This window comes from Roseiconus lacunae (genome assembly GCF_008312935.1).
Classification (GTDB): Bacteria; Planctomycetota; Planctomycetia; order Pirellulales; family Pirellulaceae; genus Stieleria; species Stieleria lacunae.
Window position 1 is genome coordinate 173,015 of sequence record NZ_VSZO01000010.1, and the last position, 115,343, is coordinate 288,357.

Sequence of the window (115,343 nt, forward strand, 5' to 3'; positions counted from 1 at the left end):
GGCAACCGCTTGGCTTGCTTCCTGAACGTTGATCGCGGTGTTTTCGACCTGATCGTCATCCTGTTTGAAGTATGGAATCGACTCGCCCGGTTCGATCGGCTTGGCAATGCTGTCCGGTCCCAGTGGTGGCAGATCCGATGCCCGTGCGATTCGGATGACCGGGGGACCGATGCCGTACTTTCGGTCGAGCTCGACTTGTGATTGATCGGTGATCAAATCGCTTTGTCGCGAATCGATGGCGAGTGTGATACGGACAAGGTTACTGCCGTCGACATAGTTCAATTCGTCGACTTCACCGACCGTTCGTCCCAGGATCAAGACTTCTGTCCCGGTCCGAAGTTGACTGGCGATGTCTTCGGTGACTTCGATAAAGAATCGATCTTTGCGAATCGCGATACGCGTGATCAATCGCACCGAAACTACGACGCATAGGATTAAGACGGCCATGAGGAAAAGGCCGACGATTTTGTTGGCATAACGCAAGCGAATTGGTTCGTTCATCACGCCGTCTCCTCGTCGCGTAAAATTGTCTTGCCAACAATCGTCCAGCGGCGGACCGAACGGACAAAGCGATAGTCCTCTTGGCGATCCGGTTCAGAGAACACCAGGATGGCGGCGCCGGCGGAGCGAAATTCATCGATGACCGAGACGATTTCCTCGTGCAATCCTTCGATCACATAGTGCAGAGGGCGTTCAAGAATCAGCAGTTTGGGATGATTACTCACCGCACGAATCCATTGACAGACCTGCAAGATCGACGGTTCAACAAATCCCGGGCGATTGCGCATCGCTTGACGGACCGCGCCGGCGCGAGGGCCAGAAAGACGCTCGCTCCACTGACGCACTTGCTGACGGGCAAACGATTCTGGGACACCGTGGTGACGCATCGCGAGGAGAACATTGTCCCAGACGGTTAAGCTTTTGATCCAACCGGTTCCGGCAAAGACGCGTCCGATCTGACTTCGCATCAGAAACTGGCGTTTGTAATCGCTGGTCGACCATGGTTGTCCCAGAAAGCAAATCTCGCCGCTTTCGGGTGGGTAAAGTCCCAGCATCGCTGACACGATGTCGCGTGGATCGTGGTGTTGTCGTAGCGGCACTTGGACGAAGTCACCCGGATAGATTTCTGCGCTAAATCGGTTCATGCCGATCGAGGTTTCACTGGCGCCACGAAAGGTCACGTCGCGGAACTGGAGGGTTGCGACAGAGCTTTGGGTTGATGTTGCTGATGCGACCACTGGGCTACCCGAACTTGAAGACGAGAAGCTTTTCGTAGAACAACACCGATAAGATCGCAGAGATCGCGAAGATCGCCGTCAAGGCTCGGATTCCCGCACGGCTGGCGACGCGTGGAACATCGGTCAGGCGACCGCTTGAGCGAACGCCTTCCAAACAACAGATGACGCCCGCGAACCCGCCGGCGACCAGCGTTTTTGAGGTGAAGAACACGAGGTCACCGCGTTCGAAATTACGTGATACCTCGCCGTAGAATTCATTCCAAGTGACTCGGATCGCGCCGACGGACGAACCGATCAAATAGCCGGTGACCATGATCGTGACCGCGGTGATGATCGCCAAACAAAAGACGCTGATCATCACCGAGACCACACGTGGCATCACCAAATATGTCATCGGGTCAATGCCCTGCGAATCGATGACTTCGATTTCACCGTCGGCATGCATCGTTGCCAGTTCGGCGCTGATCGCGATGCCACTTCGACCGATCACGACCAAGCAAGCCAATAGCGGCGCGATCTCGCGAACCACCGACCGCCATAAGATCGGTGCGACTTCAGAAGGTGACAAGCCCGCCGCGTCAATCCACATGACCGCTTGGACGATTCCCATCACCCCGACGACGGCGGCGAATCGCATCGCGGCTGGGATCGAATCGACCGACGTGAACAACATCTGACGGGAAAAAACGTTGCGGACCGGGGGCGTCCAACTGCTGGGGCGACAAGCCAGAAAGACGGTGCCGGACAGCACTGCGGCGACATCGGCAATTTGGGTTGCGACGTTGATCCCAAACGTTCCCAGTTGCTCGCACGCATTCCAGAAACCGTGCATTATCGCGTCGATCGGACGGCGACGTGGGCCGGATCGCTGACTTGCCGATGGAAGGTTGACTTGGCTCACGATCGAAAACACGACAGGGGATCGGACGAACGGCTACAACTGGTATCACTGGAGTATTCGGCCGTCAGGGCCGTGCGACTTCCCGATGACCCGTCCAACCCCATCGATCGGACGTCCGTGGCATCGTGCGACCGGTTTAACCGTCACGATCAGACGTTTGTGAGGGGTGTGAAACACATTGACACGTCGTGAAACATGGTCGGCAAATAGTAAAAACGCCACGTCACCCCCATGAGGGCGAGATGGTGCCCGGTGGGCGACGGCCGGATTTCTGATCGCGTCAGGTTATCGGGACCATAAGATGATGGCACAATTGGCAAATCGTTGGTCCCGATGTTTCCGGGCCAGGTTGCTCGCTTCCTCGATTGATCCGACGTTCCGACATGTCTTTTGCCACACGTCTCGTTCAAGCCGTCCAGAAAACAAAATCCGTGACCTGCGTCGGTCTCGATCCCCGCAAAGCGTCCTTGCCGGCCCCCATCCGAGAGGCCGTTGTAAACGATCGCCCAGACGAATGGGCGGCGGCTTACACGCAATTCTGTATGGAGATCATTGATGCTGTCGCGGGGATCGTTCCTTGTGTCAAACCGCAAGCGGCGTTCTTCGAACAGCTCGGACCGGCCGGCATGATTTCGCTTGGCCAAGTCGTCGCCTATGCTCGCGAAAAAGATTTGCTGGTCATCCTGGATGGCAAACGCAATGACATCGGCAGTACCGCAACGGCCTATGCAGACGCCTATCTTGGGGCCGACAGTCCTTGGCAGAGTGATTCGCTGACGGTAAGTCCCTACTTGGGGCGGGACAGCATCGAACCGTTTGTCGAAGTCTGCGAAAAGCGAGCTGCGGGGATTTTTGTTTTAGTCAAGACCTCCAACCCTGGCGGTGGCTTGCTACAAAACCGCGAAACCGATGGCCAGACCGTGTACGCTCGGGTGGCTGAACTGGTGACGGGAATCAACGCCGATCGACTCGACAGCCACGGCTTTGGCCCGATCGGAGCCGTTGTCGGGGCGACGTACCCGGAAGAACTCGCCGAGTTACGGCAAGCGATGCCGCACAGTTGGATACTGATCCCCGGATTCGGGGCCCAGGGTGGAGCCGCCGACGACGTGAAAGCGGGATTCTTAGACGGAGGCTTGGGCGCGGTGGTCAATAGCTCGCGACATCTAATTTTTGCTCACAAGCGTCCCGAGTTTGCGGACAAATTTGGCGACGCCAAATGGCAAGACGCGGTCCGTGCCGCGACCGAAGAAATGAACTCGGCGCTGAATGTGGTCGGTGGCAAGTAAGCTGTTTTGCTTGCCGTTGATCAACTCAACCGGCCGCCGAGAGTTTCAATTCGCTCGGTAGATTCGCTCGCTTGAAATGCCGAACGCTGCGGTTGGGATTTCAAGTTTGTCTAGCCGAGACGTTAGGCGGCGCTCGTGCGAATTTGCTCCAGGCCTTGCTCGGCCCGAGTCAGGCCTCGGCGGCGGACAAGCTTGCGGATGTTGTGATTCCGCTGCCAGTCTTCCTTGGTCACATAACCACGTTCATGTTCAAGGTGATAGCAAATCGCGCGATGGCGAATTTGCATGCCCAGCACTCCGGCGTTTTCCAGCCGCTCGCCCAATTCACGGTCCAAGCCGCCGTACCGCATCTCGAGATTGAATCCGTTGGCGTAAACGATGTCGTCTTTCCAGGCGGACGAGTTGTGCCCGTTAAACGTGGGACGCGTCGTGGTCGCGACATCTAGAAAACGCGCGATCGCAGGATGTCGGACGACCCAAAGCCACTTGGATGACACACGGTGGCCGTGATTTTTGAGCCATCGCATGTTGGTAAACTGATCGAGTTCGAGCTTCTGGTCAAGGATTTGATCGGTGACGTCACGATCGAGTCGAAAGCAACCACCGGAGAGGAATCGTCCGTGAGTTGCCGACTGAAGATGCGTTTCGACAAAGGTGGCGTGGGGAACGCAGTCGCCATCGGTGAAGATCAAGTAATCACCGTGGGCAGAATCAATCGCACGATTGAGGATACGAGTTTTTCCGAATCCCTCGTGTTCCTGAGTGACGTACTGGATCGACAGGTTGGATTTGTTGCGAAAGACATCGATGACTTCGCGAGTTTCGTCGGTCTGCCCATCTTCGCCGACCACGATCTCGAAGTCGCGATAGGTCTGGTTGGCAAATCCCCACAAGACCTGGAACAGATACTTGGGCGATCGAAACGTCGTCATAATGACCGACGTTTCAGGGTGGTTCGGTTTCGTAAGCGATTCCATTCGACTCACTCGCGCACGCAATTTGGGTGATTTTTCGATCGCAGTAAAGCAAAAGGCACCGACGAGCGTAAAGAGCGATTTGATGCGCTCGCGTATCAATCTCGCGATGAAATTGATCTGGCGACCAAAGTCAGGGGGAAGATGCCCCGACAAACTGACGCACGTGATGCGAGGAGGTTGCGAACGAGTCATCTGCAGAGGCGAGTCGTTGGTCTGCAGATCGATTAAGATAGCGGACCAGTTGGGGTGACGACACGTCCACGACCCCGGACCGATCGCCAGCGTCTGGTGGTCAAGAACGCCTTTTCGCTTTATTCACGCGATCCCTCGCCGACGCATTTTGAAATTCCATTGTTGGAGGTGAGATCGATATTTCTTCCGCGTACGGGAAGATGAAGCAGGAAAGACAGCTTCAATTCCAACGCGTCGCATCGGTTTAGTGTGTCGCCCGCCGGACGGTTGTTGTCGCCCCAAAATCGGTCTCTGCCTACCTTTGCCCACCTGAAGCCTTTCGATGAAGTTACCTATTACTATCTTGCTTGCTGGTTTTGCACTCGGTTGCATGTTCCCCGGATCGGCTGATGCTCAATCGTCTGCCGTTCGTGCTTTCATCGATGACGAAGCCCCCGGGTGGGAATCGTTGACCGAAAATGACTTCGCTCCTGTTAATAGCGACGAAAACACGTGGTCATGGAAAGACGGCGTATTGCACTGCACCGGGCTGCCGATCAGCGTGATCGCCACGAAGGAGCAATTTGTGAACTTCGAAGCGGTCATCGAATGGATGCACGAGAAGCCCGCCGGCAACTCGGGAATGTTTGCCTGGGTTTCACCCGAAGCACTCGCCGAGTTACGTGCCGAAGGCAAGCCTGGACTACCCGATGGTGTCGAGGTGCAGATGCTCGATCATGGCTACACAGACAAGATGAAGGCGTTAGGAAAAAGCACTGACTGGTTTGGTACCAACGGCGATCTCTTCGGAGTCCGTAAGCCGTTCAAGCCGTTCCCGCCAACCTCGCCGAACGGTTCACGTAGCTTTCCACGTAAGCATCTGTGCAATGGACACGGCGAATGGAACCATTACTACATACGGGCAATCAACGGTGAAGTTCGCTTATGGGTCAACGGCGAAGAAGTTTCCGGAGGCAACGGCGTAACGCCGGCGAACGGTCATCTTTGTTTGGAAAGCGAAGGGTCGCCGATTCAATTTCGGAAACTGCGAGTTCGGCGGTTGCCTTAAAGGCTGCGTTCAATCGATCGCCAACCGAGCCTTTATGAGGCCCAGCGCAGAGAACACGTGACGACGCGTGTGATCAGCCAGGCCTGGAGGCGCTGTCCAACCGGTTCGCCTCGCTGCGTTCTTCCCCCCTCCCCATTCCTTCCTTCGATTCCGGACTGTTAGTGATGATGAATCGGCCGATGATGCGTTTGCCTCACCTTACTTTGATCGTAGCAGTGTTCGGAGTTTTCGTCGGTGCGCGATCGCTCCCGCATGCCAATGCGACTGACGTTTCCTCATTGGAATCGGCGTGGGCGTTTCAGTTGCCCGATGGAAATCCGGCTTGGTTAAAGGTCGCGACCGAGAAAGATCAGGCAAAGTCGCCGGCGGTGGAGTTGTTGTGGAGTGTTGGCAGCGCGCGGCCCGCTTCGGAGGTCCAAGTCCAGGGCAACCAGATCCGCTTCAAGCGACGTATCCGCTGGAAGCCCGGTGGTGAAGCGACGACAAAGCTGATCGACGATCCGATGGTCGCAACTTTGATCGATAAGAACACTTTGGAACTAGAATGGACACAGTCAACGGTGCGGGAGGGGCAAACATCGCAACGAACACCGAGCGACAATGAACAAGAAACGATTCGAATGCGAGGCGTCCGGATTCCCGACCCACCCTCGCCTCCCGATCTGGCCGACGTGGAGTTCGGTGATCCCATCGAATTGTTCAACGGTCGCAATCTCGATGGCTGGAAGCTATCACGCGACAACAAGATCAACGGCTGGAGTGTGGTCGATGGCGAATTGGTGAACTCGACTCCGAAAACTGATTTTGGCGCCTATGGGGCGTACGGGAACCTAGTGACCACGCGGGAGTTCGAGGACTTTGAATTGTCGCTCGAATACAACGTTTCTGCCGGAGGCAATAGCGGCGTTTACTTGCGCGGCATGTACGAAGCCCAGGTGGTCGATCGAGACAGCAAGATGCAAGGAATCGCCGGGCCGGGGGCGATCTTCGGGCGCTTAGCACCTCGAGAAAATGCGGCACATCCGGGCGATCAATGGAACCACTATCGTTTGACCTTGGTGGACCGACACATCACCGTTGAACTTAACGGAAAGAAGGTCATCGACAATGAATTATTGGTCGGGTGTACCGGTGGTGGGATCGAATCTAACGACACGAAACCGGGGCCGATTTTTTTGCAGGGCGATCACACTGCGGTTCGCTATCGAAACATCGTTCTACGACCGGTGGTGAAGTCGACATCGAGACAGGCCACGCCAACAGTGGCAGTGCGATCGGCGACGAAGACGGCCGAGCAAAACGCCCGCCCGAATGTATTGATTATCTACGGTGATGACCAAGGTTCGGTCGATATGGGATGTTTTGGCGTCGAAGATTTGCAAACGCCCCACATGGATCGGCTTGCCAGAGAAGGCGTGCGGCTAACACAGATGTATGCCGCCGCACCGGTTTGTTCGGCCAGTCGAGTTGGATTGTTGACGGGACGTTACCCGGCGCGAGCCGGCCAGCCGGGCAATGGCGATCTGCGGACGGAAGAAACGACGATCGCCGAAACGTTTCGCGATGCCGGTTATGCGACCGGACATGTCGGAAAGTGGCACCTCGGACGCGAAGCGAAGTCGAATCCTGCGGGGCAAGGATTTCAGCGTTGGTTCGGTCATTTGGAAGGCTGCATCGACAACTACTCACACTTTTTCTACTGGTCGGGACCAAACCGTCATGACCTTTGGGACAACGGTCGTGAGATTCACCGCGCTGGAGAGTACTTTCCACGATTAATGGTGGACCGATGCAAAACATTTATCGATGAACAGTCCGATCAACCTTGGTTGCTGTATTGGGCTTTCAACGCGCCGCACTATCCTTACCAGGGGTCGGCCAAGTGGCTCGAAATCTATAAGGACCTGCCTTCGCCCCGCCGAGAGTATTGCGCGTTCACATCGACCATGGATGAATACATTGGCGAAGTTTTGGACCACTTGGATCGATCGGGTCTGGCCGAGAACACGATCGTGATCTATCAGCCCGATCATGGTCATAGTACCGAAACGCGAGCCTTTGGCGGTGGCGGCAACGCGGGGCCTTACCGCGGTGCAAAGTTTTCGTTGTTTGAGGGCGGCATTCGGGTCCCGTCTGTCGTTCGTTATCCCGGGCACATTCCGGCCGGTCAAACACGCGATCAGTTTGTGACGGCGTGCGATTGGTTTCCGACACTGTGTGAGTTGTGCGAGGTCACGCCTCCGAGTGTTCGACTGGATGGACGTTCGATCGGTGATGTACTTCGCTCGAATGCCGATGCGCCACGGCAGACATTTTATTGGCAGATGGGCCGTGGGTCGGGAGCACGTCGATCAGGAGCGCAGTGGGCGATGCGTGACGGAGATTGGAAGCTGATTGGAAATCCTCGCGACACGACACTCCCACAGACCCAGCAAGTTGCGGGAGGCAAATTGAAGGAATCGCTGTTCCTGGTAAATTTGCAGTCCGATCCTGGAGAACAAACCAACGTCGTCGATCGATATCCCGACATCGTCAAACGCTTGCAGGCGATGAAGGATGATGTTCTAGCCGACTTTGACTGATGTCCCCCGTGGTGGGCTTGCAGCAGGCTCGCACGTTTCGAACATTTCCGGAAATCGATTGATGCTAACTTGTGAGTCGACAGCGCTCGCGGCGGGCCCCGGCATCGGTGCCCCAGCCACTGACGTACGCGCGTTCGGCTGACGGGTCCAGGTTCGGTTCTTACCTTTCTATCCCTCACTAATTATCCCAAAGTTGATTCGATGCCGTTGTGCCGCATCCCTAAAAGCGACGGAACCACCCAGTACGCGTTTTACCGTGACGGAAACATTTGCCCGGTCGACTCGATCGTCGACGGTCCGGTTACCGATGAGAACGTGTTTGAACTAGCGACCGAAATCATCGGGGCGGGAAACGCCGCTGCGGATGATTCCTTCCAACCGGCACCAGCGGTGTTGTTGCCGCCGACGCCGACACCAGAAAAGATCTTTTGTATTGGGCTGAATTATCGCGACCATGCGATCGAGACGGGGGCCGAAATCCCGACCGAACCAGTTGTCTTTAGCAAATTCAACACGGCATTGATTGGCCACGGTCAAACGATCGAACTTCCCGCGATTTCAACGAAGGTTGACTACGAAGCCGAACTGGTGGTTGTGATCGGGAAAGAAGCGAAGGACGTTGCAGCCGAACAGGTGATGGAATGTGTCTTTGGATACGCCTGTGGGCATGACGTGTCGGCACGTGATTGGCAAAAGGGCCGCCCCGGCGGACAGTGGCTGTTGGGGAAGACATTCGATACCTTCGCCCCCGTTGGCCCCTGCGTCACCTTGCGTCAAGAACTGCCCGACCCGTCGAATTTACGCGTCCAAATGGAACTCAACGGTGAAATCGTTCAGGACAGTACGACGGCACAATTGATTTTTGACATTCCCACTGTGGTTGCCCACTTGTCAAAGTTCGTAACGTTGAAGCCCGGGGATTTGATCTTCACCGGGACGCCGCCGGGGGTTGGCGATGCCAAGGATCCACCGGTGTACTTAAAGCCGGGCGATCGCTGCAGCGTGATTGTCGAAGGCATCGGTACGCTGACCAATCAAACGACGTCGGCTTGAACTGGAGCGAATTTGCGATTGTCTCGAACGCCGGATCACCGTGTTGAGCATCCTGGGGCGGCGTGGTTCGTGCTAGCGGGCTGTCGGAAATCCGATCGATTCAAAGTTGTCGTTTTGCTGCGCGGGTCTGATGCCAGCGCGTTCGGCTTAGGGTTGTTCGATGGGAGCTGAATCGCTTGGGGATCGGTCATTTTGTTGATCTTGTTCGACACGTGCTGGCACGGCGATTCGTTCGACCTGGAATTCGCGAAAGAGCAAAATCAGGTTGAGCGCCATGATTCCCAAACCGCAGAATAGGATTAAGAATGTGACGTCGACTGGCTGTATGCCTCGCCTTCGAAACGACTCTCCCCATGTCCAAAACCAGTTTGACGCGTGCATCACGCTATAGTTGCTGGAGACCCTTCCAGTGAAGATCACGTCGAAGATGCAGGGAACCAGGATGCCGAGAAAAAGCAGTACGAGGGCGACGATCATCGGGGTGATGAACGAGGGACCGAAACGTTTCAACAGTGGCATCGAGAGCAAGCGGACGCAGCCCAAGTAGCCGAACAGATACCCCGCATTTAACGCGACTAAAAACAAAGGCGGTGACCCGTTATGACGGACAATGTCGGTCCCGGCCATCCAGCCAAACATTCCCATACCCGCCATCACGATCATTCCTGCCAGAGCAGTCGAGATGCAGAACATCAATCCCGTCCCTGGTCCCGGCATCCACCAACTGAGCAGCATTTTGGTCGCGTAGGTCGATGGCCACTCTCGCAGGACACGGGGGCTCAGTTCGCGTGATTCGCCGCAGATCAACGTTCCGGTGAAGAACCAGTAGACGGTGATCATGATCATGCCAAGGTTGATGAACTCGATTTCCTTGGTCGCCCAAGTCGCATAAACGATGGTGACGATCCATAGGATTTGCTGCCCCAGCATGATCGCTCGTAGCCTCGTTGAGCGATTTTCGGTTACCGGAGCAATCCTGGCGGCGGCCGCGGCAAGAAACAGTCCCACGAACGAAAGCGCCATTGTGATCGGTAAGGCGTAGCCCAAAAATGTTCCGCTCCAGCGTTCACCGAGCACTTCGGAGAGCACAAATGCACTGAGAGTGAACTCGGCAAAAACGACTAACGCGACCAAACCGACCAGCAGAAACGTCTGCAGTGTGCGTCCTTTTGCGACGGTCGAAAGTACCAACGCAAACGACGTCAGGACGAGCGACGTGACCAGCACCAAGACGACCGTCAATAGGATCGTGAGTAATCCGACCCCGCGGAGCAGGTAGCAGAACGCAAGGCAGGGTACGATCGCGGAAAAATAGATCAGCATCTGCAGGCAAGCGCTGTTCATTTTTCCGCTGACGATTCGCCATGCCGACAAGCGGGTGATCGCCAACATCTCGTACGTCCCTTCGTCCAGTTCCGCCGCCAGCGAGCGAAACGCGACCAGCGGGACGAAGGCCAGCATCGATACCGAAAGGATGATGAAGTAGCCACTCATCAAGTCTTGACCGCTTGGCAAGAAGTAGATGTCGGGCGCGTAACTGACCACCCCAATCACCGTCCAGGCACATGATGCGACTAACAGACAAAAGAACGTGATCAGAAACTGCCGACTCTTTAATGACTGGCGTGCTTCCTTGATCAGGATCGGATTGAGCTTAGAAACACACCGATCGCACCAACGTTCGATGTTCCCAAAGACGCCCTCCCCCTCGGGATCGAGTGCCAAGCTTGGATAGGGGATCGCATCGCTTGCACCGCCAAGCGACGGCGCGTCTGATGATTGTCGAGTCGCATCGCTCATTGAACCTTCCCCGTCGTGACTTTCAAAAATAGATCTTCGAGCGACTCATCGATCGGGCGATATTCCAACACACGAATTTTGGCGTCACACAATTGATGCAAGATTTGTATTCGGTTGTCGTTGCCAGCGACGGTTTGAAAATGGATGGCTTGTCCACGATGCTCGACATCGGTCACGGGTGGCAAGGCGTTTAGAACCTCGATCGCAGAATCCACTTCGCCATCGACGACGACGATCAAATCTTGGTGTGGTTTCGATTTGCCTTTCAGACCATCGACGGTGTCGTTGGCCAGAAGTGTGCCCTGTTCGATTATCCCAACACGATCACACATCTCGGCGAGTTCGCTGAGGATGTGACTGCTGATGAGGATCGTTTTCCCGTCGGCCGCCAGCGTTCGAATAATTTGACGCAATTCGATCCGAGCCCGAGGGTCTAAGCCGGCGGCCGGTTCATCGAGGATCAGTGTCGATGGGTCGTGGATTAACGCTCGACCTAGGCAAAGACGCTGTCGCATCCCCTTGCTCAAACCATTCATTGGTTTTTCGGACATAGATCGCATCCCGGTGAAGTCCATCACCCAGCGAATACGCCGGGTGCGTTCACGACCAACCAATCCATTCGAACGAGCAAAGAAGTCGAGGTATTCGGCGCAGCTGGTGTCACTATAAGATCCAAATGCGTCAGGCATGAAACCCAGTCGATGACGCACGCGATCGGGATCGTTAACCGACGAGAGCCCTTCGATAAATGCATCGCCACTGGTTGGTAGTTCGAGCGTCGAAAGGATTCGCATGCTCGTGGTCTTGCCGGCGCCGTTGGGACCGATATAGCCGAACACGCTTCCGCGAGGGACCATGAACGAAACATTGTCGACGGCTCGTGTTGGACCGAAGACCTTGGTGACCTCCTGCAATTCAATCATTGGCCCTTGCCAGGGCGTCATCGGAATTTGAGTCATGGCAACAACCCCGCAATCACACGTACGCAACCTTCCTGAACACAATCATCCAAGGCAAACCGCTCAGGATCGATTGCCGTAATCGCGACGAAAGCCTTCGTAGTGCTCCGTCGGTTCAATTCCGCGACCTTCTGTTCCAATCCGGTTCGAGACGAATCGGAAAAGAAGTTGCGAAATGCCGCAGGAACCCGGTTGGCGTCAGGCTCCAAACGATCACGTAGCACTGTACCGAGGATGTTCGGTTCAGCTCGTTCGAACGTTGTCGTCTGGCCGGCAGATAATTTATAGGCAACCCAGTAGCCACCTCTGTCGTCACGATACGCGATCGCCTCAAGTGGTTCGTCAAGCTGGTTCGTCACTGTGGGTACGTTACCACTCGAATCGATTTTGATTGGCAGCGATTGAAACGAAGGTTGCGTTTCCAAGAACTCGGTTTGCGATCGCGTTGACAGAAACGAACCATAGAAGCGGCGACTCTCCGGCAACTGCTCGATCAAATAATCACCCGACGATTCTTGGTCCGAAGTGCGATAGGTATAGCCGGTGATTATTTCGTAGTTACTGACCGGTAGCACCATCGAATCGATGGGAAAATGTAAGCCTTTCTTAGAATCGGCGATGGTGTAGTAAGTGTGTCGCAGCTGATCGACAGCCGGGTAATGGTCTGCTTGGGAGGCGATGCCCGCGGCGAAATCAGGATCAGCCGACACCGATGGGCTACGCGCATCGATCCAAGTCAACTGACGAACCTTGGCACGGTTGGAAAGACCATCGGAGAGAAATGCGTAGAGGAATAAACATCCTGTGACAAGAAATGCCAACGTGGGGGCGAGAAAGTATAGCCAGTGAAGTTTGCCACGACGACGAAGGACAAAGTACAGCACCGGCCCCATCACGATCACGAACACGCCGTTGAGCAGAACAAAGATTGAAACCGGCGGTTGCCCAACCGTGCTGATCAACCATCGCCAATAGCTCTCACTGCCGCTGGAGATGTTGACGCCTTGCCGTTGATGCCAACTACGGCCTGATTGTTTCAGTGCCAGCCAAAGGTGAAACGATCCGGGGAAAGGGTCGGCTTGGTCGATCAATGCGACTCGGCCAAAACCGTACGGGAACGCTCGTACCAATTGCTTAAGTTCATCACGATCGAGTTTCTTCGCCATCGGGCTGTTGGCGTCTTCAAGGTCTTTGTAAAAGTCACCGCGATTTCGATTGGCGCTGACGATCGTTTCGTTGTAATAAAACGATCCCGAGTACTCTTGATACACGTAATTGTGTTCAATGTTTTTGGAATTGAGTTCCATCGCATTCGTGAAGTCGCCAACGTAATTCGTGGCATCGACGTCGTTTGGTGTTGCCAACCAATGTCCCGCCTCAAATCCGTCAGCTGGCAGATCATAAGTCCAGATCTGGCCTCCGGCGGCAACCCACTTTTGAATCGCCCGCAGAATCTTCGGGCGTTCGCGTTCCAGCCGCAACAGTACCGAGCAGGGGAGAATCAATGTGTCGAGTTGGCTGTAGGCCAGCCAATCATCGCGAAGCGATGCCTCTTGTTGAATACGAAACCTTAAGCGTCCAGAGTCAAGCTGTGACGCAAAATTGAAAGCGTCTTGGTCGGTAAGTCGATCGGCCTTTTTATTACGAGGAATCGAGTCGTTCCCGATCACCGAGCTAAGCGCACGAAGATCGGGAAATCTTTCCCAGACACCATTTTGTAAGCGGGCGTCCAAAGGGATGACGACGCCGATCGACTGTTGTTGCCCCCAGTACTGAACCGGTTGTGGAATGCTGGTACGCGAAGCGCGGCGGTGGGTTCGGCGACCGTCTTCTTCGATCACAATCGCAATCCACTCCCATCGATAGTACGAGGGGACATTGACGTCGACTTGGTGCGCCGTCACGCCTTCGGGAACAACGACGTCGACAGCATACTGATAGTCCAGTCGTGTTTGATAAGTCGTGCGAGGCCGAAGTAGAATGCGAAGGTTCCGTTGCCTCGTAAAACTGGCCCCTAAGGGAACGAACCGTAGCTTGAGGGGGTGGAAACCGTCACCGCCAACTTGCTCACTGAGGACAGTCAACTGAAAGCCGACGTCCTGTGGTTTGGTGGGGGCAACGCCGACGACAATTTCGGCTCGAAGGGATTGGCTAGGCGTCGCGCCAATGACCAGGCTAATCACCATCAAGAGCCATCCCGTGACGGCGGTACGCTTGGATCGAAAACCTCCGCTCATCAGTGATCCGCCTCTGTTTTCGTGTTGGCGATCGCCCCGGTCACGTCACTCGATTCGGTCTCCGAACCGTGAAGAGGTCCGCCGTCGCTAGACAGAGTTAATCCGTGCTGTATTAATCCAAGCTGTGCTGATCCGGTTGGAACTTGGCCGGGCATCCATTGTGTGGGGGTATGAACGCGTTGTTGTTGAGCATCCCCGGCGGCGACGGCGCCGACTGTCGAAAAAAGGCTCGCCAACGAGAAACTGCCCACGTACAGCAAGAAGGGCGTCACCAATGCCAGGATCGCAGCCATCGCCATCACTGCCCAGGTCGTGTGATGGGCGATGGCTTGCTGAAAGATTGCCATCGCAACCCCCGATAGGGTCACGACCCCAATCAGCAATCGAAGTGAGATTTTGGGAAGCATCGGGGTGGAGGAGGCTTTACTCATTGGCATCACTGTTGACTGGCATCACTGGGGGTAAGATGAACGCCCAATTTAGCAGGGTTCGCTTGCATACGGCACAACGCCGAACGAATTTGGGCGGTCGCAAACTTCAAAAACATCTCTTTCCAGAAAATCCGAAGTTTTGCTAAAGATGAGATGTCGCGGTGTTGCTATCCCGACGAAACGAGCGAAACCGAAAGAGAAACGGCGAATGAGAATTCTTTACGAAGGAGCGATTTTCCAAATCCTTCGCTGTGGCGGCGTCGCCCGCTACTTCTCTGAGCTGATCGATCATTTGCCTGAAATGTTCGAGCCCATCGTTTTGGGGCCGAATGCCGAAGCCACTCGACTAAACAATCGCTCGTTGCAATACATCAGCGTGCAAACGGAGCCGCCAGTGTCTTGGCTCCGCAAGTGGACACGCGACCGTTTGCAACGGCAAATTGCCCAGCGTTTCGACTCGGTCGAGGCTGAAATCGAGCACTGGACGTATTACGGCGGGCTGTGTCGTCGACCGATTCGTCATGGCAATCGTCCCCTCGTGGTAACGGTATTAGATTTTATCCACGAAGCGTATCCGTCACTCGATCCGAGCGGGAAGCACGTGGCGATGAAAACCGAAGCGATCAAGTTGGCCGATCACTTGGCGTGTATCTCTCAGTCGACATACGACGAACTGTGTGAACGATTTCCCGAAGCGCGTAGCAAGGCATCGATCGTTCCGCTAGGGACCTCTCTGGGAGACACGACGGCGGCCCCGATCCCGACGGCACTTCAAAATTCGCCCTATATCCTTTTCGTCGGCCGGCGCAATAACTACAAGAACTTTCAAGTCGTTTGGGAGGCATGGAATCGGATCGCCGACCGGCGGCCCAAGCATGCCAAGCTAGCGATCGTCGGACCGCCGATGAAACGACGTGAGGCGACGGCGCTAGGTTTCCAGAACGACTCTGCTGCCGTTCTGGTTCCCAACGCAAGTGACGAAGTTTTGCGTGGTTTGTACGAACATGCCAATGCGTTTGTGTTTCCGTCCAAAGCAGAAGGTTTTGGACTGCCATCGCTGGAGGCAATGTGTGCCGGGACGCCGGTCTTGGTCAGTGACCTACCTGTGATGCATGAAGTCGTTGGGGACGCGGGCTATTTCTTTGACCCTGAAAATGTCGAAAGTGTGGCGGAGATGATGTTGGCATCACTGGAAGGCCAACTACCCGATCGAGATGCCACGGTGGCGGCCGCGAAAGATCGCGCGTCGACATTCAGTTGGCGAGCGACGGCCGAACGCATGGCCGAGGTTTATCTGGAAGTTTCACTTGAAGCCCCCAGGAAACCGACACCGCGAGTTTCCACGCGATGCTATGTCTCTTCATCTACTCCGTCTGACGCGGAACGGTCACGTGAGCGATTGCCTTCTCTGTAACGCCTGGAGCGATCACTTCGCAACGGCCACGATTCTATCGAAGTACGACGTTGACTATTTCCGATGTCGGGATTGCGGTTTTATTCAAACCGAGGCGCCGTACTGGTTGGATGAAGCCTACGATCAAGCGATCGTATCAACCGATGTTGGCTTAATTTCACGAAACGAACGCTTTGCCAAAACCACTGACCGTTTGCTGCGTATTGTTTTACCGGGCGCCAAGCGATGCCTTGATTACGGCGGTGGCTACGGCATGTTCACACGGATGATGCGTGACCGTGGACATCGGTTTGAGCATCACGACCCGTACTGCCAGAACTTGTTTGCCGCCGGGTTTAATGCGAACGTCGATAGCGATGTTCGCTTCGATTTCCTGACTGCGTTCGAGGTCATGGAACATCTCGAAAATCCACATCAAGAATTGCAAACATTCGATTGTTTGGCGGATAACTGGTTGGTATCAACGGAGTTACTTCCGGATCATCCGCCGTTGCCAAATGACTGGTGGTACTACGTACTCGACGGCGGGCAACATATTAGCTTGTGGTCCAAGCGGGCACTGCGGATCGTGGCGGAAATGTACGATCGCCATCTGATCTCGTATCGCGGCTTGCATCTCTTGACTCGTGAAAAAATGCGTCCGACCGTCGTACGCTATCTCATGCGAAACAAGTTCGCCGGCATTTGCGATCTGATCCGCCGCCGAAAGCCATTGCTGGGCGAGGACTTTCGCCAAGCGGTTGCCGAGACGAAGGCGGCCGCGCAAACGGTGAGTGTGTAAACGCTACGGTTTGATCTCGGGGCCGCAGAGCTCAACGAGTGACGTTGCTGCGGCGCCAATACTGTGTCGCTCATAAACACCTTGCCTTCCTTGATCGGCCATCTGCTCGCGGCGATCGGGTTGGTCGATCAGTGTGATGATCGCTTCGGCCAAGGCGTCGATTTCGTGCGGCGGAACAAGTGTGCCTCCGCCGGTCGAGCGGATCAATTCACCAAACGCCCCATGTTCCGGCATCACAACAGGGGTTCCCGCGGCCAGGGCTTCTAAAACAAACAGACCTTTAGGATCTTCGTATTCCGTCGGCACGCACAGTAAATCCATCTCTTGCAGGAACTGCACCTTCGCATCCAGGTCGGGGCTGCCGTGATACGTGAAACGATCGGTCAGTCCGGCTTTGGCAAGTCGGTCGCGAATCGTTTGCAGGTACGGACGATTGGCTTCTCCCAGCCAACCGGCGGCATGCAAAGTCACATGGGGGCGTTTGGCGGCGATCGCTTCAAAGGCTTCGACCAGTCGATGCAGGCCTTTCTCCGGGGCAATTCGAGCCAGATAACCGAGCTTGAACGCTTCGGTTGAATCGGTGGTCGGCGTCCGCTTTTCAGTGGGCAGGCGATCGTACGGTCCGAGGTCGATTGAGAGCGGTGCGATCCGTAACTTTGCTTCGGGGATCTCGAGCAGGGCCGCCATCTTGTCGCCATAGAACCGACTGTTGACGCAAAAGTAATCGACGTGGTCGACAAGCTTACTGCAGAGACGAATCGCCTCGGTACGATGCTTTTCCGGAAGGTGGTCTAGAAAGATATCGTCCCCTTGGAGCATCACGATCAACCTGCAGTTTGGCATGCGTTTTCGCAGCATCGGAAGTCCACCGCCGATCAGTAAGTTCGTCAGCACGACCGCATCGGGCTTTTCCTCGTTGGCGATCCAGTCGGCTAATCGTTCAAACTCTTGAGCCTGAAAACCGTCGCTCCCTTTTAGGATCGAGACGGCAAGTTCACCCAGCGATGCGGGGTCGGTCGAACTCGCCTTGCGGGTCGCCCAACGAATCAGACCTGGCGAATCGAGCAGGCTGCGCATCGGGCGGGGAAGCCAGCGAAGCCACGGCATTTTTTGCAACAAGTAGACATGAATTCCACTTAAGAAGACCCGTGATCCGGCGATGCTGACCTCATCGGTTCGAATCGGGGTGTAGACCGGTTGCAGTAAACAATCGACGCCTTGTTGATGCAGCGCTCGGGCGAGCGCGTTGTCGTGCATGCAGCTTCCACAATACATCCCGGCGGCACCGGCGGTTAAATACACGACCTTCATCTTTAGACTGAATTAACCGTTAGGGGGGAATGAAATGCCAATGGATTCTCCGAAGGTGAACAGCTCAATGATGCGAGAAAAAAGCTCGTTGTGAGGGCAACTTGACGGTTCTATACTCCGCGACCGTGTAACCCCAGGCTGTCTTCAATTTCCCCGAAAAACTGCCCCATGAGTGTTTCCAAAGCATCAAATCCAAACAAGTTCGCCGAAATCATTCCGGTGGCACAAGCGAACGGACCGTTTTACTGGGGAATTGACGTCGGTGGGACTGGGATCAAGTTAGGACTTGTCGATTCGGCAGGATACACGGTCGCTTTTGAGTCGATTCCGACGTTGGAAAGCGAAGGGCCTGAAGCGGCAATCAAACGTGTCGCGGAGGTGGTTTCGAGGACCGAGTCGTCGCTGGGCATCGTCGGTCAAGTTCCGCACATCGGCCTGGGGGCCCCTGGTCCGATGGATTTGCCCAAAGGCCTGCTGGTCGCCCCGCCGCAATTGCCATCGTGGTGGGGATTCAACATCGTCCGGGCGATCGAAACGGCGACCGGTCGACCGGTTTCGTTTCTCAATGACGCCAACGCGGCGGCGTATGGGGAATTTTGGATTGGGACCGGTCGTGACAGTGATTCGATGATCTTACTCACGCTGGGCACCGGGGTCGGTGGGGGCATTATTGTCGACGGGGAACTGGTTAACGGCATCAACAGCTTCGGAAGCGAGTGCGGTCACATCATTATTGACCCGTCGCCGACGGCCAGACTTTGCGTTTGGGGCGGCGGAAGAGGACAATTGGAAGCGTATGCGAGCGCGAGCGCCGTCGTCGATCGGACTCGGGAACGCCTACAAGAGGGAGCGACGAGTTCGCTTTGCGGGACGCTGGGCGGGGCGAACAACGAATTAACCGCGAAGAAGGTTTATCAGGCTGCCCAAAACGACGGCGACGATTTAGCATTAGAGATCGTTGACGAAACCGCAAAATGGTTAGGAATTGGCATCGCCACTCTCGTTCACGCCCTCGATCCGGGGGTCGTCACCTTGGGTGGGGCCATGAATTTCGGCGGTTCGGAATGCCCCATCGGCAGACGCTTCCTTTCTGGGATAATAAGCGAATTCCAACAGCGCACCTTTCCGAATGTATTTGAAGGCACATCGATCGCGTTCGCGACGCTCGGTGCGGCCGCGGGTTACCTGGGATTGGCTGGGTATGCCCGAAAACAACACGCGAAACCGACATGACCAAAAAACATATTCGAAACTTTTGCATTATTGCCCACATCGATCACGGAAAGAGCACGCTCGCCGATCGATTGTTGGAAGAAACCGGAACGGTCAGCTCGCGAGAGATGAAGGAGCAATTGCTCGACGATCTGGAACTTGAGCGGCAGCGTGGCATTACCATCAAAGCCCGTGCGGTGGTGATGAAGTTCAAACGCGGCAAAGAAGAATACGAATTGAACTTGATCGACACCCCCGGGCACGTCGACTTTCAATACGAAGTTTCACGCTCGCTGGCCTGCTGCGAGGGGGCGTTGCTGTTGGTCGACGCGTTTCAAGGCGTCGAAGCTCAGACGGTCGCGAACGCCTATGCGGCGATGGAACACGACCTGAAAATCATTCCGGTGATCAACAAGATCGACCTGACGCACGCTCGTCCGGACGAAGTCGCCGAAGAAATGATGAACTCGCTCGGCACCGATCCTGACGAATGCGTCCGCGTCAGCGCGAAAACAGGGCAAGGCGTCAATGGCTTGGTCGATGCGATCATCGAACACGTCCCTCCGCCCACCGGCGATCCCGAAGCGACGCTACAAGCGATGGTGTTCGATTCCAACTACGACGACTATCGCGGCGCGATCACCTACGTTCGGGTCATGCAAGGCACCGTCCGCAAAGGACAAAAGATCCGCTTCTTGCGTGCCGGAACGGTCCACGACGTCGTTGAACTCGGCCAATTCATGCCACAACGCCACTCCTGTGAACAACTTTCTGCGGGTCAAGTCGGCTACTTGATTTGCAATATTAAAAGCTTGGGCGATGTTCACATCGGCGATACGATCAGCATTCCCGGTGATTCCGCCGCTCCACCGCTGCCCGGCTATGCGCGTCCAAAGCGGATGGTTTACTGCGGCTTGTTCCCCAGCGACGGTCAGAACTTTTCCGACTTGCGCGACGCCCTTGAACGTCTTGCCGTCAACGACCCCAGCTTTGAATTCGAACCGGAAACCAGCGACGCCCTGGGCTTCGGTTTCCGCTGTGGGTTCCTGGGGCTGTTGCACATGGAAATCATTCAGCAACGACTGGAAAACGAGTCCGATGTGGACCTGGTCCAAACGGCGCCCAACGTGACGTATGAAATCGTCAATAAACGCGGCGAGACGATGACGATCCACAAGCCGCAGGATGTGCCCGACCCCGGTGACATCGAAGAATTTCGCCAGCCGATCGTCCGCTGCAATATCATTGTCCCCGTCGAATTTATCGGGGCGGTCATGAAACTGGTGCACGAACGCCGTGGAATCCAAAAGTCGCAGGAACACCTCGGCGCCCAACGTTCAATGTTGACCTACGACATTCCGCTCGCCGAAGTCGTCTATGACTTGCATGATAAGATCAAAAGTTGCACCAAAGGCTACGGCACACTCGATTACGAGATGGTGGGCTATGAGCCGGCCGACCTGGCGCGTTTAGATTTCTTGGTCAACGGAAAGCGTGTCGACGCACTCAGCATCGTCTGCAACCGCGCCGATGCCGATCGGCGTGGACGCGCGGTCGCAAAGCGATTGAAATCCGAGATCGATCGGCACATGTTCGAAGTCGCCGTGCAAGCCGCAATCGGCAGCCGTGTGATCGCCCGAGAAACCGTTCCCGCGATGCGCAAGAACGTGACCGCCAAGTGCTACGGCGGTGACATCACGCGGAAACGCAAGCTGCTGCAGAAGCAGAAAGAAGGCAAGAAACGCATGAAGGCGGTCGGCAACGTCGAGATCAGCCAGAAAGCGTTCATGGCCGTTCTTAACGAAGCCGAAGGCGGAAGCTAACGTTCCCGTCGCAGGAAGCATGACCTCGCAGGCTACTCCGCCGTGCGACACGTTTGCATCGACGCAGCTGCCAATGCTCCGTCTAGACCACGGTTTAAGCTCGGCTTGTCAGCCGACGAATGTCGCTCCAGACGACGGCACGGAAACCGTGGCTAACGCCAATCGGCTAATCCTGGCTCTGATCGCGGACGCCGCTAATGTGGCCAAGGTCGCTCACACAGAAAGCGAACGGATAGGGTCATGCTCTTGACGGCTGGCCCAGATGTTCAGACCGGCGAATTCCACAGACAGCTCTTCGGCGAGTTTTTCCATTGCGAATCGTTCGCTGTAGTAATGGCCCAGCAGCGCCAGCGTGACGCCCAGTGACTCGGCTTCGAGGCATTGGTGGAAGGTCGCTTCGCCGGTGATCAGCAATTCACAACCACGGCGATGAGCCTGAGAGACAAACGATCCGCCACTCCCGCATGCGAATCCGACACGCGATACAACGTGATCGGCAGGACCAACGACACGTGGTGCCGAGGCGCTGACATGAACGGCACAGGTGCGGATGACTTCATCGGCCGCGATCGGCTGGGCGAGGTCCCCCACCCGGCCGGCGCCCAGACTGTTCCCCGGTTCGGGATCAACGATCGGTCCGACGCCGGAAAGATTCAGCAGATCAGCCCAAGCTTGGTTGATCCCCGTTGCCGCCGAGTCATAGGCGGTGTGGGCGCTGTAGACAGCGGTCCCGGATCGGATGAGTCGCCACAGCAGTCGGCCGGTAATCGAGTCGGCGGTCACCTTTGCGAGAGGCCGGAAAGGCAGCGGATGATGCGTGATCACGAGATCAGCATCGGCATCGACGGCTTCGTCGACGACGCTGGGCGTGATGGTCAAGCATGTCATCACGCGTTCAACGTCGGCGTTTCGGTCACCGACAAGCAGACCGACGTTGTCCCAGGACTCGGCCAGGGACAAAGGGGCGATCTGTGCGAGTGACCGGCACAGCGAGTTGAGCGAAATCGACATGCTCGACTTACTTCGGAGCGATCATGCAGATCATGCGTTTGCCGTGTTGCTGCGGTGCGGTTTCTACTTTACCGACCTCTTCGAGCAACTCGATCACTTGTTCCATGACCTTTCGGCCTTCTTCGATGTGGGCCATTTCGCGGCCTCGGAACAAGACACTGACCTGCACTTTGTCTTTGTGCATCAAGAACTTTTCGGCGCGACGGATCTTTGTCCGGATATCTTCATCGCCAGTTTTGGGACGCAACCGAATTTCTTTCGTCTTGGTATGACTTTGATTGCGGTTCGTCTTTTTGTTCTTGTCGTACTTGTACTTGCCGTAATCCATGATCCGGCAAACGGGGGGCCGTTCGTTCGGTGCGACTTCAACGAGGTCGAGTCCAACGTCGCGGGCTCGACTGAGCGCCTCGTCGGTTGAAATCACTCCAAGTTGTTCCCCTGTTTCACTTACAACTCGAACGGGACTGATTCTAATGTTTGAATTGATGCGTACCGTATCGCGGTTGTCTGGCTGGTTGTTTCTTCGTGCCAACGCCACTTAAAACGTTCTTCTCCTGCCGGCTGGCAATCCGGACATTTTTGAAATCAAATCTCCCAACGAACTCGCCGCTTGGATCGCTGGGTAACGTCCAGCAGCCAATTTGACAGCGATTTGATGGGGGTGAGAGTGCCGGATGGTCCGGCCATAGACCTCTCGAAGGGAGCAGTATCCGATGACGGATCGGCGAGCGTCAACAGTGAAATCACCTGTTTCCCGCAGAATTCGCCTAACTATCAAAAAACGTAGCGTCCAATTCCAAGGTTTCCCCCATCGCTTGGACGGTATCGCCGATAAAAATCTGCTTTCGGCGTCGGGTTTCAACGATTCCATTGACGGTCACCTGGCCGTCCTGGATCCAAAGTTTGGCCTGACCGCCGGTCCCAACCCACCCCGCTCGCTTGAGGACGTCATCGAGACGCATCATTAACGTCGGCTCAGATTCAGAGGGGGCATGATCGGACATATCGATTTATCGCAATTTCTTCAATGCGTTGGAAATTAAAACACGACGTTCCCTGTCGTCGTCATCGCCAGATGCCAACCGTTTCGGCGCTCCGACGGAGATTACTTCCCAGAGTTCTGATCGACTTTGCCGGGCAAATACTACCTGCGACTTGAGTGACATGAAACTCTGATTTCTCATGCTCCGTTCTGCTCAATCGCTGCTCGTTCGATGGCCGACGGGACGCTGAATGATCTGGACGATTATCCGCCAACCGCCGATGGGGACAATCAGAACAAGTCAGAATTTCACGATTCGCGCCTACTTTCGGTGTCAATCGTGCATGGTAAGTAGCCACCAATCAATCACAACCAGGAGTGGTCCTATGACAGTCACCGACGAACTCAATCGTCTGCAACAGCTGCGTGATCAAGGCAGTTTGACGGAGGCGGAATTTGATGAAGCAAAACGCAGGGTTTTGAACGAGAACTCGGGTGCTGCCGGGAATACGCAGCACAGTCCCACAGGATACGGAGCAGCAATGAATCAATCTCAAGACGGCATGGTGCATGGCATCGACGAAAAGACGTACTGCACATTGATGCATCTTTCGCAGCTTTTGATCTTTTCGATGCTAGGCGTCATCGTCCCAATTGCGATGTGGCTGATCGGCAAGGAGCAATCGGACTTGGTCCGTCGTCATGGCAACCGGATGATGAACTGGCTAATTTCCGAATTGATTTATGGCATGGTGATCGGCGTGTTGTGCTTTTTCTTCATCGGGATTCTGTTGATCCCTGTGCTCGCCGTGGTCGGAATTTTGTTCCCGATTTTGGCGGCGATCAAAGCGAACAACAACATCTTGTGGTCCTATCCCGGTGCGATCCGCTTTTTCGATGAAGACTGATCATTCGGGCCGCAAACTGTTTGCTTGACGGCATGGCCCCCCGCCATACTGGGGCCAGTCTTTCGCCCCCTTCTCTGCCTCAGGACAATCGGTATGCACGTGCGAAGAACGTCATTTCTTCCAGCAGCGTCACGCCTGGCCATCACGCCGTTCATCATTTTCGCCCTCGGAGTCAGTCAGTTGACGATTTCGGAGCCGGTGTCGGCCCAAACGTCATCGGAGACGCCGTCGGCTGAAGCCCAGGAAGCGAAGAAGCAAGCCGAATTGGCCGATCGTTTTATGACCGTGCTGCTCCGCCGACCACGGAGCGGGACGGCACTCGATCGCGTCTACGGATTTCATGTGCAGGGTGGATCGCTGGAGTCGCTGCTGGAGTCACTCGATGTTTCCGCCGACGATCCCGAAGCGGGCAGCAAGCAGATGATTTTGGGGCTGTTGCAACTGCAGCGTGGGAAGCCTGGCTTGGCAGTGGCAGCCTTTGAAAACGCCGAGCACTTGCGTCCCGACGATGCGATGGCCAGTTTTTTGCTCGGCAAGAGCCAGCTCGCGGTTGGCCAAAACGAAAAGGCCGCCGAAGCGATGGAGCGTGCGATCACACGTGAACCGGCTCGCGCCGAAGCGTTGCCAATCTTCACGGAACTAGGACGTCTTTATGGGCGAGCCGGCCAGACTGAAAAAGCACTCGCTGTCTGGGAAAAACTTGAGCGGCGGTTTCCGGGGGACGACAAGGTCGGTGGTCAAATCGCTCAAACGTTGGCCGACGAAGGGGACTACCAATCGGCCCTCGACCGGTACGCCTCGCTGGCGAATTCGGCTCGCCAAGCCGAACAAAAAGTCGCTTTCGCGGTCCGGGCGGCCGAGATGAAACGCCGCCTCGGCAATCACGACGAAAGCGTCACCGACCTGGAAAACATCCTGACGCGACTTCGACCGGGAAGCTGGCTCTACAACAGCGTTCGGCAACGGATCGAAGAGGGCTTCTTGAAATCGGGCGACTACGACGCCCTGGCGAAATACTACGAGGACAAGCTCGAATCCTCGCCCGATGACTTAGAAGTCATGACTCGATTGGGACGGATCTATATCACATCGCGTCGCCTCGAGGATGCCGAAAGAACGCTTCGCACGGCACTCGAAAAGGCCCCCACGGAGACCGAAATTCGACTGACGCTGATCGATGTGTTGCGTCATCAAGGGGAACTTACCGCCGCGGCGGACCAGTACGAAAAACTCGTCGATGCCGATCCGACCAATCCGGATTACTTGCTTCGCTGGGGCAGAGTGGTGCTGGAAGACGGCGATCGTGCGCTCGACCAGCGGCGTGACGAAGCGGCTCAGATCTGGACTCGCCTTGCCGAAGCCCGTTCCGACGATGCGGTGATTCTTTCTCAAGTTGCCGATGCGATGCGTTCGATTGATCAGATCGATCAAGCAATCGACTTGTATCGCCAAGCGATCGATGTTGCCCCCCAATCGCCTCAATACCGCGAGTACTTGGGTGAGTACCTGTATAAGCTCGATCGAAAAGAAGCGGCCGTCGAAACTTGGGAATCGATGGCCGCCGATGACCGCCGCGACCGTGAATCACTGGTTCGATTGGCCGAAGTTTTTCAGACATTCGAGTTCGATGAACGCGCGCTTGAAACTTGGCGTGTCGCAGCGGAACATGACCTGCAATTCGACCAAGAATTGCGGTTTGCCAGACTCCTTCGCGAGTCAAGCTTGTTCGATGAAGCATTCGAGCGGCTCGACCGGGCGGCAACCCTGGCGGAGACCCCCGATGAACGTGAGCAGTTACTGCGTGATCGTATCAATACTTATTCCGATGCGGGTACGCTTCTTGATCAAATCGCCCAACGGGAAGCCGCGGAAAAAACGCCCGACAATCTTCGTGTCCTGGCATTGCTTCACGCCGCCGCCGGGGAATTGGCTGATGCCCGTTCGGCGATCGAAGCGGCGCTCGAAATGTCTCCTGATTCGGTGGACATCTTGCTGATCGCAGCGGAGGTCTCCGAACGTCAAAACCGTTTCGCCGACGCCGCCGAAAAGTTTAGGCGGTTAGCTGAACTCGACATTCGCTTTAAAACCAATCACCTCCGTCGCGTCGCCGATTTGCAGATGCGATTGGGAAAGGTCGACGAGGCAATGAAGACGTGTGCGGAGGTGATCGCTGCGAATCCTGCGAGCGCCGAGTCGTACCAGTTTTTGGCCCGTTTGGCATTTCGCGCCGGGCGTGATGACGAAGCAATCGCGGCGCTTCGCACGGCGATGAACGTCGCACCTCGCGACAATACCAGCCGCCGGACGTTGGCCTCGGCCTTTGCCGATCGCTTCCGCACCGACGAGGCGATCGAAGTTTATTGGCAGGCGATGCGGTACGAAAGCAAGTTGGACGACCAGGTGCTGTTGGTCGAAAGCTTGGCGCCGCTGTATGACCGAAAAAATGAAGTGGAGGATCTGGTACGTCGGATCGAAGAACTCCAAGAGGATGACGTCGACAGCCGCAGCATCACCGTGATGACCGCCGCCGCTTACGAAGCGGTCGAGAATTATGGCGCGGCAAAATCGGTGCTGGAAACGGCGATCGCAGACGCACCTCGTGACGTTTCACTGCTCGATCGTATGGTCCGAGTGTGTGATTTGGCGAATGAAGTCACCGACGCGGCAGAATACCAGGAGCGCATCGCCGCCATCGAAGACACCCCTGAAAACCGTTTCAAGCTGATCCAGTTTCAGCTCGAAGCGGAGATGATCGATATCGAAACGGCGCTGAGCAAACGGATTTCGCTAAACGCGGATCCGCAGCGACTCGGCAGAATGATCCGAGGTTCCGTGGCCCGATCGGATATGGAAACCGCGATCGCGATTTGCCAAGCCGCGCTGAATCGAGATGATCGGCTTTGGGATGTCAAACTGTACCTTGCTCAGTTGCTGTTGCACCAGCCCGTCGACGGCAACGACGACGAGAGTCAGTCGCAGCCATATCAGCGAGCGATCGAGTTAGCCAACGAGGTGCGTCAGCTGGACATCGAAGTTGATGAGCTCGCCCCGACAGCCTCTCGCGGAGGCAGTCGGCCGGGGAACAATACGTCGACCCGCCCGGTTAAGCCAACCGATTGGTCGAGTCACTACTACGAAGTTGCCCGCCAATACAAACTCGGTCAATATTCCAGTTCGTCGTATTCATCTCGCGGGACACAGCTCGTTCAACCGCGGAATTTTGGTCATGCCCGTGTCTTAGCGGCGACGCTGGAATTCGTCGCGATTAGTAAAACCAATCAAGACAGCGTCGCTTCGAAGAAGATCTACGAGTTGCTGTCGACGAAGTACGCGATGCCAGAGATTGATGAAATCGACGACGCGAATGTGATCTGGGACTATCGAGGGATTGAATCGAGTTGCCGCTACCTGACCCGCAAAGCGGTCAACAGTCACTTCGACAAAGAAGACAAAGAACGCACCAAACGATGCAATTGGCGGCTCGCCGAACTCGATCCAAAGTTCGGGGAACAATCACTTCGTGTCATGCTGTTTTCACAGTATCGCCAACAAGAGGATTCGGTTTGGACGGACGAGCAATGGGAACTAGTGAAACAATTGCACGACCAAGCCGAAGCAAGGGCACACTCCGACCGTAGTGTTCGCGGCGTGTATTATTGGCAGCACCTCACGCAATTTCGCAAAGTGTTGGCTTGGAAGCATCAAACGCGTGGCGAGGAAGAACTCGCCCAACAATATGAAATTGAACCCCCTCAGGACGACGCGACGTTGGCCGAACTGGTCAACATCATGCGGTTCTACACAACCATTGATGACATGGAATCCGCCGAAGCGTTGATCCCGCGACTGATGCCGGCGGCGAGGGATAGCGACCGAACCAATCGGACCAGCGGTTCAAGCACGACGGGATTTTTTGGTTCTATTCGTGGAGGCAACGACACGGCGAAGGCCTTGTATGACGAGCATCGATTCGAGTTTCTTGATGCTGCCTTGGCAGAAGTTTGTGGCGTCCCGCGAACCAGTCGGCGTTCTGGATTAACCAATGGGACCACCAATGCATACGTTCGCAGCAGTGGAGGTGGTTACTACGGGGTGACGATCAAAAGTCCGCTGTCGGCAGACCTGTTGCCACAGAACGTGATCACTGAATTTGGTAGTTTCCTTCCCGAGAAGCCGAACTCAAGCGGTCGCGCTCAATTCCAAGTGCCCGAAGAGTTCCTTGAATTTCTCGATCGTCCCGTTGAGGACGCCAACGAAATCGAAAAGAAAACGCGTGACGTGTTGACGGCTTATGCCCATTGGTGGGCCAACGATGCGACGGAATGTTATCAGCGCATCAATCGCCTTTGCACGCAGTTTCCCGATGACGTTGACCTACGCATCGAGCAGGCTCGCCTGGCAAGTGAAGTCGCCCAGCCAAGGATCGCGTTACAAAAACTAGACTCCTTCGAACCTCTCGACAGTCGGATGTTGGTTCGCAAGGAAATGGCCGCGATGAACTTAGCATCTCGGATTGGTGATACCGAACGCGCTAGGGCAGCCGCCGAACGATTGTTTGGGTTGCGAATCGATACCACGACACAGCTCGCATTGACCGAACAGTTGCGTCAGTTGGGTATGAACGATCAAGCCAAAGCGATGATGCAACGTCTGCGTGGTGGACGTCAAAAAGACGAACGAACTCAAATCCAAATCGCCAACGCGTTCCTGAGCAGCGGTGACCCCGAAGCGGCCGCCGAAGTCGCCTATTCGGTTTTGCGTAAACTTAACGGCGGTCGGTCGACCACGAACAACGCGGACTACTACCGACGCCAGGTCGTCACGATCCTTCGAAACGCAAAGAAACTCGATCCGTTGATCGAGCGGGCGAAACGGCGACTGGAACTTGCGCCAAATTCACGGCGTGCGATGAATAGTTTGGCCGAGCTTTACAGCGCGGCCGGGAAAACCGCTTTAGCGAACGAAATACTCGGCAAACTGAGCGAGAGTTCCGGTAAAGATTCGGCCACGCAATTGCTCGCTCGTGCCGAGTCCCTAAAAAGCGCCGGCAAGAATAAGGAAGCGGTCGAAGCGTATCTGCAGGCCTACATCAAAAAGCCAGACGCGTTTCGATCTGATTTCTATCAAATGTATTCTCCGGCGAGGAACCTGACAGAAACGGAATTCGCTTTCAAGTTGCTCAATCAAATCGACCCCAACGCGATTCCCGCCTATCGCATCGACGAATTGCTGCGGATGGGACGCAACGGCAACAGTTCTTACAGCGAGGCAAAACGCGACTTCCTCCGTCGGATGCTACGTCGCTCGGATCTGCAAAATTACCTTTTCAGCATCGTGCGTAATATCCCACCGAATGAACGAGTGAAGATCCCCGAGGTCGATCGAACGATCATCGACGCCGCGTGCGAGGAAACAGCTTTCAATGCGCGAGGCTCTTACTGGAACATTTACAGCTATACCGGCGCGGGAAAAGCCAGTGGCGGACTGGAAGAATTGCTTGCCATCGTCAAGAGAAACCAAAAGTACCGAAATCAATTCCGAGAAGCGGCGACCGCAGCAAAGGAAGCCGATCAAGAGGAACATGGGCTGACAGCAACACTGCTCTTATCCCTCGTTGAAATTGTCTGTGACGACGATGATGCGGAGGATACCAGCAAAGCGAAAGAAGAAACCCGTGCGTCTTACGACGCCATCCATCAGTTGTTCGTTCAAGAAAATCGTGAACGAACGATAAAGAAGGTCGCCCCAGCACTGATTTGGCAGGCGGGGCTAGCGTTAGAAGAAGACGACTTTGCGCTGGAGAACAAAACGGAACTCTTAGTCGATCTGTATCAAACCGCTTGTATCGATCAAACGAAGTTCAACAACGCGATTAGCTTCACTCCTGCGGCACGCTTGATTCACTGGTACGTCGAACTCGGACAACGGGGGAAAGCTCGCGAGTTGATTATGCGGTATTACGAGGCAATCAATCACTCCGACGAGAACGTCAACAATCCGGGCTACGGTGACTATCAAGACATCAATGAGATCGCCGGGATAGCCAGCATGTTCTCAACGTACGATTTTCCAATTGAATCCTATCAGGTGTATCAGCAACTCCTTGCCGATCAAGCAAAATTTGAGCGTGCACAGCGTTGGGGTGGAAGTTCCAATCGCGAGCGATACGAAAGTGACAGTCAAAAAGCGTTCGAGAACATCACGTCAGAGGCGGGTCGCACCTACCTCCTGTCATTTGGTCAACAGCTCGGCGAGAATGCCCCCGATCAATTGCCGCGTTTGCTGGAAGGATCCCCCGAGCAGATCCGACGCTCCGAAGGCACCCCAAGCATACTCGTCGCGATTGAGAAAGCGAGGGAATCTGACGAAGGCGTGGAAGTCATCGATCAACTTAAGCAGACGGTGGAAGAGAAGATCGAAGTGACGCCGGATCATTTGTGCGCACACATTGTTCGCGTCGTCGTTTTGCTAAACCAAGACTCGGGAAATGAATTGACCGAGGCTCTCGATCAATTGATGAAGGTGGTTCCCTCTGAAGACGAACTCGCCAAGCTCAGCGAACAAGGCGAAGTTAGAACGTTGGAACGATTGAATGATCTGTTTGTGCCTTTGATTGCGGCAAAGTCGTCCGACCATCCTGATGCTGACAGCGTTCCAAAGCAATTGGCGGACTACTTGGCAACGATGGCAGACGTCGCTGGTAATAAAACCGCAGAGTTAGCTTTATTGGCCATCGGCGGTTACGGAGAAGATCGCGTACAAGAGATCCTGCAGGAGTTCGAAGAAAAAGCGACCCAACAATCAAAGCTCACTCGCGATGAGGTTGCATTCTGTTTGGACATCGCCGACTCATTTGTCGATCAAGGGCAACTCCGTGACTCGGCGCGAGCCCTGCGAATTGCCTTGCAGGCGGGGCCGCCGATCGCGCCGATTTCAGGTGGAAACGATCCCTTTTCGTTAACCCCAATTCGTCAAAACAATAACAACGTCAACGAACGAGAACAGGAACTGACGGAACTACGGGTGCGGTTGTTAAAGACCGTTGCGTCTTGGTCAAAGCCGCTGGGAGTAAGCGACCTGACGATGCCGCTGCTGAGCGAGAAGCCCGCGCCTCAAGTCGACGCCGAGTTGGCATCGCAATTAGCGGACGCATTGACCGCTATCGTCATTCCTAATGGTTCGACCGGAATGGTTTACCCGTGGGGAAAACGAATTGCGTCGCGAAATGGCTACGATCGATACCACAATCAGAATTCCTGGGATGTACAGTCGCTGTCGATCGCGTTGGGGAACCTGGCGCGTCTTGCTGGGAATACCGACGCCGTTCTGGAAACGATTCGCGAACGCCAGGAAACGGCGACCGATCCACGCATCGTCAAAGCGGTCTTGGTCGATGTGGCTTGTGCCGGTTCCAACCCGCAGGTCCAAAGCAAAGCTATCGGTGAATTCACTCAATTGCTCAATTTGCAGCTTCCCGCTACCGACGCGCCGGTAGTGACGCAGACCGGATCGATCAGCATTACGTCGCAAATGCAAGCGGAATCAATGGAGAAGAGCGACGTCGTTGACCTTTGCATGCGAACGTTGTGGCCGATTGTCAGCCACCCCGATTCCTTCTCGAAGGAAGACGTCCACGAGGCGTCCCAGACATTGACGCGAGTCAATCGATTGATCGGATCCGACCACTACACCTTGGGGCGTCACCGCGAGATTTCGCGTCGTTTGGAAAACCAATTGTTCACGACGGCCGCCGAGACAAAGGACGAAAAGACGTTTTCGCAGCAGCTCGAGTCGCGGGTGCAAAGCTTTTTCCGCGGCTTGGGGTTTTGACGCCTCGACTGAATCGAATCACAAGGTAGCGGAACTCGCCTACGGCTCGTTGATTTACTCAGCCGCAAACACGATAGCGTGCGGTTCTTCCGCACAAACTCGAGTTTGGGCCAAAGCCCGTCGGCTGATCGTGGAGTCGCTCGATTTGACTAAATCGACGAGCCGACGTGCGTTCGCCCCGGTTATTGCACCGAAACCGTGGCTAACGTCATGCGGCTAATACTGAAATCAACGGTCAATGAAGCACTATCGCATTCGGCTTGCGTTTTCTCTACGGCCGCTACCTCCACTATTCTTGCCTAGATTGAATTGACACCGCTCAGGAATTTTTCTATCGACGCGGTAGATGGTCTTGATTTTCCGCCCGAAACCTGAACTACCGGTGTCTCGATTGCCTCGTGCTTCCTCTCAATTCGATCTCGAGGGCTCGGTGCCGGCCGACGGTTTCGGTTGGTCCCATCGGATCGCCGCATGGGTGCTGACGGTGCCGTTGACGTTGGTGTGCCTAGCGATCATGCCCCCTCGATCTGTATCGGCGCAGTCGCTGGCCGACGAGATTGATGGCGATGCGATCGTCGAATTGAACCTTTCGGGGACGGTCAAGGTGACGACGCTATTGGATTTGATGAGTCAGGAACTCGGTGTTCGATTTTTACATGGAACCGACATCGCGCGTCGCGACGTGACGGTCTACACGCCGGCAAAGCTACCGAAGAAGGTCTTGCCGACATTGTTGGGCAGCCTGCTGCGGGAGGCGAAATTAGCCATCGTCGATAGCGAGGTCCCCGGCTGGAAACGTGTCGTTGATATTGCGGACATCGTCAGTGAAGCGCCCGCCGGGAATGCCGCCGAGGTGTCTCGTCGCAACGGACCGGCTGCCGCGGTCACTCAAGTTTTGCCGGTCAAATTCATCGACTTGACCATGGCATCATCCTCGCTGAAGGCGTTTCTTTCCCGGACCGGATCGAACATAGTCCCTCTGCCAGAACAACGGTTGATGATCGTCACCGGTTATGCCGCCGACGTACGGATGATCGCCGAGTTGTTAGAAACGATTGATCGGCCAGATGAAAAGGGCGTGATCGAATTCTACGAAGTGCGCCGCCGTCCACCCGCAATGCTGATCGAGCAATTCGAAGGCTTGCGGTCGGTCGATGACAACCGCAAGACCGCGAACGCATCCGAACCGAAACTGTTGGTCGACAAATCCGGCAGGCGAATCGTGGTCGCCGGTCGGAAGGAATTGGTCGATGCGGCTCTGTCCCTGCTACAGCGTCTCGATTCGGGAACCGATTTTCAAACCAAGGTTTATCGTCTGGAAAATATCAGTGCCCAACGTTTGGACCGTTTGATTCAAGGGTTCGTAGATCGTGAGACCACCACCGATCGAAACGGTACTCGATCACTCGAAACAACGATTGACGAAGAAGGCAACTTGTTGGTGGTCCGGGCCGGCGCGACGATTCATCAACAGATTGAAACATTGATCAAAGAGCTTGACCGCCCGATCGATGCCGAGGAAAGCCCCATTCGGTTTTACAAGCTAAAGAATGCCACCGCGATTGAAGTGTTGTATTCGTTGTTGGCACTCCAGCAAGCCGCCGGAAGCGGCGTACAAACCGCGGGTGGTTTTGGTGCCGGGGCATTTGGAACGCTCGGTGGCAACGCAATGATGGGGGGCGGCGTCGTTCCTGCTGGCATGGTGGGAGGGGCGAACGGTTCGATTCCAGGCACGTTTCCAAACAATGCCGCCGGTGGAATGCCAGGCGCGATGGCTACCGTGCAACCAAACGGTGGTATGGGCGGAGGACAGTTTGGCGTGGTGGGACAGAATTTATCTGGAAATCTGTCATCGACGCGCACGGCCAATCAAAACGCAGCCTTGGCCATGATGGGGGGCGGAATCGGATTGGCCGGAGGAATGGGATCGTCAATGGGCGGCGGCATGGGAACCGGATCGGTGGCGACATTGCCCGGCGGGGCGCGTGTATCGGCGGATGTCGCGACGAACAGTTTGATCGTGTTCGCCCCATCCAACGTGCAAACCCTCTATGAAAAACTGATTCGATCGCTGGATCAACGCCGGCCGCAGGTATTGATCGAAGCGGACATCATCGCGATCGACACATCAGACAACTTTTCGTTAGGCGTTGAAATCAGCGCCGGAGATCGCACGGGGTCAAAACGCTTGTTCGAGTTTACATCGTTCGGACTGAGCGAAGTCGATCCGCTAACAGGACAATTGACGGTCAATCCTTCGCTCGGATTCAACGGTGTCCTGGTCGATCCCGACGTTGCCGACGTGATCGTTCAGGCGGTTAGTCGGCACACACGAGGACGCGTCCTTTCGTCTCCGAGAGTGCTGGTTAACGATAACCAAACCGGTGTTATCAACAGTATTTCGAGTATCCCGTTCCAGGCCTTCAGCCAAGGCGAGACAACGACGTTGACAGGGCTCGGTGGAAATCAGGAAGCCGGGACAACGATTCAAGTCACCCCGCATATCAACGAAGACAATCATCTGCAGCTTGAGTTCGATGTCGAATTCAGTACCTTTGTCGGTTCGGGTGACAACAATTTGCCACCGCCCCGGCAAATCGATCGGGTGGGAAGTGTCGTTACCATTCCAGATAGCAAAACCGTGATCGTCGGCGGGCTCAAACGCACCAGTGAGTCGGACACACAAACGGGGGTACCGTGGCTAGAGAAAGTGCCGATCATCCGTGAACTCAGCAGCCTGCGAACCGAAGAACAATCGACAACCTCGTTCTTTCTATTCATTCGACCACGAATCCTACGTGACAGTCAGTTTCGTGATCTGAAATTCCTCTCTGATCTTCAATCACACGACGCGCAGTTGTCGGCCGATTATCCGACTAGCGGTCCGATGTTAATTCACTGCCCTCCGGAAAACTTGCCGGCCGGACAGCCAGGGCCGTCGGCGGATCAAACGTGGGGGTCCAGCAATTTCACTGAACCGTCAGTTCCAATGCCGATGGAGTCCACCACGGTCATCGAAGCGCAGTCGGTGTATGATAAAGCGTTGCTGGCGGAGCCGGGATTCGAAACCGATGATGGTTTGGAGTCACGTCCACAGCTGGTTTATCCCGAACCCTGACACGTTGGCCGGTAGGTGCGGTATTACCGATCCAAGATCGGTGCATCGCATACGTTGGCGTCGGGCCCGTATCACGAAAAGGCAGCGCCGCCGGCTGACAGCGCCCGCGTCTGACAGCGTCCTTGTCTGACAGGGCCCGCGTCTGGCGTCATCGGCTTACTGGGCCAGGTGATAATCAAAACACACCCTGCCGATACCTACCTTTGATCTCGGTTTGCGTACTCGATTCATGAATGTGTCGATTGATGACATCGCCGCCAAGTTGCGCATGCCAGTCGCCGAAGATCTTTCGCAGTTTGAAGCGTCGAGCGATTTTCTAAATCGAATTAGCATCGGGCATGCACGCCAACACAACGTGATCGGTTTGCGAGGCAAGGGCGAAGACGAGTTGTGGCTGGCAATCGATTCAGTGTCGGGACTTAATCAAGTCGACGTGATCGGCCGAGCCTTATCACAAAACCCGGGTGGTGGTTTGCGACGGATCGCACTTCGCCCACTTCCGGCGACTTCTGAGGCGATCCGAAAGGCAATCAACCGTGCTTACACCGAACAGTCCAGCCAAACTCAGCGAGTGATCGACTCTCTCGATCGCGACACTTTGTTGGGCGAATTAGCTCGACTCGGTCCACGTGAAGACCTGCTCGATACCGAAGGGCGTGCGCCTGTGATTCGGCTGGTCAATCACTTGCTATTTGATGCCGTGAAATCCGGTGCCTCGGATGTTCACATCCAACCCTATGAAGATCGCTTGATGGTCAGACAGCGGATTGACGGGGTTTTGTTCGACACCTTCGAAATCCCTAAGACAGTTCAAGAAGAGGTGCTTTCACGTGTGAAAGTCCTTGGAAAGATGAACATCGCCGAAAAGCGATTGCCGCAGGACGGGCGGGCGACCGTTCAACTGGGTGAACGCATCGTGGACTTACGGATCGCATCGCTGCCGACAAGTCATAACGAACGGATCGTAATTCGATTGCTCGATAAAGGCGCTCGCTTATATTCGCTGGCCGAACTTGGCATGCCCACCGATAAGCTGGCGATGTTCAAAGAGCTGATCGGACGTGATCATGGATTGATCTTGGTGACCGGACCGACGGGAAGCGGAAAAAGCACAACGCTTTATGGGGCGTTGCAGGAACTTGATTCTGAAGAATTAAATATCCTGACGCTCGAAGATCCGATCGAATATCAGCTTGAAGGGATCAGCCAGACTCAGATCAACGAAAAGAAAGGCATGACCTTTGCGTCGGGAATGCGAAGCGTCTTGCGACAAGATCCTGACATTATCATGGTGGGAGAGATCCGTGATAGCGAAACCGCGATGATGGCGATTCAGGCCTCGCTGACGGGACACTTGGTGTTCAGTACGTTGCACACGAACGATGCGGCGAGCGCCGTGACGCGATTGTTGGACTTGGGGATCGAACCGTATTTGGTCAGTAGTTCTCTGGTCGCGTCATTGGCCCAACGCTTGGTCCGTCAACTCTGCCCGCATTGCAAGACGACGTGTGCAAATCTAAATGATGATCTCCACGCTTCTCAACCGGTCGGCTGCGAAGCGTGTCGGCAAACAGGTTATGCCGGACGCATCGGGCTGTTCGAGTTGCTGGTCATCGACGAAGCTTGTCGAGAATTGATCGGTCGGCGGGCAAGCGCCGCGGAAATTCGTGAAGCCGGATTAAAATCAGGGTTGCAGTTGCTGGCCAACGATGGTCTTGAGAAAGTGCGTCAAGGAATCACCACCTTAGATGAAGTTCGACGGGTCACGACGCTGTAAGATAGGAGACTTTGTCGACGTTAGAGGCAGAGGCTCGATTGTAGCGATGGGGCTTGCAGGACGAGCAAGATGAACGCCGCCGGCAAAAGGATCGCCCCAGCGTTTTTTTAAAATCGAAACAGTAGTTCGATGGCAGTCTTTTCTTACACCGGTACCGACGAATCGCGATCCACCGTCCGTGGAACGATCAACGCCGATTCGCCGCGGCAAGCCCGTGACTCACTGCGTGATCGAGGCATCCGGGTACGCAAGATCGTCGTCAAAGGGGAGCGAGACAGCCCGACATTGTTTCGGTTTCCGCGATGGAAACGGTTCACCGGGGGCAAGCAATGGACTTCGGTGATTTCTGAACTGGCAATGTTACTGCATGCCGGCATTCCAATGCTGGATGCCTTGGACACGATGACCGATCAACACACCGGGGCGATGCGAACGGCTTTGCTGGCCGTACGTGAACGGGTCGCCGCTGGCGAATCGCTTGCGGTAGCCTTGCGTAGTCGTCGTGATTCATTTGATGATGCCACCATTCAGATGGTCGAAGTCGGTGAGAATGCGGGAAATTTGGATGCGGTGCTCACGCAAGTCGCCGAGTTCAAACAACGCCAATCTCGATTCACCGATGCGGTGACGACGGCACTTCTTTATCCGGCATTTTTAGTTTGCTTTGGTGCCGCCGCTGCGGTGTTCTTGATGACCAGTGTGCTTCCGCCGCTGCTTGAGAATTTGGAAGAAACGCTACCGACGCTTCCGTTTCCGACTCGCATCGCAAAACTACTGAGCGAAGGATTACTGAACTATCGATGGTGGTGGCTTGGAGGTTTATTGGTGCTATCGGTTGTCGGTGTTTCGGTCGTGCGTCATCCGGCCGGTCGCCGCGTTGTCGATCGTTGGATGTTACGCGTCCCGGTCCTTGGACCGATGTTCGTCAAGCAGGGGATTTCTAGGATCGCGACGATCATCGCGACGCTTTCCCGCAGCGGCGTTGAATTGACGCGGGCATTCGAGCTAGCCGAAAGGTCGGTGAACAATGTGGTATTTCGTACGGCACTACGAGATTGCGGGACACGCATTTCGGCTGGGGAAGACATCGCCGATGCGCTTTCGCAAAGCGGAGTGTTCCCCCCACTGGCGGTTCGCGTGTTTTCGGTCGGACAGGAAACTGGCAAGCTAGATGAGATGCTTTTTCGCCTTGCCGATGATTATGATGAACAAGTCAAAACCTCATCGGCCCGCATCACGGCGCTCGTCGAACCGGTTTTGATCCTTGTCTTGGCCGCCATGGTAGGATTCCTGTTGCTGGCCACTATTCTTCCGATCTTGGAGGCTGGAAATGTTTTGTGACTCGTCTGTGACGAAGCGATCCCAACGCCGTCGCGCGTTTTCACTCGTCGAGCTGATTGTCGTCATGGTGATTTTGGGGATGCTGGCCGGATTGGTCGCAATCCGTACACGAGGCTACTTGGTTAACTCGCGTCAAAATGCGGTGAAAGCAGAAATCGCGACGATCGTCAAAGCTCTTGATACGTTTCGCCTCGACCAAGGACGTTTTCCAACTGATGACGAAGGATTAGAAGTCCTCACCGAACCGACGCCGACTTGGGAAGAAGGCTTTCTTAGCAAGTTGCCCGTCGATCCATGGAAAAACCCCTATTTGTATTTTGTTACCGACGATGGTTTTGAAGTGCTCAGCCTTGGCGCCGACGGTCGCGAAGGTGGGCAGGGTGAGGATGCCGATTTTTCCAGTGCGATGCTGGACGCGTCATGATGGACACTCCCGGCCAACCGGTACGGCGAGGGTTTTCGTTGATCGAACTGCTCGTCGTCATGGTCTTGCTAGCCGTGATGGCATCGCTTGCGACCTTGACCAGTCGAGCCGCGTTCGCGAAACAATCGCTTGAACTCGCGGCCGCAACGGTTGAGCAATTTGATCGGCAATGTCGCGCCGATGCTCGGTTAAGCCGGCGAGGCGCGAGTGGTCAAATCGATCCGTCACGCGGACAACTGATCATTGAAGCTCCGCATAAACGGACATTTCGATTGTCAGGCCGAGTTGTGATTGATCGTTTCGTCAGTCACGGCGGCAAAGTGATTCGGAATCGCCAGGCGAGGATTCAGATGAATGAGTTTGGGGCATCGCCGAGCTATGCGGTCAGGTTGGTGTGTGGTGATTCGGCACGTTGGATTTTTATCAGTGGTGGCTCTGGGCAAATCGTCGATAATCTAGACGGTACAAAAGTTTCTCGTCTACTCGTGAAACCATGAGAGCCTGCGATAGACAACGGCGATTGGTTGAACCATCGTCTGCTCGGCGAAACGGATTGACGCTGATCGAAGTCGTCATCGCACTTGTGTTGATGGCGTCGGTACTTGTTGGATCAATTCTGGCGTTCACAACTCATCGGCGGCAATTATCACGGGCGGAAAAACGCGTCCAAGCAACTTTCCTTGCCGACCAATGGATCGAGACATTTTTATCATCGAATGAGAGGATACCGGTGCCTGGTCGCGGTGTGCTTTTGGATACGCCGAATTGGTATTGGAAAACATCGGTCGCCGGGCAAACTGTCATCACGAACGTTCCCGTACGAATCGTACGATTGGAAATTGTCGATGCATTGCAGTCAGGGCCCCCCCTGGTCCAAGTTGATTTGGTGCAACCGGAGTCGACTCAATGAGCGGAAGTCGCCGAGCAACCGCAGAAGGGATGACACTAATCGAACTAACGGTCGCTTTGGTGCTGGCTTCGATGTTGATGGTGGTCTTGTTGCGCGTGACTAACCTTGTCGTGTCCGAGACGGTCCAAGTTCGCCGCAACTCGTTCGATCGACTTGCGGCGGAGCGTTTGGCCGATCAATTGCGATTTGACTTTGAAAATGCACGTGGCGTCGGACTTCAAACCAACACAATCATATTGGATGGTTTTGTTGGGCCGAATCATGTTGCCTCGCGGGTGTATTACGAAGTCCAATCGCGCGGGGCGTTTCGGGTTCTCGTCCGATCAGTCGAGGACGAGAGTCGCGTATGTTGGGTCGGTTGTGGTGACCTGCAGTTTGAGCCACTGGGCGAATTTTCGGTGGAAACGGGCGATGCAGCCACCGGCGGACTGATGCCGTTGCCCGATCGCTTTCGTGTGCAGCTTGCGGACTCCTCTGGGCGTCTGATGATTCGGGAGGTGATCCGGCATCATGCGAACTGAGAATGTAATTCGATCGGTCACCGAAAAAAAACAGGACGGTTACATTCTGTTGGCCGTGATCGCAGTGTTGGTACTACTAATTACCGTGCTGGCCAGTTTGTCGAATCTCAGCTTGCGGCGAGCACTTGCGTCGCGAGAAGCATCGGTACGGCTGCAGCAGCGTTGGGGAATCGCGTCGATCGAAGCCACTGTGCTTCCGCGGGCGGCGAAGGTATTCGAACGAATCGAAGAGCAGCGAGTGGAAGTAAAGCAAGCTGGCAAGGAGCGAACGGAGTTTCGAGAGATCGAATTTCCGCGGCAGCTTCGCTCGGCCGTGACCCTAGGCGAAGTGACCTTTGATGTGCTGCTTGCTGATGAAGACGCGAAAGTGAACCTCAACCAGGTTTACCATATGGCCGGAATCCAGCGGACAAGTGAGACATTGTCGGACCTAGCCGGTCCGGTTGCGGCGCAAGCAATCCGTATTTCACCTGCGGTGGATCGTGTACCAATGAGCGAGCAGGACTTACGGCAAACCAAGCAGGACGAGACCGAGCCCCCCCCATTGCCGCGGGCATTCCATAGTTGGGGGACAGTCCTCGATGAACAGAGATTGGTTACGACCATCGGAAACCAAGCTGCTTTGCCGAATTTGACCTCGGAAGTGACCCTCTTTGGCGGCGGAGCAATTAACCTGAAACGTGCCTCGGATCGAGCGATAGCGGCGGTGGCGCGGTGTGTGCTTTCCCGTGCTGGAGCGGATCGATTGGTTGACCGATATAGAGAGACCCCGACCCTCTCGGTAAATTTACTCGTCGACCGAGAAGCCAAATCACAATCGGAGAAGACTCGCTTAAAGCGTCTACTGTCCGATTCGAGTCAACATTTTTCGTTGTGGATCGATGCTTCGGCGACAGCACGCCGTCGACAACGAACGTTTACCGTCACTCGAAAGGACGACGACGGAGTCAGTGTCAACGAACGCTTTGCTTACTGATTGATCTTACGGTGCTGGTTCAGTGAACGTGAAACAACAACAACGATGTTTGGTCGCCGCGACCGTCGCGTGTTTCGCCGGGGCGGTTTGGGCGGCCGTTTGGGCGGTGGCACCGTTGGAAGCACCGCCCACATTAGCGGCAATCACGCGACCGGATGTTCGGCCACCGATTCAGACCGCAGATGATGTTGATGGGGCTACGAGTGTCGGAGCCATCGATTTCTCGTTTTCGATTCAGAAACCGCTTTACGATCCGCCGCCTCCACCACCGAAGCCTCAACAACCGGCGCGTTTTGTCCCCAAGCCGGTTAGCCGGCCGTCGGCGCCAAAACCGAAATTGAATTGGACGCTCGTTGGGACGATCATCGACCCAACACAGCGTCTCGCAATTTTGAGTGACGAGAGTGGCAAAACGGACATTCGCCGGGTTGGTGAAACCATCGAGCTTGCCCCGCCAGGCGTCCAAGTGAAATCGATCGCGTCGGAAAAAGTCATCTTGGACGTCAATGGTGCGACATCCACGTTGCATTTAAAGAAAACGTTGACCGCGTCTTCGGATGACCGTTCCAACGTACGGGGGAACCGGCGACGCAACCGATGAACGAAGCGGCGATCAAAACCATCAATGATACATCGTTAAGCAACGGATGTATTGTTCGCCAGCGGTGGTCGCACTGGGAACTAAGATGCGGTCAGTCGCTTGTCGAAATACCTACCGAGACAAGTCACGCCTCAATCGCCCAAGCTCTGCGAGCCCTGAAAGAAACAGTGAGAGATGTTTCGGCACGCTGTGTTTTGGCATTACATTCGAATGAGTGCTACGGTGTCGATGCGGCAATACCCGAAGGTGTCGATGGGAGAGACCGCACGGCGATTCGTTACGAACTTGAACGCTTGCTGCCAATTGATGCCGAAGAGTTCACTTGTGACTATCACGTGACTGGTGATCGGAAGCAGATTTTTGCGATCGCGATTGAAACTCGGCGATGGAGCGTCCTGGTCGATGCGCTCGGTGCCGAAGGATTTGAAGTCGTCGCGATCATTCCAGAAAGCTTGCTGATCACCCAGTCGATTATCACGCTTCCTGAACTTAAATTTCCGATCCGAATTGGGATCGTACAATCAGACGGTTGCTTTGAAACCATCGATGTGGACGCCGACAAGCTCGTCATCCGCTGGAAGAGCTACAGTTCGGTCGAGCTTTGGAAGCGATGCTCAGATTTTGATTCCGAACGCGATGGGGGCTGGGTGATTGTTGGGCGTCATCAAGCAATGACAACTCTGGCAAACGCCAAGTCCATCTCGCGGCCTCCGTCTCATCTGATCGGGCATGCGGCACAGTTGGCATGCGAGGGAAAGCTCGCGCCGAGCCTAAATCTTCGATGCGGTGACTTGGCATCCGAAGATTCGCTTCATGCGATTCGCACGCCTTTGCGTTGGCTGGGGCTTTCCGCTGTGATTTGCCTGTTGGCCGTTTGGGCCGGTTCATGGTATCGCGGTTCACGCTACGAACGTGAGCTAGCCGCCATTGACCAGCAACAGCGCCAGGCATTTAAAGATGCCTTCCCGCGGCAGCGCGTTCCGGTATTGCTGATGCGCACGGTTCGAAATGAGCATGCCCGGGCAATCGGTTCTCGCGGTATCCAATCGGTCAACTTGCCAATTTCGGCTGCCGCGGTCCTGCGGGACTTGTTTGACAGTCTTGAACGAGCCGGAGAGCGAGATGCGCGTTTTCGCGTGCTAGAAATGCAAATCAACGACGGCGAGTGCTCGCTAACCGTCCGGGCTGCGTCGGCGATCCAGATCGGGATACTGGCAAGTGAAATGGAGAATGTCGGATTTCAGGTAACCCCCCCCGCGTCCGAACAAATTCCGCCAAATCAACAAGAGCCGATCGAAACCTACCAATCAACGCTCAAAGCCGAGTGGATTTCCCCAGCGAATCGTGTAGACAACTTACAGGCGACAACGAACCGATCATCCGACCGCGAGCGATCAGGAGGCGATCGATGAGTGTCGACAGCAAACGCGTCCTTGCGGTGATCGGACTGGTTGTGCTCGGCGTCATGGCTTGGTTTTCGTTGACCGATACATGGCGACGATCGCAGAAACTGTCTGAAAATAGAAGTCAGTTGACTGAATTTCGCCGGATGCTTGACGACATCAAGACGCTCGAGAACCGACCATCGGTCGCGGCGTTACAAGTCCAAGCCGCTGATGAAATTCTAAATCGCATCTATACCGCCGTCGGTGAAGCGGGGTTGCCAGAGCGAATGCTGTCCACGCAAACTCCATCGGCACCGCAGCGTTTGGAACGCTCTGATTACATGTCGCAGGCGGTGACGATCAAACTGAACCGGGCAACGGTGAAGCAGGTTGTCGCTCTGTGTGATGCTCTCAAAGACGATGCGACGGGGTGTCTGGTTCGTGACCTACGATTTAGCAATCCTATGAAACAGGGAGCGCGTGAAACATGGGATTGCCAGCTGACCTTGACCCAAGTGACATTTTCTCCGAAAAGCGATTCCTAGTGCTTCGACCATCTTAACTCTTCGGTTTCGGCTCATCAGCCGACGGGCGTTAGCCCCGGTTATTGCACCGAAACCGTAGCTAACACCACGCGGCCAATTTCGAAAACAAGTTGATGAGAAGCGATCCTGCTAGGTTTAAATCGAGATGAAACTCAAGAACGCGACGTGCATCAATCATCCGTGAGTGTCGATTCTCGGTAGGAGGAGTAGCTTGCGACAGGAAAGTCGATCGACGTTGCAACCCGCAGGCGCGATGGTGCTCGCGCTTTTGTTTGCTGCGCCGATCGGATGCTCGCTTTCACGAAACGCGAATCGTGCATTGGTCCAAGTGACCTCGAAACGCGATCAGGCGAAGGCTAAACGCTTGACGCATGCCGGCATTCGCTCGCTGAATAAGCAGCACATTGACGCGGCGGCGAAGCACTTCCGTGAGGCGATTGAAGCGGATTCGAGCTATGGCCCAGCCCATAACAATCTTGGTTTGATGCACTATGATCAAGGTAATCTTTATCAGGCAGTGATCGCGTTTGAACATGCGCAACAGTTTTTACCGAATGCCCCAACGGTGATTTACAATTTAGCTCTCGCGCTCGAAGCGTCTGGAAGAATTGACGAGGCACTGGAGTTGTACTATCTCGCCGTTGAAATGGATCAAGCCAACCCTCACTATCTTGGAAACCTTGTGCGTCTTCGGGTTCGTCGTGACGAACGTGACGAAGTACTGATTCAACAATTGCAGGACTTGGTACTGATCGAAACCCGTCCCGAATGGCGACGATGGGCCGATACGCAGCTCGGCTTGGCGTTAAATCTCGCTCTCGATCGTGGGCCGGCGACACCGGAGCTCGAATCGGCGATCAGCAACCGCCGAGAGAAACAATCGGGGGCAGCGCTGCAGGACAAGATCATCGACCTGACGCCTGTTTCGACGGCATCGTTTGAATCAACAGACGCCCCAGATGCTCAGAGTGACGCCCACGGCACAATGCAACTGAACCCGCCGCGAAAATCAACGCTCAATCCTGATGCGGCAGATGGCAGCTTGCCCACCCTGTCGATGGATGATCTCTCCGAAGACGCCTATTTTCGTCGCGATTGATTGCGGAATTGCGGCAGTGCTTTCTAGCGCAGATTGTCCGGCTTAACCGCTCCGCTGCCGGGCGATTACTTGGTAGCTGCGAGGTAACCGACGCAAACACAACACGGTGAGTTCTGAACAAATCGAGCCGAATCACCGGTGCTTCGTTCCAGTTGTCTTTTGGGATTAACCGAATGGTGTTATTGGCCACGGTTTGCGAGCAACAATCGGAGCCATTGCCGGCGGCTGATGACTCGCGTCCGAGTTTTCAACTAAGACCGAGCCCAGAGTCGCCCCCGTTTAACTTGGTGACGGTCCCGCATGGCGAACCTTTTCGCTGACACCGTCGGCGTACGATTGGAAGTTGTCATGGAACAGTTTGGCCAACTTCTTTGCCGTCGCGTCATAGGCGTCGCCGTCCGCCCAGGTCTGGCGTGGGATCAAGATCTTATCCGGAACATTAGGGCACTTCGTCACCATGTTCAATCCGAAGCATGGTTCCTGCTGTAACGGCGCGTCTTTGAGTTCTCCCGCATGAATCGCATCCACGATCGCACGGGTGTACGCCAACTTCATCCGGGCCCCGACGCCATACGCACCACCACTCCATCCTGTGTTGATCAGCCAAACGTTCGTGTCGTAGCGCTGGATTCGTTCGGACAATAGCTCGGCGTATTTCCCAGGATGCCAAACTAGAAACGGTCCTCCGAAGCAGGGCGAAAACGTGGCTTCCGGTTCTGTTACACCAACTTCGGTCCCAGCGACCTTGGCGGTATAACCGCTGATAAAGTGGTACTCTGCCTGTTCGGGGGTCAAACGACTGACCGGCGGCAAGACTCCGAAGGCATCGCAGGTTAGGAAGATGACATCGGTCGGTTGCCCCGAGATACAAGGGATCTTGGCGTTGGGGATGTACTCGATCGGGTACGCGCCGCGAGTGTTTTCGGTGATCGAACTGTCGTCGAAATCGACATGGTGATCGGCCTGATCGTAGACCACGTTCTCAAGGACCGCGCCGTAGCGAAGTGCATCGAAGATCTGCGGCTCGGCTTCACGGGTGAGGTAAATCGCTTTGGCATAGCAACCGCCTTCGATATTAAACACACCGTGATCGGTCCAGCAGTGTTCGTCATCGCCGATCAGGCCTCGCTTCGGATCCGCCGAAAGCGTTGTTTTCCCTGTTCCAGAAAGCCCAAAGAGAACCGACGAACTATCCGTTTCTGGGTCACAGGTTGCCGAGCAGTGCATCGGCAAGACGCCGTCTTTCGGCATCAGGTAATTCATCAGCGTGAAGACCGCTTTTTTCATTTCGCCGGCATATTGGGTGCCCAAGATCACGACCTCGCGTCGTTCCAGGCTCAGGTCCACGCTGGTTTTGCTGGTCATCCCCGTGGTGTATCGGTTGGCCGGGAAAGCGCCGGCATTGATGATCACGCAATCCGGTTCACCGAAGGTTTCCAATTCTTCGCGCGTCGGCCGTATCAGCATGTTGTGCATGAAAAGCGCATGATAGGGACGGGCACAGATCACGCGGACTTTGATCCGGTACTTCGGATCCCAGCCCGCGAAGGCGTCGAGCACATACAGGCGCTGGCGGGTATTTAGGTAGTCAATCGCGCGTTCTCGGTTGACGCAGAAGACTTGTTCGTCAAGACCGATGTTGACGGTGCCCCACCAGACATCGTTTTCGGAGTCGGAATGTTTGACGATCCGTTTGTCTTTCGGTGAACGACCGGTTTTATCGCCCGAGTAGGCGATCAGTGCCCCGGTATCGGCGAGCGTGGCATTTTTCTCGTACCGCAGGGCTTCCTCGTAGAGCGCGGCCGGTGAGGCATTGCGAAAGATCTTTTTGACTTCGATCTCGTACTGACTCAAATCAAACATGCTGCTCTCCCGATTCGAATACCGATCCCGTGTTTGGCGCCTGCGCCTGCTGAATCGCAGTCGATAACGTGCGTCTGCAATTCATGCTCGTCAACGGCCGTGATCAATCAGCGGTCCGATTTGACCTCAGGCTTAGCCGTGATTCTTCCGCACCAACCGTGATTTATACTCACCGGTTGATTGATGAACCGTTAATCTGGCTCGATGAGGCACTGATCAGCAACGCGCTGGCCACCAACGGTGGATGGTATTGCAAATCGGAAACCGACAAAAGATGCCGGTAGAAGGTTTTCGAGCTTGCCGGACGATCAGCAGTCGGTTTCGGCCATGTCACGGGCGTGATAGCTACTGCGGACGAACGGCCCGCTGGCAACCTTTTTGAATCCCATGCCTTTGGCAATTTCGGCGAGTTCTTCGAACTCTTCCGGTGGGACATAGCGGACGACGGGCAGGTATTTTTCGCCCGGTTGCAGGTATTGGCCTAGCGTCAAAAAGTCGACGTCGTATTCACGCAGATCGGCAAGGGCATCGAGCAGTTCCCCGCGTTCTTCGCCAAGGCCCAGCATTAGACCGCTTTTCGTTTTGACTTCGGGATCATACTCCTTGACCTTTTTCATCATGCTAAGGGTCCATGCGTATTCGCTTTTGGGGCCTCGCACGCGACGATAAAGCCGTGGGACCGTTTCCATGTTGTGGTTGAATACGGTCGGCTTTGCTTCGATCACCCGATGGAGCGACTCACGGCAATTGACAAAATCCGGCGTGAGGACTTCTGTCGTCGCGCCGGTGCGTTCTCGAACCGCGACGACGCAACGGTAATAGTGATCGGCACCGCCGTCGGGCAAGTCATCGCGGGTGACGCTGGTGATCACTACGTGTTTGAGCCCTAAACGTGCCGCGGCTTCGGCGACGCGTTCTGGTTCGTCCGATTCGGGCAACGCCGGTGGTCGCCCGCGGTGGACGGCGCAAAATCCGCACGGACGTGTGCACACGTTGCCCAGAATCATGAACGTCGCCGTCTGCTGGCTGTAGCACTCCATCCGATTGGGACACTTCGCGTTGTCGCAAACCGTTTCCAGTTTCAACTCATCCAACAAGCCCGCCGTCATGTGGTTGGCGTTGCTTTTGGGAATCGGACGTTTCAGCCATCGTGGCAAACGGCCACTACCGCTTAGATCGGTACCTTCGGGGATGACAGGGTCGGCGACGACAGGGAGACGAAAAGCCATGAACGTAAAAATCAGTGATTTGCGTGAACCGTAGGCGAACTCTTTGCTCTGCCGTATTGTAGTGAATGGTCGGCAGGGGCAATGGGCCAATTAGGACCTCCACACTCCTACCGCCGATAAAGACGACATCCTATGCACTAAAACCGGTGCATTGGTTCGGCAAACAACCGAGATTTTTCGGTCTGCGTTTTGAACCTTACCTGCTCGCGGAAGGATGCCCGGTTCGGGGCGATGTCCGGTTCACATGTTACCGATACAATCCCCCCACCCCCGGGAGATCGTCCATGTTTTAGGTAACCGTCCTGACGTGCGGTCATCGGGAGGGTTACCCTAAGAGGCAAGCACCGACGGTGATCGCGGCGGAAAGGGCCGCGAACAGCCAAACTAACCAGAGGACAGAGCCCCCGGAGGACAGAGTCTTTCGGGGACAGAGCCTTTCGAGGCACGCCAAGAAGCGTCTGCTGGGACGCTCAAGGCTGCTGAGACACCCTGGGCTAACGTTGGTGGCTGATGCCTCGCACTGTCACGATTACCGCCCAACGCGGTCACCCCGAGAACGGAGTCGTTGGCATCCCCAAACTGCCGTTTGAGAGCATTGCCGCTTAGGAACAAACGACGCCCCCACGATTAGCAAACCTGCACGGCTTCCATGGCGAAGAATAAAACCAAAAAGAAAAAGGGCGGAGCGGCAAAGAAGTCATCCCCGCAGATCACCGTCGTTTCGGAGAATCGTAAGGCACGTCACCGCTACGAAATTTTGGACACGATTGAGTGTGGCATGATGCTGATGGGCAGTGAGGTCAAATCGATGCGAGAGGGCAAGCTGTCTCTCGACGAAGCACACATTCGCGAAAAAGATCGCGAGTTGTGGTTATTCGGCGCTGACATTGCCCATTACAACAATGCCGGCATGTGGAATCACGATCCACGACGCCCACGCAAACTGTTACTACATTCGGTCGAGATCAACAAGTTTTCCGGCCGTGCACATGAGCGGGGGCACACATTGATTCCGCTGAAGGTTTACTTCAATGAACGCGGAATCGCAAAATGTCTGATGGGACTGGTCAAAGGAAAGAAGCTTCACGACAAACGTGAATCACTAAAGAAACGCGATTCAGATCGTGGGCTGCAACGCGCAATGAGAGGCCGAGGCTAACCAGATGGAACCGACCGAAGATCCTCAGCAACCGTCCACCGAAAACGCTACCGGCGGCGATCCGGTGCTCGTCATCCGCGACCTGGTCAAGACGTTCGATCAACCGAGTGGTGGTCAGCTTACCGTGCTTGATATCCAATCGTTGGTGATCCGCACGGGCGAACAGTTGGCTTTGATCGGCGAAAGCGGCGGTGGCAAGACGACGTTGCTGCATCTGATTGCCGGATTGCTAACGCCGACATCTGGCAGCATCCGCGTTGCCAACATTGAAACGACGAAATTATCAGAGCAAGGTCGCGATCGATTGCGTGCCGCTTCAATCGGGTATGTCTTTCAAACGTTTAATCTGTTGCCGGCATTTTCGGCGATCGAAAACGTCCAACTTGGCATGGCGTTCGGTAACCGGCCAGTCGACGCCGGTCGAGCCCGCGAGTTACTTGGCAAAGTCGGCCTGGCCGATCGAGCAAATTATCGACCGAAGCAGCTTTCCGTCGGCCAACAACAACGTGTCGCAATAGCGCGGGCATTGGCCGGTCGTCCAAAACTGTTGCTCGCCGACGAACCGACCGCCAACGTCGATCCGGCCAGCGCTGACAACGTCCTTGACTTGATCATCAATTCGTGTCGCGAAGAAGAGATTGCATTGATGATGGTCACGCACTCGATGTCGGTGACCGAACGATTCACCCGCGTAGAAAGACTTGAATCACTAAACCGAGTCTTGCACGACGCTTCGGCCTAGATAGAGCGGTTGATGTAGCGTTGCTTTGCTAAGCTGACTCGGCAAGTGCACCGATTACGCTTGTGTCGCGGATACTTCTCTCGCTGATACCTCACCGCCTTCGTTGCCAACGTCGGCACCTCACACCTTCCTCCAACGCAATTCATCGTTTGCATCATGTGGCTGCTTCGAATCGCCTGGCGAAACTTTTGTTATCGCTCCCTGTCCAGCTTGTTGACGACGATTTCATTGGCACTTGGGGTGGCTTTGGTCGTGATGGTGTTGGCAATTTTTGGGATCGTCACCGAAGCATTTTCGCGTAATGCTCAAGTCGGCTACAACCTGGTCGTTGGCCCCAAAGGCAGCGCCCTGCAATTGACACTCAACAGTGTTTATTACCTGAGCCGCCCGATCGAGAACCTGCCGTTCACCGAGTACATGGAGTATTTCCCGGCAGAAGAACGCGCGGCAATGGTCCGTCGCTTCGGTGGGGATCCGGCGCTTGGCGAACGCGATGGGGTCTACGCCAGTTATGTCGCCGGCGGTGGCTTTGCGATTCCGTTGGCGCTCGGCGATTACCTGAAAGAGTTTCGCGTGGTCGGCACAACGCCTGACTTTTTTGAACGGCTGCGACACGGCCCAACGCTGGAAGAGAAGTTCACCTTCCGCGAAGGGCGTGCGCTGAAAACCCACTCCGAAGAATACGGATACTTCGAAGCGGTGTTGGGTTCACGCGTGGCACGCCAAATGGGCTTGTCGGTCGGCGATACCTTTCAAAACAACCATGGCGATCCGGAGGGCAAAGGACACGGCCAAGGTTTTACCGTGGTGGGGGTGATGGATCCGACCGGGACGCCCAATGACCGAGCGGCCTTCGTGAATTTGGAAGGTTTTTACCTGCTCGATGGACATGCCAAACCGATCGAAGAGGGGGCCGTCATCGAGCCGGCAACCGAGGCGATCGCTGACGCGGGAGGCCACAAGCCGCTGACAATCCCCGAACGCGAAGTCACATCGATTCTTGTCCGTACGGGAATGCCAATGCTGGGCGTTGTTCTGGAAAACCAAGTCAAGGAGAGCGTCCGGGCACAGGCCGCCGCGCCGGTCGGCGAGATCGCACGACTGATGGATGCCATCATCGGACCGATGCTAACGGCGTTGTTGGTAATCACACTAATCACATGTGTCGTCGCCGCCGTTGGGGTGTTGGTCGCAATCTACAACTCGATGAATGACCGTCGCCGTGATATCGCGGTGATGCGGGCTTTGGGGGCCCGCCGCGAGACCGTGACGGGAGTGATTCTGATGGAAAGCCTGTTGATCGCGACGATCGGGGCGATTTCCGGTTGGGTCTTGGCACACGTGGCGATTTGGATATTTAGCGGCGAAATCGAAGATCGCACCGGTGTCCAAGTCGGAATCCTGACGACCAGTTCCTATGAGGGCTGGTTGTTCCCATTGGTCGCCCTGCTAGCTCTGCTTGCCGGTTTTTTGCCCGCCTGGAGTGCTTATCGGACCGACGTGGGGACAAATTTGTCGGCCTAAGAGCCGTCTAGCGCAAGCCAATTTGCGAGCCGGCGACGATCGCCACGGCCCCACTTTCTGCCGGCCTTTGCCGTGCTGGCTGAACGAAAAGGCGTTCGGCGGACAGCTCGCGACAGACCCGAGAGCGGTCGGGGGAAGGACTGGGGTCAGGTAGGGGGACTCCGATTGCGAAGCCAGATCGGCGGCGATTGGGACAAAGTCCGCCTTGGCCCTCCCGTCAGGAGCGATGAGCAAATATATTCACGCTCCCGTCCCCGCCTTCAATCCCTCAATACTTGTCCATGAACCAGCCAGAGTCGAACGAGTCGATTGCTCCCGAAGAGAGCGACTCTGGAGGTTCGCCATACACGCCGCCGGTCGCGATCGAAGCGGCCGAAGAATTCAGCGAGTCGCCGAATGAAAGCAAGCGGCAAGCGGGCATCGTGTTCATCTGGATCACGCTGTTCATCGACATCTTAGGCATCGGAATCGTCATCCCCGTTCTTCCCGGCCTCGTCGAAGAATTATCGGGGCTCTCCGAAAGTGGCGCGGCCTGGTACTACGGTGTGATCGTGGCGTCGTACGCGACGATGCAGTTTCTCTTTGCACCGATTCTTGGTGGGCTATCGGATCGTTTTGGCCGGCGGCCAATTTTGCTCGTCGCGCTCTTTGGCCTTGGCATCGACTTCATCATCCAAGGAATGGCGAACAGCTTGTGGTTGCTCTTCGTCGCCCGGATCATCTCGGGAATTTTTGGGGCAAGTTTCACCACCGGCAACGCATACATCGCGGATATTTCGACAGATGATACTCGGGCTCGGAACTTCGGTTTGGTCGGTGCCGCGTTTGGCTTGGGGTTCATCATTGGGCCCGCGCTCGGTGGATTGCTGAGTGTTCAGTTTTCGCTTCGCGCTCCGTTCTTTGCCGCCGCTGGCCTAGCGTTGCTGAATTGGTTGTACGGTTATTTCATTTTGCCCGAATCGTTACCGCCCCAGAAACGACGCCCGTTTTCACTTCGCAACGCAAACCCGTTTGGGACGATCGGGACGCTCCGCCGCTATCCATTGGTTTTTGGATTGGCGATGGTGTTTTTACTGAAAGCACTTGCCCAGCGTGGATTAGAGAACGTCTTCGTGCTCTTTTCGGGGTTCCGATTTCAGTGGAACGACCAGACGGTCGGGTTCTTCTTATGCTGGGTGGGAGTGACAGCGGTGATCGTCCAAGGCGGCCTGGTCCGCCCGGCCGTGAAGCGGTTTGGGGAAGGCAAAATTCTGTTGTTTGCCACGATGATCTCGGCGATCTCGTTTCTTGGTTACGCGTTTGCTTCCCAAGCATGGATGCTACCGGTGATTGCATTTTTCGGCGCCTTAGGTGGCTTAGCCGGCCCGGCGGTCCAGAGCTTGGTCACCAAGACGGTCGATGAAACCGAGCAAGGGGAAGTACAGGGGGCACTCACTTCGCTTCAAGGGCTGACTAGTATTTTCGCGCCGATCATTTTTACCAGTGGATTATTCAGCTATTTCACCAGTGCCGCGGCGCCTTTCGAGTTTCCCGGTGCCCCGTTTTTGCTCGGCGCGATCCTGATTTTCATCTCGTTCTTCGTCTTGCTGGGTGTCTTGGCCAAACACCCCGACCACTAAGCATTGCGACAGCTAGGCAGCGCCCCAGATAACCACGGCCGAATTGAACCGCAACTCTCTCAGCATTGACGGTGAAATTACCGTGGTGATGCTTCGTCGTCGGGGCAGGTGGGGCTAAAATGACTGCACTTTCCCACTTCGATCTAAGGCAAGGTTCAACCGTGAGTAATCATTCGTTTGCAGTGACGTTTCGTTCCACTGTTACACTGGCATTTCTGTTGATCACAAGTGCCCTACTGGCCCGTCAAACGACCGCGGCCGAACCGTTACCACAAGCACACGCGCACAATGATTATCGGCATGAGAATCCGCTGGCCGATGCACTCTCGTATGGTTTTTGCAGCATCGAAGCCGATGTGTTTCTGATCGATGGCGAATTGCTCGTCGCACACGACCTTCATGAGGTAAAAGCGGAACGGACGTTGCAGGCGTTGTATTTAGATCCGCTACGCGAACGAGTCGAAAAGAATGGTGGACGTGTCTTTGCAGAGGGACCTCTCGTGACATTACTCGTCGATTTCAAGTCCGAGGGTGAAAGCACCTACAAGGTGCTGGAAACGATTTTGAAAGATTACCATGGCATGCTTTGCCATATCGAATCGGGGCGGTATGTCGAAGGCGCTGTTCAAGTCGTTGTCTCGGGAAATCGTCCGATCGAGACGATGCAAGCAGCGACAAGTCGCTACGGGTTTGTAGACGGTCGCAAAGATAACCTTGACAAAAAGACCTATCCCAAAGCACTTATGCCGCTGATCAGTGATCGCTGGACGAGTTTGTTCAAGTGGCGAGGTAAGGGCCCGATCTCCGATGCCGAGCAAGCGAAGTTGGAGCAAATGGTGCAGCAGGCACACGCCAACGGGCAACGCGTTCGCTTTTGGGCGACTCCGGAAAACGAGGACGTTTGGAAAGTCTTGGCAGATGCCGGTGTCGACCATATCAATACCGACCAGCTCGAACGGTTGGCGCGTTTCCTTCGTACACGCTAGGTCCGACAATCTGGTTGCCTTCGAACGATTCCGCGAGATCAATCACCTGTGGACATTTTCGAAAGTGCAAGCGTGTTTGGCACAACCACGAGGGTGGTTGGCGGCGATTGATTTCCGCAGAAACTTTCACTCAGTTTGCTCCAAGGTTGCCTAAAATACGGCGATTTTGACTCATTCGGCGATGAGATCGCAGCGAAAGTCACCCCGATTGGCATTGGATAAGGAAGTAGGAGCTAATCAAGCATGGCCCGGCAGTTTACAATTTTAGCCGAGCCATCTGATTTGGTTCGATGCAACGAATGGTATGTAGGCCCCCGTTGATTTTCACGTCGCTGGCTTTCAGTAGCCGCCTTAGACTGCTCGAAAGCTACTAGAACGCACGCAACTTATGCGACTTGCGGACGACAATTAAAAATCAATCTTCTGTTAGACGCGACATCGAGAAGGCGGTAGCTTGGCGCTTGAGCAAGATCGACACACTGATGAGCCACGGCTGATCGATCGCGCGCTCAAAGGAGATCGGTCGGCGTTTACCGAATTGGTACGACAGAACCAAGAACGATTGTTCGCGTCGATGTTACAAGTGACGGGTTCGCCGGAGGAAGCCGAAGAGGTCACGCAGGACGCATTCATTCGAGCATTCACCAAGCTTGATACTTTTCAACGCAACAGCCAATTCTTTACCTGGCTGTACCGTATCGCATTCAACGGCGCCCTGACACGGCGGCGCAAGAAACGTGCCCGGGTGTCACTCGACCAAATCCGCGAGGACAACGGGCTGGAGATTGCGGACGACAACGATGCCGTCGACGAAGAGATGCTTCGAGCCGAGCGGGTGGGATTGGTGCGGTCAGCCATTGAAACGTTAACCGAAGAGCATCGCCGGATTTTGATTCTGCGTGAAATGGAAGACTTTGCGTATGAAGAGATTGCTGACGTTTTAGAAATCTCTATCGGTACCGTCCGCAGTCGACTCAGCCGTGCCCGCGGCCAACTTAAAAAAGCCATCGAGACCATCGAACGGCAATCGGTTACCGAAGACGAAAGTTAGAGACCACCGACGTTTTGACTTCGCCCGAGATTTGCCGCATCACGTTAGCCATGGATTAACCGTGGTGACCGGGGTGAACGCCGGCCGACTCGTGACTCACCCCCGAACTTGAAGATCGAAACGCGGCGTTAGCGTTGACGCAGTTGTTCCATTTGGCGGCGAAGCTCTTCGAGTGATTCGTCGGGACCATCTCCGGGATCTTCCACCGGTGGCAGTTGTCGCCAGCCTCTTAGTTGTGGGACATCGAAGTTGCGGAACATTTGATCGAACTGTTCAAACCGTCGAAGATCATCTTCTGGGATTGGCGTGATCCGTCCGTTCTCAAGTCGGAAGATCTGCCGCGCGGATTCAGAGAGACCGTCGCTCGGTGGGAGCCATTGCTGTGGATGTTCCTGCAGCGTCACCGGGAAAGACTTTCTTTCGCCATCGCGCGAAACCACCACATCGATTGTTTCACCGGAACGAGCCATTTCGACAGCGGCGATCACATCCGTTGACGTTCGGACGGGCTGGTCCCCCACTTGCTCGACCAAGTCTCCGGCCCTCAATCCCGCGCGTTCAGCGGCTGAATTCGCGCTGACTTCCAGGACCAATGTGCCACTGCTTTCGAATTGAATCCCTACCAAGCCTCGTTTCAGTACTTGAGGCACGGGTGCGTCTGCGGCGTTGAGTAAACGCATTGCGGTAGACGCATCCGAGCATACCAGTCCGCCGCTCTGGCTAGGGACCAAGATCCCAACGACAATGCCTTGGTGATCCAGCACCGGAGTCCCGGGGACATTGGGTGTGGCTAAGAAATGAATCTCAGGAACCGGCCCGACGCCTGATTCACGTGGAATTCTGCTCGTCGCGACTGTGCCTGCCGTGACACGAATTGTCCGCGTGTCGCGGTGGACCGCGACGACGGGCAAGCCCGGTTCGGCCGGGGCGACGCTGATCACCAACGGTACGAGTACAACATCTTCGACTTCGATGGCTGCCAATCCTGTGACGTAGTCAAATGCAACGACGCGACCATCAAGCTCCTCACCCTCATTAGTGACCACTTTCACGTGAGCGACGGGCTGTTCAACATAGGCGAGTACTACGTTTTCGGAGGCCGCAAAGGCGGCACTGTTCAAGTCACGTGCACGCCGGATAGGCACGGCCAAGTTGGGATTGGCGTTTGCATTTGGCGGGAACGGCTCAAGTTCTTTGAGCTGCAACTTCGGTGGCGGGGCGTCCCCCTCGTTGTCTTCGTTGAGCGTCTCGGCGTTTGCGTCAGATTCGGCATGCTGTGGAAGCATTTCCGTACCGGGTTCGACGATGACGCGTACGATCGACGCTTCCGCCTTTCGAACCGTATCGCGAAAGTCGAGCATGTTTTGAGCGTTCAGGTCGTCAACGAAGAGGAAGGCTGCCACCAGTCCGGCGACGAGTGCGACAGTGACACAGATTTTTGAACGCTCGTTCATGAGAACCTCCGTCTGGGAACCCATCCGAAATTGATTCATTCTAGCTCGAGAGCTGACGACACTTGTCGTAGGCGCAACGGTCTGCTGGAGTTGGCAACATTGGTCCGACGCTACCGTGTTCGGCTAATGGTCTTCGGATAGGTTCGAAGTAATGATTCGTGATCAGAAAGGGTTTTCGATTCGCAGGGCTCAAGCACAGATCAAAAAAACAGGCGGATCTTCACACCACAAAGGAGGAAGAACCGCCTGCAACGTTTTGCATGCGCGATAGAACTAGATTCTACAGTTCTTGAATCGAAAGGCTACGAAATTCCACGGCATCACCATGCCCGGCGAAGCCAAAATGGCCTGAGGGGCGGTCTTTTCCGGGATGGGCACTGTCGGCCATGTATTCGGACACTTGCGAAAGATCCGTGTCCAAGATCACGGTCCCGTTCAGTTCCACTTTGATTTTGCTGCCATTGACGGTGACCTCTTGGAAGTTCCATTGACCAACCGGACGCAAAAATCCGCGAGTCGCGGCGGCCATTCCATAAGCAGATCCGTGATACTGACGCTCATCAAGGTTGGCATACTTGGGATGAGTCGAATCGAGGACTTGTAGCTCACACATCGCGTCGTAAGCCGGATTGCCCTTCAGGGGAGAACGGATCGCCAACCCGTTATTGCCACCGGCAGGAAGCTTGAATTCCAATCGCACAACGAAGTTGGCATATTCCTTTTCGGTCAGCAAATTACCGCCCGAACCTTTCTTACAGCGGACCGCGCCGTCGACAACTTCGTAGCCATTGGTCGCACCGATCCAGCCTTCGAGGTCATTGCCGTTGAAGATCGACTGGAACTGGTCAGTGTTTTTGTCGGCCAAGACCTTGTTGGCGTCTTCGGTAGAGAGTTCACGAATCTTCAGGTTTCGCCAACGGATTTCACCGCCATGCGTTTGCAATTCGATCGGACCGCTGACAAACAACGGAGTTTCACGATTCCAGTAGTTTTCCATGATCGCGTGGTCGACGACCAATTGATCGTTCAACCAAACCGAAGTGCGTGCACCGACTTGCAGGATACGGACGTCGTTCCATTCGCCGAGCGGCTTGTCAGCTTTGACGAGTGGATCTTTTCCGGGAGCCCCGGGACTGTTGTTCCAAAGTCCACCGCTACCTTTTTGGTTGCCGTGTTTGAACTGAGCTTCGTTGTTGACGTCCCAGATTTGAACTTGAGGATTACCTTTCAGGTAGATGCCGCTATCGGCAATCGGTACCGTCTTGTATTGCAGGTGGAGCTCGTAGTCGCGGTAGTCTTTATCGGTGACCAGGTAGGCACCATGACCATCGTTGACGAGTTCACCATTTTCGACGGTCCAGTGTTCACTGGCGTCCTTCGTCCATTCAGCTACCTTCGTCGCTCGCTCTTCGTCGGACAGCTCGGCAAACTTGATCGGGCTGAAATGCGGACGACCGTGCCATCCGTCGAGGTTTTCTCCGTTGAACAGATCAACGAACCCTTCTGGCGACTCGGCGGGCAATGGCCCGGCGATGGCAGCCAACAATCCGAGGGACAATAGGAGGCTTTTTTTCATCTTTGGCAGGTAGTAGAGGTAGGAAACTGGCGAGACGCCAACATCATACTCGGTTCACCGCTAGAAATCGCGTCGGTTGAAGTAGACGCATGAAATCGCCAGCATGACGACTGTGAAGATGCCACAACTGAATACCGGACGCAGGATTCTCAACCGTACGACATCGGGGTCGTCGTCGTTGTTGCCCCCCATCGTTAATGACTGCTTTCCACTCACCAGTGCGGCAACCGTCTCGCTAAGTTCACCGGTCTGGGGCGTCAGAGTTCGGAGCGGTGTGATCACCCACCGATCGACGTTGCGCCAACCGGTCAGCGTCGGACGGATCGTACGAACGACTTCGGATGCCGTAGCGCCTTCGAACCCAAGAAAGTCTAGGCGATCGATGTGGTGCGCGATCACCAATTGATTCTCGTCTTCAGAAAATTCGATCGCCGTGACTTCGCTGAAACTCAACGCGGCCGATCGAATCGCGTCACCTTCGCGGCCTACGATCCAGACACGCCCGTCCGTCGTCAACAGCGCAAACTGCTCCGTCTGCCCGATCGGTTCGATGGCCAACAGGCGATCTCCGTCGGGGATGTCGAACTCGACTATCGTTGTTAGATCACGAGCGTCGATCCAGCGGATGCGTTCTTCTTGGCGAGACACCAGGAGGGTCGTACCACTGGCGGCTATCACGGTCGCTGCTGCATCGTTGTCCTCGAGAACTCGATCGGCCGCGATCAAAAACCGTCCGGTATCCGAGTCGGAAGCGTCATCCTGAAGACGCAATAATCGACCTCGTGAATAAACGATGATCGAATCGACACCCGGCGCGAGCGTTAATCGTACCGGGTCGGTGAGCGTTAGCCCTTCCGGCAAAACATCTTCAAAGCCCTCGGTTGCCCCACCTTGCATCCGCAACAAATCGGATATCCAAGCCGTGGCACCGATCGTGGCGACATTAGCCGTAAGCTCCGTATCGGAGGCTTCAGCGGTCTGCCCGTCTTTGCCGTGGGCTTGCTCATCCTGCTCTTCATTGTCCTGGGCGTCATCAGGTTCATCGGCGACGGAGTTGACCAGGGTTTCGATCGGCGCCGCCATGATGCCGGCATTGTTGAGGGCCAGAATGGAATCATGCCAAACGTAAATTCGTCGCGTTCCGTTCGGCAATCGCATGCCCGGTCGTGGCTCGTACTGATCCTGTTGCCTTAGAACCAGCGCGTCCAACGATCCGCTGCCATATAAGTTGAACCGTCCATTGCGAATCTGCGCGCTCACGAACATGGAATCCGTCAAACGAACCGGCGGGACGATCAAATCACGTCGTCGGAAATCAGTCTCGATCAGTTCATCCCATTGGTTGGTATCACGGTTGAAGAATTTCAATCCGCCGCCTCGGCAGGCGACCACCACGTCTTCGCCGTCGATGGCGAGTCGCGCAATTTGATCGGGACGCTGCACCAGCCCATCGAAGTAGCCTCCGACAAACCCGATCACCAACACCAATGCCCCGAACATGCATGTCACACCGATCGACAGTGTCGGAGAGCGCCAACGTAATCCTGCCAGCATCGATACACTGAAAAAGACTGCGAATAAAAATACCGCTACCGGGATGCACCAAAGGATCCGGGTGTTCCAAATATCCAATCGCAGTCCCGCGATCAAATACAGTCCAATCACAAGTTGGCAAACACACAAGAACACAAACGTGCATCCACCGACGAATTTTGCGAGCAGCAACAACGTTCTCGAAACGGGTTTACTGAGCAGCAGATGCAACGAACCGGGTTGAAGCATGTCTGGGATGATCGATGCGGTCACCAAGATGCCGAGGAAAATCAATGCAAATCCCAGCAACCAATCCATGATGACCGGCACGACGAATTGATTTACCAACGCGATGAACTGCGTTTTACCGATCGCGAAAAACGCTGGAAATTCAAACCCCGCGTACGACAACATCACCGATCGCGCCGACTGAACCGAGAAAACCCCCGGAAGCGCAGCCTCGATGCGCAGCCGTGCACGTCGTCGACGCTCCGGTTCAGTCAACATCCCCGTTTCGATCTCATCTAACGCTCGAAGCTCTCTCAATCGAACGGTCGAACGCCATGCCTCGGCGTCGTACCAACTTTCGTCGTCGAGTGCTTCGTTGAGTGCATCGGCGAGCGCTGATTTATCGATTCGAACATCTTCACCTTTGGCAACCTGGCGTAGCTGACGTTCGACTCTCGCTGGAAACACCCGAGCGATCCGCCCGAGTGCGGTGTCAGCCTCTTTCGGATCGATCAATCCTCGAGCAAGCATCGCCTTCATTTGCGTTCCGTTGTCCAAATCGAACCAGCGGAACGTCGTCGTGTAGTCTTCGTGGTATCCGATCGGGGCGAGTGCGAGCAGGAACAACCAGATCGCGACGAACGCGACCCATAGAATCCTCGACGACAGTGCCGCATGAAACGAATCAGTGATGATGGCCCAATATGGTCTCACGAATCGTCCACCTCGGTTGTTCCCACCAGTCGCATGAAGGTCTCTTCGAGCGATTCTTTCTTGACCAACAATCGAGAGATCGATTGCCCGCGATCACGCAAGCGATCGACGATCTGATCGATCTGTTGCTGACTTTCAATTTCAATCGTCAGACGGTGAGCACCACTCGCAACCGTCACGTTCACGACCGTCACATCCGATGCCGGTGAGCGTTCCTCATTAATGATTGTCGACCAATCGAACCGCTCCGGCTGTGTTCCAGTAATCGGTAGGTCGACCACCAATTGTTTTTGGTCGTGCGAAGAAAGTTCGTCCAGGGTCCCGATCGCTTTGATTTCGCCTTGGGACAAAATCGCGACACGAGTGCAAACGAGTTCCACTTCTTGAAGGATGTGGCTGTTGAGGAAAATCGTTTTGCCGCTTTCTCGTAGCCGATCAATCACTTTGCGGACTTCGTTGCGGCCGACGGGATCCAGTCCATCGGTTGGTTCATCCAAGACCAGCAGGTCCGGGTCGTGAAGGAGTGCTTGAGCTAGTCCCAGTCGTTGGTACATTCCCTTACTGAATCGCTTGACGGACTCACGGTCGCGCCCCTGGAGGCCGACAAGCGACAGCAATTCGTCGCTGCGTTTTTGAATCTCGCCGGCGTCCATCCGGCTCATCCTGCCGTAGTAGCGAAGCGCCGAGCGGGCGGTGTGGTGACGATCGACGCGCAAAGATTCGGGAAGGTAGCCGACACGTCGGCGGGCCGCGGCGCTGCCGATTGCTTGACCGAACAGCGTCGCGTTTCCAGCAGAAGGTTGGACGACACCTAGCAACATTTTGATCAGCGTCGTCTTGCCGGCACCGTTGGGACCAAGCAAACCGAACACTTCGCCCGGATACGCTTGCAACGAAACACCACGAACGGCATTGATGTTACGTCGACCTCGGACAGACCAACTGCGATAAGTTTTCCGCAATTGATCAATGTCAACGATCGGCTGCATAGCAGTCGCCGCGAAGTCATCTGGCGACGATGCGGGCCGAGAGACGGATGATGGAGACACGACGGCGAAGGGTACCTGCTGACGGGGGCGTCATGATCGTTGCGGCCGAAGCCTGAGGATGGTTCGTACCGCATGACGTTCGCCACGTCAACGATGTCTGTGCGTTTGGCCCCCCACGTTGTTCGATCAATCAAATTGACATGGTCATTTCAATACCCCAGCACTGCTCGATGCGGCGTGCTTTGAAAGTGACCCATCCAGGCGATGTCCGGGGCAAACAGCGGCGGATCGATTAGCCGCCGGCTAGCCGCAAGAGCTGAGCATTCTGTTTCCAAGCAGCGGAACTCGCCGAGAGCGATGGCTGGGCGGCTGACGCGATGGTGCAGACCTGCCCGCCGGGGCGCTACTGCATCAACGACTTGGCCGTCAAGAAGAGCAGGCAGAGGACCGAGAGTGCGATGACGCCTGTTGCTAGTAAGCGATGGGCTGGGTGGCTCCAATCGGGGCGCTGGGACTCGCGTTCATAAATGCTGCGATAGCGGTCACGCTGATTCTCATTGGTAAACACGCCGTCTTCGACCAACTCGTTGAGTCCGAACTGGGTGGAATACTCGACGACTCCGAAAACAGCGTGTCGGCGGTCAAAATCGTCCACACCGACGCCTTCGAAGTACCACAATTGATTGCCGAACTCTGTTTCGGTCTCGGCGCGGTTATCGACGCAGCGAAGTTGCAGGATTTCACTGCGTTCAGGGCAAAAGCGAGCACGGAGCATCGCCCGGTTGCAATCCAGGCGAACTTGGCGGATGGTCGCTTCGGTAAAACGCAGAACTTGTAAGTGACTACTCATTAAATTGATCTCCCTACCCGCCTAGTGGATAAAAATCTCACGTTAAGTGATTATTGCCGGTAACCTGTTCCCCGTCATCGTCAGAAATGGGATTAAATCGTGCAAAAGGTGAAAATTTCATGAAAGCCGGGGGCAAGCAGGGCAAACGGGGCACCCTTGACGGCGGACATCCGCTAGCAAACTGAACGCATTACCAGCAAAAATAGATCGGCAATCAACGTGAATCTGTACCGCAGTTGAACCATTGATCTAACAGGCGGTTCCGAGTCATCGGTCTGTTTGATTAGGATTTCCATCGGTCCCTTCGGTCGCCTTCAATCAGTCAAATCATGCTCGAACGTCGGTCACTTCGCGCCCCCGTGGTTTTGGGCGTCGTCCTTATTGTCTTGGTAGTCGTTCTCGGAGCGATTTGGACCACGTCGAGTTTCTTCACGGCGTCGCGCGGTGGGTTGTTCCTGATTCTGTTCATCATCGGCACGGTGCTTCTGATCAGCATCCTGGCGGGGGTGATCGTGTATGTCACCTTGACCGTGAAAGCATTTCGGCTGAACCAACGTCAATCGAACTTCATCGATTCGGTGACGCACGAATTAAAAAGCCCCATCGCCTCGCTGAAGCTTTACTTACAAACCATGTCGCGCCACACGGTGGATGAAAACCAGCAGCGTGACTTCCATCGAATCATGCTCGATGACGTCGAGCGACTTGATGCCTTGATCAACCACCTGCTAGATGCGGCGCGGATCGATCGCGGTAACCAATCTGATGCCCCCGAAGTGTTTCGGCTTGATGAATTGCTGGCCCAATGTGCACAGGCCGCTTGCATGCGCTATCGGCTTTCGCCCGACGTTGTCCAATTGGAGTGCGAACCGACCAGCATCCGCAGCCCCTGTGTTCAAGTAGAAATATTGTTCCGCAACCTGATCGATAACGCGATCAAGTACGGCGGATCACCACCGCAGGTGACCGCGTCGATCCGCCCCAGCACAGAAAAATCGAAGTCGGACCAGGTCGTGGTATCGATCGCCGACAATGGTGCGGGAATTCCCTACGACATGCGGCGCAAAATCTTTGGTCGATTCGTTCGTTTGGGAAGCGAGTTGGAGCGTAGCACTCCGGGCACTGGACTAGGTTTGTATTTGGTCCGTACGATCAGTAAATCGCTCGGGGCGACGATTCGTATCCGAGGCCGCAAAGACGTCGATGGCTCACCAGGAACGGTGTTCGAAGTAACGATGAAGCACGTCGTGCCAACGTCGATCGAACCGGTGCGCCAATGATCCGTCCGAAACTGGCCTACGAACGTTGGCCGAGAAAGCGTCGTTTGTTTGTCCACTGAAATCCAGCATCATGCGTCCACACATCCTAGTCGTCGAAGACGAAAAACATCTCGGCGTCGGCATCAAATACAACCTCGAAGCCGAAAACTACCGCGTCACGCTGGTCGAAGACGGGCCGACGGCGCTTCGCCTGATCGACGGTGCGGCCGAGCCGATCGATCTGATCGTGTTGGACCTGATGCTGCCTGGAATGAGTGGCTACGCGGTGTGCGAAACGATCCGTGATTCCGGCGTAACCACTCCGGTCTTGATGCTGTCGGCGCGCACGCTGGCCGAAGACCGCACGCGCGGTTTTGATGTCGGGGCGAACCAATACATGAACAAGCCGTTCGAACTGGACGAATTGCTTAGCCGAGTCAAGAACTTGCTGCAAATGGCCAGTCCGCATGCCGCGCCAGCGGCTTCACGCCGCGTGCGCGATGCCGTCGAGAGATTAGATTTCGGACATGTGTCGGCAAATTTTCTGACACACGAAGTCAGCGTCGACGGGAGCGTCGTTCAGATGACGCCAAAGCAGCTGAAACTGCTCCGTTACTTCGCCGAAAATCCCGACCGCGTGATCAGCCGATCGGAGTTGCTAACCGAGGTCTGGGAAATCAGTGGCAACCTGCAAACCAGGGCGGTCGATCAAACGGTCGCCCAGCTTCGCAAAGTGATCGAGCTTGATAATACCAACCCCATTCACTTGTTGACGATTCGGGATGCCGGGTACCGATTCATTGTTCATCCGTCCTCGGAAGTTGACGAGGACTGAAACCGCAAAGGCTCACCAAGATCAACTTCGCAGCTTCGATGTCGACGGAGTCCCCGAAGCGACTATTCGTCTTTCGCTTCGGCTTCGTCAGCTTCGGCTTCCAAGGCAGACAGATCTGGAGGCTCGGCTCCGGGCGGCGTCGAACTTCCCGAGTCACCGCCGCCAACACTGCCGCTCGAACCGGAATCGCTTCCGGCGCTGCTCGACTGAGGCCCACTGCCGGAATCTCCGCTACTGGCCGCAGGTGTTCCTCCCCCCTCCTCTGAATCATAAATCGCATCTTCACTTGCGGAGTCTTCGGCGGTGATGATGACCGATTCGGTTGGCCCAACCGACTGGGATTCGTCGTAAGCAAACTTGGAGTGCCGCGAGAACATCAATTCATCACCACTCTTGCGATACACGGTGTAAAGTTTGTGCGGTTTGATGATCAAGCCACCGGTGTAGTGATAGACCTCGACCGTTTCGGGTCCATCGTCAAACGTCTCGGTCGGTTCTTTCCCAAGCAGTTCGCGGACTTCGGTGTTCGTCAAAAAGTCATTGGCCACACGATTCGCTTCCATGCTCGCTTCGGCGACTTTGTCATAATCAGCACTCACCGCCGGTCGCGCGACGCGGTAATCGTAGATCAACGCCACGACCATCAACCCCAATAATACGTACAGGATCGCGCTCCTGGCCGGATTGCTTGTCTTGGTCGTTTCACCGCTATTGGCTTGTTCGCTCATTGGGATATCTCTGATGAGAAGGTACAAAAATGGAGAGTCGCCCGATCGAGTCAGGAAAGAATGCAGTCGAGGCGGAAGGGGCGTATTGTTTTAATCCAGGACGAGCGTCGGAGGGTAACGGGAGCAGGATCGAGAGGACGCTTTTTTAGAAATCCAGTCCTCGGAGACTCAAATTCGATCCACTTTCGCACGTTTGCGGCTCCGACAAGGCAGGCGACCGATCAGCTTAGACGGCGAAAGACGAACTCATTGCATCCCCAACCACAACCGACGGTGCGCAGGTTCGACAGGTGGAAGCCTTTTCGTTCCAGTGGCACGATGATGTCTTCGACCCTGGCAACCTCAAAAGGCATGCCACCAATCCAGTCAACCCAGTCGTGCCACGCGGACATGCCTCGGTCTTGCTTCTTGGCTTTCCAGTCAGCAAACGGCAGAGGATTATTGCCATGAATCAGCCGAGCAGTGGCAAACTTGGTCTCGTACACCCCGGCGATCATCGTCACCCATGCCGGGCGTAACACACGTGGCAAGCGATGGTAAGTTTTCTTAATCGCCAGCCATCGACGACTGGCACCACCCTGGTCGTTGTAAATCGCAATCGCGAACACGCCATCCTGGCGAACCGATTCCGATGCCAAGCGAATCGCGGTAGCCATCTCGCCGGTATGATGAAGCACTCCCCAGCTATACACAATGTCAAAAGCGCCCATTGAATTCATGAACGCTTCGTCCAGCACCGACCCCTGTGTCACTATCCAGGAGCCCGCGCCGGATGCCGAGCCAGCGATGTTAGACGCCCCGCATTCGCGTTCCCGTAGCTTTTCGGTACATGCGACCGACGCGGGGTCGAAATCGATCGAGGTGACCGTCGCACCTAAGCGGCAGGCGGCCAATGAAAAGAGTCCACTGCCACTGCCGATATCGAGAAAAGTCTTACCGGAAAGCGGTTGATCGCCGGCAGACGACAACCCTAAAAGATCGACCAACGAAACGCATGCCTGCTCGATGCGTTCTTCGTCGACGAACTGCAAGAACGCTTGCCAGTTGTCACCAAAGGCAAACCGCGTTTCGCTCATTTTGTTTCCAAATCCAGCAAGAACTGTTTCGTCGTCAGTCCCCCCGGGGCACTAAACCCACGCAATTGACCGTGCTGGCTGATCACTCGGTGACAAGGGATAATCAATAAAACCCGGTTACGTGACATCGCCGCGCCAACGGCTCGACTTGCCGCTTCGTTTCCCGAGCGTGTGGCAAGTTCCTTGTAGGTCGACGTTTGGCCAAAACTGATTTGCCGACAGCACTGATAAACTCGGCGGGTAAACTCGGTGCGCCCTTGATGATCAACTTGAAGCGAATCGAAACTCACCGGTTCGCCCGCAAAGTAGCGCTCCAATTGTCGATCAAGCTCTCTGGCGGCCGTGTTTTCTGCGGCGGTGCTCTCGGTGATCGACGAAGCAGCTCCCCCGTTCGTCTCGGAGATCCAGCTCAACGAATAAAGGCCTTGTGGCGTCCAAAGCGAACGCATTTCACCGAGCGGTGAGTCATGGCGATACGCTCGCATGGAAGCGACCGAATCGATTTCTTCAATCTGTGTGTGAGTCATCGTCATCCTTTTCCTCCTCATCGCTATTCTTGGCGATCACAAATTGAATCGCGTCAAAGGCAGCGTGGGCCACGATTGGAATTAGCAAGCTCTCCGTCACAATCAATAGCATCGCAAAGTAAACACCCATCAACGAGGCAATGACGACGTATAGCTTTGTGATTGGGTGAAGCAAGCCGAACGCGACTGAGGAAAATATGATAGCGGCGATCAACAACGATGGGAGCGCAACGGCGAAGCCATCGCCCACGTCGTACGGGTTGATGATCGAAGCACTGGGATCGTCAATCGCTGTAAACCATGGCAGCAAGCAACCACGAAAAGCCAGCTCTTCACCGATTCCGGCACAGATACTCAATACGATTAGCTCTGGATAACTGAACGACAAAATCGCTTTCATCGTCGGGGCGTCGCTGAGTCGTTTAATTGCATCGATCGACCGATGCGGGATCTGCAACAGCGCGTAGACCACGATCAGCATGGGGACTGATGCGACGATCCCAAACCCGATGTCTTTTAGAATGGGAAGTGGTTGAACGTCTTCAATGCGAGGCAGATAGGCTCGGGCATCAAAGCCAACGATGGATGCGACGATCAATCCAACGACGCCGATTGCCAATTCGAATCCACAAGCCCAAACAAACATCAGTTCATCGGGCGAATCATGTTCCGGCGTTAGGTCTTCGTCCACGGATGTCAATCTAGTTCAATGAATTCGAGCGGCTGTTCTTGTCGGACATCCGCGACACGGATCGCCGCCTCGCCTTTGAGGAGTCGACGAAACGTTTTGCCGACGATTTCACCCCTCCAGCCCTGCAGCAGCGCCGGAACTTCGTCGCCTTCCTTGCGATCCAATTCGTATCCCAGGACCTCTTTGACGTCATCGGTGTTGCCCACGATTGACGGGGCGAGCTTATTCTGTCGACTGATGCAGGCCATCGACGTCGTAAGGAATTGGCTGAGCATCGGCGAGATCACCGAGCGGTTGCGTCGGGGGCGACGTGGTAGTTCGTCGTCCGGTGTTTCTAAAGCAATTTCGATCGCGGCCGCGATGTCTTCGTAGTGCGCCGAGTAGCCTCGCCAATCCATCCCACGGATGCTGCGAATACGCTTGATGTCAGCCGAACCACGGCGGGCGAGTTCGACGATCAAGTCGTCTCGCATGACCCTTCGTGCCGGGCGATCCAGCGTCGAAGCTCGTTTGTCACGCCATCGCCAAAGCTGGCGCACAATTTCCAATTGCCGCGGTTTCAATCCCGCGCAGCCGCTGACGCGGTGCCAACTCTCTTGGTCTTCGTAGTCAATGACGGCTTGTTGACGGATTTGCGTTTCCTCGTCCAGCCAATCGGCGCGGCCGAGTTCTCGCAGGGTTTCCTTTTGTTGTTCATAAATCGCTTCTAAATCCGTCACGTCCTGCAACGCGTACTGAATTTGCTCGCGAGAGAGGGGACGCTTGCGCCAGTTCGTTCGCGATTCACCTTTGGCCAGCGTTCGCCCGGTCATCCGGTTGACCAAGTTGCCCAGTGAAATCGGATATTCCATCCCGCAGAACCCTGCGGCCAATTGTGTGTCGAACAGACCGACGATGGGTTTTTCGGCGTATCGATAACAAAACCGAGTTTCCTCGCGGGCCGCGTGAGCCAAGATGGCTCGCCCCGGTTCGACCAGCAAATCCCAAAACGGGGCGGTCGTATGCATTTTCAGCGGATCGATAATCGCCAGTCGCCCCGCCGCAGCCACTTGAATCAAGCACAGTTGAGGGCGGTATCGATCCTCCGAGACAAATTCAGTATCAAAGGCGATGACGGGTGCATCAGACAACTCGTCACAAAATTGACGGAGTTCGTCGATCGCGGTGATCGATTCGTAATCCAAGATTGCGTCCAAATTCCAACATCGACAAAGACTTGACGAGCCCTCTGTAAAGGATCCTGATGTTCTCGCCAAATGACGACCCCGGCGGTCGTGAAACGGAATCCGCTGAAGCCAAACACCTACACTCTAACTCGCCCGACGTGGCGCGACCATCCGACTTGGAGCGTGCATCGGTGTCATTGTGCAAACTAAACCGTTCCCCAAGCACTTCGGCAGTTGCGGAAAACGCCACGTCCCCCCAAACGCCCCGTCTTGGCCCGCCGCCTTCCCCCCCGAAAATCCGCCTCCTGGTCAGCGTCCGCAATTTGGAAGAAGCCAAGGTGGCAATCGCCGGTGGTGTTCGGCTTGTGGACCTAAAGGAGCCGTCGAAAGGTTCGCTCGCCCCGACATCACCCGATATCTGGAGGTCGGTCAGTGAGTTCCTCACCCAGGATGCCGGCGATCACAATTGCGCCGGCATTGACTTGTCGATCGCACTCGGGGAACCCGATACTGCCGTAAAATTTGCCGACCAAGTTCCGCGGACAGTGCGGTTTGCCAAGGCAGGACTCAGCGGACTGGACTCCGCCGAAGCAGTGTTGAAATTCTGGCGACTCCTGCGAGCGCAACTTCCCGCTCCTGTCACGTTGGTCGCCGTTGCCTACGCAGATTACCAGGTCGCCGGAACACTTTCTCCCGAGCAGGTCGCGCAACTCGCGTTACAGTTCGGCTTGCGGCACGTCCTGATCGACACATTTGAAAAGTCCGGCGGGTCGTCGCTTAAGCAACTCGGACGGCAACGACTGGGCGAATTCGCAGTAGCGGCCCAAACGCTTGGCATTTGGTGGGCGCTGGCCGGGTCGATCGACCGGCAAGAAACGCAATCGCTGCTCAAAGATCAGGTTTGGCCTGACTGCATCGCGGTGCGAGGGGCAGTTTGCGAAGGTGACCGCGCCGGCACGATCAGCCCCGGCCGACTGGTCGGATGGACCTCAATGCTCAACAACAGCTAACGCTCGGTCTAGACCCAATCGAGCCCGGTTAGCTTGTGCAAGCGTTCTTCGAAATTCCCGATCAGCCCTCCGACGAGGGTCCACTCCGACTTCGCCCGGAGTTCAATTTCGCCAAACTTATTGATCCGGACGATCGAATCGCCTTTGACACCCGCGTCATGCAACTGCTTGAAGTCGATTTCGCCTTCGTTAACGATATCGAGGAGCGTTTTCCCGGTCAGTTCAATGAATTCCATAACATCATCTCGATCGACAAAGACACATAAGGGCTTGTCGATTTGCTCAGAAGTGCGACAAACAGAGTCGCTTTCTGCTTCGCATTAGCAACCTTTACAGACGCAGCTTTCACCGAGCAAAAGGCGACGATTGCTGAATCGACAAGCCGACGCCGCACTCTCCCTTTTCAAGCGGGCGTCGCATTCGTTTTATATAGGGGCCCCCTATCGAACAAGGATACCTGCCGACGGCAAATTCGCGCCCACGGTTCCCCCAAGATTCACAAAAAGCCCACGAATCACCTTCAAAGTTGCCGGTCGCCTTTTCGAGCGCTATGCTAAAAGGACGCGGCAGATCCCGTGCCGCGCCCGATGTTCAGTTTGGCTGATTGTTCGGAACAATCTGAATAAACCACCTTTGGCCGTCTGGTTGATTGATCCAGCTCGCGATCGATGCTGCCATCCCTTCTTTTTTGTTCAACCAATAGATCATGCAATTCTCACTTCGTATTGCCGCTGCGGTATTCTTCGTTGCCGTCGCCATCCCGGCCGCCTTGCGGGCTCAAACGGCAGCCCCAGCCAAGGAATCTGCGGCAGCAAAGGGGGTGACCGAAGCGGATTCGAAGTCCGACGACGAGAGCAAACGAGCCGGTTCAGAAGGAGAGAAATACCTCCGCATTACCGAGGATGACAAAGGGCGAAAGCTTGCCTTGCAAACCGCCATTGTCCGCTACGAGGGTAAACCTGGAACTCGCCACGACGGGGCAATCGTTGACCTGGTCGGCGTCGTTCATATCGGCGAACGCGAGTACTACAAAGATCTCAACACACGGCTCGGGAAATATGACTCGGTGCTGTACGAATTGGTCGCACCGGATGGAACGCGAATCCGTCCGGAAGATCTGAAACGTCGACGCTCAATCGTCGCTTCAATGCAATCGGGTATGAAAGACATGTTGAAGCTGGAGTACCAGCTTGAGCGGATCGATTACATGGCAGAAAATTTTCGCCATGCGGACATGAGCCCCGAAGAGTTTTCCAAGGATTTGGAGCGGCGCGGTGACAGCGTCGTCAAGATGTTTGCCCGGATGATGGGCGCAGGCTTGGCGACTCAGGCGAAATCGGGTGGCGATGTCGGTGTCTTGATGGCTCTGTTCAGCAACGATCGGCCGACCGCGATGAAAAACGCGATGGCACGTCAGTTGATTGATATGGAAGCCGTCACGACTGGGATCAACGATGCCAACGGTGAAAACACCTTGATCAAGGGCCGCAACGCAAAAGCCTTTGAAGTACTTCGTGAAGAACTGGCCGACGGCAAAGAAACACTTGCCGTCTTCTACGGTGCCGGGCACCTTAGCGACATGGCAGAACGTCTCGAAAAGGACTTCGGAATGGAAGCAAAAGAAACCGTTTGGCTAGATGCCTGGGATCTGCAAAGCTCACCAGCATCGCGTTAGTGCATCGATCACCACCACAGACCTTCGGTTGATCGTCGAATGAAACGCAGTCGGAGAGGCGACTTCGGCACATTTTAGCTGATCCGGTTAAGACGTTTTTTCGGAATGACCGATACTCCTATCGTTCGCGAGGCCAAGATGGTTTCGCGTGGCCCAACTGAGGGAGGGCCGGCTGAGACACATCGCTGATAGGCCGCGAGTTTGTTGGTTTGCACCAGCGCATAACTCTATCAGCAAAAGCAACGGAACGGATTCCAATGAAGAGCCCCCTGGCCCGACCGCCGGCGTTATTTCTGATCATGATTGCGGTCACGAGCTTCGCTTGGACTGTGACCAGCGTGATTTCCTCGCGACAACAGAATGCCCGCACGCCAGTCTCTCCTGATAGAGCGGGCACACAGTCGGCGGACGGCATTCGGCAGGTTCAAGACGAAGTGAACTTGCGGCAGTTTCACCGCACGGCGAATCCCCCGTTGCGACCCGAGCTGACGGAGGCGGACAAGAACGTTCGTCAAGTCAATTGGATGCAAGCGCCGGACGCCCAGCCAATGAGTTCGGCGGGGCCGGCAATCAAAACAGTTCGCCAGACCGTTTTAACGAAGACCATCGAGTTCGATGATCTCTCGCCAGACAAACCGGTGATCTTGGATCGCGAATTCGACGTCGAATTGATCGTTCCGAAAGAAGTGACGACCGCCACGATGGAGGGCAAGGAGCTTGAGGTTGCCGACGCCCCTTCTGGTAAGAAGGTCACGATCAAATCAACGTCCTTGAACAGCGACGGAAAACTTCGCATCCAACTCAATGCGACCGAACGCACGCTGTACTACCGGCTCGTCGATAACAGCCAACAATCGTTGAAGGTCTATGGGACCACTCATTCACGTCATCGTGAATTGGAACCAACAGTCGCTGCGTCGGTGATGCAGGTAGTTTATCTATCGAATGCACGCGCGTTCCTTCGTATCGGTTGTACTTCGGTTCGATCCGCCGACGATGTCGAAATTTATCGCTTGATAGAAAACGGCGGTGTCTACTCACTGGAAAGTCTTGAAATCCAGGCGAAGGACACCAGCAATCCGGTGATCACCAGCTTTGACGTCGCCATTCCCGGAGGTGGGAATGCCCCACAATTCCTGTTGATTCAAGAGGTCAACACGAACGCTGTTTTTCGAGCCAAACGCTTGGTCGAAGTGACCATCAATGATCCGAGTTCAGTCGTACGTATCGAATGGAACGAGGTAGCAGACCAGCGACAACTGCAATCAGTCAGCACTCCGAAGCTGACAGTCGTTGGCGGAACCGGGGATAGCAATGATATCGATATCGTCGTTGTTGAAGAAACGGGCGAGGTCCCTTCGCCGCTTACCGTTATCCATCAAAATTCAGCTCCGGACGTCGATTTGTTGCAGTTGTCTTCTCCAATCAGTGGCGGCGACACCAATGTCCGAACGTTGCGGATCAAGGCGGTTGCGTATCTCGGAGATGCGCAGCTACCCAATGTGTCCGCGGTTCAAACCGTCAATCTACTGCGGCGTGATCTTGTCCCACAAGAGTTCCTCGACAACGGGGTCGGTGTGATCCCCGGTCGCGCGGAGCTTGCCGTTCGGTTCCCCGCCGTGCACCAGTTAGTGCTGGAGAAAGATTCCAGCGATCCGCCCAAAATCGACTGGTCGAAAGTCATCACGCTGACCGGCCCTTCGGGAACCCCCATCGAAATTGATTCGTCGAAAACCAATTTGGACGCTGCTTCCAACAGTATCCAAATCGGTGTACCGGTCAGCGAAATCACTCCCGGCCGCTATCGGTTAACGCTATCGAACATCAAGGATCAGTTCGGCAACGAGTTGGCCATGAACGATCGGGGAACCCGTCAGTATGTCGTCGAGTTTGGCGAAGGCGGCATCATCGAAGGTTCCGATGGCCCCGCCGGACGTGTGATGCCGGGGATCTATGGTTCAACCGGAAAGTACGTGCCCTATTCGGAGTTCACCGAACCGCGGGATGTTCCTGACGGCTTCAATCCCAACGACAAAGTCGAAACCCGCGTCGCACGGTTGTACTTCTTCCGTGATGCCCACCGTGTTGCGCAGATCATCAACCGCAAGGTAAAGTCGCACAATCGGCATGGTGTTTCGGTCAATCGCCAATTGGCCGATCAGGCGCGGACGAAGGCAGACCAATTGACCCAGGCTCGGCAGCAAGCCGAACGCGAAGCGATCCGCCAAGCAGGCGAGTCACGCCGGATCGAAGAGAAACTCTCGGACGTGCGCCGAAACTACGATCGCACCGTCGCCCGTCTGCAACGTGAAGCCGTGGCAGTCAAGGCCGAGACCGATGAAGAGAAAAGAGAGGCAGGGGCGGAAGCTTTGGCATCGATCGAGACGACCGCACGTCAGTACGCCGCGCAAATCGAAACCTTGGAAGGCCAACTTGATTCGGCCCGCCAAGACGAAGTCAATGCTCGCGAAGTCGCCGCCCAACAAGAGTCAAAAGAAGAACTCGCCCGCCAGGAACAGTTTCGGCGTGAAGTGGCCGCGGCCCATGCCGATCCAGACACCTATGCCGAAGGCGTTCCCAACAGTGATGATCCGATCGAACAGGTGTCTATTTCAGTCATCGGGGAAGGACTGATCCACTTGCGTGGTCCGCTCAAGGGCATCAATCAAATCCGAATGATGATCAATCAGATCGATTCCCCGGTCGGGCAAGTTCGCATCAATGTGCATAGCACTCAAATCAACGGTGACGACGCCGAACGCCTGGAAGTGGTGTCTTCACGGATTCAAACCTATGTCGATCAGGCAAGGTTCTTAACCGTGCAGTCAGCAGAGATGCTGCGCAAAAGCGTCGCGATTGTAGCAGCCCATCGCGCCGAAGAAGCGCGGGCGCTTTATCCCGGATCGACACAGCACGAACGCGATCAACGCTACTTGTATTCGTTCTTTGGCAAGGACTTCATCGACGAGTTGCTCGCCATGGATTCCGAATTCCTGCAGTCGGGTAACAAGCTGATTTCGTTGCACTCGATGGACGTGACCAGTCTATCGTCGGCGCTATTGATGTTGGCCTTGGCGGACAACAACACTCGGCAAATGATTCTGGAAGAATTCCAGCGTCAACTTCAAAGCGAACTACCTATCGCCGAGCAACGGTACATCGATGCCGGGATGCACCTCGATGCCGGCGGCTGTGGTGGATGCGGTCGATGCACGGACTGTCAGGACGAATGTCATCGCAAACCGGTGATCGACCGAATTCACCAGATGTGGAAGAAGCATCACGGACCGCCACCGTTGTATTCGCTTTCACAAAACGCGGCCTTCCAATCACTCTCTGGATTCTTTGACGCGACGATCCCACACGGAGAAACGATGACTCCGCTGCAACGAGAATTCATCGCACTGGCACAGATTTTCAAGAGCCGTTTGGTCACCGAACTCGAATACAAGCAGCGAGTGATGGAGCGGGCGTTAATCGAAGATCGGCTCGGCAATCGTACCCAAGAATTGCGAGATGCGAAGAGTCGTGAGGACGCGGCGCGAGTTCAATTGAATGCGTCACGCAAAAAGAAAATCGCAGCTCTGGAACAAGTCGTCGTCGAGCTGACCAAAGCACAAGCGGCGATTCGCGCCGAAGCAAACGAAGCCAAAGCGTCATTGCAGTGGATGGATACCAATTTCCGGGAATTCATCGAGGATATGAATGGGACGGAACTGCGAACCCAGTTTGCCGAGTTTCAAAGCTCGCAACGACCCTATATCGGAGGGAAACTGCTGTTCTATGGAACGATGATCGATCGGGCAGAGTTCACTATTTCCAAATTGCCAGACGGTACCATCATTCTTCGCAACTCCGATCCAAAGAACTCGGATCATATTCGAAAGTCGCTCGACATGGCGTTTCTGAAAACGACCGCCTTGGCGACGGCACTGACGAATTTTCAAACCAAGACGCGTCCCGAACCCGTCGATCGTGTCAATTCAATTCGGGCCGAACTGCAACAGCGGATGTGGGAAAAAGCCATCGTCAAGGATGCCGACGGTTTGCTGACGATCAAATTGGAATCGTTGCAGGAACTCGCCGCCGACTATGCCGAACTGAAAGTGCTCGGCATGGAGTTACTTGAACATCAGCGACAAATGGCCGAGAAGCGTCTCGCTTTGCTTCGCGATATTCGCGACCCGGCGACACCGTTTGAACTGTACTACCAACGATGGAACAGTTATCGCAACTATGTGGAGTCGGTATTCGCCAACCATGACGAAAAAGAGCAGATCTTCGCACACCTAAAGAGTGTTGATCGTCAGTTCGACATCTTGTTGGAAGTCGATGTTCAAACCAATTTTCGCTTGCAAGAAGCAAACGCGGCACGTCGACCGCTGGATCACAAAAAATTCCTCGACATGCTGATTGATGACTTGGAAGAAAAGTACATCGAACTACTCGAAGGCACACGCGCCCACACCGCCAATATCGACAACTATTTGAAGCGATTGACGACGGCCTTGGATGACGATTTCAACACCCAGTTTTACCACCCGACGTTTCGAAGTGTTCGACAAGCGAGTCAGTTTAAAGATGTCGAATTCGGACAAACCGAAACAACGAACGTGCTGGCGAACAACCGTGCATTCTCGAAGGTGTCGCCGAGTGCGACGATGGAGTTCGACCTACCGCAACGCGATATTTTGATCCGCGAAGGCCTCGATTCGGCACTCGCGATCTATAGCGATGTCGGTGCGCTAATTAATGATCCGAATCTACTGGCACTTGCGGCAAGTCAATCCGGAAACTCACCGTCGGCCCCCGGCGCGGGAACCACTGGCGGCTTCGGCGCGGTACGTAGTGTTCTACCGGGCGTCAGCGGGGATACCTCCGAAGCCATCTTGGCACAAAACGCAGGGACCCGACCGCGGTACGAGTCGAATGTCGAAAAGTTAATCCCCGATCCGGCGATCTACAAATTCGAAACCGGGACCGGGTTTGAGATCCGTCCCGTAATTGAGCCGGACGGGCAAGCGGTCGTATTCGATTTTAACTACATGTACACGACCAACGTACGCGAACCGGTGCGTGCCGACGAAAAACATCTCGGCCGTGTCAAACGACACTTCATCGATACCGACGTTCAACTCGCAAACTTCGAATTGCGCGAAGTCAGCCGTTATGTCGTCGCGCTCAAAGCCGAAAGAACCGCCAACGGGGTGCCACTTCTTGAGGACATCCCCGTCGTCGGGGCGTTGTGGCGGCCACTGCCCAATGCCGAAAAATCGCTGCAGCAAAACATCATCATGGCACAGGCAACAATCTTTCCGACGTTGTTCGATCTGATGGGCCTGCGTTGGGCTCCCGCGGTTGCCGATTTAGATCCACTCCGATTGTCGAATCGTGAGTTCATCGTCCGCGGCCGACATCGGTACCTAGAAAACCGAGTCTACGATGTCAGTAGCTCACGCGTCGATGAATTCCTGCGAGTGCCTGAGTCCGAACGCCGTTCCGATTTGTATCGCTCTCAATCGACGATCCCCTCGGTACACCCGAACGGGTATCGAGGCGATGGCCTGGACTACCGCAATAGCGAACTGCGTGAAGGCTACCAGACCGACGAAGCCTATCCGAACTCGCGGTACGTTCCTGACAAATCTTCCGAAGGTTCGTTTCTACGACAGCGTACTCCGGGTATCTATGACACCATGCCGGGGACCGATTACCCATACCGTGAAATCGATCAAGGCGAACCGGAAAGCCCACTCCCCGAACCGCAGTCAGCAGTCCCCACGTTTCGTGAGTCGCTGTCATCGGGATTCGAAGACGGCGGTTTTGGCGACAGCCGATTCGAAGACAGCGGGCGAGTTGAATCGTATCCGTCAGTCGTTCCGATGCAGGACGCGCCGGGGTGGGTGAAATGATCTGTCGCCGAAACAATACCAACCATGCTCACCTACCTTCATCGCACGGACGCATGAGCAGTCAAACCAGCAATACATCAACCACACCACCGGACGCACCTATCGTTCGATCGGTTCAAGTGAAACGTCGCGAAGCGCTGACCGCGATCGCTGGAATTGCGGCGTCGGTCGTGGTGGCTGATACGGGCAACGCGACCGAGTCGCTTGTGCCACGCTCACGACGAGTGCGGAGTCCACAACGCTGTCGCCTACCGATTCATCCTTACCAGCACGAGTCGTTCTCGCCACCGTTGTATGCAATCAGTTTGCCGTCCCAGTCGGTGACGCCGACCGACTCACTCCAGCGGCAGATCGACCGCGCAGCCGACGGCAACGCAGATCAGGTGAATACCGCCGGGAAACGGTTCCGGCCATCGCGGGCGCGTTTGGAAATCGATCATTGCAGTGTGACCGATCTGGTGTTGGACCTCTATCCCGATGGAGCTTGGATGATGTCGCTTAAGGCGAGCCAGAATCGAATGAGCGACTCGCTGCCTCAGTCGACTTATCCAGAACACATCGCACTATTGCGAAATGAGTTCACCGTGGGCGCGTACCTTTTAGCCAGTGCGATCTTGCCACGAACGGAAACGCAAGGCACCACGCTCAATGCCACCTCGGCGTACGATCGACTTGATGAAGGACTGGTCACCGTACCGCCACCTGAGTTAGGAAATCTAGTGGTTGACCATGTGCGCCCCGCGTCGTTCTGGGTGCAGCGCCATCGACCGCGAGTGAAATTTTGGCGGGATCGATTGCCGTCCGCAATGATGAGTCAAGATGCAATGCCACTGTATGGAAAATTGCCGCAGTACACCCAGGTCCAATCAGTCCTATTTGAGTTTTACTACAAACTTGATCCCGTAAGTTCAGCCGGGCAATCAATACGACGACTCGACGGACGCTAGGCAATTGAACACGAATGATTCTGCTTTAAGTCATTTCACTCTCCCACTGGGAGATTCGAGCCATCAAGCCCGGAGAGGGCACCCTCCCCGGCCGTTTGCTCGTCCGCCGCTTCCGCAAGCGGGAGGGTGTTATCCAGATGTTTCCCCCCAAAGACTCGTGTTTACCTGCTTGGTCATCCGCTAGCTATAAAATCAGATTCGGCTGATCGACAGTTCGGATGATGACGAAACACGATTGAGCGATAATTAAACATTAGGACGTTTCATGTATTCGACCATCAAAGTTGATCGATCAATCGTGACGCTGGGAATGCTGTTAATGGGACTGGTCACACCGGTTTTGTCGCAAGCCCAACAAGCGTCTCATGCGCGGGTTTCACCGGTGTTGGAAATTGAAGTGATTGATCCCGGAGTCGACGCACGTGGAAATCCCGCTGTCCTACTTGAAAGTGACGGCGAAGGGCTATTGGTGGATATTCCACCGACGGTGTTAGTGCATCGCTATTACTACACCGGGGATCGTGAATTCCAGGGTCCCCGTTTGCCAGGTGGACCAAGTATCGTCGTTGCCAATCATCCCAAAACAGGAGAACGAGTTTACGTCTCTGTCCAAATGTTACCGGGGGCACCCTTGGTTCGTTACACTCATCGACTAATCGAATACGACTATGGCGATCGCGGCTTGTCGGTGATCTTTACCAAAGATGGTGGGACGTGCACCAAAGTCCGCAACGGCCGCAAGCTGACAGAGAAATTCAGCCAGGCGCTTCACCTTGATGATCTAAAAGGAATTAAAGACGACCTGACGCCGCCGCGTGTCCCCTATACCGAACGACTTGCGATCTCGGCAAAGGCATCGCTGTTGCGGATCGAAGAAGTCGCGGCGCCGATCACGCAACCGGCAAAGCACTTGTTTCGCTTCATTCCAGGGGCCGTCGCCTTGACGGATCCTCAGACTGAAATCGAAAACGCGCGGTTGGTATATCAGCATCAAGCGGAAAAGGAACGTCAGCGGAAAGACTTTCAAACGCGTCTCGACAATATCGATCAACGAACGCTGCGATAATTGACTTCGATAGAAGCCTCAACGTGAGTTCAGTGTGAGTGGTCGACTGAGCCATTGCCTAAGTACAGGACATCCCGGCAATCAATTCGGATGAAAACTAGCGCGCGTGGGTAACATTTTCCACACGCCGAACGATCGTTTTCAACGATATTGGTGCCGGATTACCTGCGTCTGCTTGTCGTTACTCCGACAGCACAGGTTCTAAAAAACGCCGTTCCCGGGCTCTTTTCTTCGCGACCTCTTTGACTCACGTCCCCGGTCCATTTACGCTGGTCATCCGCAGAGGGGATCTCGGATAGCCTTTCAGGTGATCGTCATCGTTTACGGTCGAATTGCTCACCCCGAAAGGATGTGACCGCAAGCCGCCCCGAGTTGTGAACCATGGTTCCGGTCGTCCTTTTCTGCGCTGACGTTTCCAGCTTGATTCACCTTCCGTCGTAGGCGTTCCATGAGTCACCGGCCAGATTACCGCAGTTCAGCTTCCGGATTTTTTGCCTCACCTCCGGCCGTTGATCCAGCAACGATCAATGCGCTGCGTCGGCACGTAATCAATCTAAATTTCGGACAGCTTTCCTCCAGCGGCGGCTTCACCAGCTCCCGTCAAACGGTTGCCGAAATTTTCCAGGAACACCTTCCTCGTTGGATTCATCACCGTCGTGACGAAGGCCCACACCGAGTTGTCTTGTACGCGCACGGTGGATTGACGTCCGAAGGTTGGGGCCTGCACACCGCCGCGCATCAGTACAGATGGTGGCTCGAAAACGGTGTCTATCCGGTCTTCTTCGTTTGGGAAACAGGGCTGCTGGAAACCATCTGGCAATTGATTTCAGGTGGCGAGCGTTACCTGCCGCAAATGCAACGAGCCGCCCGAGCTGGTTGGTTTGACAACTTAAAAGATCAAGCGATCGAAGCGGTCGCGAGACGCCTGGGGGGACGCCGGATTTGGGCCGGTATGAAGCAATCCGCAGAACGGACGTTCGCCGCCGACGACAGTGACGGACGCTACGTATTGCGTTTGATCAGCGACTTAGTCGATGCAAACGATGATTCGAATCAGGTCGAACTTCACGGCGTCGGACATAGTGCGGGGTCGATCTTTCTGACTCACGCGATCGCTGCAGCGTCCGAGATGCGGAACGCCCAACAGTTCGGTCGTTTTCGCTCCGCCCACTTCCTCGCCCCGGCGATGACGTGTGAGCTATTCAATCAAAAACTTGCCGGAAATATCGGTGCGGACAAGATCGTCGAGAAGCTCTGTCTGTTCACGATGCGCGACGAATTAGAACGTGTCGATCCGACGATGGGACCGTACAGCCAGTCGTTGTTGTACCTCGTTCATGAGGCATTGGAGATTGACAAGCACGAACCGTTGTTGGGACTTGAACGTTCACTGCGCGAATCCGCAGATCTGGCCAAACTCTTCAAGCTCGCTAAACCACCGAGCGACAAAATCCGAACTACCGAAGTCGTCTTTTCCGATACGAGCATGGCATCGCCCTATGGGGATCAGCCGGTACCATTGACGCACCGAAGCGAAAGCCGAACACATGGCGGTTTCGACAATGACCCGGCAACCATGCAAAGTGTGATTCGCCGGATCAAAGGGGTTCGTTTCGATCATTCGGTCACACGCTTTCCTGATGATCGCGGTGTTCGTGGTGCCAACGTGCTTCCTCGTTCGGCATCGCTCTTTCAGCAACCCGATTCAAACTGCGATTGCTCTGACCCGCCAGCGCCGACACCGGCACCGGGGCCCGACAAGAATCCTTCCCCACCGTCCTTGCAGGGTACACGCAAAGCACTGTGTATTGGGATCGATGAGTATCAGCAACACCCACTCGGTGGCTGTGTCAACGACATGCGAACCTGGGCGTCGGCGTTGCAGCAGCACGACTTTGACGTTGACTGTCTTGTCAATGCGCACGCCACCCGTGAAGCGATCATCAAACGGATGGAAAATCTGATCACAAGTAGCCGGTCAGGAGATTCAATCGTGGTCCAGTTTGCCGGGCATGGGACACAAGTCCCCGACATCGATGGTGACGAAGCCGGTGGCCAGTTCACCCAAGGCTTTGACGAAGCACTCGTTCCGTACGATTATTTGGAAAGACGCGTGGTTCTTGATGATGAAATCGGAGAATTGTGCCGGCAAACTCCCAACGGAGTGACGTTGACGCTGATTTTCGATTGCTGCCATAGCGGAACTGCGACGCGAATGTTCATGAATCAGTCCGTCGCGTTAAACGCCGGTGAACGGGCTCGCTTTATTGATCCAGCGTATTTCGTTTCTCGCAAGGCTGTCATCGGGACACGAAAGGCTGTCATCAGCACCAGAAAAGCTGTCATCGGTACCAGAGACTACAAGATTGGCACGCGAGACTATTCCAACGAACGCTATCTCGCGCCGGGTACCCGGAGCGCCGAAGATGCTTATCAGGGGGCCTCCGAAGTCTTGTTTACCGCTTGCCGCAGTGACGAAGTCGCTTTGGAAAGTAACGGCCAAGGGGAGTTCACACGTCGCGCGGTCGCGGTGCTTAACCAGGCGGGTTCATTGTCGGTTCAAGAGTTCCATCAACTTATCGAGCAGGCCTTCGGCGAAGCTCCTCGCCAGCATCCAGGTGTTTATTGCGATCCGCAGAAGCTGCAGAGCGAACTTTTTGGGTAGTGTTTTATCGATCTCTGAAGCGAAGATTAGCCGACGGGCGTTAGCCCCGGTTATCACACCGAAACCATGGCTAACGCCCGTCGGCTAATCCAAACTTCAGATGATGACGAAGCCCAAAGCACCCAGCCGGATCATCTTCCTTTTTCAGCGACAAAGAATCGATGGTTGAAAAGTTCCATCTCGGTGATGGCGTCTTTCGTGCGGGAAACGTACGTCCCTACCGTCCGCGTCCGAATGATCCTGTTCATCGACCACTCAATATCTTCTCGACCAATCCCGGCGACTCGTCGCTGGACGGGTCACGTGTCGTTGCACGCGTTCCCTACGAGGAATTGAAACCCGGTCCGGTTGGGCATTACTTCGAAGTCATCGGAGATGATTACTCGACCACCAGCTCCGAGTCACCGCTGAATTTGAACGACCCGCGGTTGATGTGCACCAGCGGGATGCCCCCAAGCATGTCGCGTCCCTTTCACATGCAAATGACCTACGCCGTCGGAATGTTGACGTATGAGGCCTTCCGCATGGCCCTTGGGCGAGACTTGAATTGGGGGTTCGGTGATTCAGGTAAAACGCGACTGAAACTGTATCCCTATCATAGCGAGATGCAAAATGCGTATTATTCACGCGAGGCGGGGGCAGTTCACTTTGGATGGTACCAAACTAAAGATCGGTTGAAGGACTACGACGCAGCGGTCGGCCACTCGCCGAGAAACCTCTGTCGAGGAAAGTTTTACACGTCGCTATCGCATGACATCATCGCCCACGAAGTCTCTCATGCGCTGCTCGATGGATTGCGGCCCAATTTCATGTATCCCTTCCATCATGACACGCTAGCGCTTCACGAGGGGTTTGCTGACCTTGTCGCGATCTTTCAGCATTTCAGCCATCGCGAATTATTGCGAGCGGCGATTCGGCAATCCAAAGGTCAGATCAAAAAATCACACTTGCTGACCGACGTGGCACGTCAGTTTGGCCAGACGATCTCACAGCATTCATCGCTACGAAGTGCGATCGATCGGCAACGCCAGTGTGGTGCCGACGAAGAAACCGATGACCGAGTCGTTTACGACCCTCAGCTCGGAATCCATGGACTGGGATCGGTGCTTGTGTCGAGTGTGTTTGACGCCTTTATCACCGTCTTTGATCGCAAAGCGCGTCGATTCATCAAAATCGCGACCCAGGGAAGCGGCGTGCTGCCCGAAGGCGATCTGGACGAATCGCTAGCCGACGTTCTGGGTGACCTGGGTAGTAAGCTGGCCAACCAATTTCTGTCGATTTGTATTCGTGCGATCGATTATTGTCCTCCTGTCGCTTGTACATTTGGCGATTTCTTGCGGGCCATGATCACGGCGGATCACAACCTCGTACCGGATGATCCCTATCAGTACCGAGAAGCACTGGTCGATGCATTTATCGCCCGCCAAGTCCCGATCGAAGATGTCGAATCGTTGGGTGAGGCTTCACTTCTCTGGCCTGACTTAGATTATCCGATGGATGATGGTCTATTAGCGGTCATTCAAGAGCAATCTTACGAGTTCACACGGGACGACGATAGCGATCAGATGAATCAAGCACGCTATGTCGCGCGGGCAAGACGCATCGGTGCTTATCTGTGCAAACCAGAGCACCTGGAAAAACTAGGGCTCTATGCACCCGGGCGAGACTATGCAGAGTTCGCCAGTGTTGCTCCGCCGACGATCGAATCGGCACGGATCAGCCGCCGCGTTAGTTCGGATCGTCGTTTGCTAACCGAACTGATTGTGGAAATCACGCAGCAGGTCACCATCGAACGCGGCGGTTGCACCCAACCGATCCTTCATGGCTGCACGGTAATCGCCGACTCGGGAGGAAAGATCCGCCACATCATTCGAAAACACGCATCGCAAGTCCAAGATCAATTCTTCAAGCAACTCGACGACTGCTATCTTACCCGTGAAGACCATTGGGATTTGATCGGCGAAGGCTGGCAACCACGCAAAGGAATCATCGCCGCCATCCATCGCCACGAATCACAATCCAGAACATGACGCATTTTTGCAGTAGTTGACTTACGAAAAATCAGAGATGCAAGCGACGCCATCGTTCTTGGTGATCACAGTAGCGTCACCATTAAGTTGCTTCGCATCATCGCATCAATTGTCTGCGAAAACGTGCTAGATCGTGCGCATCGACATCTCCATCACCGTCGAAATCGTAGCTGGGATCGAAGGCCTCGTCCCCAACGTATTGGTTTAGAGTACGACTGAAACGAGCAAGGTCACTTGCATCGACGTCCTGGTCACCGTCTCCATCGCCCAGCAAGCGGAAGAAGTCATCGACGAAGTCGCTCGCCATCACGGAAGCTGAATCGGATTCAATCTTCTCGCGTTGAATCCGAATCGAATACCTACCATCGAGAAGCGCACCACTTGCATCGACCATGTCACCGGCAAATGTTAACGTCGCGATTGTGCGTCCGAGTTCGTTGTGGGTTGTGATGATCGGCGCGATCGTCTCGCCTGATTGAGTTTCAATCTCAATGGCATCTGCCGACAATGTGACGACTGCATCAAACCGGATCGTCAGTGATCGGACGACGGATCGTTGGGCCGTTCCGTCGTCAACGGTAGCCGAAACGACCTCAATTTGGTTTTGCAGAGCGATGTTGATGAGCGCTAAGTCAGTCGCTCCCCGACCGTCGGTCGCTTCAACGTACAGGGAGTAACTGGTGACATGCTCGTAGTCTAAAACGCTTCCGCCAGTCGAGCGAATGACCCCCGATGGATCAATTTCGAATAGTCCGATCCCCGTTCCACCAACGATCGAAAAAGCTTGTGTGTCCTGACCTGGAGCAACTAAGTCCGGATCTGCGTTCAACACCTGTCCGACAACCGTACCGCCGGGAGAGTTTTCGGTGATCTCAAATAGCTGGTCATTCACCCTTGGCGGAGAGTTGCTCGTCCATAGCTCTATCGTCTTGTTGACATCGCTTGATGTCGCATTGCCATCGGAGACCGAGATCGAAATGATTTGATCGATTGCTTCAACTTGGAAGTCGACGTCGACGTAAGCGTGCTCGACAGAGAAAACATTGATGCCAGCGGGCAACTCAACGTGCTCAACTAGCCCATACCCCCAATCAATCGCAAGGGTCAAAGCATCGTTGGTTCCCAAGTCAGTAATTGCTCCTGACAGCACGAAAGTTTCAAACTCTGCGACGGATAACGGGGCGACGACGGAATCAATCGAGGGTGTGAAATTAGCGACAGTGATAGAGAGTTCGGTGTTTGTTACTTGACGACCGATATCGTTTAGAAGGGTCGCCGTTACTTGGAACGATCCAGACGGTTGACTTGAACTGTCATCGACATATCGATGGTCAATCGAAAATGATTGCTCACCCGCTTCGATTGAAATCGACTCAACCGGTGCTCCGTCTTCCCAATCGATAAGCAGGGTATGAATTGCACCTCCGCTAATGTCCCGAAATTGACCTGCGAGAGTCGCGTTTTGTCCTTCGAAGATCGACGGAGTCAGGTCTAAAGTCAGAAATTCGGGGGCAAATCGCACTTCAAATTCCTGAGTGAATTTCCCTCCGGGTTGGCCATCTCCATCACCATCAAAGGAAAGTCCCGACGCATCGTGGATACTGCCGGTGACATCGCTATGAAGTTCAAATCGATAGTTACCCTCGGGAAGGTAGTATTGCAATGAATCGTTAGACTGAGTCGCATCGTCAGTCGATAACGGACCTTCAAGACTCAGTTCCATTGTGGCCGAAGGTGCGCTATGCAAGACGCTTCGATCCAATTGCAAATGGACGAAGGATTCCCCCAAACCGAAGGATGGTGTCAGGACAAACACCGTGTCATCCGCATCCCCAAACATGCCGTTGATGCCTGCCTCTCGAAGTTCATATGCGGAGAACGATCTCGCATCGAAATAGTTGACTTCCTCGCTGAATTGAATTTGGAATGAATCAATCAATGCACTGGTTTGTCCACCCGTCGTAATCGCGTCGGGAGTTGCCGAGACCAGCAATGGAGGCAATACATCGTCGCTGTCGCCTCGAAATTCAATTGCCCCCAGATCGATATAGCCGGACGTTGTAATGAAGCTCAGTTTCTTGTTGTCGAGCCCTGTGGTCATCCCGTCGGAACTCGCAATTCGCGAAACGGTATACGCTCCATCGACGGCATATCCTGCAACCGGTGCAAGGCCGCCGGTTAATCCATAGTGAAAGCCGAAGTCGCCCGAGCGATGTAACGTTACCGCAAACCGAACATCTGCCCCATCGACTCGCGACGTCGCATTCCAATGGAAAGTGACTTGGTCCGCTACCGAATCGTCTACGAATACGCCATCGCCAGCACCACCGGTATGAATGTCCTGCCACATTGCGGTGACGCGGTTCATCGTCTCGGAATGAAGACGTTCGTGCGCATTGGGTGTCCAAGAAAGATTCGTATCGGAGCCAAATTGCAGAAGCCCTTGATTGGATAGATTGACGGACGCTTCGACGCGACCGAAGTAGGGAAAGTCAAAGGGCAGACTGTATTGTACGGTAGCAAATTCTGAGGAACCCAAGTTGAGTGATACACCGATTGCCGCATAACCAACCTCCACGAATGCAGACTCCGCATAGTCGATTGCGCCCATGTTCACTGTTCCTGGATCGTCGCGGCGATCGGACCCTAGGTAGTCGATAGCAGTCGCCTTTAGTAGATCACCCGCATCGATCGCGGGGGAGCCCTTGTAGAGTGCCCAGTTATCGTCTTGACCGTAGTCAACTCCGTTGATGTACCCCAACTGATTATCGATCCCGTTGCGATCGACGAACAACGGATCGGCTTGCTGTGAATGGCTCGCCATACCCGTGGCGTCTTGCCACGCGGTCAAATCAGATGCGAGCACATCTCCAAAGGTACCGTAGTTTGCAGAGGTTCCGCCGCCGAGGGAAATCAAGTTGTAATCGCTCTGCCAACCCGAAAGCGAATCGTTCGCGATGGCAAATGCGGCCCCATTCTCGACCGTGACGATGTTGTTGAAAAACCGAATGTTTTTACTGTCGTATCGATCGTCTCGGTCATACGACGAAGTGATAGTCACGGCATTGCCGACAGCTTGATGGATCGTATTACCGGTCACCAACCCATTGTCACCTTCATAATCCCGTCCGAATCCGTCTAGCAATACGGCTTGATTGGTATTGGCGTAGATCAAATTCGAGACAACAGCGCCATAATTCCCAGTTCCACTGAAGAAGATCCCTTGGCTATTGCTGTAGATCGCATTTCCAATGATCTTCGATTCACGCCATTCACGCCCCCATAGCCCCGTCTGGTTTCCGTAAATCCGGTTGTCTTCGGCGATGGCTCCAGAGGTAATAACGATTCCGGTGTCGTTATCGTAGGTTGTGTTTCCAACAATGGTACCGACCCCATAAATCCCCACGCCTCCGGCGAACGAACTGCCTTGACGATGTCCCCAGACTTGATTGTCGATCGCAATTGCACTGCTGTCGGAAAGATAGATTCCGAAATGAACGTTGTTAAGAACTTCATTCCCACGAACTTCAACCGTATCGCTAGCGAGGACTCCCCAATCGTTTGATAAAACCCGATTACCTTGGATTAGCATCTCCTCAGACTCGGCGAGGATACCGTAGGTACCGTTTTCATGGACTTCGTTTCCGATGATGGTGACGCCAACATTTCCTGACGCCGCTTGGATACCAGAATACTGATTGGAAAAAATCTCGTTATCTTGAAATCTCAGTTGCGAACTGCCCTTGTTATCCGGAAGCCAGATTCCGTAGTAGCCATCAGCAATGCCTAGGTTTGATAACGTGACATTGGAAGCACCCACAATTTCAAAGACCGCTGCATCCTCTGATCCGTTCCCACGTCGAATGACTGCAGACTTATCTGGTTCCGTCGGGCCAGTGATAGTGACTCCCGAATCGTTGTCAGAAATCAAAAGGTTGGCGAGCAACTCATAATCGCCGGTATCCACGTAGATTACGTCACCGGGTTCTAAGTCATAAACTCGTAGCAGCGCTTCCAGTGACGACATCGGACGATCGGGACTGCGTCCGCTGTTGCGATTGTCGCCGGATGCCGTCGTGTATTGGTTGTCACTGAAATTAGTGTCATCGGCGACGTTTATGTAGAACGCGTTTTCACCCGCCGTTCGGGCTGGTACGATCTGGAATGGGGACATTGCCGTCTCAATAGCCGAACCGCTCCGTGCCCGGATCAACGCAGTGATGTCGACGGTTGAATAGCTCTCTGGAATGTGCCATTGATAGATACCAGATCCATCTGTGTTGACAGGAACATCCGTTGCAATTTCCATCCATGAGACACCCATGTCGGTGGAAAGTTCCAGCGTCACCGTATCTGTCAAACCGGCGCTATCAAATTCGATTGGATAAGAATTCCCCGCGAACAACTTCTCGTCACCCGATGGCGAATTGACTCGAATGGTTTGTATGTTACTGGTTGTTGCGGAGTCCGTATTCCCATAAGCACCGATATTTCGTCGGGCACCGTTCGGATTCGGTTCGGAAAAAAATCCGGATAAAGGATTCGCTCGGTCGATACCTGCCGAGGAAGAGCCTAACCGGAAGTCGTCATCAATCGTTTGTGGTGGAATAATCTCATCGATACGAACGGCATCTGCCGTGGGAAAGAATTGATGAGCTCCAATATTCAGACCGGTCATTGAGACGACCAACTGAGACCCAGTTGGAACATAAGTTCCTAGCTGCGTCCATGCGAATCCATCTCGATAGAAATGAAGTATGCCATTATTGAACACATTGTCGTCGCCATAGTGTTCCTGGTCATATGTCACCGAAGCTAAGACACCGCTGTCATCGGAAATCGCATACTGTGCACGAGATTCATGTGGAACGAAAGTCACTGCCAAGCGGTAGGCTTTTCCCGGGGTCAGGCCGTCAAACGTCCAGGTCGCCGATTCACTTTGACTTCGATGTCCAGCCAAATAGTCGTCTCCATATCCATCCCCGGTCACCAGTGTCCAATCGCCTTCTTGCGAGAATCCGGAATCTCCATTGTCGATCACTTCGACGGGAATCACATCCAATCCCAGGACATTGTCCGCCCCATCGACATCAACGAATTGAGGATCCGCAAATAGACTGTGTTGTCCCTTCCCATACAACAGTCGCCAGTCGAGCAAACTCGTCGTGTCGATACCAGACCAAGTGGCGATCGAAGCTCCGTTGCTGAGATCAAAAAGGTTGTAGTCGCTTGAAAACTCGGACAGATCCACGAATGAAGCGATCGAGAACACGCTTCCTTCACTTACTGAAAAGATGTTGTCCTCGAAACGAATACTTGCGATTTCACCGTAGTTCAAATTGATCGCGTCTGAACCGGTGTGCCGAATCGTATTCCCGAAGATGCCTCCTTGCGAGTTGTAATGACCTCTCCACTTTGAAATTTCGATTGCACTATCAAAGCTACCATAGATCAAGTTGGATCTGATTAACGCTTGGTGACTGTAGCCGCCGGGGGCGAGGTAGATTCCGAAGCGATTGCCGAAGATCGTGTTTTGCTCGATGACTGACGGATTCCACTGCGGATAGTCTCGTACGGTACGATTTGTCCAAATCCCATACGTATTGCCATGAATTGCATTGTGCTGGACCATTGCATCTGTGAGCGGCATGACTCCGTTGGCATTTTGAAAAACATCGTTCGCGATTGCCTGCGCTCCGTCCTCGACTCGAATTCCGGTCTGCCGATTTCCATAAACACGATTCTCTATCACCAAAGATCGTGCCCCATCTGTGATGATTCCGTAGTTTTGATTGGCAAAAACCTCATTGTTTTGAACCGTTATCATTGACTCCGCTGGCCCGCCCCCCGGATCCGTTGCATGAATCCCGGTGTCGTTGTGGAAGACTTCGTTTTCACTGACCAGTGCCGGCACAGCAGCGATATACATCCCGTTATCGTTTCCATCCAACTGGTTGGCGACCACCGAAACGTCACTATTCCCACGATCTGCCGTAATCCCGTAGATGTTCCCATGGAGCGAGTTGGAATTGATCGTCGTATCAGTGTTTCCAGAGTTTTCGACTAGATGAATACCGTTGTAAGCACCTGTCATCGTCAAGTGCGAAATAGTCACGTCAGATGTACCAAACAGCTCAAAGACATCCGAACTATCCAGAGTGTTTCCGCGTTCGATGACCGCTTGTTTTGCTGGGTCGCTTGGCCCTGTAATCGTCACGCCGGAGTGTTGCGGACCGAGGAGAATATCACTCTGTAATTGGTAATGCCCGGTATCAACGTAAACAGTGTCACCTGGGTGTAGCTCGTAAACACGAAGCAGTGCGGCAAGGCTGGCCATCGGTGCGTCCGGCCGTTTCCCACTATTGGAGTTGTCGCCCGCAGCAGACGTGTACTGGTTATCGGAAAAGTCGACATCGTCCGCCACATTGACGTAGTATTGGCTTCCCTCAGAAACGATCGCGAAAGGAGTGGACGCTACTTGTATCGATCCACTACGAATTCGCAACATTGCGGTTGGTGTATCAGTCGCGAGTCCATCGGGGATGGTCCAGGAAAAATAATTTACCTGGCCTGTGACCAAAGTGAGGTCGTTGCTGATCTCTGTCCAGGTTTGCCCCAGGTCGACTGAAATGTCGATCGATGCCGTCGCATCATCCGGAAGTCCGACGCCGACAAACTGAACAGGGTTGGTTGATCCCGTTTCCCATTTCTCAAATCCTGTCGGCGAAAGTACCTGAAGCGTTTGGGTCGCACTGCGAGTAGCTTCGTCGGTATTTCCGTAGGCACCAAGGTTGACACGTGCGCCGTTTGGAAGCGGTTCATTGTCAAAGACAAGGGTCGGGTCTCCTCTATCGATACCCGGTGCGTTGCCCGCAAGATGAAAGTCGTCATCGCCGGCATCCGCAATGGCGAGTTCGTCAAGCCGAACCGCATCGATGGGAAGTGATCCGCGACTGAAGTAACTCGATAGACTAAGGCTTTCCGTCTTTGCTTGGAAAGTTCCTATCCAAGTCCAGTGATAACCGTCCGCTTCAAACTCGTCGGAGCCGCCGAATTTGGATCGCTGAATAGTCGCCAAGTTCCCGTCGTCATCGGTAACGTTGTGATGGAGAATATTCCATTGATTACTTGCATTAGAGACGCTGACTGCGAGTTGGTAAGTACGTCCCGGAATGAGACCGCTAAAGGTCCACGGCGACTCGCCGCCGGTAACAAGTTCCGTATTGACAATTGTACCTCCCAAAACATCGTCAGCCCCATTGGGATCGATGAATCCGGGAGCCGTGAAGATGCTATGGGAATCCAGCCCCAACTCGTAGACCCAGTCCGTCTGACTCGTAAACGTCGTGTCGCCCCAGATCGCGAACGTACTCTCGTCCCCTAGATCAAACTGGTTGTAGTCACTAATGAAGTTGGACTGCGAAATCTCATCAACTTGAATCGCGGTGCCCGATCCGACCGAGATAATGTTGTTTCGCAATTCAGATGTGCCTGTCGTGTTACTGATCGAGATGGCATCGCCTTGCGGCTGGAAGATCGTATTCCCGACTGCGTTCAGCCTTGCATTCGTGACGCCGATCGAAACCGTTTGATTGTTATAGAACAGATTCGACGTGACATTCGTCCCATGCATCAACCCTGCGAGGTTTCCAAAGATTTTATTTCGTGTGGCATTTCCGGACCCGATCAATCCTATATCGTTTCCGAAAATCGAATTCTCCTCGACCAGTGAGCCACCTGACATACCGATGTAGTTTTGAAAGACTTCGTTTTCTCTGGCTATTGAGCCGCTAAGTATCACTCCCGTTCCAGCAAACTGAGTGTCACTAGTGCGATAATGACTGTAGACACGGTTGTCTTCCACCACGACTTCACTACCGTGCGTTCGGATCCCCGTAATCGTATTCGAATAGACTTCATTTTGCGTGATTAAGACATCGAGGGTCCAATTTGATTGGTACGAAGTGAAATGGATGCCATCTCGATTCTCATAGACTTGATTCCCGCGAACAACGATCCCGTTGGAACTTCGCGAGTTGTGATATACCCCGGCTTGAGAGTTATTACGAATCACATTGTTTTCAATGATGACATCCCCAATAACTGCCAAACTGCCATGTTGCATTAAGATGCCGTATTCGTTGTCGTAGATCTCCGATGACACGATTCGATTTCGATAGGCACTATTTCCCGGGATAGCTTCGATCGAGACTCCTACTTCTGCGCGGGTGATCGCGAGGTGACTCAACGTGATATCATCGGCTGCTTCAAGCAGAAAAGCAGTGCCGCTACCACCTCGGTCGATGACTGCCGTCTTATCTTCATCGGTGGGGCCGGAGATTGTGACCCCAGAATCGTCGAGATCGATCGCGATTTCGGTGTCAATTTCGTACACGCCGGTATCGACAAAAATCGTATCGCCGTCGCCGAGGTCATAATTATTCAGGATCTGTCTGATCGAAGCAGCCGGCGTCTGTGGGGTCAAGCCATCGGCAGCTTCGCTTCCCGCTGCGGTTGTGTACTGGTTGTCAGTCAGGTCTGCGTCGGCTGCGAGGTTGACATAGTAGCTGTTCGTTTCACCAGCGATTGTTACTGTCCCGACGGAAACGCCGATGGAATCGCCGTCGCCAGCAACCCGTACGTAGTAGTCGCCCAGTGGGATGTCTGTCGCAACATCAAACACTAATATTCCGTTATTGGGACTGCCGTCCGCGATCAGGATGGGATCACCACCGCCGACCGGTATTAGGCTGACATCGACAGTGCCATCGACTTGGCTTGTTCGCCATTCGATGTCAAAGCTCTGCCCAATTGGCCAGACCGCTGACGAACCCGGCTGGGTGACCAAAAGATACTCGGACGCACTTTTAGAAGCGTAAATCGTGCCGCCAAAGGCCCCCAAGTTAACGACTCCGCCGTTGTTGGTTGGTTCGTCGGCAACTGAAACAGCGAGGTCTCCACGGTCTATCCCTGGTGATTGCCGCGTGTCCAGCGTTAGCACGCCAGGGGCAAAAATCGGAAGACCGGTCTCGCTATCGAGAATGGGAGCCAATGCCCCACTGTGGAAGCTTCCGTACAAGCTTTGTAAGTGATAGTCGTCGTCGAAACCGAGTGCGGGTCCGCTTGCTCCGATGACTCCGTCGGCTCCGGCGGGATCAACGAACATGGGGTCGGCAATGATACTGTTTTGATCGAATCCCGTGATTTGGCTCCAGCCGTCCAAGCTGTCGCGTGCCGCTCCTGCCCATGTCCCGATGAAGGCATCTTCGCCAAGCGAAAACAAGTTGAAATCACTATCAAATGTGTAGTCGGTACGCAAAGCTCCCAGGGCGGATCCATTGGTTGCACGAATAATGTTGTTGGAAACATCAGCTGAAATCAGAGTGATCGCAGGCCCCGATGCATTCGTATCGATGGTGTTGTTGCGAATGACCACCCCTGATCCACCACCATTGATCCCCGCGCTCGACACATCGTAGATAAGATTGTTAAGGATTGAACTGGAGCGTGATCCCACGCTTGTGATTCCGGCCGATGATGAGTAGATGACGTTTCCTTGGGCAGCACTCTCTTCAAGGCGGATTCCAGTGCTGCTGTTGAAAATTCGGTTCTCAGCGACCAACACTCGAACATCGGCATCGATTCCCGTGCGGTTGTCGTACAGAACGTTGTTGCGAATCACACTGTCCGTCCATGCTTCGATCCCGGCGGTTCCCCCGTGTCCGTAGACAGTGTTTCCGACGACTCGAACGCCGCCATAAACACTGATTCCTTCTTCGCCGTTTTCAAAGACCAGATTCCCAAGTCCCATCGCGAGATCGGTTGCCCCGATCAGCGTACTGCTATCGCCTTGCCCGACATCGATTCCAACTTTGGCGTTACGATAAACTTGGTTGGCTTGCACGACGCTGTTGGCAGGACTTTGCAAATAAAGCCCTGCTCCGTCGTTATCATGGAAAAGCGAGTGTGAAACTTCCGAAACTGCGCCATCGATCCGTAACCCATCGTCACCGTTTCCACCCGCGACTACCGATGTGATAGAGTCGGCACCTCCCGCGATCCAGATGCCGCGTCCGCCATTGTTAAAAGACTCAATCTCGGAAAGACGCCCTGATTGAGTTCCACCAAGATAAATCCCGTCGGCAGCGTTATTCGAAACCCTCAATCGGCTGATCGCGTTGTTCTCTGATTGCGAATCGGAATGCACTCCATAGGTTCCGCCGAAGAGCACAAAATCACTGATGACAAGGTAGTCAGCGTCGACAAGACTGATCACCGGGGCAAGCGTAGTCGAAAACGCATGAGTAAGACTGGTTTCACCTGCAAGCGAACCGCGAAGGGTGAAACCTTCGTCATCACCAACTCCGGATTGGTTTGAGATGATGATCGGACGGAAAATCGAGTAGTGCCCCGTATCAATCGACAAGGTATCGCCCGCACCGATGGAGTAGGCATCGAGGATGCTATTGACAGAAGGCTTGGGTGATGACGCAAGCCGTCCCGTATTTCGGTGATCGCCGACTGCTGAAGTAAATCCATCATCGATCAACTGGTCATCATTGACGAAGAACTGATTTGTGCCTTCGGGAACACTAAAGACTTCCAGGCTACGATCAAAAACGATGGGATCGTTGACCATCGAGAGCTGCAATCGCAAGCCGTGGGTTCCTTCCGTGATCCCCGATGTCGCGGGCGTCCAAGAGAATTCGCCATCGTTACCAGTCGCCGCAGCGATGTTGGTCAGAAGCGTGGGACCACCGGCAGTGTCTTGATAGACATCGATTCGGATCGCCTCGTTATCCGGGATATCGAACGAATCCCAACGGATAGTCTTCGGGACATCGCTATTCCAATCCACGTATAAGTCGGGGCTGCGCAGGTAGAGTCGCGGTCCGCTCGATTCATTCGAGACATCCGCTGTCGTCGCTGATCGGGCACCGATGTTCATGCCAGCTTGGTCGTCGATCACAACGAGTGATGCGTCGTCAATCCATTCTTGCTGGCCTGCTAAGGCCGCGCCTTCACTCACAATTCGATAGACGATCGACCGCGTTTGCGCGGGGATCCTGAACCGTCCGCCAACGATATGCCATCGGTCACGCGTCACACTGCTGGAAGCAAGCACTGTGTCTATCGTTGACTGATCTGCGGCGCGAAATTCAATCTCCAGTCTCAACGTGGTAGAATCTTCGGTGCCATCCCCCAAACGCAACCGCAGCGACGCGATCGCATCGAGCCTGGATGCATCCAGGTGTCCCACGTCGACACCATTTCCCACAAGATCGATCACTTGAGAAAGCGATCCGGTCGCTGATGAAATCACATTCAGCGATCGATTCCCTCCGAATGCTGATGATGTCTGAATCGATGCGTTTAACGTTGGCGACTGTGTCCATTCGGAAAGGTCGTCTTCGAAGCTAGGGTTAAGTAGAAGTTGCCCCGAGCCCCCTTGCCGAACTGATTCCTCTGGCCAAATAACAAGTGGATGACCGCCATCGATTGCCACCGATGTGCGACGCTGATTCGCACTGGAACTGACCTGGCGTGTATGGACTGAGGCGCTTATGGAGTGAATTGGCTCGACGCCGGTGGGTGAAACACGTGTCACGCCGTAGGAATGCTGATCAAATTGACCAAGATCGATTCGCCAGTCCAGTACATCGTCGAATTGATGACCAAGGTAGTTGATCTCGGATAAAACGTTGTAGTCGGCAAAGTAGCCAGCTTCACTTCCCGAGTTGACTTCGATCTTGCTTCCGAATCCGAACAGGTTTCCAATCAGTTCCGCCTCACGTGTTGCAGAACGCAGGTCAACGGTCCCAATACCTAAAAATGTATTGTTGTGAACACGCGTGCTAACGGTGCCTTTCATTTCGAGATGAAGCGAATTGTCCTGGAATAGGTTATTGCGTATCCATTGGTTGTCATGCGCCTGGACCGCGACCTCGTTTTGTCTCAATTCATTTCCAATGATGGCTCCCGTGACATTCACTCCGATGTTTGATCCAGAGATCAAATTCCCCCGTTCCTGCAGACCGACATCACCAACGCCTTGAACGCCGATGGTGTTACTATCCAGTTGCTGCATCACAACGGAGGTTTGATCAAGTTCGACACCGACGTTGTTATTAATGATCCAATTGGCTCCGGCGGAACCGAAGGGTCTCGTCCCACCAGAAACAACGACGCCGACGGAATTGTTTTCAATTCGGTTGCCAAACAGGTCCGCATCCGCACCGTAGCGAACTCCGACAGATGAATCGGAGATCTGGTTGTCACGAATCGCCCCCGTCCACGCCGCCTGCAAGTCTAGTGTTCCGGCGATGTGATTGTGCCGCATCATTCCATCGACGGGACTTGCGATTAAGACTCCTTGCGAAAACGTGTTGTGCTCAATGGTGACATCGTTCTGGTTTCCTACGAAGCGAAGTGGGCGGGAAATATGGTTGTTAGAAAATGTGAGACCATCTCCTTCGCCCTCCAGCAGAATCAGCGAATTGATTTCATTGCGAAGAAACCTCAATCCGACGCCATCGCGAATTTGAAAGGTCGGTCCTGAAAAGATTGAGTCTCGTATTGTCAGGTTCGACGCCGAGTTAACATTCAAGGTTCCACTGAATCTGAAACCTTGGAAGGTGACGTTTGATGCATCGGAAACAGTGACGGAAGCATGTATCGCAATGTCACCGCCGGCCAATATTTCGACACCCGAGTCAGATTGGGCAACATCGATCGGGTCGTATTGGTCAACCGTGACGAAGATACGATCGCCGGGACCGAGGTTTTCAGCGGCAAGAATGTCGGCAACTGACTGGGCTGCATCTGCGACAAAGGTCCGGATCGGCTCGCTTCCGCTTGTGATCGCTCGAACCACACTTGTCGAACCATTGAACTCGGTCCACGTCATCCAAAGCTGACCAGCATCTCCGGCAGCCGTTGCCAACGATTGCAGTGTGCCCTGATGACTCGACACAATCGAGGTACCAGGTGACGCCATCGGTTGAAACGTACTTCCATCGAATCGAGTGGTTACGACGTGAGCCTCGTCGTCAGCAAAGGATTGCTCCAGCCATGTCAACGAAAGCACGTTGTCGTGAGAAATTAGCTGAGGAGAGGACGCGTTTGCCAGTCCCGGTCGACGTTCGCCAGAGAGTCCGACGCCACTCGCGGCCCCTGGTGCGGCTTCTTCCCATTGGCCATTGACGTAGCGTCGGACAAAGATTTCAGCACCGAAATCCTCTTCCTGCAATGCGTCGGACCAAGCCAAGTACAAGTCGCTGTCGTGGTAGGCGACCGTCGAACTCGTTGCAGCAATCGCGGATCCGCTAACCCCAGTTGACTCTGAAGTCGAAAGGTCATTCCAATTCAAACCGTCAAATTCTTTGACGTGAATTTGGCTACCCTCAGCATGTTCACGGGTAAAGCTGACAGCGATCAAATCGCCATTTTGGGCCAATGAGAAATCGATCACGTCTTGAGTCAGGCAAACTCCAAAACCATTTGTAGACCCATCAACTCCGTGCCATGATTTCGTTACACCGTTGTAACGCATCGCAGTCAAGTCCCGGATTCCAGTCACTTCGTCGATGTAGGCAATCAGCGGGCCGTTTGGGGTACTGATGACCTGTGGTGCACTCGCACGATTTCCTGTGCTGACCAATCCTGAATCCATTGACGACAGCGGCAGCCATGTTTCGGAATTCGAATCCCATGTCATTGCCCGGACCCACGAATCGTCATTACTTCGTTCTGTCCAAGCCACAATGGGGTTGCCCAACGTGTCGATGACAATCGAAGGTTCTGTTGAGCTTGTTTCGGAATTAGAAATCCCGCCAAATCCGGCTGACCCGTCTAGTTCAATCCAGCCTGTGTTTGTGTCATGCTTCGCCACGTAGATTTGAAAGACGCCCGACCGATCATCATTCCAAGCGACATAGCGTGCGGTACCATCAACCGCGATGACACTACCTGATGCGATTCCAACTCTACCGCTGACTCCATCTGCTGAGGCGCTTCCGTCGACACCGTTCCATATTCCGGGTTCGGTGGATCCATCGGGGAGGCTTGCAGACTGGGAAGCATCCGGGATGGCAGGTGCGACCGCGGGAGCGTCCGTTGCCGTTGGCGGAAGATAGGCAGACGGATCGATGGATTCACCGTCACCGAAGTTGATCGTGTCTCCGGAACTGTTGCCGGCATCGATCGCATCGTCTTCCTCCTCGCCGAACAGGATGTCGTTCCCTCCGCCACCGAACAGTTGATCTCGGCCCGGGACACCTCGGTAGACTGGGGCCGAGAGAGAGATCGTCCCGATACCAAAGTCGCCATACAGATAGTCAACGGCAGCGTCATCACCGACCCCATCGGCCGTGTGTCCGTACAACTGATCATGGTGTGACTCACCAAGGATCGTATCGGTCCCGGGGCCGCCTTCGATGAAGTCGTCCCCATCGCCACCCCAAATCTGATCGTCGCCTTCGTCGCCGCGTAGCTGATCGTTGCCTCCATAACCAAAGATCGCATCTTTCCCCGGTCCGCCACTGGCAATGTCCGCGCCGTCCTCGCTGCCATAAAGAACGTCGTTGCCTTCGCCGCCTAAAAGTTGGTCCCCGGCGCCACCGCCACCGTGAAGTTCGTCATTGTCCTCCTCGCCCGCAAGCAAGTCGACTCCGGTACCACCGTTGAGCCAATCGTTTCCGGGGCCGCCCCAGAGTTGATCTGCGCCGCCGTAACCAAAGAGGCGATCATCCCCCATGCCACCGCGCAGTCGATCAGATCCAAACACGGAGCCGTAGATTGTGTCTTCGCCGGCTTCACCGTCAGCTTGATCGCCGGTTCCCGCGCCCACATCGATGGTGTCGTTGCCTATTCCACCGAGAACAAAATCGGCACCTGATCCGGCATTGATTTGATCGTTTCCTTCGCCGCCAAGGATGTAATCGGCGCCACCAAATGAGCGGATCAGATCGTTGCCTGCCCCAGCGTCGATGTAGTCGCCGAAGCGTTGATCATCGGCAAAGTCGGGATCGATTTCGCTCCCGAGATCCGAACCGATCAGAGTGTCGTCGCCGTCACCGCCAAGCAGTGTGTCGCCGACGCTGGGGCCCGCATCAATGGTGTCGTCACCCGCTTCGCCGGCGATCGTGTCAACGCCTGAACCACCATCAATGTAATCATGGCCATCACCTCCACTGAGGAGATCACTGCCCGGGCCTCCAAGGATCCGATCATCCCCGTCCCCACCTTCGATCGTATCGTCGCCAGCCCCACCCTCGGCAATGTCGTCTCCTCGACCGCCGTCGACGAAGTCGTCGCCGTCACCCGCATCGATTCGATCATTGCCCACGTTTCCTAGGAGTTGGTCGTTGCCAGAGCCACCGCCAATCAAATCATCGCCGGTACCGCCATCGACGGTGTCGTTGCCGGTGCCCGCTTGAATTCGGTCGTCGCCAGTTTCGCCAAGAATGTCATCGTCGTCGGCGCCGCCGAAGAGCAAGTCGTCGTGCGGTCCGCCTTTGATTTGATCAGTACCTTCACCGCCAGAGATCGTGTCTGATCCGGATTCTCCCGAGAGTTCGTCGTTGCCTCGTCCGCCACCAATTGTGTCGTCGCCCGATCCGCCGCGAACGATGTCGTTGTCGTCATCACCGGATAAGACGTCATCGCCGCCATCACCAAAGATCGTGTCCTGGCCCGCGTTGCCTTGAAGCGAGTCGTTGCCGGAACCGCCTTCGATCAGATCGTTTCCGTCGCCACCTGTGACTTCGTCGTCGCCGAGACTTCCGCGGATCCAATCATCTCCGCTATCCCCATGGATAATGTCATTCCCGCTTCCGCCGAACAGAATGTCATTGCCGCCGCCGCCATCGAGTTCGTCGTTGCCGCGTGCTCCGTCAATGACATCGTCACCGAGGCCACCCTCAATTGCGTCGTTGTCGTCGCCGCCATCGAGGACATCTTCGCCGGCACCGCCAAAGAGCTGATCGTTACCGTCACCCCCGGAGAGTACATCTGCATCGTCGTCTCCATGTAAGACATCATCGCCATCACCACCGATGCCGGTGTCGACTCCGTCGCCACCGCTGATGTTGTCATTGCCAGAACCGCCGGAAAGTATGTCACTTCCGATTCCGCCAAGTAACACATCATTTCCTTGCTCGCCGTACAGGCTGTCATCACCGGATTGACCTTCCAGTCGGTCATCGCCTTCTTCGCCGAAGAGACGGTCGTCCCCGTCCCCGCCGCGAAGCACATCATCGCCCCCGCCGCCACGGATTGAGTCGTTGCCCGTTCCCCCGTCAATCGTATCGGGGGCAGTGCCCGATCCACCTAAGAGATTGTCATCGTCCGCTCCTCCGTGAATCGTGTCGGCGTCGTCGCCTCCGTCGATCAAATCGTCTCCGGCACCTCCATCGATCGTGTCCAACCCGGAGTCGCCGAAGAGCCGGTCGTCGTCGTCACCACCGTCAATGACATCGTCACCGCCGCCGCCCGAGATTTGATCTCGACCAGAATTGCCCTCGATCGTGTCGTCGCCAGCATCGCCTGCGATTTGGTCGTTGTCGGCCCCTCCGTACAGCTTGTCGTTGCCCAATCCTCCCGCGATCTTGTCGTTACCAGATTCGCCATAGATCGTGTCGTTGCCCGCTCCTCCGAGAATCGTATCGGATCCTGTTCCTCCGCGAATCGTATCGCCACCGTCACTACCTTCCAGGCGGTCATCGCCTCCATCACCGTAAAGAACGACGTTACTGCTACCCCGGTAGATCAGTGAATCAGCCTTTTCGCCACCGGAGAACACACCGCCAATACTGACGCTCTGATCGACTAAAAGAGAGTCTTCACCGAGCCCAAAGTCAGCTCGAATCAAAGAGACATCGCCGAGCGGAAATGACTGAGACACCCCATACGCCTCAACGATCAATTCGGTTGAGGTTTGCTTGATTTGGTAGCTTTCGGAACTGTCGGTCGCATCGTCTGATCGCAACGACGCACGGTCACCGACGTTCAACCACAATGTTCCGTCATCAAGCTCTGCCAGCGTCGGCGAATTCTCCAATCCGCCGACGTTCAAGTCATCCAGATCAAGAATGACTTGATGAAGAAACTCCCATTCGTTCTCGTAGAATGTTTCCTTGACTGTCCGATATTTCGGCCGCGACAAATCTGGAACATCTTTGCAGTAAGTTGCGAAACAAACCTCCTTTGTTTCGTGGCCGGCAAAGATTTGTACTTCAAACCCGGCCCACACAGACGCCACTAATTCACCAACGAGGCGGCCAGAAAGATCAAACAATCCAGTCGGGTCACCATTGGCAAGGCCCAACAAACTTGCCATTTCGTTGAAGCGAACCTTGCCGTCTTCGTCGATATCCCGCAGGTCAAGTTTTAATGTGCCCGGTGTTCCGTCACTGTCGAGAGTCCGCAATCGGCCAGAGGCAGAGGCGTCGACGAGCTCTACGATGTTCGCGAAATCGACGCCGTAACCTCCACGGATTTTATAAGAAAAACCGAGCTCAACTTCGATCTTGTCATTACCGGAGTCATCGAAATCAGTCAGGTAAAGACCGTTGAGTAAGTCGGCCGGTCGCCCGGAATCAATGATTTCACGAAGTCCGCGGGTGTCGTACGCTAGATCGACATCGAACAAGTATTCGTAGTCGCCTTTCAAGTCGACGTCAAAATTGGGGTAGATCGTGAATCTTCCTCCGGGCAGATTCCCTGAACCCTCAAATCGAGGCAAATCATATACGGCAAGGTCGACGTCTTTGTTGAAGAGCAATCCAAATGCCGACGCTGGATTCTCGAGGATGGGATAGTACAACCCTCGTCCTCGATCTTGGACCGTATGAAATGATTCCTTGATCGCATCTAAGGAATTCGCCGCCAATCCCGTTGCCTCGAGCGAGTCCAATGCTGCTGCGACGTCGATAGACTCTAGCGTTTCCAATGCCCGGTCTACTGAAAACGATTGCCTGCGTGGATCAGTCGATTCGGTAAGATCCAAATCGCCGAGATGGTAGTGCAATGAACCTCCGCTGCCGCGAAGGTTGTCTAGAAGTTCTCTTACGCTGATCACCGTATCAGCCAGCAAGAACCATGGACTCACACTAGAGAGGCAGCTGATCGCATCGGCAATTTCGACTGTATCTCCGATGTCATGACATCCCAAAGAAGACGCCAACGCAGAAAAATCCGACAGAATCGGAATCGGTTCTAAAATGACATCAAGCAGCGGATCCAGTGGCCGGAGCATCAATTCCGCTTGCTCCACCAAAGGCTTCACGACGGTCGTGGCAAAACCCCCTAGGTCGATTGTCGCATTCTGAAATTGGATCCTAAGTTCGTTTTCCGTGTCGTCTGACGAAACGATAGGCAACTCCAATACAAAATCCGTTTCAAATCCTGGGAAATAATCGGTATCGAAACGCGACGCTAGATGAAGATTCAGGGACACACCACCGTCGTAGCTGAAATCCCAAGAGGAAGAATTGCGGAGTTCGGAAAGGGTGATCCGGTGGTCCCCGGGCGTCGGGTCAATAAAATCGAGACTTGTCTCGAGCCCTAAATTCGAAGGAGAAGCGTCGTTGTCTTCGACCGAAAGAGAAAGCAATCCGAATTGGGCATTGATCTCCGCATCGGGAATTTCAATTCCAAAGTCCGCGACAAACTCGGGTGTCGTGCTGTCGCTGTGGGTCAAATAAAATCCGTCTTGTTCGCTGACGCCGAATCCAAGATTCCAAGTGAACCCAAGTCCGGCATCCAAAGGGATATCACCCTCGATGTCAAAGCCCAACAGTGGAAGTCCAATGTCCAGTGGGATATTCGCTCCAAATGCGGAGAGCGATCTGACAAGCTGCACATCGAACTGAATGAAGTCGTCTGAGTTATCCGCGACGACGTCGTGGTAGTCGCTGTTCCCATCGGGTGTGCCTTCAGGACCTGATATATCTCCAGGCGTAAGACCAGCTCCGACAAAACCGTTATAAAGGAGCTGTTGAACTTCGGCGATCGCATTGGACTCGATGTTCTGAACCGAACTTGCAAGCGTCGAAGTAAGAGCTGCGGCGAAGCTGTTACCTTGGGCAAGTCCGTTTCCGACCAACGGCAACTCAAAAGAGGACCATTGCGAACCGAGTTTACTGCCAAACAATCCAAGCAACTGATTGATACCGTTCTCCAAGGCGCCCAGTAGCGAGAAGTCTGCGAACAGTGATTCGACCGGAGGATGTTCGACCAGTTCGGCGGTGGACGCGTCGAGGAGGTCCGTTTGCACGAAGACGACATGATTTTCCGGATAATCGTCCAGGTCGTCCCCCGGGTCGCTACCATCGTCTTCGTCAACGCCTCCCATCGGTGTCGAAGGGTCAGGATAGTAGAGCGGAAGGTCTGTTCCAGCTTCGCCAGCATGATCGAATTCAATTGAATTGCCTACGAAGCTTGGTGCGTAAAAGCGATCGCCTGCATCGCCCGAGACGTAGAAACCGAAGGTCGCCGGCTCTTCACTACTTCCAAGACCGTCGGCATCGATCGCAACTCTTCCATCGCTCACGGTGACACCGATCGGGCCCAAGGTCATTGCCCCGGACAAAGCTTCCGCATGCGATTTCAGTTCCAACTCGACCTGGGACTCCGCGTCAACATAACTGCGAGGATTCGATGGATTCGAAAGATCCACGCCGACGACGAGATCGGTCACCAATGTCAGATTGGTGTGTGAATCGCCACCGAGTAAGCTGTAACCGCCGACATCAATTGAGACCGCATCAACTCGATTAATGAGCTCGTCAACGATTTCAATCTCGATTTGAATCGCTTCACAGGAAAGAGACAGATCGACTTCGATCGATTCGCTCGCACTGGGCGCGATGCCAAGCAGGTCGGCGAGCGTTTCTTGGATCTTAGCTTCCGCTTTTCCTATCGATTGTGCAGGAAAGTTCTCCAGTTCAGTAACGGCAGCCTCAAAATCACTCGCAAACTGGTGGACGTCACTGAAATTTCCGTTGACCAGCGGGATGTTGCCTTCGGAAGGCAGATCTGAAACCGCGTCGTTGATAAAGTCCGAAGCAGCACGTAGCGACTGGACGATTTCGGTGTAACCGACGTGTTGATAACAGAGGAACTCTGCCGGAACATCTAAGTCCCTCGTGGAAAGGTCTGCGAAATCAGACCAAGTGAAATAGGCGGTGTCATCACCATCGACGATGAATGCACCGTCTGCAGGTCGAAAGTCTTTCAATTCGAACGACGCCGCACCGCCGGCCTTTGCGGTGACAACTGGCGGAGATTGATTCACGTGGTAGCGAGAGTTGATACCGTCCAACGCAACGGAGAACGTAGAGTTTCCTTCGCCGTGATTCGACAGCACGTCCAAGAAACCATACTGGCCATCCATGGTGATTGAGCCGGCCGCTAGATCGACAACGCCAGCGATGTGGCTATCGTCAATGTAGAAATGCTCTGGTTGCGTCGGGCCACTTGAAGCGGGGACGTTGATTCCAAACTCAAATGCGACTTCGTCTCTCGCAACGAAAGAGCCCTCGGTCACCGTTTGTGGATAAATCAGCGGCAATTGCAGATGATCGGGAAACGGTTGCCCGGCCAGAGGGTCGTGCGGAAGCGTGACCAAATCCAGCTTGTTCTGAAATGTCTCGCCGACAACTTGAAATTCAAAGCCGATCGAGAACTCGCCAGTCGAGGGATCGTATCCGTAGTGAGCAATCTCTGAATCAAGCAGCGCCACCAATTCTTGAAGCGTGCTGAAGGATGGTTGCCCTTCGGAAATCAACTTGGACTCAATTGCTGTGCTTAGTGCACCCGGTGTGTCGAATAGGTTTTCGGTCGTTAATTGCCAGCCAAAGGGAACCGCTTGAGGTTCTTCCAGCAAATCGTTCCATTGTGATTGCCAATCCAAGGTCGACGAAAGCATCTCTTGCACTTCCGTCGCAGTCAGATTGCGAAAGTGGATGATCTCGTCGAAGTCCGAGTAAACGATTGTTGAATCGACATCATCAAAGGCGTCTTCTTCCACAACAGAAATGTGAGGATTCGTACCACTGGTGGAAAAATCACCGAGCGTCGCGCTCATCGGGAACTGTGCTTCGGCCGACGTCTCTGTTGAGAACTGAAACAGTTCTTCGAGTGTTAACCCTTGCTGAATGGTTGCCCCGTCGATCCTGCCGCGTTGGTCTTGAAGTGCATCGTTGAGTTGAACTTCAATGCCGGTTTGCAAATCAATCGTTCCGCCGACAACTTCGGTGCCCAGAACTCCAACGTTGAGGTCGAAATCCAACGCTTGATGCGACGCTTGTACTGAAGTCTGAAGGTCGTCGATGTCAAAGAAAAACTCTTCGCCGGTGCTTAGCCCAACACCGAACGACAGATCCAGCGTCACACGTCCTTCCAGGTCAATCAGGACTGGGGTATGCAGATGCAGGTTGGCCTCTTCCCATGCAGCTCCCAAATCGACAGGAACATCCGGGTGTGTTTGTGTTGCCGTGACTGTCAAGCCAAATCGAAGTTCGTTTCCCTCATCGTGTAGGTATCGACCACCGGTCACCGAGTTCGGCTGTACTTGAAACAGGACACCGTCAACGGCGTTCGCCGAGCTTTTGAACAGATCAATGATCTCGTCTGTACTTGGTGACGTTGTTGAGGCGAAGTAAGATTCTAGCGGTGCATGGATGGCGTGTTGGAGGGTCTCCGCGAGCGGTACAAAGTTGCCGTAGTCTTGCTGCACCAACGGGATATCGGTTTGAAAGAGTGCCGAATTTTCGATGGAATCGAAGACATCGGTCAGTTGACTCAGCCCATCGACAAGCACGACGGCTGAATCCGGCTGGACGTCTGAAGCTTCGACAAACGGAACCAGATTGACTTGGAAAACACCATTGTTCGACAGACCAAAACGAACCGGTCCGTTCAGTCCATCACCGTTCCATTCGCTTCCGTCCGCTGAAATCCACGTTCGAGGATCGTTATAGGTGATGTGGTCGACGTATCTCGGTTCTTGATAATTTACGCCTGATTGCAAAAGCGTTAGGAATTGATTTCGAATTCGCCCTACGTCGTAACCGACGCTCGCATTGTCTTGTAGGTAGTCGCGGATTGCCGATAGGACATCTCGGTTGTTCCATGCACTCAAAGAGTTTTCGGTGTCGCCGGGGATTTCAACTTGGACCGCTTGATCGAGAGGGTAGGTACCAGCGGGGGCTTCGACGTAGGTTCCAGATTCCAGAAAAACCAGTTGATCCGAACTACCGCTGACATAACGAATTCCATCAATGGTTTGATAGGCAAAGAAGGGAGCCGTTGAATCATTTGTTGACGGAGTTTCAAAGTCCAGTTCGAGACCGCCGTGATGATCTCCGTCGAACTCTTCTCCGCCAACCGGTCCGCCATAAGGAAGACTGCCACGACGGAGTTCAAGCCGATCTTGTTGTGCGACATCATTGTCAGCTTGCGCGTCGTCGGCGAGAAAAGGAATGAATGAGGTCTGACTTGATGACGCTTGGACCCAACGGCTTGAAATGAAACGTTCCGTTTGATCACTCCCGTCAAGGTTCGGTAGAACGTGTACCCCGTCAGCGGTCGTATTGATTGCTGCGACATCGAGCTCTATCCAACGCGGTGCATCAATGGAATTAATAAGATCACGTCGAATATCCGAGGAGGGCGTTAGCGGATTTCCCGTCGAAGCAGCGTTAAACAACCCAATGGAATACTTAGTCGCTGTGTCAAAGCTGGCCGAAAGAGGCACTTCATCTCCCGTCGGGCCGACGTAGCCAAGGCTCCGAAGCCGCTGTTGGACTCGTAACGCATCTAGCGACTGATTCCCGAAAGTTACTGCGGCTGGCTGATCAATGCTAAATCCCGACTGGATGTCGATCTCAATCGTCTCCGGCAAATGATCGATCATTAGGTCCACCACAATCGTGCCCGAATCGATGTGAGGAGCGACGAAAAATGTCCTACTTTGTTCCAGTGGTGGTAACCCCAGCTGTGACGGTAAAAACAGGGTCGCGTCATTAGAATCGGCAAGTCCAGGAAGTTGATCACCGATCCCGTCAAAGTGATCGCTTAGGCGAATTTCGATGATGTCGCCCGACAGGCCGGAGAAGTTCGCAAGCACACGGCGATCTTCAAGGGCTTCGATCAAGTGTCGCCGTTTCGGAAGCCCCATTCTTCCTGTGTGGGCACTTAAGTTCTTACGGCGTTTCGTATTGCGTGCTCGTCGCATAATGCGTCTTGCTCATTCAAAGATGGCGAGTTTTGACTAAGTCCCAGATTGCTAGTCAGTCCGTTGTTAGCCGATGGAATGCGTTTTCCGGAGTGCCCGTTGCGAGGCAGAATCGGTGGCATAAACCACTGTCCAGATTAACAGGCGCAAAACGCTCTCCCATTGTCCAACCAGTTTTCCGGGAGCTCGCTTTTTTAGGGGGCATGACCGGCCATAGCGGGCTGCCTGCGAGTTTCGCTAGAGAAGCAAATGGCGAATACTCGCCACACAATCGCCGACCGGTGGGGTGGGCCAAAGAGCAGGTGACTTGAATCACTGGCGGCACGACCGTGAAAACAATCCGGTTAAAGTGCCATTAGAAGGCTGCCAATTGACTGAACGGTCGAAAGCTTACGGAACGGTAGAGCGGACTGGCTGGATTTATGCCGACCAAAGCAGGCCCACTTCGATCAAATACCGAATTTAAAACGTAGCCCCACACGTCCGCGGTGAAGTACGTCCCGAATGGATGCCGGCGAGAAACGTGAGCTGCCGGGTGCACTACAATGCTGATTCGTATCCGTGCAAGGGATCTCGTCGGCACTAACGATGGCGATAGTAAACGAGGCTTTGTAAGTCATTGCCCTCGGCGTCTTGGCGCAAACAAATTCGGTTTGTAGGAATTGGAATGTTGAAAGCTCACTACCGAATCCCGGTCATTTGGTTGCTGCTATTCGTCTTTGAGGTTCCGGCCAATGCCCAGAAATTGGCATCCAAGCAGAAGGCAGTATCGAATCAGGAAGCGGAGACCGGATCTTGGAAAAAGTATTACCTACGCCGGGCATCGGATGACTATGCGTTCTACTGGACAGAGAAGCGGTTGCCGTTGGAGTTGCGCCGCGAGCCAATTGTGAATTGGACGAACCCGCTTGAAGAAGGTCAGATCAATGGCTCGACTTTCGTCTGGGAACACGAGGGGCGACCGATCGTGATCGGACAACTGTTTTCCTATCGGGTCGGGGATGGCAAGCGAAGTCTTTGTCATGTCTTCTCTTCACTGACCGATGAAACGATTTCGGGCGAACGCGACGGGCGAGTTTTCTGGGAACCGGCGGTGCCGAAGGAAAGCGGGTGGCAGACTTTCAGTGCCGCGGGAAATCCAGCCGAACAACGTTCCGGACGGTTGCTGCAAATGCGTCGGCTCGCCCGTGGATTCGAAGCCTTTACCGAAGAAGCGAGCCGCGGGAAACGAGAGTTGCGGTTGCTGCAACAACCGCTTTACCGAACCGACGAAGACTTGAAAGATTACGACGCAGGATTGTTCGCCTATGTCGTCGGAACAGACCCCGAACTGTTGATATTGATCGAGTGCGATGACTCAGCAGACGTTCCAAAATGGCGATACCGGATGGCACAGTCCACACGAAGCACCACGGTGGCAACGTTTCAAAAGCAAACGGTCTACCGTTACGAGTCCAGTGAGCGTGTTCATCAAACGATCCATGCGACGTACTTGTCCCATCATGGTATCGATCAGATTCCGGCGGACTTTTAGTTGGCTGACACGAAACCGGGATCAATGTTGTCTGCGATTGACAGTGCCGCCCATCGATTGAAATTGGCAGTTTTGCAAACCTCGATTGCATCGACGCTACTGCATTGAACTGCACCTCGATCACGAGAGACGATTCTGGTAGCGTAGACATTTCGAAGGACACGATTAGTCGGGTCTCGTCGTGGCATTGATACTGATGCCATGTGGAGAATCGGTGGGGTATCGACGGCGAATATTGGATGATGGGTGATCGTTCTGCTAACAATGAACTTCGCCGAGAGGTTGGCGTTGCCGGCGCTATTCTGCTTGGGCTCGGATCGATCGTTGGCACAGGAGTCTTTGTTAGCTTTGGCGTCGCCGCAGGTGTGACAGGGCCTTCCGTGATCCTGGCCGTTGCGTTAGCCGCCGCCGTGGCTTCGTTTAATGGACTGAGCAGTGCCCAACTTGCCGCAAACCATCCCGTCAGTGGCGGCACCTACGAATACGGCTACCGCTGGTTAAATCCAACGCTTGGTTTTCTCGCAGGTTGGATGTTCCTATGCGCGAAAGCTGCCTCTGCGGCGACGGCAGCGCTGGGGTGTTCTGGTTACCTGCTGGAATTTGTCGGCGGTCAACCGAAAGGAGGGGCGACCCTTCCGGCAGTGTTGATCGTTGTCGTTGTCACATCGTTGCTGTGCTTTGGTATCCGTAGGTCCAATCAAGTCAATGCCGTTGTCGTTGCGGTGACCCTTGGGGCACTTACGGTTTTCGTTATTGCGGGAGTCATCCATTTATCTGAAGAGGGGCTGCATCACTTCACTCCGTTTTGGCGTCACAACGAAGACCGTTCGGCGCCGACCTTGTTCCTGGAAGCGACGGCGTTGATGTTCGTCGCGTTCACGGGATACGGACGAATCGCAACGCTTAGCGAAGAGGTTCACGACCCCAAGCGGACCATTCCTCGTGCGATCGTCGCCACACTTTTTATCTCGGCACTTCTGTACGGAAGTGTTTCGGCAATCGCCGTCGGTGTGTTGGGGCCTGATCGTCTTGTCATTGCGATCGAATCGCATGTCGCGCCGCTACAACTTGCGGCGGGACAATTCAGTTCGGCGACTATCACCGCTGTGATCGCATTCGGTGCTATTACCGCGATGCTTGGAGTCCTGCTCAACTTATTGCTAGGGCTCTCGCGTGTCGTGCTTGCCATGGGGCGGCGCACTGACTTGCCACATGGTTTCTCACGCGTATCCGCAGCGACGCACTCTCCGGTTGCGGCAACCATTGCTGTCGGCCTGGTCGTGGCGGCGATCTGCTTGGTCGGAAACGTGGCCACGACGTGGAGCTTCAGCGCGTTGACCGTGCTGGTTTACTACGCTTTGACGAATGCTGCCGCGTTGAGACTTTCCGATGAAGAACGATTCTACCCCCGATGGGTCTCATGGCTCGGCCTTGGTAGCTGCCTCTCACTCGCGTTCTTTATCTCGTGGATTTTCTGGATCTATGGGGCGATATTGCTGTTCGCCGGGCTTCTGTCGAGGCAATTAAGTCAGCGGTTCTCCGGCAAAAATGATTCATCTGGCACGGCGTGACACGCTCGACGTTTTGCCCGCTGGATGGAGAACTTCTGGTCGGAGCGGCTCAACCGGATCTGGGTCCAGTCTTCCCGCATGCGAGTATCTCGCTATTGGACGCGTTCTGTAAAACCAGCCGAAACTCATGCCGAGCAAACACCCGCGAATGCGCACCCTCGAACGAGCTTGCAAGGGAATAGGAAAACCGCGAACAGACCGCTACAATTGGCGGCTCAACGAGGGCCAGTAGCTCAGTCGGTTAGAGCACGCGACTCATAATCGCTTGGTCGGGGGTTCAAGTCCCTCCTGGCCTATCGTTTTTTTTCGGGAATTTACGGTGCGAAAAGAATCGCCGCCACCTCCGTCGGTGCGGCAATTGAAATCAGGCAAGCGATGATGTACTTGTGGGCGGTCTCCAGAGAACCATCCTGCCAGGCTGTCTTTGAATCACCGACATCTTCTCTGACTTGGGTCAGAGTCACTGGCATTCATTCTCGCCTGCGCTTCTGCCGATATCGTCTAGTTTTCTCGGTGCCGGTGCGTCGAACCCGGCTAGGCCGAGCCGAAATCGAATGAATTGCCAATGACCATGGCGAGGCCCTTACTTTGCGTTATGCTCAGGCGGCACAACGTTTGGTAAGACATGACGTTGGTTTAACCTTGGCACCTGTCATCGGTCTGGCGGTTGTGCCGCGTTGTTCGGCGTTATGCTACGCTGGTGCGGCAACGATTCACTGGCTTGTGACTGAGATTATCTGCTCGACCGGAGCGTACGCGTCGATCACAGCCTCGAGAGAACATTCAGCAGGCGTGCCATTCACAGAATGAGCGTCCACGTGCCTTTTTGTTGACGGTCATTCCAAGTCACTCGGAGCTCCATGTTGGATTCGAATCCTTTTGTCCCACCATCTGACGTCGCCATTGTCACGTCCTCAACGATCAAGCGTCCCCGTGGGATTTCGATTCTCGCGTTTCTTGCGATGACTGGAGGCATTGGGCTTTTTTCCGTGCCAGTCACCTACGCCATCAGTTGGGAAGAGGCCCGCACAGCCTTCCAAGAAACTGGCTTTCATCCTGTTTTTGCTCTGGTTTCTCTCGTGTTTCTAGCGGTGCTGGCTCTTGTCGGTGGCATTGGAATGTGGCGTGGAATGAAGATGGGATGGTGGCTTGGATGCTTTTACTACGTTTATGCCATTTTCCGAAACGGAGCTACGATACTAAACATCGCCCTGGTTTCTGACTCATTTGTGGCTGAAGATCAGGCGTCGGATCAGTTCGGTGCGAAATACGTTATCCGAGTCGCAATAAACTTTCTGCTCGTCCTCTACTTCTTTAAGGGCAACGTGCTGGGATACTTCGGGTTGTCGGAGATCAACAAGCCTTTGGCAATCGGCATTCTCCTATCGATTTGCACTGGGATAACGGTGGCTGCCAGTGTGGCTTCGGCGATCTTTCTTTGATGCCATCCGGGATGGTTGACCATTCCATGCGACGCCGGGGACTGGCCCGGCGTCGTTCTGCTGTGATGGTTGCTTCGCGTTTAGTTCTTGAACAGCGCGTACACGTTGAAGTTGTTTCCGCTGCCACCGACTTTGTCCGCATCGTCGCCGCCATCCAGGTTGATCGATCCGCCGACAAGCGTGTTATTGATGTAGAGCTGGTCGTAGCCATCGTGCAGTTCGATATCGAGACGGTCATCGACCGTCACGCCTTGCAGCGTCACCCGATCATCGTCTTTGCCCCCGTTGATTTCGATGTCTTCGTAATCTCCCTCGTTGATCCAGACGATGTCGTCGCCGCTGTCCATGTCGGCATACAACTTGTCGGCCGCCGACGAATATTGAATTGCGACATCGTCGTTTCCGGTGTCGCCGTCGATGTCGATCCAATCACCGGCGGACGCATGATAGAGGTCGAGTTCGTCGTGGCCGCTGCCGAGTTCGATATCGATGTCATCGGTAGCATTCGAATATGCGACGATCACTTCGTCGTTATGACTGTGGGTACGGATGACGATGTCTCGGGCGATGGTGTTGTAAACACCGACCAGGTCGTTGCCGCTGTCGGTGTCGATGACCAAGTCGCCGTGACTCGTGTTGTTGAGCTGGAGATTGTTGACAAAGACGCGATCGTTGCCACCGTTCATCGAGATAAACACATCGTCGACCGTCGATGCATTGACTTCGAACGGAGAGCTTTGTCCATTGATCGTGGTCGCGCCGTACAGATAGTTTCCGGTGACCCGGATCGATCCATTGACGCGGGCTACGTCGACACGGTTGCTCGATCCGTTGCCTACGATGTGAAGGTCGTTTCCGATCATCTGAACTCCGACGTCGCCGGCCATCAGCAATCGCTGGTCGACTTGTTGAAACCCTGATCCGATTCGTCGTTTGTGGCTGTCGCGTTTCATTGTTTTCCCCGTGTTCGTTGGTTGGTTCCAGTGGACTAATTGGGTAAGTTCGGCGTGTTCTGCCGTCTGGCAAACCAAGCGAGAGGGGATCTCGGATGCTACCGGCAAAGGGCGAAAAACTTTCGCGGGTCGACAAAAACTGCTTTCCCGTCGAAACTGAAGACAGATCATCACGGACTACCCGCCGGTGATCACGCCGTCCCCGCGGCATTAAAAATCTGCTTCGTCCCAAATTCCCTCGCACCGACCGTGTCTTTAGAAACCACACTTGCCGCTCTCGTCGGCCCCGAATCTGACCCCGTCGCCGCCGGATATCGGCTCAAAGAGGTGGCCGATGGCGATTCGGCGGTTGTGATCGAGGTGCTGCGTTATTTGGCTGAGCATCACGAGCCGCTTTCGCAATCCGATCCGGCCATCATCGGGACACTGCTGCGAATCGTTCATTCCAAACTCGCCGGCGGCGAAAACATCCAGGCCGCTCTGAGTGCTCTGCAGCCTGAACTGATCGGAGGAATCGACCAAGCATTGCCGACGAATGTTTCCAATCGCCATCTGCTGCTGCAGCTGTTGACGCAGTCAAGAAGTGACGACGCATTGAAGGTGTTGGTCGAACGTTTGATCGAACGACCGCTGGACGACTGGATGCAGGTCGGTCAGGTACTCGGTCCTTTAATGAGTCATAACGATTGGGACATCGACGCGCTGTTTCCGAAACTCCTGGAGTGCATTTCGGAGCCTTCGACCGCGGCGCCGTTGCTGGACTTGGCTAATTATCTTTACCGCAGCGAACGGGTTGATCCACACCCGGCGGCGGAAATGGTCACGTCATTACAGGAGCTATTGGGGGCCGTTTCCAGACGCCTGGAGCGATTCGAGGAAGACCCACGCTCGTTCGGCGACGATGTCCCCACCGTTCAGAAACGTCTTGGCGAAGCCGTCGCGCTCGCCGTTTCGTTGTGTGATTCGTTGGCCTGCATTGGCGACGCCACCTCCGTCGGAAAGCTGAATCAAACGGTCACGTTAAAGCATCGCCGGGTTCAATGTGAAGCCGCCGGCGCGCTGGCAAAGCTTGGCGACGAGGAAGGACGCAAGCGTTTGATCGAGCTTGCCGACGAACCAGCCGCGCGGCTGCGAGCGATCGCTTATGCCGATGAACTTGGCATTGGGGAAGAAATCGAAGATCGCCTGCGATCAGACGAGTCGACTGCCGAGGCCGAGATGGCACTGTGGTTGAGCCAGCCGCATCAGATGGGCGTCCCGCCGACACATGTCGAAGTCGCCGCCAATCGGCGGATGCTATGGCCCAGCTTCGATGACCCCGTCGATGTGATCCTGGTCCGATTTGAATACAACACCGGCAGTGGTCTGTACAGCAACATCGGGCTGACCGGACCTGGCGTGAGCGCGTTAAGTTGCGACCTGGCGGACATGCCGATCGATGATATCTACGCGATTTACGCGGGCTGGCATGCCGACCATCCGGACATCTTTACCGTGCCCGCCGATTCGCAAAACGAGGCTCAACTGCGGGTGATGGAAACGTTTCAGCAGCACCTTCAGCACATCGGATACGAAGAACTGAAGCCGCAATTGTTGGGCCTATTTCTGGACGAACGGGCTGGCGTGTTTTCTGCGGTTCGCGAGGGCACGCAATGCTTGGTTGTCACCGACGGACTCGAAACGATCGACCACGCCACTGCCGGCCGGCATCGCCCACTCGCCGCGGAAGACATTTTTAATCTGTACAAAGGCCGCAAGATGTTACGGACGTTTAACTCGTAACGAAGCTAGCCTGCCGAACGTTTCAGGTTTCCGTCGCCGACCGGTTCAAGATCGGAGGCTTCCGGCTCGCCCCCCCTCATCAACTTCAATACATTGCGGCGGATCGTTTCTCGGGCCTTCGCTTCCGCACGACGCTGTAATTGGTAAAGCTGAAACTGTTTTAGCTCCCGCGGTCCGGCTTCCATGCCATGTTCTTCGAGTTGTTTCTTGATGTCTTCCCAGGCCTCTTTTTCTTCTGCGGACATTTCGATTTCAAGCTCTTCGCCCGACTCATTGTTGTCGTCGCCGGAGTCGTCTTCGCGCTGGAGAGCTGGAAGACGATCGCTCGGGTCTTCGACATGAACCACGAGGTCTTCAATGATGATTCCCAGGATGTCGTGTGACGCCGGCTTAATAAAGCCAACGTCAGTGACGGGAACCGAATGCAATTGGGCGATCGCGGCAGCGGCGACGTCACGAATTTGAACGTTGCTTTCGGTACTGCCAATGTAGTGGTTACGAACGACGACGGTGGAGTCGTTGAGGTACTTGGCCAGGAGCGCCGTGTCGGCCAAAGTTCCGCGACTGGCGAGTGCTTGAATCGCCCGGCTGAGCAGCTGCGGATCGGGGTTCTGTGACAACGTCTTGATCGCTAAATCGCGGGCGATGTCCAATTTCCAGTCCAACGCGATTCGCAGTACGCGGTCACGAATGCTCAGGTGGCTTTTCTCCATCCATTTGACGACGACCTTGGTGAACGGTTCGCCGAACGCCGGATCGCCGCGCATCTCGTTTGCCGGATGCAAGTTCAGCAGCGAATAGATTCCGATATCGTACTGGGCATCCGTTTCAACATCACTGATGGTCGGTGGAAGCAGCAGAGCGAGTAGGTCGATGCGTCGTGGTGTCTTGGAAATGCCGATACCAAGTTGCCGCAATCGCGAGTTGACTTTCGTGATCGCCTCGAGAACTTCGCGTTTGGTGCCTCCCAGGGCTTTGACAGCGTAGGGATGTTCACGAAAAAGGTCGACGAACATCTCGCGCACTTGGGGTGTGTCCCCGA

At 54.7% G+C, this 115,343-nt stretch carries 70 protein-coding genes and 1 tRNA gene (2 of these 71 running past the window's edge); 42 read left to right on the top strand and 29 right to left on the bottom strand.

The window, feature by feature from the left end; translation table 11 throughout:
• The 3 genes from FYC48_RS14690 to FYC48_RS14700 form a co-directional block, all read right to left on the bottom strand.
• On the bottom strand, window positions 1-501 hold the 5' end (the start) of the coding sequence (locus FYC48_RS14690) for an MlaD family protein (protein ID WP_149497475.1). It extends 594 nt beyond the left edge of the window; the window shows 501 of its 1,095 coding nt (coding positions 1-501); it begins with the start codon at window positions 499-501; its stop codon lies beyond the left edge, outside the window.
• Window positions 501-1,145, bottom strand: a complete 645-nt coding sequence (locus FYC48_RS14695) for an ATP-binding cassette domain-containing protein (RefSeq protein ID WP_149497476.1) — start codon at window positions 1,143-1,145, stop codon at window positions 501-503. The genes FYC48_RS14690 and FYC48_RS14695 overlap by 1 nt, the downstream gene beginning before the upstream one ends.
• A 97-nt stretch (window positions 1,146-1,242) precedes the next feature.
• Window positions 1,243-2,151: an ABC transporter permease gene (locus FYC48_RS14700; RefSeq protein WP_149497477.1), complete on the bottom strand. Its 909-nt coding sequence runs from the start codon at window positions 2,149-2,151 to the stop codon at window positions 1,243-1,245.
• Window positions 2,152-2,522: 371 nt separating this feature from the next.
• On the opposite strand from FYC48_RS14700, the gene pyrF reads away from it, so the two are divergent.
• Complete coding sequence (gene pyrF / locus FYC48_RS14705) at window positions 2,523-3,428, top strand: orotidine-5'-phosphate decarboxylase (protein ID WP_149497478.1); 906 nt, start codon at window positions 2,523-2,525, stop codon at window positions 3,426-3,428.
• 122 nt (window positions 3,429-3,550) lie between these two features.
• Here the strand turns inward: pyrF and FYC48_RS14710 are convergent, their stop codons facing one another.
• Window positions 3,551-4,405, bottom strand: a complete 855-nt coding sequence (locus FYC48_RS14710) for a glycosyltransferase (RefSeq protein ID WP_160149534.1) — start codon at window positions 4,403-4,405, stop codon at window positions 3,551-3,553.
• 514 nt (window positions 4,406-4,919) lie between these two features.
• On the opposite strand from FYC48_RS14710, the gene FYC48_RS14715 reads away from it, so the two are divergent.
• From FYC48_RS14715 to FYC48_RS14725, 3 genes are all read left to right on the top strand, one after another.
• Window positions 4,920-5,645, top strand: coding sequence for a 3-keto-disaccharide hydrolase (locus FYC48_RS14715; RefSeq protein ID WP_149497480.1), 726 nt, complete (start codon window positions 4,920-4,922; stop codon window positions 5,643-5,645).
• 164 nt (window positions 5,646-5,809) lie between these two features.
• Window positions 5,810-8,227, top strand: coding sequence for a sulfatase-like hydrolase/transferase (locus FYC48_RS14720; protein WP_149497481.1), 2,418 nt, complete (start codon window positions 5,810-5,812; stop codon window positions 8,225-8,227).
• A 201-nt stretch (window positions 8,228-8,428) separates the two neighbouring features.
• Window positions 8,429-9,280 (top strand): fumarylacetoacetate hydrolase family protein, encoded by an 852-nt coding sequence (locus FYC48_RS14725; RefSeq protein ID WP_149497482.1) that lies wholly within the window; start codon window positions 8,429-8,431, stop codon window positions 9,278-9,280.
• A gap of 147 nt (window positions 9,281-9,427) precedes the next feature.
• Here FYC48_RS14725 and FYC48_RS14730 read toward each other — a convergent pair whose 3' ends face one another.
• From FYC48_RS14730 to FYC48_RS14745, 4 genes are read right to left on the bottom strand one after another with little or no spacing between them, the layout of a single operon-like run.
• Entirely contained in the window at window positions 9,428-11,080 is a 1,653-nt protein-coding gene (locus FYC48_RS14730) for a hypothetical protein (protein WP_149497483.1), read from the bottom strand.
• Window positions 11,077-12,024 (bottom strand): ABC transporter ATP-binding protein, encoded by a 948-nt coding sequence (locus FYC48_RS14735; RefSeq protein ID WP_235034263.1) that lies wholly within the window; start codon window positions 12,022-12,024, stop codon window positions 11,077-11,079. The genes FYC48_RS14730 and FYC48_RS14735 overlap by 4 nt, the downstream gene beginning before the upstream one ends.
• A gap of 11 nt (window positions 12,025-12,035) precedes the next feature.
• On the bottom strand, window positions 12,036-14,276 hold the full coding sequence (locus FYC48_RS14740; protein WP_149497484.1) for a hypothetical protein: 2,241 nt from the start codon (window positions 14,274-14,276) through the stop codon (window positions 12,036-12,038).
• Window positions 14,276-14,707 (bottom strand): hypothetical protein, encoded by a 432-nt coding sequence (locus FYC48_RS14745; RefSeq protein WP_149497485.1) that lies wholly within the window; start codon window positions 14,705-14,707, stop codon window positions 14,276-14,278. The genes FYC48_RS14740 and FYC48_RS14745 overlap by 1 nt, the downstream gene beginning before the upstream one ends.
• 208 nt (window positions 14,708-14,915) lie before the next feature.
• Between FYC48_RS14745 and FYC48_RS14750 the strand changes: the two genes are divergently transcribed.
• Entirely contained in the window at window positions 14,916-16,121 is a 1,206-nt protein-coding gene (locus FYC48_RS14750; protein WP_160149535.1) for a glycosyltransferase family 4 protein, read from the top strand.
• On the top strand, window positions 16,099-16,902 hold the full coding sequence (locus FYC48_RS14755) for a class I SAM-dependent methyltransferase (RefSeq protein ID WP_160149536.1): 804 nt from the start codon (window positions 16,099-16,101) through the stop codon (window positions 16,900-16,902). Before FYC48_RS14750 ends, FYC48_RS14755 begins: the two co-directional genes overlap by 23 nt.
• Window positions 16,903-16,905: 3 nt before the next feature.
• Here FYC48_RS14755 and FYC48_RS14760 read toward each other — a convergent pair whose 3' ends face one another.
• Window positions 16,906-18,213: a glycosyltransferase family 4 protein gene (locus FYC48_RS14760; protein ID WP_149497488.1), complete on the bottom strand. Its 1,308-nt coding sequence runs from the start codon at window positions 18,211-18,213 to the stop codon at window positions 16,906-16,908.
• Between the two features lie 168 nt (window positions 18,214-18,381).
• On the opposite strand from FYC48_RS14760, the gene FYC48_RS14765 reads away from it, so the two are divergent.
• Window positions 18,382-19,446 carry an ROK family protein gene (locus FYC48_RS14765; RefSeq protein WP_149497489.1) on the top strand — a complete coding sequence of 355 codons (1,065 nt, stop codon included), beginning with the start codon at window positions 18,382-18,384 and terminating at the stop codon, window positions 19,444-19,446.
• A complete protein-coding gene (lepA, locus tag FYC48_RS14770; protein WP_149497490.1) occupies window positions 19,443-21,248 on the top strand; it encodes a translation elongation factor 4 in 1,806 nt (601 codons plus the stop codon). Before FYC48_RS14765 ends, lepA begins: the two co-directional genes overlap by 4 nt.
• 213 nt (window positions 21,249-21,461) lie before the next feature.
• On the opposite strand, the gene FYC48_RS14775 is transcribed toward lepA, so the two are convergent.
• From FYC48_RS14775 to FYC48_RS14785, 3 genes are all read right to left on the bottom strand, one after another.
• The gene (locus FYC48_RS14775) at window positions 21,462-22,259 is read right to left on the bottom strand and encodes a Nif3-like dinuclear metal center hexameric protein (protein ID WP_149497491.1); all 798 of its coding nucleotides are present in this window, start codon (window positions 22,257-22,259) and stop codon (window positions 21,462-21,464) included.
• Between the two features lie 7 nt (window positions 22,260-22,266).
• Window positions 22,267-22,797 (bottom strand): translation initiation factor IF-3, encoded by a 531-nt coding sequence (gene infC, locus FYC48_RS14780; RefSeq protein ID WP_149497492.1) that lies wholly within the window; start codon window positions 22,795-22,797, stop codon window positions 22,267-22,269.
• A 229-nt stretch (window positions 22,798-23,026) separates the two neighbouring features.
• Window positions 23,027-23,263 (bottom strand): RNA-binding S4 domain-containing protein, encoded by a 237-nt coding sequence (locus tag FYC48_RS14785; protein WP_230773499.1) that lies wholly within the window; start codon window positions 23,261-23,263, stop codon window positions 23,027-23,029.
• 364 nt (window positions 23,264-23,627) lie between these two features.
• On the opposite strand from FYC48_RS14785, the gene FYC48_RS14790 reads away from it, so the two are divergent.
• From FYC48_RS14790 to FYC48_RS14855, 14 genes are all read left to right on the top strand, one after another.
• Window positions 23,628-24,149, top strand: coding sequence for a DUF4870 domain-containing protein (locus FYC48_RS14790; protein ID WP_160149565.1), 522 nt, complete (start codon window positions 23,628-23,630; stop codon window positions 24,147-24,149).
• 93 nt (window positions 24,150-24,242) lie between these two features.
• Complete coding sequence (locus tag FYC48_RS14795) at window positions 24,243-31,979, top strand: tetratricopeptide repeat protein (RefSeq protein ID WP_149497494.1); 7,737 nt, start codon at window positions 24,243-24,245, stop codon at window positions 31,977-31,979.
• A gap of 382 nt (window positions 31,980-32,361) precedes the next feature.
• Window positions 32,362-35,097 carry a secretin N-terminal domain-containing protein gene (locus tag FYC48_RS14800; RefSeq protein ID WP_160149537.1) on the top strand — a complete coding sequence of 912 codons (2,736 nt, stop codon included), beginning with the start codon at window positions 32,362-32,364 and terminating at the stop codon, window positions 35,095-35,097.
• 229 nt (window positions 35,098-35,326) lie between these two features.
• On the top strand, window positions 35,327-36,874 hold the full coding sequence (locus tag FYC48_RS14805; RefSeq protein WP_149497496.1) for a GspE/PulE family protein: 1,548 nt from the start codon (window positions 35,327-35,329) through the stop codon (window positions 36,872-36,874).
• Between the two features lie 129 nt (window positions 36,875-37,003).
• A complete protein-coding gene (locus FYC48_RS14810; RefSeq protein ID WP_149497497.1) occupies window positions 37,004-38,215 on the top strand; it encodes a type II secretion system F family protein in 1,212 nt (403 codons plus the stop codon).
• Entirely contained in the window at window positions 38,205-38,639 is a 435-nt protein-coding gene (gspG, locus tag FYC48_RS14815) for a type II secretion system major pseudopilin GspG (RefSeq protein WP_149497498.1), read from the top strand. Before FYC48_RS14810 ends, gspG begins: the two co-directional genes overlap by 11 nt.
• Complete coding sequence (locus FYC48_RS14820) at window positions 38,636-39,136, top strand: prepilin-type N-terminal cleavage/methylation domain-containing protein (RefSeq protein WP_149497499.1); 501 nt, start codon at window positions 38,636-38,638, stop codon at window positions 39,134-39,136. The genes gspG and FYC48_RS14820 overlap by 4 nt, the downstream gene beginning before the upstream one ends.
• A complete protein-coding gene (locus tag FYC48_RS14825) occupies window positions 39,133-39,549 on the top strand; it encodes a type IV pilus modification PilV family protein (RefSeq protein ID WP_149497500.1) in 417 nt (138 codons plus the stop codon). Before FYC48_RS14820 ends, FYC48_RS14825 begins: the two co-directional genes overlap by 4 nt.
• Window positions 39,546-40,070 (top strand): PulJ/GspJ family protein, encoded by a 525-nt coding sequence (locus tag FYC48_RS14830; protein WP_149497501.1) that lies wholly within the window; start codon window positions 39,546-39,548, stop codon window positions 40,068-40,070. Before FYC48_RS14825 ends, FYC48_RS14830 begins: the two co-directional genes overlap by 4 nt.
• On the top strand, window positions 40,060-41,046 hold the full coding sequence (locus tag FYC48_RS14835) for a type II secretion system protein GspK (protein ID WP_149497502.1): 987 nt from the start codon (window positions 40,060-40,062) through the stop codon (window positions 41,044-41,046). Before FYC48_RS14830 ends, FYC48_RS14835 begins: the two co-directional genes overlap by 11 nt.
• Before the next feature lie 22 nt (window positions 41,047-41,068).
• Window positions 41,069-41,647 carry a type II secretion system protein N gene (locus tag FYC48_RS14840; RefSeq protein ID WP_149497503.1) on the top strand — a complete coding sequence of 193 codons (579 nt, stop codon included), beginning with the start codon at window positions 41,069-41,071 and terminating at the stop codon, window positions 41,645-41,647.
• Entirely contained in the window at window positions 41,644-43,059 is a 1,416-nt protein-coding gene (gene gspL, locus FYC48_RS14845) for a type II secretion system protein GspL (protein WP_149497504.1), read from the top strand. Before FYC48_RS14840 ends, gspL begins: the two co-directional genes overlap by 4 nt.
• Entirely contained in the window at window positions 43,056-43,577 is a 522-nt protein-coding gene (locus tag FYC48_RS14850; RefSeq protein WP_149497505.1) for a hypothetical protein, read from the top strand. The genes gspL and FYC48_RS14850 overlap by 4 nt, the downstream gene beginning before the upstream one ends.
• A 211-nt stretch (window positions 43,578-43,788) precedes the next feature.
• Window positions 43,789-44,676: a tetratricopeptide repeat protein gene (locus tag FYC48_RS14855; RefSeq protein WP_160149538.1), complete on the top strand. Its 888-nt coding sequence runs from the start codon at window positions 43,789-43,791 to the stop codon at window positions 44,674-44,676.
• Between the two features lie 279 nt (window positions 44,677-44,955).
• On the opposite strand, the gene pckA is transcribed toward FYC48_RS14855, so the two are convergent.
• The gene (gene pckA / locus FYC48_RS14860; RefSeq protein WP_149497507.1) at window positions 44,956-46,539 is read right to left on the bottom strand and encodes a phosphoenolpyruvate carboxykinase (ATP); all 1,584 of its coding nucleotides are present in this window, start codon (window positions 46,537-46,539) and stop codon (window positions 44,956-44,958) included.
• A gap of 308 nt (window positions 46,540-46,847) precedes the next feature.
• Window positions 46,848-47,768, bottom strand: coding sequence for a lipoyl synthase (gene lipA / locus FYC48_RS14865; protein WP_149497508.1), 921 nt, complete (start codon window positions 47,766-47,768; stop codon window positions 46,848-46,850).
• Window positions 47,769-48,417: 649 nt separating this feature from the next.
• Here lipA and smpB point away from each other — a divergent pair.
• The 6 genes from smpB (at window position 48,418) to FYC48_RS14895 (ending at window position 54,849) form a co-directional block, all read left to right on the top strand.
• On the top strand, window positions 48,418-48,927 hold the full coding sequence (smpB, locus tag FYC48_RS14870; RefSeq protein ID WP_149497509.1) for an SsrA-binding protein SmpB: 510 nt from the start codon (window positions 48,418-48,420) through the stop codon (window positions 48,925-48,927).
• Window positions 48,928-48,931: 4 nt separating this feature from the next.
• Window positions 48,932-49,669 carry an ABC transporter ATP-binding protein gene (locus FYC48_RS14875; RefSeq protein WP_149497510.1) on the top strand — a complete coding sequence of 246 codons (738 nt, stop codon included), beginning with the start codon at window positions 48,932-48,934 and terminating at the stop codon, window positions 49,667-49,669.
• A gap of 156 nt (window positions 49,670-49,825) precedes the next feature.
• A complete protein-coding gene (locus tag FYC48_RS14880; RefSeq protein ID WP_149497511.1) occupies window positions 49,826-51,193 on the top strand; it encodes an ABC transporter permease in 1,368 nt (455 codons plus the stop codon).
• 281 nt (window positions 51,194-51,474) lie between these two features.
• A complete protein-coding gene (locus tag FYC48_RS14885; RefSeq protein ID WP_149497512.1) occupies window positions 51,475-52,812 on the top strand; it encodes a TCR/Tet family MFS transporter in 1,338 nt (445 codons plus the stop codon).
• A gap of 161 nt (window positions 52,813-52,973) precedes the next feature.
• Window positions 52,974-53,798, top strand: a complete 825-nt coding sequence (locus FYC48_RS14890; protein ID WP_235034264.1) for a phosphatidylinositol-specific phospholipase C/glycerophosphodiester phosphodiesterase family protein — start codon at window positions 52,974-52,976, stop codon at window positions 53,796-53,798.
• A 454-nt stretch (window positions 53,799-54,252) separates the two neighbouring features.
• On the top strand, window positions 54,253-54,849 hold the full coding sequence (locus FYC48_RS14895) for an RNA polymerase sigma factor (protein ID WP_149497514.1): 597 nt from the start codon (window positions 54,253-54,255) through the stop codon (window positions 54,847-54,849).
• Window positions 54,850-54,977: 128 nt separating this feature from the next.
• Here FYC48_RS14895 and FYC48_RS14900 read toward each other — a convergent pair whose 3' ends face one another.
• The 5 genes from FYC48_RS14900 to FYC48_RS14920 all read right to left on the bottom strand — a co-directional run bounded on the left by FYC48_RS14900 (window position 54,978) and on the right by FYC48_RS14920 (window position 62,193).
• Window positions 54,978-56,303 carry a S1C family serine protease gene (locus tag FYC48_RS14900; protein WP_160149539.1) on the bottom strand — a complete coding sequence of 442 codons (1,326 nt, stop codon included), beginning with the start codon at window positions 56,301-56,303 and terminating at the stop codon, window positions 54,978-54,980.
• A gap of 280 nt (window positions 56,304-56,583) precedes the next feature.
• On the bottom strand, window positions 56,584-57,879 hold the full coding sequence (locus tag FYC48_RS14905) for a 3-keto-disaccharide hydrolase (protein ID WP_149497516.1): 1,296 nt from the start codon (window positions 57,877-57,879) through the stop codon (window positions 56,584-56,586).
• 60 nt (window positions 57,880-57,939) lie between these two features.
• Window positions 57,940-60,354, bottom strand: coding sequence for an ABC transporter permease (locus tag FYC48_RS14910; RefSeq protein ID WP_160149540.1), 2,415 nt, complete (start codon window positions 60,352-60,354; stop codon window positions 57,940-57,942).
• Window positions 60,351-61,343: an ABC transporter ATP-binding protein gene (locus FYC48_RS14915; protein ID WP_149497518.1), complete on the bottom strand. Its 993-nt coding sequence runs from the start codon at window positions 61,341-61,343 to the stop codon at window positions 60,351-60,353. The genes FYC48_RS14910 and FYC48_RS14915 overlap by 4 nt, the downstream gene beginning before the upstream one ends.
• A gap of 403 nt (window positions 61,344-61,746) precedes the next feature.
• Window positions 61,747-62,193, bottom strand: a complete 447-nt coding sequence (locus tag FYC48_RS14920) for a hypothetical protein (protein ID WP_149497519.1) — start codon at window positions 62,191-62,193, stop codon at window positions 61,747-61,749.
• 329 nt (window positions 62,194-62,522) lie between these two features.
• Here FYC48_RS14920 and FYC48_RS14925 point away from each other — a divergent pair, with 329 nt between their 5' ends.
• Window positions 62,523-63,473, top strand: coding sequence for a sensor histidine kinase (locus FYC48_RS14925; RefSeq protein WP_149497520.1), 951 nt, complete (start codon window positions 62,523-62,525; stop codon window positions 63,471-63,473).
• A 70-nt stretch (window positions 63,474-63,543) separates the two neighbouring features.
• The gene (locus FYC48_RS14930) at window positions 63,544-64,287 is read left to right on the top strand and encodes a response regulator transcription factor (protein ID WP_149497521.1); all 744 of its coding nucleotides are present in this window, start codon (window positions 63,544-63,546) and stop codon (window positions 64,285-64,287) included.
• 62 nt (window positions 64,288-64,349) lie between these two features.
• On the opposite strand, the gene FYC48_RS14935 is transcribed toward FYC48_RS14930, so the two are convergent.
• From FYC48_RS14935 to FYC48_RS14955, 5 genes are all read right to left on the bottom strand, one after another.
• The gene (locus FYC48_RS14935) at window positions 64,350-65,015 is read right to left on the bottom strand and encodes a hypothetical protein (protein ID WP_149497522.1); all 666 of its coding nucleotides are present in this window, start codon (window positions 65,013-65,015) and stop codon (window positions 64,350-64,352) included.
• Window positions 65,016-65,236: 221 nt separating this feature from the next.
• Window positions 65,237-66,091: a class I SAM-dependent methyltransferase gene (locus tag FYC48_RS14940; protein WP_149497523.1), complete on the bottom strand. Its 855-nt coding sequence runs from the start codon at window positions 66,089-66,091 to the stop codon at window positions 65,237-65,239.
• Window positions 66,088-66,618, bottom strand: coding sequence for a methylated-DNA--[protein]-cysteine S-methyltransferase (locus FYC48_RS14945; RefSeq protein WP_160149541.1), 531 nt, complete (start codon window positions 66,616-66,618; stop codon window positions 66,088-66,090). The genes FYC48_RS14940 and FYC48_RS14945 overlap by 4 nt, the downstream gene beginning before the upstream one ends.
• Complete coding sequence (locus FYC48_RS14950; protein WP_149497525.1) at window positions 66,599-67,309, bottom strand: CPBP family intramembrane glutamic endopeptidase; 711 nt, start codon at window positions 67,307-67,309, stop codon at window positions 66,599-66,601. The genes FYC48_RS14945 and FYC48_RS14950 overlap by 20 nt, the downstream gene beginning before the upstream one ends.
• A 5-nt stretch (window positions 67,310-67,314) precedes the next feature.
• A complete protein-coding gene (locus FYC48_RS14955) occupies window positions 67,315-68,505 on the bottom strand; it encodes a ribonuclease D (RefSeq protein WP_230773535.1) in 1,191 nt (396 codons plus the stop codon).
• A gap of 47 nt (window positions 68,506-68,552) precedes the next feature.
• Between FYC48_RS14955 and FYC48_RS14960 the strand changes: the two genes are divergently transcribed.
• Window positions 68,553-69,485, top strand: coding sequence for a (5-formylfuran-3-yl)methyl phosphate synthase (locus tag FYC48_RS14960; protein WP_149497526.1), 933 nt, complete (start codon window positions 68,553-68,555; stop codon window positions 69,483-69,485).
• An 8-nt stretch (window positions 69,486-69,493) separates the two neighbouring features.
• On the opposite strand, the gene FYC48_RS14965 is transcribed toward FYC48_RS14960, so the two are convergent.
• A complete protein-coding gene (locus tag FYC48_RS14965; RefSeq protein WP_149497527.1) occupies window positions 69,494-69,721 on the bottom strand; it encodes a hypothetical protein in 228 nt (75 codons plus the stop codon).
• A 470-nt stretch (window positions 69,722-70,191) separates the two neighbouring features.
• Between FYC48_RS14965 and FYC48_RS14970 the strand changes: the two genes are divergently transcribed.
• The 6 genes from FYC48_RS14970 to FYC48_RS14995 all read left to right on the top strand — a co-directional run bounded on the left by FYC48_RS14970 (window position 70,192) and on the right by FYC48_RS14995 (window position 83,780).
• Window positions 70,192-71,160, top strand: coding sequence for a TraB/GumN family protein (locus FYC48_RS14970; RefSeq protein WP_230773537.1), 969 nt, complete (start codon window positions 70,192-70,194; stop codon window positions 71,158-71,160).
• Window positions 71,161-71,417: 257 nt separating this feature from the next.
• Window positions 71,418-77,072, top strand: a complete 5,655-nt coding sequence (locus tag FYC48_RS14975) for a hypothetical protein (RefSeq protein WP_149497528.1) — start codon at window positions 71,418-71,420, stop codon at window positions 77,070-77,072.
• A 53-nt stretch (window positions 77,073-77,125) separates the two neighbouring features.
• The gene (locus FYC48_RS14980; protein ID WP_149497529.1) at window positions 77,126-78,019 is read left to right on the top strand and encodes a hypothetical protein; all 894 of its coding nucleotides are present in this window, start codon (window positions 77,126-77,128) and stop codon (window positions 78,017-78,019) included.
• 265 nt (window positions 78,020-78,284) lie between these two features.
• The gene (locus tag FYC48_RS14985; protein WP_149497530.1) at window positions 78,285-79,085 is read left to right on the top strand and encodes a hypothetical protein; all 801 of its coding nucleotides are present in this window, start codon (window positions 78,285-78,287) and stop codon (window positions 79,083-79,085) included.
• A gap of 448 nt (window positions 79,086-79,533) precedes the next feature.
• Window positions 79,534-81,750, top strand: a complete 2,217-nt coding sequence (locus FYC48_RS14990; RefSeq protein ID WP_149497531.1) for a caspase family protein — start codon at window positions 79,534-79,536, stop codon at window positions 81,748-81,750.
• A 161-nt stretch (window positions 81,751-81,911) separates the two neighbouring features.
• Entirely contained in the window at window positions 81,912-83,780 is a 1,869-nt protein-coding gene (locus FYC48_RS14995; RefSeq protein WP_149497532.1) for a gluzincin family metallopeptidase, read from the top strand.
• A 97-nt stretch (window positions 83,781-83,877) separates the two neighbouring features.
• Here FYC48_RS14995 and FYC48_RS15000 read toward each other — a convergent pair whose 3' ends face one another.
• A complete protein-coding gene (locus FYC48_RS15000; RefSeq protein WP_149497533.1) occupies window positions 83,878-107,019 on the bottom strand; it encodes a right-handed parallel beta-helix repeat-containing protein in 23,142 nt (7,713 codons plus the stop codon).
• Window positions 107,020-107,686: 667 nt separating this feature from the next.
• Here FYC48_RS15000 and FYC48_RS15005 point away from each other — a divergent pair.
• From FYC48_RS15005 to FYC48_RS15015, 3 genes are all read left to right on the top strand, one after another.
• Entirely contained in the window at window positions 107,687-108,553 is an 867-nt protein-coding gene (locus FYC48_RS15005; RefSeq protein ID WP_149497534.1) for a hypothetical protein, read from the top strand.
• A gap of 242 nt (window positions 108,554-108,795) precedes the next feature.
• A complete protein-coding gene (locus FYC48_RS15010) occupies window positions 108,796-110,124 on the top strand; it encodes an APC family permease (protein ID WP_149497707.1) in 1,329 nt (442 codons plus the stop codon).
• 222 nt (window positions 110,125-110,346) lie between these two features.
• Window positions 110,347-110,420, top strand: a tRNA-Ile gene (locus tag FYC48_RS15015).
• Between the two features lie 18 nt (window positions 110,421-110,438).
• Here FYC48_RS15015 and FYC48_RS27820 read toward each other — a convergent pair.
• Complete coding sequence (locus FYC48_RS27820; protein WP_160149542.1) at window positions 110,439-110,588, bottom strand: hypothetical protein; 150 nt, start codon at window positions 110,586-110,588, stop codon at window positions 110,439-110,441.
• A gap of 396 nt (window positions 110,589-110,984) precedes the next feature.
• Between FYC48_RS27820 and FYC48_RS15020 the strand changes: the two genes are divergently transcribed.
• Window positions 110,985-111,566, top strand: a complete 582-nt coding sequence (locus FYC48_RS15020) for a hypothetical protein (protein ID WP_149497535.1) — start codon at window positions 110,985-110,987, stop codon at window positions 111,564-111,566.
• Window positions 111,567-111,646: 80 nt separating this feature from the next.
• Here FYC48_RS15020 and FYC48_RS15025 read toward each other — a convergent pair whose 3' ends face one another.
• On the bottom strand, window positions 111,647-112,519 hold the full coding sequence (locus tag FYC48_RS15025) for a hypothetical protein (protein WP_149497536.1): 873 nt from the start codon (window positions 112,517-112,519) through the stop codon (window positions 111,647-111,649).
• A gap of 249 nt (window positions 112,520-112,768) precedes the next feature.
• Between FYC48_RS15025 and FYC48_RS15030 the strand changes: the two genes are divergently transcribed.
• The gene (locus FYC48_RS15030) at window positions 112,769-114,301 is read left to right on the top strand and encodes a HEAT repeat domain-containing protein (RefSeq protein WP_149497537.1); all 1,533 of its coding nucleotides are present in this window, start codon (window positions 112,769-112,771) and stop codon (window positions 114,299-114,301) included.
• 5 nt (window positions 114,302-114,306) lie between these two features.
• Here the strand turns inward: FYC48_RS15030 and FYC48_RS15035 are convergent, their stop codons facing one another.
• A protein-coding gene (locus FYC48_RS15035; protein WP_160149543.1) for a hypothetical protein crosses the window boundary here: on the bottom strand, window positions 114,307-115,343 show its 3' portion. It continues 559 nt past the right edge of the window; 1,037 of the gene's 1,596 nt are visible here — the last part of the coding sequence; the start codon falls outside the window, past its right edge — the gene reads right to left on this strand; its stop codon occupies window positions 114,307-114,309.

Bases quoted from the DNA above. Each gene is read 5' to 3' on its own strand.
- FYC48_RS14980 (WP_149497529.1), top strand. From the start codon at position 77,126: ATGAGCAGTCAAACCAGCAATACATCAACCACACCACCGGACGCACCT.
- FYC48_RS14695 (WP_149497476.1), bottom strand. From the start codon at position 1,145: ATGAACCGATTTAGCGCAGAAATCTATCCGGGTGACTTCGTCCAAGTG.
- FYC48_RS14820 (WP_149497499.1), top strand. From the start codon at position 38,636: ATGATGGACACTCCCGGCCAACCGGTACGGCGAGGGTTTTCGTTGATC.
- FYC48_RS14720 (WP_149497481.1), top strand. From the start codon at position 5,810: ATGATGAATCGGCCGATGATGCGTTTGCCTCACCTTACTTTGATCGTA.
- FYC48_RS14960 (WP_149497526.1), top strand. From the start codon at position 68,553: ATGTTCTCGCCAAATGACGACCCCGGCGGTCGTGAAACGGAATCCGCT.
- FYC48_RS14710 (WP_160149534.1), bottom strand. From the start codon at position 4,405: ATGGAATCGCTTACGAAACCGAACCACCCTGAAACGTCGGTCATTATG.
- FYC48_RS14905 (WP_149497516.1), bottom strand. From the start codon at position 57,879: ATGAAAAAAAGCCTCCTATTGTCCCTCGGATTGTTGGCTGCCATCGCC.
- pckA (WP_149497507.1), bottom strand. From the start codon at position 46,539: ATGTTTGATTTGAGTCAGTACGAGATCGAAGTCAAAAAGATCTTTCGC.
- FYC48_RS14805 (WP_149497496.1), top strand. From the start codon at position 35,327: ATGAATGTGTCGATTGATGACATCGCCGCCAAGTTGCGCATGCCAGTC.
- FYC48_RS14790 (WP_160149565.1), top strand. From the start codon at position 23,628: ATGACAGTCACCGACGAACTCAATCGTCTGCAACAGCTGCGTGATCAA.
- FYC48_RS15020 (WP_149497535.1), top strand. From the start codon at position 110,985: ATGTTGGATTCGAATCCTTTTGTCCCACCATCTGACGTCGCCATTGTC.
- FYC48_RS14750 (WP_160149535.1), top strand. From the start codon at position 14,916: ATGAGAATTCTTTACGAAGGAGCGATTTTCCAAATCCTTCGCTGTGGC.
- FYC48_RS14765 (WP_149497489.1), top strand. From the start codon at position 18,382: ATGAGTGTTTCCAAAGCATCAAATCCAAACAAGTTCGCCGAAATCATT.
- FYC48_RS14935 (WP_149497522.1), bottom strand. From the start codon at position 65,015: ATGAGCGAACAAGCCAATAGCGGTGAAACGACCAAGACAAGCAATCCG.
- FYC48_RS14735 (WP_235034263.1), bottom strand. From the start codon at position 12,024: ATGACGCCCTGGCAAGGGCCAATGATTGAATTGCAGGAGGTCACCAAG.
- FYC48_RS14740 (WP_149497484.1), bottom strand. From the start codon at position 14,276: ATGAGCGGAGGTTTTCGATCCAAGCGTACCGCCGTCACGGGATGGCTC.
- FYC48_RS14970 (WP_230773537.1), top strand. From the start codon at position 70,192: ATGCAATTCTCACTTCGTATTGCCGCTGCGGTATTCTTCGTTGCCGTC.
- FYC48_RS14775 (WP_149497491.1), bottom strand. From the start codon at position 22,259: ATGTCGATTTCGCTCAACTCGCTGTGCCGGTCACTCGCACAGATCGCC.
- FYC48_RS15000 (WP_149497533.1), bottom strand. From the start codon at position 107,019: ATGCGACGAGCACGCAATACGAAACGCCGTAAGAACTTAAGTGCCCAC.
- FYC48_RS14945 (WP_160149541.1), bottom strand. From the start codon at position 66,618: ATGACTCACACACAGATTGAAGAAATCGATTCGGTCGCTTCCATGCGA.
- smpB (WP_149497509.1), top strand. From the start codon at position 48,418: ATGGCGAAGAATAAAACCAAAAAGAAAAAGGGCGGAGCGGCAAAGAAG.
- FYC48_RS14990 (WP_149497531.1), top strand. From the start codon at position 79,534: ATGAGTCACCGGCCAGATTACCGCAGTTCAGCTTCCGGATTTTTTGCC.
- FYC48_RS14995 (WP_149497532.1), top strand. From the start codon at position 81,912: ATGGTTGAAAAGTTCCATCTCGGTGATGGCGTCTTTCGTGCGGGAAAC.
- FYC48_RS14880 (WP_149497511.1), top strand. From the start codon at position 49,826: ATGTGGCTGCTTCGAATCGCCTGGCGAAACTTTTGTTATCGCTCCCTG.
- FYC48_RS14835 (WP_149497502.1), top strand. From the start codon at position 40,060: ATGCGAACTGAGAATGTAATTCGATCGGTCACCGAAAAAAAACAGGAC.
- gspL (WP_149497504.1), top strand. From the start codon at position 41,644: ATGAACGAAGCGGCGATCAAAACCATCAATGATACATCGTTAAGCAAC.
- pyrF (WP_149497478.1), top strand. From the start codon at position 2,523: ATGTCTTTTGCCACACGTCTCGTTCAAGCCGTCCAGAAAACAAAATCC.
- FYC48_RS15010 (WP_149497707.1), top strand. From the start codon at position 108,796: ATGGGTGATCGTTCTGCTAACAATGAACTTCGCCGAGAGGTTGGCGTT.
- FYC48_RS14745 (WP_149497485.1), bottom strand. From the start codon at position 14,707: ATGAGTAAAGCCTCCTCCACCCCGATGCTTCCCAAAATCTCACTTCGA.
- FYC48_RS14930 (WP_149497521.1), top strand. From the start codon at position 63,544: ATGCGTCCACACATCCTAGTCGTCGAAGACGAAAAACATCTCGGCGTC.
- FYC48_RS14900 (WP_160149539.1), bottom strand. From the start codon at position 56,303: ATGAACGAGCGTTCAAAAATCTGTGTCACTGTCGCACTCGTCGCCGGA.
- FYC48_RS14730 (WP_149497483.1), bottom strand. From the start codon at position 11,080: ATGAGCGATGCGACTCGACAATCATCAGACGCGCCGTCGCTTGGCGGT.
- FYC48_RS14925 (WP_149497520.1), top strand. From the start codon at position 62,523: ATGCTCGAACGTCGGTCACTTCGCGCCCCCGTGGTTTTGGGCGTCGTC.
- FYC48_RS14850 (WP_149497505.1), top strand. From the start codon at position 43,056: ATGAGTGTCGACAGCAAACGCGTCCTTGCGGTGATCGGACTGGTTGTG.
- FYC48_RS14920 (WP_149497519.1), bottom strand. From the start codon at position 62,193: ATGAGTAGTCACTTACAAGTTCTGCGTTTTACCGAAGCGACCATCCGC.
- FYC48_RS14810 (WP_149497497.1), top strand. From the start codon at position 37,004: ATGGCAGTCTTTTCTTACACCGGTACCGACGAATCGCGATCCACCGTC.
- FYC48_RS14875 (WP_149497510.1), top strand. From the start codon at position 48,932: ATGGAACCGACCGAAGATCCTCAGCAACCGTCCACCGAAAACGCTACC.
- FYC48_RS14915 (WP_149497518.1), bottom strand. From the start codon at position 61,343: ATGCAGCCGATCGTTGACATTGATCAATTGCGGAAAACTTATCGCAGT.
- gspG (WP_149497498.1), top strand. From the start codon at position 38,205: ATGTTTTGTGACTCGTCTGTGACGAAGCGATCCCAACGCCGTCGCGCG.
- FYC48_RS15025 (WP_149497536.1), bottom strand. From the start codon at position 112,519: ATGAAACGCGACAGCCACAAACGACGAATCGGATCAGGGTTTCAACAA.
- FYC48_RS14725 (WP_149497482.1), top strand. From the start codon at position 8,429: ATGCCGTTGTGCCGCATCCCTAAAAGCGACGGAACCACCCAGTACGCG.
- FYC48_RS14795 (WP_149497494.1), top strand. From the start codon at position 24,243: ATGCACGTGCGAAGAACGTCATTTCTTCCAGCAGCGTCACGCCTGGCC.
- FYC48_RS14975 (WP_149497528.1), top strand. From the start codon at position 71,418: ATGAAGAGCCCCCTGGCCCGACCGCCGGCGTTATTTCTGATCATGATT.
- FYC48_RS15005 (WP_149497534.1), top strand. From the start codon at position 107,687: ATGTTGAAAGCTCACTACCGAATCCCGGTCATTTGGTTGCTGCTATTC.
- lipA (WP_149497508.1), bottom strand. From the start codon at position 47,768: ATGGCTTTTCGTCTCCCTGTCGTCGCCGACCCTGTCATCCCCGAAGGT.
- FYC48_RS14825 (WP_149497500.1), top strand. From the start codon at position 39,133: ATGAGAGCCTGCGATAGACAACGGCGATTGGTTGAACCATCGTCTGCT.
- FYC48_RS14760 (WP_149497488.1), bottom strand. From the start codon at position 18,213: ATGAAGGTCGTGTATTTAACCGCCGGTGCCGCCGGGATGTATTGTGGA.
- FYC48_RS14830 (WP_149497501.1), top strand. From the start codon at position 39,546: ATGAGCGGAAGTCGCCGAGCAACCGCAGAAGGGATGACACTAATCGAA.
- FYC48_RS14785 (WP_230773499.1), bottom strand. From the start codon at position 23,263: ATGTCCGATCATGCCCCCTCTGAATCTGAGCCGACGTTAATGATGCGT.
- FYC48_RS14985 (WP_149497530.1), top strand. From the start codon at position 78,285: ATGTATTCGACCATCAAAGTTGATCGATCAATCGTGACGCTGGGAATG.
- FYC48_RS14715 (WP_149497480.1), top strand. From the start codon at position 4,920: ATGAAGTTACCTATTACTATCTTGCTTGCTGGTTTTGCACTCGGTTGC.
- FYC48_RS14885 (WP_149497512.1), top strand. From the start codon at position 51,475: ATGAACCAGCCAGAGTCGAACGAGTCGATTGCTCCCGAAGAGAGCGAC.
- FYC48_RS14940 (WP_149497523.1), bottom strand. From the start codon at position 66,091: ATGAGCGAAACGCGGTTTGCCTTTGGTGACAACTGGCAAGCGTTCTTG.
- FYC48_RS14965 (WP_149497527.1), bottom strand. From the start codon at position 69,721: ATGGAATTCATTGAACTGACCGGGAAAACGCTCCTCGATATCGTTAAC.
- lepA (WP_149497490.1), top strand. From the start codon at position 19,443: ATGACCAAAAAACATATTCGAAACTTTTGCATTATTGCCCACATCGAT.